Origin of the sequence: Paenibacillus sp. OAS669, assembly GCF_014873645.1 — a bacterium.
GTDB classification, from domain to species: domain Bacteria; phylum Bacillota; class Bacilli; order Paenibacillales; family NBRC-103111; genus Paenibacillus_S; species Paenibacillus_S vulneris.
In genome coordinates this window covers 461,372-576,714 of sequence record NZ_JADBDR010000002.1, presented here as the reverse complement: position 1 = coordinate 576,714, position 115,343 = coordinate 461,372, and the positions used below count along the sequence as shown (strand labels likewise).

107 protein-coding genes, 1 pseudogene, 3 riboswitches and 1 other annotated feature (2 of these 112 running past the window's edge) are annotated in these 115,343 nt (G+C 47.9%); of the genes and pseudogenes, 31 read left to right on the top strand and 77 right to left on the bottom strand.

Going from position 1 to position 115,343, the window contains the following annotated elements; translation table 11 throughout:
• Together GGC63_RS07835 and GGC63_RS07830 are read right to left on the bottom strand one after the other, a co-directional pair.
• Positions 1-1,649, bottom strand: the 5' portion of a protein-coding gene (locus GGC63_RS07835; RefSeq protein ID WP_192701800.1) for a PucR family transcriptional regulator. 13 nt of this gene lie to the left of the window's left edge; only the first 1,649 of its 1,662 coding nucleotides appear in the window; the start codon lies at positions 1,647-1,649; its stop codon lies beyond the left edge, outside the window.
• 102 nt (positions 1,650-1,751) lie between these two features.
• On the bottom strand, positions 1,752-3,443 hold the full coding sequence (locus tag GGC63_RS07830) for a M3 family oligoendopeptidase (RefSeq protein WP_192701799.1): 1,692 nt from the start codon (positions 3,441-3,443) through the stop codon (positions 1,752-1,754).
• A 701-nt stretch (positions 3,444-4,144) separates the two neighbouring features.
• Here GGC63_RS07830 and GGC63_RS35320 point away from each other — a divergent pair.
• Together GGC63_RS35320 and GGC63_RS07820 are read left to right on the top strand one after the other, a co-directional pair.
• Positions 4,145-4,630 (top strand): hypothetical protein, encoded by a 486-nt coding sequence (locus tag GGC63_RS35320; RefSeq protein ID WP_377768452.1) that lies wholly within the window; start codon positions 4,145-4,147, stop codon positions 4,628-4,630.
• Between the two features lie 229 nt (positions 4,631-4,859).
• Positions 4,860-5,690, top strand: coding sequence for an AraC family transcriptional regulator (locus tag GGC63_RS07820; RefSeq protein ID WP_192701798.1), 831 nt, complete (start codon positions 4,860-4,862; stop codon positions 5,688-5,690).
• A gap of 42 nt (positions 5,691-5,732) precedes the next feature.
• Here GGC63_RS07820 and tenA read toward each other — a convergent pair whose 3' ends face one another.
• From tenA to GGC63_RS34845, 6 genes are all read right to left on the bottom strand, one after another.
• On the bottom strand, positions 5,733-6,401 hold the full coding sequence (gene tenA, locus GGC63_RS07815; protein WP_192701797.1) for a thiaminase II: 669 nt from the start codon (positions 6,399-6,401) through the stop codon (positions 5,733-5,735).
• A 34-nt stretch (positions 6,402-6,435) separates the two neighbouring features.
• Positions 6,436-7,710: an acetylornithine deacetylase gene (locus GGC63_RS07810; RefSeq protein ID WP_192701796.1), complete on the bottom strand. Its 1,275-nt coding sequence runs from the start codon at positions 7,708-7,710 to the stop codon at positions 6,436-6,438.
• A 117-nt stretch (positions 7,711-7,827) separates the two neighbouring features.
• Positions 7,828-7,928: riboswitch (TPP riboswitch) on the bottom strand.
• 61 nt (positions 7,929-7,989) lie between these two features.
• Positions 7,990-8,898: a DNA ligase gene (locus GGC63_RS07805; RefSeq protein WP_225948017.1), complete on the bottom strand. Its 909-nt coding sequence runs from the start codon at positions 8,896-8,898 to the stop codon at positions 7,990-7,992.
• A 393-nt stretch (positions 8,899-9,291) separates the two neighbouring features.
• Positions 9,292-10,128, bottom strand: coding sequence for a prohibitin family protein (locus GGC63_RS07800; protein WP_192701795.1), 837 nt, complete (start codon positions 10,126-10,128; stop codon positions 9,292-9,294).
• A 94-nt stretch (positions 10,129-10,222) separates the two neighbouring features.
• Positions 10,223-12,142 carry a ribosomal protection-like ABC-F family protein gene (gene abc-f / locus GGC63_RS07795; RefSeq protein WP_412973854.1) on the bottom strand — a complete coding sequence of 640 codons (1,920 nt, stop codon included), beginning with the start codon at positions 12,140-12,142 and terminating at the stop codon, positions 10,223-10,225.
• Positions 12,143-12,271: 129 nt separating this feature from the next.
• The gene (locus tag GGC63_RS34845) at positions 12,272-12,406 is read right to left on the bottom strand and encodes a hypothetical protein (protein WP_256865262.1); all 135 of its coding nucleotides are present in this window, start codon (positions 12,404-12,406) and stop codon (positions 12,272-12,274) included.
• A 165-nt stretch (positions 12,407-12,571) separates the two neighbouring features.
• Positions 12,572-12,655: riboswitch (cyclic di-GMP riboswitch) on the top strand.
• A 59-nt stretch (positions 12,656-12,714) separates the two neighbouring features.
• Between GGC63_RS34845 and GGC63_RS07790 the strand changes: the two genes are divergently transcribed.
• Together GGC63_RS07790 and GGC63_RS07785 are read left to right on the top strand one after the other, a co-directional pair.
• The gene (locus GGC63_RS07790; RefSeq protein WP_192701793.1) at positions 12,715-12,867 is read left to right on the top strand and encodes a hypothetical protein; all 153 of its coding nucleotides are present in this window, start codon (positions 12,715-12,717) and stop codon (positions 12,865-12,867) included.
• A 128-nt stretch (positions 12,868-12,995) separates the two neighbouring features.
• Positions 12,996-13,118, top strand: a complete 123-nt coding sequence (locus GGC63_RS07785; RefSeq protein WP_192701792.1) for a sporulation protein YjcZ — start codon at positions 12,996-12,998, stop codon at positions 13,116-13,118.
• Positions 13,119-13,214: 96 nt separating this feature from the next.
• Here GGC63_RS07785 and GGC63_RS07780 read toward each other — a convergent pair whose 3' ends face one another.
• Together GGC63_RS07780 and GGC63_RS07775 are read right to left on the bottom strand one after the other, a co-directional pair.
• The gene (locus GGC63_RS07780; RefSeq protein ID WP_192701791.1) at positions 13,215-13,598 is read right to left on the bottom strand and encodes a VOC family protein; all 384 of its coding nucleotides are present in this window, start codon (positions 13,596-13,598) and stop codon (positions 13,215-13,217) included.
• Positions 13,599-13,893: 295 nt separating this feature from the next.
• On the bottom strand, positions 13,894-14,055 hold the full coding sequence (locus GGC63_RS07775) for a hypothetical protein (RefSeq protein WP_179135919.1): 162 nt from the start codon (positions 14,053-14,055) through the stop codon (positions 13,894-13,896).
• Positions 14,056-14,365: 310 nt separating this feature from the next.
• On the opposite strand from GGC63_RS07775, the gene GGC63_RS07770 reads away from it, so the two are divergent.
• The 4 genes from GGC63_RS07770 (at position 14,366) to GGC63_RS07755 (ending at position 17,770) form a co-directional block, all read left to right on the top strand.
• Positions 14,366-14,563, top strand: coding sequence for a sporulation protein Cse60 (locus GGC63_RS07770; RefSeq protein WP_079909426.1), 198 nt, complete (start codon positions 14,366-14,368; stop codon positions 14,561-14,563).
• A gap of 358 nt (positions 14,564-14,921) precedes the next feature.
• A complete protein-coding gene (locus tag GGC63_RS07765) occupies positions 14,922-15,524 on the top strand; it encodes a DedA family protein (protein ID WP_079909425.1) in 603 nt (200 codons plus the stop codon).
• Positions 15,525-15,746: 222 nt separating this feature from the next.
• On the top strand, positions 15,747-16,094 hold the full coding sequence (locus tag GGC63_RS07760) for a phasin family protein (RefSeq protein WP_079909424.1): 348 nt from the start codon (positions 15,747-15,749) through the stop codon (positions 16,092-16,094).
• On the top strand, positions 16,091-17,770 hold the full coding sequence (locus GGC63_RS07755; RefSeq protein ID WP_192701790.1) for an ABC1 kinase family protein: 1,680 nt from the start codon (positions 16,091-16,093) through the stop codon (positions 17,768-17,770). The genes GGC63_RS07760 and GGC63_RS07755 overlap by 4 nt, the downstream gene beginning before the upstream one ends.
• A gap of 69 nt (positions 17,771-17,839) precedes the next feature.
• Here the strand turns inward: GGC63_RS07755 and GGC63_RS07750 are convergent, their stop codons facing one another.
• The 3 genes from GGC63_RS07750 to GGC63_RS07740 all read right to left on the bottom strand — a co-directional run bounded on the left by GGC63_RS07750 (position 17,840) and on the right by GGC63_RS07740 (position 22,829).
• Positions 17,840-18,748: an NAD(P)/FAD-dependent oxidoreductase gene (locus GGC63_RS07750; RefSeq protein ID WP_192701789.1), complete on the bottom strand. Its 909-nt coding sequence runs from the start codon at positions 18,746-18,748 to the stop codon at positions 17,840-17,842.
• Between the two features lie 93 nt (positions 18,749-18,841).
• On the bottom strand, positions 18,842-21,328 hold the full coding sequence (locus GGC63_RS07745; protein WP_192701788.1) for a WG repeat-containing protein: 2,487 nt from the start codon (positions 21,326-21,328) through the stop codon (positions 18,842-18,844).
• 133 nt (positions 21,329-21,461) lie between these two features.
• On the bottom strand, positions 21,462-22,829 hold the full coding sequence (locus GGC63_RS07740; protein WP_192701787.1) for a DUF1254 domain-containing protein: 1,368 nt from the start codon (positions 22,827-22,829) through the stop codon (positions 21,462-21,464).
• A 215-nt stretch (positions 22,830-23,044) separates the two neighbouring features.
• Between GGC63_RS07740 and GGC63_RS07735 the strand changes: the two genes are divergently transcribed.
• A complete protein-coding gene (locus GGC63_RS07735) occupies positions 23,045-23,230 on the top strand; it encodes a DUF3973 domain-containing protein (RefSeq protein WP_179135917.1) in 186 nt (61 codons plus the stop codon).
• A 75-nt stretch (positions 23,231-23,305) separates the two neighbouring features.
• On the opposite strand, the gene GGC63_RS07730 is transcribed toward GGC63_RS07735, so the two are convergent.
• The 7 genes from GGC63_RS07730 to GGC63_RS07700 form a co-directional block, all read right to left on the bottom strand.
• Positions 23,306-23,941: an ABC transporter permease gene (locus GGC63_RS07730; protein WP_079909418.1), complete on the bottom strand. Its 636-nt coding sequence runs from the start codon at positions 23,939-23,941 to the stop codon at positions 23,306-23,308.
• Positions 23,942-23,957: 16 nt separating this feature from the next.
• A complete protein-coding gene (locus GGC63_RS07725; protein ID WP_225948015.1) occupies positions 23,958-24,854 on the bottom strand; it encodes a glycine betaine ABC transporter substrate-binding protein in 897 nt (298 codons plus the stop codon).
• Complete coding sequence (locus GGC63_RS07720) at positions 24,851-25,531, bottom strand: ABC transporter permease (protein ID WP_192701843.1); 681 nt, start codon at positions 25,529-25,531, stop codon at positions 24,851-24,853. The genes GGC63_RS07725 and GGC63_RS07720 overlap by 4 nt, the downstream gene beginning before the upstream one ends.
• Positions 25,531-26,736 (bottom strand): ABC transporter ATP-binding protein, encoded by a 1,206-nt coding sequence (locus GGC63_RS07715; protein WP_192701785.1) that lies wholly within the window; start codon positions 26,734-26,736, stop codon positions 25,531-25,533. The genes GGC63_RS07720 and GGC63_RS07715 overlap by 1 nt, the downstream gene beginning before the upstream one ends.
• 92 nt (positions 26,737-26,828) lie before the next feature.
• A complete protein-coding gene (locus GGC63_RS07710; protein ID WP_079909415.1) occupies positions 26,829-27,359 on the bottom strand; it encodes a DUF2179 domain-containing protein in 531 nt (176 codons plus the stop codon).
• A 99-nt stretch (positions 27,360-27,458) separates the two neighbouring features.
• Positions 27,459-29,381: an endonuclease MutS2 gene (locus tag GGC63_RS07705; RefSeq protein WP_192701784.1), complete on the bottom strand. Its 1,923-nt coding sequence runs from the start codon at positions 29,379-29,381 to the stop codon at positions 27,459-27,461.
• A gap of 415 nt (positions 29,382-29,796) precedes the next feature.
• The gene (locus tag GGC63_RS07700) at positions 29,797-30,141 is read right to left on the bottom strand and encodes a YkgJ family cysteine cluster protein (RefSeq protein ID WP_079909413.1); all 345 of its coding nucleotides are present in this window, start codon (positions 30,139-30,141) and stop codon (positions 29,797-29,799) included.
• 272 nt (positions 30,142-30,413) lie between these two features.
• On the opposite strand from GGC63_RS07700, the gene GGC63_RS07695 reads away from it, so the two are divergent.
• On the top strand, positions 30,414-31,553 hold the full coding sequence (locus GGC63_RS07695) for an AI-2E family transporter (protein WP_192701783.1): 1,140 nt from the start codon (positions 30,414-30,416) through the stop codon (positions 31,551-31,553).
• Between the two features lie 88 nt (positions 31,554-31,641).
• Here the strand turns inward: GGC63_RS07695 and GGC63_RS07690 are convergent, their stop codons facing one another.
• Positions 31,642-32,112, bottom strand: a complete 471-nt coding sequence (locus GGC63_RS07690; protein WP_192701782.1) for a low molecular weight protein-tyrosine-phosphatase — start codon at positions 32,110-32,112, stop codon at positions 31,642-31,644.
• Between the two features lie 16 nt (positions 32,113-32,128).
• Entirely contained in the window at positions 32,129-33,220 is a 1,092-nt protein-coding gene (locus GGC63_RS07685; protein ID WP_192701781.1) for a branched-chain amino acid aminotransferase, read from the bottom strand.
• 130 nt (positions 33,221-33,350) lie between these two features.
• Between GGC63_RS07685 and GGC63_RS07680 the strand changes: the two genes are divergently transcribed.
• Entirely contained in the window at positions 33,351-34,259 is a 909-nt protein-coding gene (locus GGC63_RS07680; protein WP_192701780.1) for a LysR family transcriptional regulator, read from the top strand.
• Here GGC63_RS07680 and GGC63_RS07675 read toward each other — a convergent pair.
• Complete coding sequence (locus GGC63_RS07675; RefSeq protein ID WP_192701779.1) at positions 34,256-34,582, bottom strand: YnfA family protein; 327 nt, start codon at positions 34,580-34,582, stop codon at positions 34,256-34,258. The genes GGC63_RS07680 and GGC63_RS07675 overlap by 4 nt on opposite strands.
• A 125-nt stretch (positions 34,583-34,707) precedes the next feature.
• Between GGC63_RS07675 and GGC63_RS07670 the strand changes: the two genes are divergently transcribed.
• The gene (locus GGC63_RS07670; protein ID WP_079909407.1) at positions 34,708-34,893 is read left to right on the top strand and encodes a hypothetical protein; all 186 of its coding nucleotides are present in this window, start codon (positions 34,708-34,710) and stop codon (positions 34,891-34,893) included.
• A 217-nt stretch (positions 34,894-35,110) separates the two neighbouring features.
• On the opposite strand, the gene GGC63_RS07665 is transcribed toward GGC63_RS07670, so the two are convergent.
• The 3 genes from GGC63_RS07665 to GGC63_RS07655 form a co-directional block, all read right to left on the bottom strand.
• Complete coding sequence (locus GGC63_RS07665) at positions 35,111-35,551, bottom strand: Dps family protein (RefSeq protein WP_079909406.1); 441 nt, start codon at positions 35,549-35,551, stop codon at positions 35,111-35,113.
• 21 nt (positions 35,552-35,572) lie between these two features.
• Positions 35,573-36,520, bottom strand: a complete 948-nt coding sequence (gene trxB, locus GGC63_RS07660; RefSeq protein ID WP_192701778.1) for a thioredoxin-disulfide reductase — start codon at positions 36,518-36,520, stop codon at positions 35,573-35,575.
• 242 nt (positions 36,521-36,762) lie between these two features.
• Positions 36,763-37,758 (bottom strand): DMT family transporter, encoded by a 996-nt coding sequence (locus tag GGC63_RS07655; protein ID WP_079909404.1) that lies wholly within the window; start codon positions 37,756-37,758, stop codon positions 36,763-36,765.
• A 146-nt stretch (positions 37,759-37,904) separates the two neighbouring features.
• Positions 37,905-38,061, bottom strand: a riboswitch (FMN riboswitch).
• 268 nt (positions 38,062-38,329) lie between these two features.
• On the opposite strand from GGC63_RS07655, the gene GGC63_RS07650 reads away from it, so the two are divergent.
• Complete coding sequence (locus tag GGC63_RS07650; RefSeq protein WP_179135916.1) at positions 38,330-38,500, top strand: hypothetical protein; 171 nt, start codon at positions 38,330-38,332, stop codon at positions 38,498-38,500.
• Between the two features lie 17 nt (positions 38,501-38,517).
• Positions 38,518-38,673, top strand: coding sequence for a hypothetical protein (locus tag GGC63_RS07645; RefSeq protein WP_192701777.1), 156 nt, complete (start codon positions 38,518-38,520; stop codon positions 38,671-38,673).
• Positions 38,674-38,695: 22 nt separating this feature from the next.
• On the opposite strand, the gene GGC63_RS07640 is transcribed toward GGC63_RS07645, so the two are convergent.
• From GGC63_RS07640 to GGC63_RS35315, 12 genes are all read right to left on the bottom strand, one after another.
• Positions 38,696-38,896, bottom strand: a complete 201-nt coding sequence (locus GGC63_RS07640; RefSeq protein ID WP_192701776.1) for a cysteine-rich CWC family protein — start codon at positions 38,894-38,896, stop codon at positions 38,696-38,698.
• 179 nt (positions 38,897-39,075) lie between these two features.
• Complete coding sequence (locus GGC63_RS07635; protein ID WP_192701775.1) at positions 39,076-40,146, bottom strand: stalk domain-containing protein; 1,071 nt, start codon at positions 40,144-40,146, stop codon at positions 39,076-39,078.
• A 125-nt stretch (positions 40,147-40,271) separates the two neighbouring features.
• Positions 40,272-41,636, bottom strand: coding sequence for an MATE family efflux transporter (locus tag GGC63_RS07630; RefSeq protein ID WP_192701774.1), 1,365 nt, complete (start codon positions 41,634-41,636; stop codon positions 40,272-40,274).
• Positions 41,637-41,750: 114 nt separating this feature from the next.
• Positions 41,751-42,011 (bottom strand): YqkE family protein, encoded by a 261-nt coding sequence (locus GGC63_RS07625; RefSeq protein WP_192701773.1) that lies wholly within the window; start codon positions 42,009-42,011, stop codon positions 41,751-41,753.
• An 84-nt stretch (positions 42,012-42,095) separates the two neighbouring features.
• Positions 42,096-42,782, bottom strand: a complete 687-nt coding sequence (locus tag GGC63_RS07620) for a response regulator transcription factor (RefSeq protein WP_079909399.1) — start codon at positions 42,780-42,782, stop codon at positions 42,096-42,098.
• 13 nt (positions 42,783-42,795) lie between these two features.
• Entirely contained in the window at positions 42,796-44,256 is a 1,461-nt protein-coding gene (locus tag GGC63_RS07615; protein WP_192701772.1) for an ATP-binding protein, read from the bottom strand.
• A gap of 19 nt (positions 44,257-44,275) precedes the next feature.
• The gene (locus tag GGC63_RS07610) at positions 44,276-45,019 is read right to left on the bottom strand and encodes an ABC transporter permease (RefSeq protein ID WP_192701771.1); all 744 of its coding nucleotides are present in this window, start codon (positions 45,017-45,019) and stop codon (positions 44,276-44,278) included.
• Entirely contained in the window at positions 45,012-45,749 is a 738-nt protein-coding gene (locus GGC63_RS07605; RefSeq protein WP_192701770.1) for an ABC transporter ATP-binding protein, read from the bottom strand. The genes GGC63_RS07610 and GGC63_RS07605 overlap by 8 nt, the downstream gene beginning before the upstream one ends.
• Before the next feature lie 80 nt (positions 45,750-45,829).
• Positions 45,830-46,747, bottom strand: a complete 918-nt coding sequence (locus GGC63_RS07600) for a hypothetical protein (protein WP_192701769.1) — start codon at positions 46,745-46,747, stop codon at positions 45,830-45,832.
• Positions 46,748-46,997: 250 nt separating this feature from the next.
• Positions 46,998-47,537, bottom strand: coding sequence for a GNAT family N-acetyltransferase (locus GGC63_RS07595; protein ID WP_225948014.1), 540 nt, complete (start codon positions 47,535-47,537; stop codon positions 46,998-47,000).
• Between the two features lie 173 nt (positions 47,538-47,710).
• On the bottom strand, positions 47,711-48,628 hold the full coding sequence (locus tag GGC63_RS07590; protein ID WP_192701767.1) for a MerR family transcriptional regulator: 918 nt from the start codon (positions 48,626-48,628) through the stop codon (positions 47,711-47,713).
• Between the two features lie 12 nt (positions 48,629-48,640).
• Complete coding sequence (locus GGC63_RS35315) at positions 48,641-48,886, bottom strand: DUF1648 domain-containing protein (RefSeq protein WP_225948045.1); 246 nt, start codon at positions 48,884-48,886, stop codon at positions 48,641-48,643.
• A 327-nt stretch (positions 48,887-49,213) separates the two neighbouring features.
• Between GGC63_RS35315 and GGC63_RS07580 the strand changes: the two genes are divergently transcribed.
• Together GGC63_RS07580 and GGC63_RS07575 are read left to right on the top strand one after the other, a co-directional pair.
• Complete coding sequence (locus tag GGC63_RS07580) at positions 49,214-50,662, top strand: MDR family MFS transporter (protein ID WP_192701766.1); 1,449 nt, start codon at positions 49,214-49,216, stop codon at positions 50,660-50,662.
• 108 nt (positions 50,663-50,770) lie between these two features.
• Entirely contained in the window at positions 50,771-51,673 is a 903-nt protein-coding gene (locus GGC63_RS07575; protein ID WP_192701765.1) for a TetR/AcrR family transcriptional regulator, read from the top strand.
• Between the two features lie 124 nt (positions 51,674-51,797).
• Here the strand turns inward: GGC63_RS07575 and GGC63_RS07570 are convergent, their stop codons facing one another.
• The 4 genes from GGC63_RS07570 to GGC63_RS07555 all read right to left on the bottom strand — a co-directional run bounded on the left by GGC63_RS07570 (position 51,798) and on the right by GGC63_RS07555 (position 53,794).
• Entirely contained in the window at positions 51,798-52,001 is a 204-nt protein-coding gene (locus tag GGC63_RS07570; RefSeq protein ID WP_079909620.1) for a hypothetical protein, read from the bottom strand.
• A 2-nt stretch (positions 52,002-52,003) separates the two neighbouring features.
• Complete coding sequence (locus GGC63_RS07565; RefSeq protein WP_079909389.1) at positions 52,004-52,207, bottom strand: helix-turn-helix transcriptional regulator; 204 nt, start codon at positions 52,205-52,207, stop codon at positions 52,004-52,006.
• 192 nt (positions 52,208-52,399) lie between these two features.
• On the bottom strand, positions 52,400-53,308 hold the full coding sequence (locus GGC63_RS07560; protein ID WP_192701764.1) for an NAD(P)/FAD-dependent oxidoreductase: 909 nt from the start codon (positions 53,306-53,308) through the stop codon (positions 52,400-52,402).
• An 87-nt stretch (positions 53,309-53,395) separates the two neighbouring features.
• Positions 53,396-53,794: an RrF2 family transcriptional regulator gene (locus tag GGC63_RS07555; protein WP_192701763.1), complete on the bottom strand. Its 399-nt coding sequence runs from the start codon at positions 53,792-53,794 to the stop codon at positions 53,396-53,398.
• A 211-nt stretch (positions 53,795-54,005) separates the two neighbouring features.
• On the opposite strand from GGC63_RS07555, the gene GGC63_RS07550 reads away from it, so the two are divergent.
• A complete protein-coding gene (locus GGC63_RS07550) occupies positions 54,006-59,711 on the top strand; it encodes a carboxypeptidase regulatory-like domain-containing protein (RefSeq protein WP_192701762.1) in 5,706 nt (1,901 codons plus the stop codon).
• Between the two features lie 160 nt (positions 59,712-59,871).
• Here GGC63_RS07550 and GGC63_RS07545 read toward each other — a convergent pair whose 3' ends face one another.
• From GGC63_RS07545 to GGC63_RS07530, 4 genes are all read right to left on the bottom strand, one after another.
• Positions 59,872-62,676: a DUF11 domain-containing protein gene (locus tag GGC63_RS07545; protein ID WP_192701761.1), complete on the bottom strand. Its 2,805-nt coding sequence runs from the start codon at positions 62,674-62,676 to the stop codon at positions 59,872-59,874.
• A gap of 159 nt (positions 62,677-62,835) precedes the next feature.
• Positions 62,836-63,873: a flavin-containing monooxygenase gene (locus GGC63_RS07540; RefSeq protein ID WP_192701760.1), complete on the bottom strand. Its 1,038-nt coding sequence runs from the start codon at positions 63,871-63,873 to the stop codon at positions 62,836-62,838.
• 150 nt (positions 63,874-64,023) lie between these two features.
• Positions 64,024-64,407 (bottom strand): YmaF family protein, encoded by a 384-nt coding sequence (locus GGC63_RS07535; RefSeq protein ID WP_079909383.1) that lies wholly within the window; start codon positions 64,405-64,407, stop codon positions 64,024-64,026.
• A gap of 341 nt (positions 64,408-64,748) precedes the next feature.
• Positions 64,749-66,029 carry a cation:dicarboxylate symporter family transporter gene (locus GGC63_RS07530; protein ID WP_079909382.1) on the bottom strand — a complete coding sequence of 427 codons (1,281 nt, stop codon included), beginning with the start codon at positions 66,027-66,029 and terminating at the stop codon, positions 64,749-64,751.
• Between the two features lie 172 nt (positions 66,030-66,201).
• On the opposite strand from GGC63_RS07530, the gene GGC63_RS07525 reads away from it, so the two are divergent.
• Together GGC63_RS07525 and GGC63_RS07520 are read left to right on the top strand one after the other, a co-directional pair.
• A complete protein-coding gene (locus GGC63_RS07525) occupies positions 66,202-67,494 on the top strand; it encodes a sensor histidine kinase (protein ID WP_225948013.1) in 1,293 nt (430 codons plus the stop codon).
• 5 nt (positions 67,495-67,499) lie between these two features.
• A complete protein-coding gene (locus GGC63_RS07520) occupies positions 67,500-68,426 on the top strand; it encodes a response regulator (RefSeq protein ID WP_192701759.1) in 927 nt (308 codons plus the stop codon).
• 58 nt (positions 68,427-68,484) lie between these two features.
• Here GGC63_RS07520 and GGC63_RS07515 read toward each other — a convergent pair whose 3' ends face one another.
• Entirely contained in the window at positions 68,485-68,994 is a 510-nt protein-coding gene (locus tag GGC63_RS07515; RefSeq protein ID WP_318780999.1) for a DUF2269 family protein, read from the bottom strand.
• A 262-nt stretch (positions 68,995-69,256) separates the two neighbouring features.
• Here GGC63_RS07515 and GGC63_RS07510 point away from each other — a divergent pair, with 262 nt between their 5' ends.
• From GGC63_RS07510 to GGC63_RS07500, 3 genes are all read left to right on the top strand, one after another.
• Entirely contained in the window at positions 69,257-69,400 is a 144-nt protein-coding gene (locus GGC63_RS07510; protein WP_179135913.1) for a hypothetical protein, read from the top strand.
• Positions 69,401-69,496: 96 nt separating this feature from the next.
• On the top strand, positions 69,497-70,909 hold the full coding sequence (locus tag GGC63_RS07505) for an MBOAT family O-acyltransferase (RefSeq protein WP_192701758.1): 1,413 nt from the start codon (positions 69,497-69,499) through the stop codon (positions 70,907-70,909).
• Between the two features lie 18 nt (positions 70,910-70,927).
• A complete protein-coding gene (locus GGC63_RS07500) occupies positions 70,928-72,277 on the top strand; it encodes a DHHW family protein (RefSeq protein WP_192701757.1) in 1,350 nt (449 codons plus the stop codon).
• Here the strand turns inward: GGC63_RS07500 and GGC63_RS07495 are convergent.
• A complete protein-coding gene (locus GGC63_RS07495) occupies positions 72,257-73,477 on the bottom strand; it encodes a hypothetical protein (protein WP_192701756.1) in 1,221 nt (406 codons plus the stop codon). The two genes, GGC63_RS07500 and GGC63_RS07495, sit on opposite strands and share 21 nt — an antisense overlap.
• Positions 73,478-73,709: 232 nt before the next feature.
• Between GGC63_RS07495 and GGC63_RS07490 the strand changes: the two genes are divergently transcribed.
• Positions 73,710-74,168, top strand: a complete 459-nt coding sequence (locus GGC63_RS07490) for a hypothetical protein (RefSeq protein ID WP_412973853.1) — start codon at positions 73,710-73,712, stop codon at positions 74,166-74,168.
• 63 nt (positions 74,169-74,231) lie between these two features.
• On the opposite strand, the gene GGC63_RS07485 is transcribed toward GGC63_RS07490, so the two are convergent.
• Positions 74,232-74,372, bottom strand: a complete 141-nt coding sequence (locus GGC63_RS07485; protein ID WP_179135912.1) for a hypothetical protein — start codon at positions 74,370-74,372, stop codon at positions 74,232-74,234.
• A gap of 207 nt (positions 74,373-74,579) precedes the next feature.
• Here GGC63_RS07485 and GGC63_RS07480 point away from each other — a divergent pair, with 207 nt between their 5' ends.
• Positions 74,580-74,816, top strand: a complete 237-nt coding sequence (locus tag GGC63_RS07480) for a glycine zipper domain-containing protein (RefSeq protein ID WP_192701754.1) — start codon at positions 74,580-74,582, stop codon at positions 74,814-74,816.
• A gap of 71 nt (positions 74,817-74,887) precedes the next feature.
• Here the strand turns inward: GGC63_RS07480 and GGC63_RS07475 are convergent, their stop codons facing one another.
• On the bottom strand, positions 74,888-75,454 hold the full coding sequence (locus tag GGC63_RS07475; protein WP_192701753.1) for a GNAT family N-acetyltransferase: 567 nt from the start codon (positions 75,452-75,454) through the stop codon (positions 74,888-74,890).
• 169 nt (positions 75,455-75,623) lie between these two features.
• Between GGC63_RS07475 and GGC63_RS07470 the strand changes: the two genes are divergently transcribed.
• Positions 75,624-78,773 (top strand): ATP-binding protein, encoded by a 3,150-nt coding sequence (locus GGC63_RS07470; protein ID WP_192701752.1) that lies wholly within the window; start codon positions 75,624-75,626, stop codon positions 78,771-78,773.
• A 153-nt stretch (positions 78,774-78,926) separates the two neighbouring features.
• Here GGC63_RS07470 and asd read toward each other — a convergent pair whose 3' ends face one another.
• A complete protein-coding gene (gene asd, locus GGC63_RS07465) occupies positions 78,927-80,012 on the bottom strand; it encodes an aspartate-semialdehyde dehydrogenase (protein WP_192701751.1) in 1,086 nt (361 codons plus the stop codon).
• Between the two features lie 123 nt (positions 80,013-80,135).
• Positions 80,136-80,400: a binding site (T-box leader), on the bottom strand.
• Positions 80,401-80,465: 65 nt separating this feature from the next.
• Positions 80,466-80,993, bottom strand: coding sequence for a DinB family protein (locus tag GGC63_RS07460; RefSeq protein WP_192701750.1), 528 nt, complete (start codon positions 80,991-80,993; stop codon positions 80,466-80,468).
• Positions 80,994-81,209: 216 nt separating this feature from the next.
• On the opposite strand from GGC63_RS07460, the gene GGC63_RS07455 reads away from it, so the two are divergent.
• The 3 genes from GGC63_RS07455 (at position 81,210) to GGC63_RS07445 (ending at position 83,856) form a co-directional block, all read left to right on the top strand.
• On the top strand, positions 81,210-82,058 hold the full coding sequence (locus GGC63_RS07455; RefSeq protein WP_192701749.1) for an AraC family transcriptional regulator: 849 nt from the start codon (positions 81,210-81,212) through the stop codon (positions 82,056-82,058).
• A gap of 136 nt (positions 82,059-82,194) precedes the next feature.
• Positions 82,195-83,466, top strand: a complete 1,272-nt coding sequence (locus tag GGC63_RS07450; protein ID WP_192701748.1) for an MFS transporter — start codon at positions 82,195-82,197, stop codon at positions 83,464-83,466.
• A gap of 54 nt (positions 83,467-83,520) precedes the next feature.
• Positions 83,521-83,856, top strand: a complete 336-nt coding sequence (locus tag GGC63_RS07445; protein WP_192701747.1) for a hypothetical protein — start codon at positions 83,521-83,523, stop codon at positions 83,854-83,856.
• A 65-nt stretch (positions 83,857-83,921) separates the two neighbouring features.
• Here GGC63_RS07445 and GGC63_RS07440 read toward each other — a convergent pair whose 3' ends face one another.
• From GGC63_RS07440 to GGC63_RS07415, 6 genes are all read right to left on the bottom strand, one after another.
• Positions 83,922-85,343: a DUF5050 domain-containing protein gene (locus tag GGC63_RS07440; RefSeq protein ID WP_192701746.1), complete on the bottom strand. Its 1,422-nt coding sequence runs from the start codon at positions 85,341-85,343 to the stop codon at positions 83,922-83,924.
• An 88-nt stretch (positions 85,344-85,431) separates the two neighbouring features.
• The gene (locus GGC63_RS07435) at positions 85,432-86,691 is read right to left on the bottom strand and encodes an FAD-binding protein (protein WP_192701745.1); all 1,260 of its coding nucleotides are present in this window, start codon (positions 86,689-86,691) and stop codon (positions 85,432-85,434) included.
• A gap of 239 nt (positions 86,692-86,930) precedes the next feature.
• A complete protein-coding gene (locus tag GGC63_RS07430) occupies positions 86,931-88,592 on the bottom strand; it encodes a discoidin domain-containing protein (RefSeq protein ID WP_192701744.1) in 1,662 nt (553 codons plus the stop codon).
• A gap of 280 nt (positions 88,593-88,872) precedes the next feature.
• Positions 88,873-89,706, bottom strand: a complete 834-nt coding sequence (locus tag GGC63_RS07425) for an AraC family transcriptional regulator (protein ID WP_192701743.1) — start codon at positions 89,704-89,706, stop codon at positions 88,873-88,875.
• 153 nt (positions 89,707-89,859) lie between these two features.
• Positions 89,860-90,921, bottom strand: coding sequence for a suppressor of fused domain protein (locus GGC63_RS07420; RefSeq protein ID WP_192701742.1), 1,062 nt, complete (start codon positions 90,919-90,921; stop codon positions 89,860-89,862).
• A 345-nt stretch (positions 90,922-91,266) separates the two neighbouring features.
• Positions 91,267-92,274 carry a GNAT family N-acetyltransferase gene (locus GGC63_RS07415; protein ID WP_192701741.1) on the bottom strand — a complete coding sequence of 336 codons (1,008 nt, stop codon included), beginning with the start codon at positions 92,272-92,274 and terminating at the stop codon, positions 91,267-91,269.
• 350 nt (positions 92,275-92,624) lie between these two features.
• On the opposite strand from GGC63_RS07415, the gene cls reads away from it, so the two are divergent.
• Positions 92,625-94,118, top strand: coding sequence for a cardiolipin synthase (gene cls, locus GGC63_RS07410; RefSeq protein ID WP_192701840.1), 1,494 nt, complete (start codon positions 92,625-92,627; stop codon positions 94,116-94,118).
• 44 nt (positions 94,119-94,162) lie between these two features.
• On the opposite strand, the gene GGC63_RS07405 is transcribed toward cls, so the two are convergent.
• The 5 genes from GGC63_RS07405 to GGC63_RS07385 all read right to left on the bottom strand — a co-directional run bounded on the left by GGC63_RS07405 (position 94,163) and on the right by GGC63_RS07385 (position 99,268).
• On the bottom strand, positions 94,163-94,639 hold the full coding sequence (locus GGC63_RS07405; protein ID WP_192701740.1) for a hypothetical protein: 477 nt from the start codon (positions 94,637-94,639) through the stop codon (positions 94,163-94,165).
• A 77-nt stretch (positions 94,640-94,716) separates the two neighbouring features.
• The gene (locus tag GGC63_RS07400; RefSeq protein WP_192701739.1) at positions 94,717-95,061 is read right to left on the bottom strand and encodes a hypothetical protein; all 345 of its coding nucleotides are present in this window, start codon (positions 95,059-95,061) and stop codon (positions 94,717-94,719) included.
• Between the two features lie 105 nt (positions 95,062-95,166).
• On the bottom strand, positions 95,167-96,384 hold the full coding sequence (locus GGC63_RS07395; protein WP_192701738.1) for an MFS transporter: 1,218 nt from the start codon (positions 96,382-96,384) through the stop codon (positions 95,167-95,169).
• A 166-nt stretch (positions 96,385-96,550) separates the two neighbouring features.
• Positions 96,551-97,441 carry a YihY/virulence factor BrkB family protein gene (locus GGC63_RS07390; RefSeq protein WP_079909358.1) on the bottom strand — a complete coding sequence of 297 codons (891 nt, stop codon included), beginning with the start codon at positions 97,439-97,441 and terminating at the stop codon, positions 96,551-96,553.
• Positions 97,442-97,705: 264 nt separating this feature from the next.
• Positions 97,706-99,268 (bottom strand): FMN-binding glutamate synthase family protein, encoded by a 1,563-nt coding sequence (locus GGC63_RS07385; RefSeq protein ID WP_192701737.1) that lies wholly within the window; start codon positions 99,266-99,268, stop codon positions 97,706-97,708.
• 217 nt (positions 99,269-99,485) lie between these two features.
• On the opposite strand from GGC63_RS07385, the gene GGC63_RS07380 reads away from it, so the two are divergent.
• Positions 99,486-100,286: a DUF2935 domain-containing protein gene (locus GGC63_RS07380; protein WP_192701736.1), complete on the top strand. Its 801-nt coding sequence runs from the start codon at positions 99,486-99,488 to the stop codon at positions 100,284-100,286.
• Between the two features lie 97 nt (positions 100,287-100,383).
• Positions 100,384-101,616 carry a peptidase T gene (pepT, locus tag GGC63_RS07375; protein ID WP_192701735.1) on the top strand — a complete coding sequence of 411 codons (1,233 nt, stop codon included), beginning with the start codon at positions 100,384-100,386 and terminating at the stop codon, positions 101,614-101,616.
• 140 nt (positions 101,617-101,756) lie between these two features.
• Here the strand turns inward: pepT and GGC63_RS07370 are convergent, their stop codons facing one another.
• The 14 genes and pseudogenes from GGC63_RS07370 to leuA all read right to left on the bottom strand — a co-directional run.
• Positions 101,757-102,185, bottom strand: coding sequence for a hypothetical protein (locus GGC63_RS07370; RefSeq protein ID WP_192701734.1), 429 nt, complete (start codon positions 102,183-102,185; stop codon positions 101,757-101,759).
• 59 nt (positions 102,186-102,244) lie between these two features.
• Positions 102,245-103,177, bottom strand: coding sequence for a YwqG family protein (locus GGC63_RS07365; protein WP_192701733.1), 933 nt, complete (start codon positions 103,175-103,177; stop codon positions 102,245-102,247).
• A 50-nt stretch (positions 103,178-103,227) separates the two neighbouring features.
• Positions 103,228-104,523 (bottom strand): stage II sporulation protein P, encoded by a 1,296-nt coding sequence (gene spoIIP / locus GGC63_RS07360; protein ID WP_192701732.1) that lies wholly within the window; start codon positions 104,521-104,523, stop codon positions 103,228-103,230.
• A gap of 231 nt (positions 104,524-104,754) precedes the next feature.
• Positions 104,755-104,955: pseudogene (locus GGC63_RS07355) on the bottom strand (SDR family oxidoreductase); the annotation flags it as partial.
• A gap of 71 nt (positions 104,956-105,026) precedes the next feature.
• Complete coding sequence (locus GGC63_RS07350; RefSeq protein ID WP_192701731.1) at positions 105,027-106,190, bottom strand: iron-containing alcohol dehydrogenase; 1,164 nt, start codon at positions 106,188-106,190, stop codon at positions 105,027-105,029.
• A gap of 39 nt (positions 106,191-106,229) precedes the next feature.
• A complete protein-coding gene (locus tag GGC63_RS07345; protein WP_192701730.1) occupies positions 106,230-107,351 on the bottom strand; it encodes an NADH-dependent flavin oxidoreductase in 1,122 nt (373 codons plus the stop codon).
• A gap of 161 nt (positions 107,352-107,512) precedes the next feature.
• Positions 107,513-108,922 (bottom strand): sensor histidine kinase, encoded by a 1,410-nt coding sequence (locus GGC63_RS07340; protein ID WP_192701729.1) that lies wholly within the window; start codon positions 108,920-108,922, stop codon positions 107,513-107,515.
• Complete coding sequence (locus GGC63_RS07335; protein ID WP_192701728.1) at positions 108,919-109,635, bottom strand: response regulator transcription factor; 717 nt, start codon at positions 109,633-109,635, stop codon at positions 108,919-108,921. The genes GGC63_RS07340 and GGC63_RS07335 overlap by 4 nt, the downstream gene beginning before the upstream one ends.
• Positions 109,636-109,775: 140 nt before the next feature.
• Positions 109,776-110,147 (bottom strand): YxeA family protein, encoded by a 372-nt coding sequence (locus GGC63_RS07330; RefSeq protein ID WP_192701727.1) that lies wholly within the window; start codon positions 110,145-110,147, stop codon positions 109,776-109,778.
• Between the two features lie 24 nt (positions 110,148-110,171).
• Positions 110,172-112,106, bottom strand: a complete 1,935-nt coding sequence (locus tag GGC63_RS07325) for an ABC transporter permease (RefSeq protein ID WP_192701726.1) — start codon at positions 112,104-112,106, stop codon at positions 110,172-110,174.
• Positions 112,093-112,860, bottom strand: coding sequence for an ABC transporter ATP-binding protein (locus GGC63_RS07320; RefSeq protein ID WP_192701725.1), 768 nt, complete (start codon positions 112,858-112,860; stop codon positions 112,093-112,095). The genes GGC63_RS07325 and GGC63_RS07320 overlap by 14 nt, the downstream gene beginning before the upstream one ends.
• 210 nt (positions 112,861-113,070) lie before the next feature.
• Positions 113,071-113,493 (bottom strand): hypothetical protein, encoded by a 423-nt coding sequence (locus GGC63_RS34395; protein WP_225948011.1) that lies wholly within the window; start codon positions 113,491-113,493, stop codon positions 113,071-113,073.
• The gene (locus tag GGC63_RS34390) at positions 113,459-114,106 is read right to left on the bottom strand and encodes a hypothetical protein (protein WP_225948010.1); all 648 of its coding nucleotides are present in this window, start codon (positions 114,104-114,106) and stop codon (positions 113,459-113,461) included. Before GGC63_RS34390 ends, GGC63_RS34395 begins: the two co-directional genes overlap by 35 nt.
• 215 nt (positions 114,107-114,321) lie before the next feature.
• Positions 114,322-115,343: the 3' portion of a 2-isopropylmalate synthase gene (gene leuA, locus GGC63_RS07310; protein ID WP_192701724.1), read on the bottom strand. 649 nt of this gene lie beyond the right edge of the window; the window shows 1,022 of its 1,671 coding nt (coding positions 650-1,671); the start codon falls outside the window, past its right edge; its stop codon occupies positions 114,322-114,324.

Sequence of the window (115,343 nt, the reverse complement as noted above, 5' to 3'; positions counted from 1 at the left end):
TCGCGCTTTAGAATGTCATCCATTTTCAACCCCATATGAAGAAGCAATTGCTGACCGGAGTCATGTACGCTGCATCCAGTGAGTTGTTCAATTTTTTGGAGACGGTATTTTATTGTGTTTACATGAACATACAGCTTTTTAGCTGTCACCGATATGGAGCCGTTGCATTCAAAATATTTCTTCAAGGTTGCCGTCAGCTCCGATTCATGAACCGAATCATAGGCATCGAGCCGCCCGACCGTTTCCGAATGAAGGCTCTTCAGCTCTTCTTGATTGCTCACGGAATGCAGCAAACGATAGATCCCCAGATCTTCAAAATGGACTGTCTTTCTATTGGAAAGGGTTGTTCCGAGACTTATTGCTTTCACTGCCTCCTCATATCCCTTATGGATTCCGTCTAGCCCGCCATAAAAGCGGCCGATGCCTGCATGAATCCTGTCCGTTTCCTCCACTACGGGAGCCAGTTGTTCTCTTATAGCTTCCATTTGGCGAACCAAGCTATCCTTTAAAGGGTCCTTCGGATAAGGAAGCGTAAGCCCATCCTCCTCCATCTCCCTGGGAAGCAGGATCACGATGAACTCCTTCACTTCAGTCACAACAACGGTTGGCCCGGTCAGTCGGAAAAAGGAATTCAGCTTGTACATGAGCCTTCTCCGGCTCTCGGAGCGCTCCAGCGCGTACTTATTCGGTGTGTGCTGAGATGATTCTGTGCGAATACAGACGACTTGATAACTTCGTGACAAATCCCAGCCGAATCTGCTCCCTTTATCCAACGCTTCTGCCTTATCCAGCCGCCTGCTTAACAATAAATCGGTTAGAAAATGGTTTTTTAACGATTGCTCCAGGTCACTCTTCGTTATTAGCTTATGAAATTCCAAGGCTATGAGCGTCATTGCCCGATCCAGTATTTGATAATCCTGCTCTATAAACTCTCTTGCCGTCTGCCAACACGTAATATCCCCCCATACTTCCTCATTCCATAGCAATGGAGCGACGATGCAGGGGGTCGGCTTATTGTTCAATAGCCGCTGCATGCGGATAGGACGCTTGGCAGCCATTAATTCATGGCGTTCGCGGCGTGTAAGCGAGGCGATATCCATCCCCTTGTTACACCCTATGGAAACTAGCTCTGAACCTACCGTTACCGGATTTCCTGTCATTTGTTCCATCGCATTCGTCAAATCCGGGATCCCCTTACCACCCAGTGCAAGCTCCTTCAGCCATTGAAAAAAATCTTCCATTCTTGATTGTGCAGGGTCTGGCCTGTGTAAAAGATACGGCATCAACGGGGTCATAATATCCAAATAAGCAATATCATTCGGAATCTCGATGATGGGAAAGCTCCAGCGATTCCCGGACTGAATAATCCATTCGGGAATCTGGTCCACATATGCTTGAGTTTTTACAGCCAACGCCGAATTTCCTGCTTCTACCAGTTGCGGAACTAAACTGCGTATGGCTTTTTCATCTTCCTTAATTGGATATAAGCTGGTCAGCAGCAGCACATTCCCGTTCAGCCAGCGAATGACGTCGGGCACCTCCATAATGGTAACCGAATCAATAATCCGGTCCAGGCCGGCTTCCCCTGCAACGACTTTGCACCGGGCCAGACCTCCCCACTGCATTGCTTCTCTCACCGTGATTCCCATACACCCGTTCTCCTCTGCTTCATGTTGATTATCTATGTACATAAGAAAAAGCAGCTTGGGCTGCTTTTCCTAAATACATCAAAGCCATACTACCTAGCCATATCAAAGCTTCGTATCATCGACGGCATCAAGCCATGCCCGAATATCGCCAATAATAGGAGCAATGCAGCCCTCTTCGAACGGGGAACGAAGTCCGGCAAGCTTCACTAATTCGGTGAACGATCCGCTGCCGCCGGCACGGCATAGCTTCAAGTAACTGGCCCAGGCCGCTTCTCGGTCATCGTTGGCAAGCTTCCAATATTGCAAGGAGCAAATCTGTGCCAGCGTATAATCAATATAGTAGAACGGACTTTTGAAAATATGCTGCTGCTGATGCCAGAAGCCTCCGCGCTCCAAAAACGGCATATCATCGTACACGCGGCTAGGCACATATTTACGCTCTACATCCCTCCAAGCCTTTTTCCGCTCCGCCGGTGTCATATCCGGATTTTCATAAATGATGTGCTGGAATTCATCGACAGCAACTCCGTAAGGAATGAACGTTATCGCACTTCCCAGGTGGGAGAACTTGTATTTATCGGTATCTTCCTTAAAGAAATATTCCATCCAGGGCCACGCAAGGAATTCCATGCTCATCGAATGGATCTCACATGCATCCAGTGTCGGGTGCAGATATTCCGGCACAGCCAGATCGCGGCTCATATACGATTGGAATGCATGCCCCGCTTCATGCGTCAGCACGTCGACATCGTGCGAGGTCCCGTTAAAGTTGGAAAAAATAAACGGAGCTTTATACGATCCGATATATGTGCAATAACCGCCTACCCGCTTGCCTGGCTTGCTCTCCAAATCCATCAAGCCGTTGTCCAGCATGAACCGGAAAAATTCATCCGTCTCCGGGGACATCTCGGAGTACATTATCCTAGCCTGCTCCACGATCCAATCCGGATCCCCATTTGGCTTAGGATTTCCGGTCAGGAACGACAAACCGTCGTAATAGCGCAGCTTATCCAGACCGAGCCGGATACGTTTACGTTCGCTCAACTCCGATGCCGCAGGCACGATATGCTCCAGCACCTGCTCGCGGAACTTAGCGACCTGCTCCGGTCCATAATCGGTCCGATTCATGCGGGCATAGCCGAGCTCGATAAAATTGCGGTAGCCGAGCTTCCTAGCAATTTGTGTACGGAGACGCACCAGATGATCATAGATTTCGTCCACTGCAGCTTCATTGGCTTCAAAGAAAGAGTACCTTGCATCGGTCGCTCTTTTGCGAATATCCCTATCGGTCGATTGCATGAAAGGCGACAGCTGGGAAAGCGTCCGCTCCTGTCCGTCAAATTCAATCTTGGCAGATGCCACCAGCTTCACGTATTCGCTGGATTTTTTATTTTCTTCCTTCAAATCCTCTACGATGGTCGGATGGAATGTCTTCTGTGACAGCTCGGCTGTCGCGAACAGCTGCCGCCCCCACTTGGCTTCGAGCTGCGGACGGAATTTGGATTCAGCCAACGCTTTGTAATAATCTGTAATTAACCCTTGATATACAGGGGACTGTTCGTCTATGTAATCCTGCTCCCCTTTATAGAACGGATCTGTCGTATTGATCGAATGCCGGATGCGGGCGATCGTAAGCATGGATGAAACGTCTCTTCTCGCAGCATTGATGGCGCTCATAGCCGCGTCTTGTTCTTCAAAAGTCCCGGCAGCTGAGAACTTCTCTAGTAATACGGCAAAATCATGGGCAAACTGCTCCATATTCGGACGCTCATACAGGTAATCTTGAAATTTCATCCATGTCCCTTCTTTCTTATCGCTTGGTTGGTAATATCTTGCCTTAAGGTACCGTTTGAAGCCTATGATTGCTTTGACTGGCATATACCATTATTTTACTATAAACCTCCCCTAATTACACACCTAAACTGACTATGAGTTAAGGATGGCTGTATGGTCAACGCCAATGCAGCATTTTTGTTAAATCTAAATCGACAAATGATGGAATGCAGCGATCTGATTGTCGAAATCATTGTTTAAATATTTGTGTGACCGTAAATTGTCTAATAGCTGTACTAAAAATCAGTCGAAACGTCACTTTATTTAACCACAGGTTATTTAAGAGTTACTTTGCTCTCCTATAGCCCGATGTCTTATCCACATATGGTAAGAACGATCTGAGCTCCCCCCTTCCTTCGCCGGCTCATCACCAGCATGCTAATTGTCAAAATAGAGTATCGTCCTTTAAAATTTTTCTACATTCCGCTTCAATATCCCGCCTTTTGGAAGGCTAGTTCCCTCATTTCGGGCAACCATCGTTAAGCACTTATTGTAAAAACTCAAAATTTCAGTAATATTACCAAAACTCTTGTCATAAAGTATTTTAGAAGAAAGTCAACATACGACAAAACTTCCTGTTTTACATCGTATGAATAATGGAACAGTTATTGTAAAATATTCCAAGTAAACCCCATTAACACAAACTGAAGGGATGATTTGCTATTATTATTTTTGAAAAAATTAATTTTATCGAGTCTCAATGCATCAATCCGCAAGATGCGATTATCATTCGTTTGCTTATGGAAGGGATAGGCACCCACGAGATCGTGTACTTAAAAAAGGATTCTTTGGATGCGGCTAACCGACTTCTGGTCGTTAAGGATTCATATGGATTGAAGAGACAAGTCCCTGTTACCAAAAGATGTGTTGAGCTGTATCAAAATGCGCTGCAGCAGACCAAATATATCCTTTATAACGGTTATAACCCGAGTAAGCAATTATCTGTTAATTTGCGGGAAAGCGACTTTCTTATCAAAGTCAGCCTTCAGGATTATATCGCTAACCAAAGCATGATTACGGATATGGATTCCGTCGTGCTCCGCACGATTTATATGAGGCTGCGCAGACTGGCAGAGTTTTTCTCCACACCGGAGCTTACCCATTTAACGGCTTTAAAGCTGGAGTACATGGAAAAAGCATATGCGTAAGTAAGCAGGAGGCTGCCCAAGCCTCCTGTTTCACTTTATGGCCAAGTAACCCTTATGATATGGGTACATCTTTAAATCGCTTTACTATTAGGCCGGATGCTCCAGCATCACTATGGCCATGTCTCCATCAATGGGTGTCATTTCTCATTTCGGCAGCATTCAATTCCCGCCGGTTTTATATTAAAATAGAATCGGTTCCTGCTTTTGACAAGAGAGGGTGAATGCCTGGATGGAGAACAGAAAAGACCTGATCTACAACTATGTAGCTGACTTGCAAATCCATTTATTAAACGGAGGGTTTACCCGCTGCCGGCCTGATTGGGGCTATCAGAATCTAAAGCCCGAGTACAATAAAATGTACTTCATATGCGACGGAGAAGGCTGGATCCGCATTCACGATCAGGATGTTTATCCTGCGCCGGGTCAATTCGTATTCATACCGGCCGGAACACTGCATTCCTTCTCAACCGTCAGCTCCAACACCTATACCAAGTACTGGTGTCATTTTACATCCAATGTTATGTTCTCCCCGCTGTTTCAATATTATGGGCTTCCTTACGTTATGAATACAGAGGAATGTACAGGTATTGTACAGTCTTTTCATAGAATGGAGCAGACGCTGTCCTGGCAGGCTTCCTCTATGTCGCTGCGAGTCAAATCCGCTATTTACGATATCATTAGCTGCTTTATCGATCATTGCGTCAGTACCGGTATCAAGTCCGTAGCTCCCGCTTCCGTTCTGAAGCTGCAAAAAGTAACGGAGTATATCGACCAGCATATGGATAACGACATTAAGATTGAGCAGCTGGCGGACATAATGCATTTTAATACGAATTATTTGTACCAATTTATGAAGACGCATTTGGGTATTACCCCCATGCAGTACATTTACAAACGAAGACTCGATAAGGCCAAGGATTTATTGATCAACACCGACGATTCGCTGGCGAATATTGCTGCTGTAACCGGCTTCAGTGATGTGTACCACTTCTCCAAATCCTTCAAGAAGCATACGGGAATCTCTCCCAGAGCCTACCGTAATGGAGCCGGCAGAAGATAAAAGCGAATATAAAGAAAGCCGCGTCATTCTGCCCGGCTCAACTCAGGACGGCCACATTTCCTTACGGTAAGCCATATCCCAGAATAAATATTCAAATCGTGTAGTCGTCGCAAAGATCTCCTCCAGCCGATTCAGCTCTCTCTGAGGCTTGCCTTCAGCCAGCTGGTCGAGCAGGTCGATACACCACATAGCCAGAGTGCCGAATTCCTCCGAGCTGTACATTCGAATCCATTCTCCATACCATTCGTGTTCGGTTGATCCTGGGATTTGGGCCAGCTCCTTACCGATCTCCCAATAGCTCCACATGCAAGGCAGCAGGGCGGAGACCAGCTCTGCCAAGGATCCGTTCTGAGCGGCATGCAGCATATAGTGAGTATAGGCCAGCGTGATAGGTGACGGCTGCGCTTGCTCCAGCTCCTCCTCGGAAATTCCGAATTTGGCGGCATAAGCCCGGTGCAGCGCCATCTCCTCATTCATGGTAGAATGCAATAGCGCGGCGAACGTGCCCATCGTTGTCAAATCCGTCGCTTTTACAGCACCTAGCGCAAACAGCTTCGCATAATCGATCAAATAAATGTAGTCCTGAATCATATAAAACCGGAATTTTTCCAGCTCCAGCGTTCCCTTGCCCATCTCTTGAACGAACGGGTGGTCATGATTGCTGCGCCAAACCGGCTGCAGTTTTTCTAACAAATACTCGGAAAACTTCATCTCTATTCCTCCTCCAGCGGGTTCCAGCGCAACTTTATTTAGCCGTGTGTCCCCATTCGTACATGAATTTCAGCATAACCTTCGTAAATTGAATCAGCTGCTCTATGGATACTTGTTCATTGACAGCGTGAGCGTTTTTTAAATCCCCCGGGCCATAAATAGCGGCCGGTATCCCTGCATCACCAAACCAGCCCCCATCCGTTACCGTAGGAGAGACATCCACCACAGCAGGCTGGCCTAATATGGTTTCATGGGCTGAACCAAGCAGCTGGACCGCAGGATGATTCGGATCCACTTCTAAAGAAGGGAAGATTTCTCCCCGATCCTCTATCATGGAAGAGCCTCCCCATTCGTATTGCGGCGGATTCTCCCTAAGCCACGGATCCGCTTGTGCTACCCGGTTCAAATGCTCTTCAATGTCCCGGCATACACTCTCATAGGTTTCATTCGGATAAAAATGAACGGTGATCCACAGTCTGCACTCGTCGGCAATAAACGCCGCATGCCTGCCTCCTTCGATAACGGCCGGATTGATCGTATTAGTCCCTGGTGCAAACCCCGGATAGCTCTTCATGACCGCCCAATGTCTCTCCAGCTCCTGAAGTCCTTGCAGGAGCTTCATCATCTTTTCGATCGCGCTGGCCTCCAGGATTCCGCCTCCGGCATGAATCATATTTTTCCGGGTCGCATCATGAAACGTCTTCTTGCTTTTCACGGTGACCCAACCGGTAATAACTCCGCCTTGCCCTTGAATATGAAGATCGCTCGTATCGACAACAACTGCAAAATCGGCTTGATATCCGCGCTTGCAGCATTGGAGGGTACCTGCTTCTCCGACTTCTTCACCAATCACCGATTGGAACATCAAATCTCCGGGCAGCTTAATGCCCGCTTCGTCCAGCAGCTGGATGGCAAAGAGCGCCCCCGCCAGCCCGCCTTTCATGTCCGAGGCCCCACGGCCAATGAGGACGCCGTCTTTGACAATCGGCTCGAACGGAGAGGTTTCCCATGGCTCGTCCGCACTTACCTCTGCCACATCCACGTGGCCGTTAAGGATCAAGCTCTTGAATTGATCGGAGGCTTGTCCTTGTTTGATACCGACGACGTTCGGGTCTCCCGGATACACTTCCCATTGATCAACCGTAAACCCGTGAAGCTCCAGGAATTGTGCAATAAACTGCTGAGCTTCCTCTGTATTTCTGGCCGGAGGCGCCGGGGTCTTATATCGTATCAGCCGTGAGGCCAATTGCACTAGCTCCTCCTGCCTCTCCTCGACCTGCCTGATTAAAGCTTCCAATTCCTGACTCAATCCATCTCCTCCAGTTCATTCATGCGGATACCCGCATTATTCAATTGTTCAGCAGAATACGATAGCAGCAAAAAAACCACTTCGCAGGACAAAGTGGTTTACGCGCGCAGCACAGCACTGCCGTGACGTCCACTTCCCTTCGCTAGCATTACCTAGATCAGGTATAAGGGTTAAGGCTCCCGCCTTTCTCAGCTGCATCAGCACCCCTAGTGAAATTCTTATTCGTTTTCTTATTCATAGTATCATAGACTGGATAAGGTTCTCAATCCTTCGAGACGTTCAGGAATGCCAAATGCAGTCCTCCGGGTTTTTATCCGGCAAAAATTGCTTAAATATCGTTGTCCTAAGCTGATGGGTATCCGTACGTTCTAAATATTGGATGCGGCAGCAGAGTTTGGGTTGTATCCATTGGGTTTGCTTGTCATGCTCCAGATAAAGGTCCTTGGACAGCTCCATAAAACACTCTTTATCTTCATAAGTAAGTCCGAATTCCACCACTCCGACAGGCTTGTTCTTGACAGTACGGAACTGCAGCCCGATCACCAGCGCGAAGGGATTCGTCCGGAAACCAAGGATAACAGCGTCAATGGTTTTAAAATGCTTGATTTTAACCCAATCCCGGCTCAACGTGCCCGGCCTATAGATAGAATCCGTTCGTTTGGCCACGATGCCTTCCATGTCCCGTTCCCGTGTCAGCTCGAACAAAGCCTTCCCTCTCTCCATTACATACAGGGTCGGCATAATGACGGAGTTAGGAACGAGGAGCTCATGCAGTCGTCCCTTTCGTTCCATTAGCGGCTCATTGCTATGCTCGCGCTCCGTGAACAGCAAGTCAAAAGCTACAAAAGTTACCGGATGTGTCGCAACCGCTTGCGCTATCCTCATGGAGCTGCTGAGTCGTCCACGGTAGCTGAAATCATCAAACACGGGTCTCCCGTCTCGCATAACGATCCCTTCACAATCCAGAATCGCGGTATGAGTCTGAATAGCCGATACAGCCTGTTCGAGCTCGGGAAACTTCTTCGTCACCTTATTCCCATGACGTGTGTAGGCCTCAATCCGGCTTCCTTGCTTATGGATCACAATACGCCAGCCGTCCCATTTGGGCTCAAACAAGTATTGAGGATCGTCAAACGGCTCATGTTGAATACTGACGTTCATTGGCTGATACGGTGTAAAAACCTGCAACAGGAATCACCTCATATCCTCATTTTTACCAAAAAGGGACGGATTGTAACCTGTTGACTACCGTTATGTCTGTCTTTTAGGAATTCGGATTTGGCAGGACCGACTATTTCTGATTGCTGAATTCATTTTCCTCCTGCCAATCGGGGCTTTTCCGCACAAGATATTCTTGCGCCGCTGCCCCAGCTCCTTAGGCAGTAATAAAAAAAAACGCCTTATAGGGTCAACAGCCCTAATATGCGGTTTAGAACCAAATCATAGAGGAAGCATATTGCATTCACGGAATACGGTTACCGGTATCCATCATTAATACACTGTTTATGGAGGAAAGACTGATAACCCCTCCTCCAATTTACCATTTTTGTCCATGGGTGTCGAGAGCGCGTGCTCGCGGTTTTATTTACTGCCTAACGAGTTCAGGTCGATAAACGGTGTTGCGCCTCCGGTCACACTCGGAAGACGGCCATCCCATTTCTCCAGTGCTTTCTCCTGCACTTCAATCTGCTTGAGCTGAACCAAATCCGGCGTAATCTCCTGCTTCTTCAGCTTCAACGACTCCGCCTCAGCTTGGGCCTGCGTAATTTTCTGCTTGGCTTCAATCTCAATACGCTTCAAATCGTTCTCCGCTTTCAATGCTTGCTGCTGCGCCACCTGCTTGGCTTCGATCGACTGATTGAAAGCATCTGAGAATTTAAAATTCACAATGTTAATATCGTTCACGATCAGATCATATTTGGCCAGCCGTTTCGTCAAATGATCGCTGATTTCTCCCGCGACGACGTCCCGCTTGGCGATCAAATCCTCCGCAGGATATTTGGCCGTCACCTCCTTGACGATCTCTTGGATTGCCGGCGAGATAATAACCGAGTCAAAATTGCCTCCAATATTGTTCATCAAATTAAAGGCAGCCTCTTTGTTGACAGAGTAGTTAACGGCAACATGCGTAGAAACCGGCTGAAGGTCCTTGGACGAAGCGGACGTATCCGTCTCTGCTTTGGTAACCTGGGTGTTGACCTGAATAACGCTCTGAACGAAAGGAAGCTTCAAGTGTATTCCAGGGCCAAGTATCTCGTCATTTAACTTGCCGAACGTTTTGTACAGTCCCACATGCCCGTATTGTACGGATGCAAAGCTGTTCAATCCGATGATGACGATCAGCAGCGCTATAAAAACGGACGTCACGACGAAGCCAACGTTAGGCCTCTTGGGAATTTTGGTCACTTCTGCATTCATACCATCAACCTCCAGTGGTGAGTATGTCGTACAGTTCATTACGTACTTTCACAGATTATGTTTCATAATCTGGGATTAAGAACAGAATATCCCTTCAATCCCCGGAGAGGAGCTCCCACTGCTGGTACAGAAGCTCCCTCTCTGCTTCCAGGATCATCTTCTCGCTATGCATAGCGAATAACTTGCCGGAATCCGTTTCAAGCAGCATCGCCTCATCCAACAACGTAATCTTTCGCTCCAGCGATTCAATGTCGGTTTCCAGCTTAGCAAGCTTTTTATCCCTTCCCGGCATCTCCCTGGAACTATGTGTCCGCTCTTTGGATTCCTGAGCCTTCTTTGAATCATTCTCTTTTACCATCGGTTCGCTATGGGAAGGCCTCAGAGACTGGCTCAACTCCTCGCGTTTTGCCCTTGCATCATCATATCGGCCGACAAATTTCGTCAGTCTCCCATGCTCAAGCCAATAAGTCACATCGAACAGTTTATTCAAAAAGTACCTGTCATGCGAAACGCAAAGGACGGTGCCTGTAAATCTCTGTAAGGTGTCTTCGAGCGCCTCGCGGGAATCAATGTCCAAATGGTTCGTAGGCTCGTCGAGCAGCAGAACATTCACGTCTTGTGCCATGAGCTGCGCTAATCGGAGCCGCATGCGTTCACCGCCGCTCAAGCTTTTCAGCTTGCGGAACACGGCGGCGCCATAGAATAAAAACCCGGCAAGCCGCTGTCGTGCCTCTCCTTCATCTACCATAACCACCTGCCGGTACGCATCGAGCATCGTCATGTCTTCATCTCCGAACGCATCCTGCTGAGCCAGGTAACCTAATCTGACTCCACTGCCTAAGGTGACCTTCCCGTGATCCGGCTGAAGCTCGGACGCAATCATTTTCAGGATGGTGGACTTGCCGCTTCCGTTTTCACCGACAATGGCTGCATAATCCTGATGCCGGATCAGCAAATCAAGCTGATCGAAGAGAAGCTGCTTCTTGCCATTTCTGTCAATGACCTTGCCTACCTGCTCCAGCTTCAGCACGTCATTGCCGCTTCGGTCCCCCGATTCGAACATCAATCCGATCTTCTTGCGTTCAAGAACCGGCTTGGTCAGCTTCTCCATGCGGTCCAGTGCTTTTTGCATGGCTGCAGCACGCTTGAACATGTTAGGATTATCCGCTTGCGCAGCCCAAATCCGCATTCGCTTGATCGCCTCTTCCATCTTCTTAATCTTCTTCTGCTGTTCCTGATAGGATGCGAATTCGAGCAGCAATCGGCGCTCCTTTTCCTCTACAAAATAAGAATAGTTGCCATGATACACGTCAATGGGTCCGCCCTCTACGTCGAAGATCTTATTCACAACCCGATCCAGAAAATATCTGTCATGGGACACAACCACGACACTCCCGGTGTATTGCTGCAAGTAACCCTCCAGCCATTCTACCGCATTCAAATCCAGATGGTTCGTAGGTTCATCCAGCAGAAGCAAATCCGGATTGAGCAGCAGGATGTGAGCCAGACAGACCTTGGTTCGCTCTCCCCCGCTCAAATGCCCGAATGCATGATGAAGGAGTTGCGAAATCCCTAATCCGTTAGCTACCCTGGAGAGATTCGCTTCAATCTCATATCCGCCGGCGGAGGCGAAGGCCTCCTGCAGCTTTCCGTATTCAATCAAAGCTTTATCCGCTTCGCGAGGGTCCGCCATCCATGTCTCCAATTCCGACATTCTCTCCTGCATCTTATACAGCTTGGCGAATGCTTCCTGAAGAACACCCTTCACCGTAGTCCTCGGGTCGTAATCCGGTATTTGCTCAAGCAGAGCCGTACGGCTCCCCTTTTTATAATGAATGACCCCGGCATCAGGAGTCTCTATCCCTGCTAAAAGCTTCATCAGTGTGGTTTTACCGCATCCATTAGGGCCAACCATTCCAATCCGGTCACCCTCCTGGATTTCCAATGACAGCTGTTGAATCACAGGCGTACCGCCCCAGGATTTACTCAATTTATCCATTGCACATAGTAACATATTCCTCACGCTCACATTCGATTTAGTGTTGGACAGCACAAAAAAGCCACAGGCAAAAGGCAACCTTTTACCCATGGCTTTACGTGCGCCTGATCATACTAATCATACCGACATTGAGCCGGCAGCTGATTAGATTGGATGGGTCAAAATGTTGCAGTTACCGTAAGAAGACAGACCTCTCCCGTTTACAGCTGAACGGAATACGATCGTAGTCAGATGCACCCAGAATAGGGACCATTTGCTACGTTCAGTAACTTGCAACATATTGACACCTCCTTCACCGATTCGAATGGAAATAATAACATAAATATTACCATATAACATTTATTTCCGCAATATTGTATCTCTTACCTGCTTCCCCATTTTTTCTTCGTAAATCTTAGTTTCTGTGTATTTTCAAACAGAAAGTGTTCCGATTTTTTGGTATGATGGTTTCAGGCAAGCAATGAGATCGAATCTGTATATGGGCACTTAGATTCGATGGAGCGAGTAGTGCAACCCGGCCACCTTTCTGCGGAAAGGTGGCATTTCTTTTTTAGACAACTATAAACCAAGGACAGGAGGTACAGAAGATGAAGCAACCCTTGGATTGCGATCGTATTATTCTTCAACTAGGTATCCCGACGATTCGGTATGAGATGTGGAAAGCTAACAATACGATCCGACATACCTACACGGTTAAGGTTACAGAAAAAAAGGTCCCGCTTCCGAAGCCGGTTGGATGATTTCTATACTGCAGCCCCATTTGTACTTCGATGACATATATCCAAGCATCACTTGCTGGATTTACATATCTTAGAATTGGGATTACGCAATACCCCCTAAACTACGTTAGTGAGAGGAGAATCCAACAATGGGTGGATTAGTTGGCGGACTTGGATGTGGAGGCGGCATCGGCGGCGGACTATTTACAAGCACAGCTGTTATCTTGGTATTGTTCATCCTTCTGGTTATTGTTAGCCGTTCTTGGATCTAACTGGAAATAAGATAGCATTAGAACCCCCCTTCCGTTGGAAGGGGGGTTTATCGTTTAACCTGATTTAATCTTGTCCAACTTGGTGAGAGAAGAGAATTACTCCATCTCATTGGACACTTCTATCAAATTGCCGTCGGGATCGCGAAAATAGACCGACATTATGGCTCCGAGAGCGCCTGTCCGCTGAACAGGTCCTTCTTCCAGCTTCACATCGCATTGCTCCAAATGCCGAATCACCTCATCCAACGGCGTATCGGCTATAAAGCATAGATCTGCGGACCCAGGCAGCGGTGAAGCAGCCTTAGGCTCGAATTCCTGTCCATACTGATGCAGATTTATTTTTTGACGGCCGAACTGAAGCGCCTTCCTGCCATTACCAAAGGTGATTATCTCCATTCCCATAACCCGAGAATAGAAATCGCATGCCGTTTCGATATCGAGAACCGTTACTACCAGATGATCCAGCCGATTCACTCTCATCTATTTCCCTCCTCGCAAAAGGACCTTCAAGGGCCCTTCAGGCTACATAACTGGGTTATGATTCTGCGCTTTTTTCCTTCTTTCCAGTTCTAATCGAAGGGCAGCCTCCACAGATTCAGCCATGAGGTCAAATTTCTGGGCGACGGTATACTGAAAGGTCTTGCCGCAGTGAGGACATTTTTGCTTTTGAAGCTCCGTATTTCTTTTGCAGTTAGGGCATGGAGTCATTGCTGCAGTCCACCTTTTCTTCGTTATGCTGACTACTAATTCTAACTTCCTCTTCTATCTATGACAATCAAGCATGATATTTGCCGGCAGGAGCGTCAAGAACCCATTGCAGCATTTGCAGCTGAGCATGAACCTCTTTGATTTCATCCCGATTCTTATCCGTATCCAGCCTCTGAAGCATCTGTTCCAATTGAATTACCATACGTTTGATCTGGTCTTCCGACCGCATTGCACCCACCTCATTCATTGTAAGACTCTATATTTTCTCTATTGTAAACAAGCGGGGGTTAATAAGCAATGCAAGCTCCAAAGCTTTAATCTGCCTTTATAACAGCAGCTATGCGGATACATGGATTCGCTTTTTCTATTATCTGGTACTTTTTTCATGTTTGACTCAAGATTCCAAGTATGGTATCTTCGACTAATAAGGCATTCCCTCTTAGAAAGAGAGCGGAATGCTTTGCTACTTCCAGAGGAATTTTACATTAAATGTATAAAAGACCTCTGCTTCATTATTAGATGATAAAGGGTGAAAAGTGATGATTCAAGTAAAAGAATTTATTGATTCCGACAGCAGCTACGCCGAGAGAAAAGCAAACGAATTTTTGGCAACGCTTAAAGAAGAACAGTTCATTAGCATAAGCTATGGAACGATGATCAAGAGCAAACCGGACAAAAGCGCAGTTCAAAGAAGCACCATCCTCGTTGTTTACAGAACAAACAGCTCAGGAGATTAGTTCAAATGGTTTCTGACCCGCATAACCGTGATAGAGAACAGGATTCCGACCGGTATTTCAGACTTTTTATTCTATGGCTATCCCTGCTATCTACACTCGCTTTGGCAATCATTATTCTTTTATACTTGCTCTTATAAGAAGGAGGCGGCGTGAGGCCGCCTTTTTTTTGTTTTGCGAAATCATCCATATTTTTAAAGAAGCGAGTTTTGCTAACGTGGTATGTTTAAGGTCGCTTATCTTTAAAAGTCTTTGATATAGGTTTTCATTTTATTATCCATCGGTTAATACATAATCCTTATCGTTAGAGTGCATAGCTATATTGGGAATTATTAGCTAAGCTGCATAGCTGAAGGAGGATATGATGCACGGACATTTGACTTGGTTTCTTTCGCGCTTCGGCTACGTCGGCATTTTTCTCGCATTAGCGTTCGGCGTGATCGGATTACCGATACCGGATGAATTATTATTAACCTATGTAGGCTATAACGTAGCACAGGGAACTATGAAACTGTCATTGGCAATGATCAGCGCATTGTCGGGCTCCATTGCCGGAATATCAATAAGCTACTTGATCGGAGCCAAATTGGGCTACCCCGTCATTCAACGCTTCGCCGCGAAGCTCCACGTCAATCTAGAGCATATTGAGAAATCGCGGAGTATGTTCGTGAAATACGGCAGCATTTTGCTTATCATCGGTTACTTTATTCCCGGAGTGCGTCATTTTATTGCAATCACCGCAGGCTTGTCTCATATGAACTATAAGAAGTTCGCATTTTTTTCCTATACAGGAGCCCTTATCTGGACCACTGTATTCATTATGACCGGCAACGGGCTGGGAGCGAAATGGTATCTCATTATTCGGTACTTCCGTTTATACAAGGCCTTCCTGCCTCCTGCCATTAGTCTGTTGATAATTTTGACGCTGTTAGTGCTATATTTTCGGAAGCCGAAAAAAGATTAAACATAGCAAGCTTCCAGCTTAACCAGGGAACCAGATTCCTGATGCGGGAAAGCCTCGATCGTCGCCATTCCGCCTCCAACCATCCGGAGAGAAGCATCCATTTCCCCTCCCTACCCAATAACCCTACTTGCTCAAGCTCCTACATAATTCCTCTCTCACTTAAGTATACTATATGAAATGGCGCATCTTACCGCTTCATTATTCGTATGGAGGGAAATCGAAATGAGAGAACTATTCGAGAAGGCCGTAGCGCTGGGCTTGGGCCTGGCCGTTGCCAGTAAGGAACAGGCAGAGAAATTCGTAGAGGAAATGGTCAAAAAAGGTGAAGTCAATAAAGCGGAATCTCAAAAGTATGTGGATGATCTGATTCGTAAAGGGAAGGAAGCACAAAGCTCTCTGGAGGAAAAAATTCGCAGCACTGTACGCCAAGTGCTTCATGAAGCGAACTTAACAACCAAGGATGACTATGTGCGGCTCACCCAACGGATCGGGGAGCTTGAGCGCCGAGTCACGGAGCTTGAGGGGCAAACCGGCGGAACTGCTGAGCTCCCTCCTCCATCCCATCCATGAGCTTCGGCCGAAAGCTGCGGCACTTGCAGCGGTACCGGGATATTGCCAAGGCGTTCACCCGCAACGGCTTCGGCTTCCTTATCAAAGAGCTCGGCCTGCCGGAGCTTCTCACCGGCTCGCGCATCAGCTTGAAGGAGCGGCAGGATGCACGCTCCCGAACGATCGGTGAACGGATCCGGCTTTTCCTCGAGGAGCTGGGTCCTACCTTTGTCAAAATAGGCCAAATCGCAAGCACTCGCCCGGACTTGCTGCCGGCGGATATCATAGAGGAACTGGTCAAGCTGCAGGATCAAGTCCATCCCATCCCTATGGAACAAGTGCTGCAAGTGCTAAAGAACGAGCTGGGCGAGCCCTTTGATTCTCTCTTTGCCGAATTTCATGAGACCCCAATGGCCGCCGCATCTATAGGTCAGGTTCATCTTGCCCGGCTCCATTCAGGAGAACAGGTCGCCGTTAAAGTACAACGGCCTAATATCAGGACGGTCGTAGAGACCGATCTGGAGATTTTGGAAAACTTGTCAAGACTCGCGGAGCATCGCATCTCTTGGGCCAAGAAATACCAAGTAAGCGACATGGTCTTTGAATTGTCTCAATCTCTGCGTGCCGAGCTTGATTATATGAATGAGGGAAGAAACGCCGAACGGATGGCGAAGCCTGTTCTCCGTAATCCACAGATCAGGCTGCCCTCCATCTATTGGAATTATACGAGCACCAACGTACTAACGATGGACTATCTGGCAGGGGTCAAAATAACCGATGATAAAGCGCTGGACGAATTGGGCTACGATAGGAAAGTCATCGCCGAGCGAATCACCCGGCTGGTGTTCCAGCAAATCTTCGGTGAGGGCTTCTTTCATGCGGATCCGCATCCGGGCAATATCATGGTATTACCGGATCAGGTAATCGGCCTTATCGACTTTGGCATGGTAGGCCGTTTGACGCCTATGATGAAATATCATTTCGGCTCCCTCGTCATCGCCTTGCGGCGCAACAGCACGGAGGGCGTGATCAAGGCGATTCAAGGAATCGGAGCCATTCCGGATGAAGTGGATATGGATACCCTGCGAAACGATATTAACGAGCTTCGCGAAAAATATTACGATGTTCCTCTCAGCCAGCTTAAGCTGGGAGAAACGGTTACCGATCTGCTGGGCGTTGCATACGAGCACCGCATCCGAATCCCTGCCGATCTGACCTTGCTTGGTAAAACCCTGCTTACGCTGGAAGGGGTTGTAACCTCTCTGGACCCCTCATTCAGCATAGTCAGCGTTGCTGAACCGTTCGGACGCAAGCTGTTCGCTGAACGCTTCAGTCCGCGCAATCTCGCCGGGAATGCCTGGAGCCAGTTCAGCGAGTATACCGAGCTGCTGCTGGAGATGCCGTCCAAGCTCCGCGAGCTGTTCGGCATGATGAAGAAGGGCAAGCTGCATCTGGATATCTCCATTTCGGAGCTCGATACGTTGATGAAAAAGATGGACCGGATCAGCAACCGCCTGTCGTTCAGCATCGTCCTGCTCTCGTTCAGCATTATTATGGTCGGACTCATTATCGGCTCGTCCCTGGGCCGCCAATCCACCCTGCTCTGGGACTTTCCGGTTATAGAGATCGGCTTTTGCGTAGCCACGCTCATGTTCGTCTTTCTTCTTTTCTCGATTTTTAAATCGGGACGGTTCTAGACTATGCCCACAAAAGGCCATTCCTCTATATGCGGTATGGCCTTCGTCATTATCCGCGGCGGCAGTTGGCTACCACTGCATAAACAGCTCTTCTGTCAAATCCCCATTCAATCCGATGGCCGCCCGGCTTCCTTCCGCTGCGGCAATAATAAGCTGCGACGGTGCGATGACAGAGGCGTCGCCTGCCGCGTAGACCCCTTTGACATTCGTGCGGCCGAAGCCATCCGTCACAATAGCGCCCAGCTCATTCTTATAGCAGCCAAGCCACTCGCCGAACGGCGCGGCGTGGACCCATTTCGGCGTTACAAAGCCGCCGTCTCTCGGGACCCGCGTTCCATCGGCAAACACAACCTGCTCCAGCTGTCCCCCGGTGCCTTCAAAGGCCGCTATCGGCTGCTGCATCACTCGCATGCCTTTATACTCAAGAAGCCTAATTTGTTCGGGTGTCAGGCTGCGATGCCCGTTCGTGCAGATTAGCATATCACGGCTCCAATTGCTGATGATTTTACTGCCTTGAAACAAGTGCGGCCCTTCCGCCACAACGACCAGCCTTTTGTCCCTTAGCTCCCAGCCGTCGCAATACGGGCAATTAAACAAGCTTTGACCATAGAATCGGCTAAGTCCGGCAATGTCCGGAAATACCTCCTTTATACCCGTAGCCAGGATCAGCTTCCGGGCTTCTATCCGCTCTCCATATGAGGTAATCACTTCGAACCCCGCATAGCTTCTATTGACCATCGTCACCTCGGCATGCTGTATGCGAACCGTAGGGTACTTGGCGATATCCGCATGAGCAAGACGGCGGAACTCCGCCGGTTCGATCCCGTCTCTTGTCAAAAAACCGTGCGATTCGCGGGTCACGGCATTGCGCGGCTGATTGCTGTCGTAGACGATAACCTGTCTTCTTGCTCTCCCCAATACCAGGGCCGCGTTCAAGCCTGCCGGTCCTCCGCCGATGATGGCACAATCGTACAGCATAACAACTCCTCCTTTTTTACCGGACTCTGAAGAATAGAACGCAAAACAACGCAGATCCCGCTCTATCTGCGCTGTTTTTGTCTCCCCTTCGCATCAGGGATGAAATGAGTTCCAGAAGCTGCCGTTGACATCAATCAAGCTCATGATCTGCACAAACGGAATGGTGAACGTCGGAAAGCCGGCCGCGTACGGAGCAATTTCATAAGGCTGAAAATAAATATGCAGCGCATGCTCCGTAACATAGAACGGCTGATCCGGCTTAATGCCCTGATAAGTATTAGGAAACACATAGGAATATTGGGGATCCTCCCGGATCTGCCGGGCGATGATATCACTAAGCACCCTAACGTATGGACTTCCGGGCTTGAACAAGTCTTTCAGCTCGTAGAATTGACCGTCCTCTACATTCACATGCGCATAAACTCTGGTAGGCATGCCGTGAGCAGCCCCGAATGGATAATTGTAGCCGTCCAATTCCACAACAAGCAGATTTTTCTTGAAAAAGGTTATCTCGAAGTCCCCGTCATAGCTGTAGCTCAATTGTTCCCCGGCGGGCACCGGCTTGACTTGGGACAAGCTCTTCAGCCTGTCATTGACGCGCTGCTGGGCAGCCCGTTCCCTCATCCCTTCAAGCTGCGGATAATAGACCAGATAATTTCGGTTGGGCTTATATTTCTCTTCCTTCACTTTATACGTTAAGCGCAGCGGTATGACCGTATTCTGATGCCATACGACTCTCCCGGAGCGGTCCAAATAAGATAATCGGCGGTCTACGTTCGCTTGGATCAGGGAGTCCTCCAGCTTTACGGTTCCGCTGCCGTTTACTTTGGGATAACCGGAAGCGGCATTCCCGCTGCGGTCAATGAAATAGGTTTGGCTCGCGTCATAGACGGATGCCAGTCCTTTATGGTAGGGGTTGACTTCATAATACTTGAATTCCGTCCGTATTTTCCCGTTAAGATCAGCAATAGCATAGATCGAACCGATGAACGGCTGATTAGGATCAATGGCTTTGCCAAGCGCCACCCTCTGTTCACCGAGCTGCTGAATATCATTATATTCCGGTTGAACGATAGTATGGCCGCTGCGGTCAATAAGCCCATATTGCGCCGTAAAATTTTCACCCGTGTTCACGACGGCTCGGCCTTCGGAAAAAGACTGCGCCCCGGTATAGGCCGGCTCTAACACGATATTCCCATTCTCGTCTATGTAGCCGAATTTACCGTTCTCTTCCTGCTGGAAAGGAAGCAGACCGTCTCCCAGTTCCCCGACAAAGGCATAAGGATATCTGGCAAGGATCTCGCCGTTTAGCCCGATCAACGCAAACTCATTCTTCTTTATCTTCACAACTGCTTTGGAATGACTGAACATGCCCGCAGATTCATATTGGGCAGGAATGATTTCATTACCGTTCGCATCCAGATACCCATACTTATTCGAACCTGATGACTCCGTGATAGCAAACATAGCTCGGCCGTTGCTTAATGAAGCCATGTAGGAGTATCCTCTTTTGGTCACGATGCGTCCCGACTCATCCATCAGCTTGAAGCCTTGTTTGTCAATAACAACCGCTCTTCCCTCTTTAAATTCCTCGATCGAATCGTATATCGGCCTTACAACATAATTACCCGAGGCATTGATGACCCCGGTGCGGCCATGCGTGTGGACCCTTGCCAGCCCATTGCTTTGAAAATCATAGGCATAATCATATTGAGGCTGCAGCTTCATATTCCCTTTACTGTCGATATATCCCCACTTGGTTCCGCTCGTTGTTTTGACCGACGCGGGGAATAGCTTGATCCGCCATAGGAATCGGGGGTCCGGCTGGCGTTTGTCCGTGATTTCCTGCTGTAAGGCTAGAAGCCGCTGCTCCAGCGGAAGCGATAATCCCGACCGGTACAAATGCTGCATGGTGGTATGCGCCCAATCCGGCATATCAGCCTTCAGCTGTGCATCTGCCAAATAGTACCAGTACAGCGGCACATCAGGACGCTGCCGCGTTAAGCCCTCATAATATCGGACGACCTTATGGTAATACAGCGGATGTTCATCGGCAACATCGATGAACTCTCCATCGTCCCATCTCAGCACCGATACGCGGTACGCTTCTGCCTCATCATGAGTCCATAAAACAAGTTCCGTAATGCCATCCCAGCCTGAACGTCCGGGAATATCCGCTGCTTCCATGAAAGAAAATGATACTGTCCCCGGCACGACATCTCTTAGACCGGCAGGAGTCCAATCATATACAGACAACCGATAAGCCTTTTCCTCCTGCCAGCCGATAATCAGACTGCTCCTGCTGTTGTCAATGACAGGCACGGCCAGCATAATACCTACCGGCAGTGATGGAACCGCCCTGACATCGGCGACAATCCAATCTTGATCCCAATATTTCAAAATCATCAGATGCTGCTCCTGCTCCATCCGATATACCGCAGCGATTTCTTGTACCTGATCTCCGTCCAGATCGGCGGCGGCAATAGCGGCGGTTTGGTTCGCAGCAGGAATGACAACCAGCTCGGCTCCGGGCGGCAAAAAAGCCTTCACATGCGTTTCCCAATTCACCTCGTCGTTCATCTTAAGCCTCCCCCTGCAAGATTCAACAACAATTTCATGCCTATTAGTATGCAAGGAAAAGCCAGATATGACCGTATACAGTGAAATCCCGGACTATAGATTCATAGCCGGGATAATGAAGAGCTGATTACGATCAAAAGCTTCTTGCGACCGCAGGCGGATGCCATTGGTCATGCAGTACGTTAGATTGAGGCCAATAGATTCGCAGCATCAGATTGAACGGACCTTCCGGAGCAGGGAGCCAATTCGATTCAATTTCGGTCCCCGGACTGGCGTGCTGAACATAAATATCAAGGGAGCCGTCCCGGTTATATTGAAGATTTCCAAGATGCGGGCTGATAGCATATCGGTTCAGGGAATTTTTCACTAGAAAGCCATCAGTATTATACAGCGTTATGGACCAGAAGGCTTGTGCCGGAGGTGTCTGGCCGGGAGGAAACCGAATCGTATATTGGTTGTTCCCATCCAGAGGATTCCCCTGATTATCCTTAAAATTATAGGCGTAAACAGCATCCTCGGGAATGTTGGCTCCAAACAGCGATTTGGCCACTACAGCACGCTGGATATAGTTCGTTCCATAATGACCGATATCACGCAGCAGCATGCTCCATCCGTTCGTTTCGTTCTCAGTGAATATTTTATGCTCAGCAGCTTCTATTGCTTTAGGCCCCTCTGCTACCGCTTTAGTTAAAGCCTCTTGAGCGCGGGAATTCAAGCTGCTGAATTGAAAGCTCGGGCTCGGGATTAAACCCAGAGCTTGAAGCTTCATCGACATTTCCGGACTCTGTATAGCCGGATAAGGCGGATTCCGGTACATCAACGACATCATAAGGTTGAAGAATTGCGCCGCATCCATAGAAGCCACCAGGTCCTTCGGTGAATGCTGGCTTATAATGAGGTGATCTTGCAACAATTCGGGAGCCTGCGGATTGAGCCGGGACAGATGAAGCTCCCGTTGAATAGCATGAACAGCCGGGTAGTCTTGAGGGCCGTTCGTTTGAATCCGGCCAGTTACCCAAACCGTATTGGTGGGAGCGTGGATGACAGGAAGGTTAGGCGGCAGATTCCCTTGCCACCCCGGCCCGGCAAGCACAAATATTTGTTCCTTCGTTCCAGTCGTTCTCGCACCTATCGAAGCGAATACGTTCGACCATGCATCCAGCATCGGCAGCAAATAATAACGGCCGTTCGTATCGGGGACATGCAGAAGCAGCGGGCCTGCTGACAGATCAAGCCAAGCAGATGAATAGAGCGTATCGACATTCGGTCTGATCACTTGCGTAAATTTGGGAGTTGAGAGTACCTTTTGGTGGTAAAAGCGGTTTTTCTGGGCCAGACCCGCCGCTCCGGTTCTTTTCGTAACATCCATCAATACCAACGGAAATCCGTAAATATAAGCATCCAGTGCCGCACGTTCCAGGGCCTGCTGGGATTCGTAATCCGGCTGGTCCCAGGCCAGCCTCGCATACAGAAGCATACTATCTATCAGAGGGTACAGCATCTTGTTCCTCCCCCATCTTTTAGGCCACCCCCGTTCTGATTCCATCGCGGCCTATGGAGTGTTTTCCTCACATTGTATGCAGTCATGGGCTCTTGGTGCAGTGAGACATCAGTGACGATTCAGATGAAAATGGAATTATAAAAAAGTGATTAGAATCACATGAATAGGTTAAAAATTGTCTATAATTAGTAACAGATGTCGAAAGGAGAAGGAATATGTATTATTGCCTATGTTGTAATAAACTTCACCCTCCCGCTCTGTCTAAAGAGGAGGTCTTGTTTACAAGCGGCTTCCGGTATTGGAACAATACGCTGTACCCGGCCGGAATTTGCCAGCCTGTACCGAAGTCTGGACAGCCGCATCAGCCGCTGCTCCCTCTCTACGCCCGTGAAGCGATCTAAAAGAAATAAGTCACTTCCTCCTGCCTTAACTCAGGCAGTGAAGTGACTTGATTGTTGGCCTGTGCGAGCCGCAAACTACGAAGCTCCTCCCCATTTCACTCGACGCTGCAACCGTCCAAGAAGAAAGTCCGCCAGCAAAGCCAGCAGAGCGGCCGGAATGGCACCCGCATATAATCTTGCAGGATTGTCCATATTGATCCCCGCATAAATCTCCCTGCCCAACCCTTCACCCCCGATTAAAGGAGCTATCGTAGCAACCCCAATGGCGATTACGGCAGCAATCTGGATCCCTGTAAATATAAAGGGCAGTGCGAGCGGGAGCTGGACCCGAAACAGCAGCTGCATTCCGCTCATTCCAACCCCCCGTCCCGCTTCTAATAACGCCGGATTGACTTGCGTCAAGCCTACGTAAGTATTGCGAATAACAGGCAGCAAGGAATACAGGAACAGCCCTATCACAACAGAGGTGAAGCCAAGCCCGAATACGATCATCAATAAAACAAGCAGAGCCATGCTTGGGAATACTTGAATCACATTAGCCAGAACCAGGATCGGGTTAGCCAGCCTCGGAACACGCGCGGCCACGATCCCAAGAGGGACACCGACCGCGAGAGCCAGCAGCAAGCCGAACAGCACCATCAAGATATGCTGGTACGCAAGCTCTAACAAATAGGAGCCATTCTCCCCCACATACCGAAAAAACAAATCCATACGCACCTCTCCTTCTTTATTGAAGCAATCCGACCTTCCGCAAATATTCTTCAGCTACTTTTCTTTCATTGCGCTTATTCACATCGACCTCATAATTGAGCTCGATCATGGTTTTCACATCGATTTTGCCCGCGAGCATATTGATGATCTCATTCAACTCGGGATGCTTGGACAATATATCATTCCGGACAACCGGCGCGGCATCATAAGGCGGAAAAAACTGCTTATCGTCCTGAAGCGACTTCAGGTTATACTCCTTGATTCGTGAGTCGGTAGAGTAAGCCAGTACGATATCGACGTTGTTGCTAGCAACTGCTTTGTATACTAAAGCCACTTCCATCGGCAGTGTCTTTCCGAAGGTTATCCCGTAATGTTTGCGGAAGGCCGGGTAGCCGTCACTCTGCCTCTCAAGCCACGTCGTATCAACTCCTAGTGTCATATCGGCAGCCTTGGGACCGACATCGGAAATTTTCTCAAAATGATTCTGCTTGGCAAGCTCATCCCTGACCGTAAAGGCATACGTATTCTCAAACCCATACGGATCGAACCAATGGATACCAAAATATTTGTCAAAGCCTTCCCTTGCCTGCCGAAGCACACTTGCCCGGTCTTTGGTCGGCTGTACCGGAAAATAGTTATCGAAGATCATCCCGGTATACAGGACCGCCATTTGAATATCCTTGTTCTTCATAGCTTGAAATACTACAGTACTGGATGCCAAATCCGGCAGGACGTCGACCTTAAGATCGGTACGGCTTTCAATAAGCAGCTTATGCATCTGCGCGAGAATTTTGGGCTCCGAAAAGGTCTGGGTACCGATAATAATCGTATCTTTCTTTCCGCAGCCGGACAGCAATGCCGAGAAAGCCGCTCCCAACATGAGCAGAACGAAAATAGGCCTGAATCTGTTCATCGGCTTCCCCCCCGGGAGGCTTTGGTGCGGCGGGCTGCCGGGTTGGCGCTGGAGGTGACCCATTTTTCCGCCAGACTGAGAATAAAATCTGTTACTAAAGCCAGTATCACGGCCAGGATGGCTCCGGTAACAATGAGTTCCTTTTTATTCGTGCCCATCCCTGAAAAGATCAATTGCCCAAGCCCTCCTGCACCAATTAATGTCGCCAAGGTTGCCCAGCTTATGATATACACCGTCGTCACCCGGATCCCCGACATGATGTAAGGAAAGGCCAAGGGAAGCTGAATACGAAGCAGTGTCTGGGTTTTGTTATACCCCATTCCTCTCGCCGCCTCCAGCAGATTCGGGTCGACCGACTGAAAGCCGGCGAAGGTATTGCGTAATATCGGCATCAAGGAATACAGAAATAATGCAAAGATAGCAGGAGTTCTGCCTACCCCTAACAGCGGAATTAAAATCGCAAGAAGCGCAAGGCTCGGTATCGTCTGTAAAATGTTGGCAATTACAAAGACGAGTTGGTTCAACCAACCTATCCGGTTCCCCGCCAATAAAATACCGATAGGAATCGCAATAATCGCACCGAGCAGCACAGAAACGAAGGAAATCATCAAATGCTCCTTGAGCGCTTGAAAAATATCCGCCTGCCGGCTGGCCAAAAAATCGAAGTAGGAGCCCATCATCCCTTTTCCTCCTCCCTCTCATCCGCAGTTCCCATATCCGCAGAAGGATTTTCATCTTGCACCTGCTCATTAACGTCCTCCGCCGGCGTGTAGACTTCGGCAAGGTGCCGCACGATACTGCCTTTGGTCATTAATCCCGCAAATTTGCCTTCCCGAACAACGGGTATGTAGGGCAAGCCCCGCTCATTCATGATCGTGATCGCCGTCATTAGAGGCGTACCGGACTCGACTACGTGCTCGAAAGGCTTCATCACATCCGCCAAGGTTGCATTTTCCTCCCGATACCGGTCCAGTACCTGGAATATCGTTGCATACCCGAGTAAAACGCGATTCCGATCCACAATAATCAGGGAATCCACTCGGCGCTTCTCCATCAATTTGATGGCTTCCGCCATCCCTCGGGTCGGATAGGCTATGACCGCATTTTCCGTTAACACTTCATCAACGGAAATGGATTCGCCCGGTGCTTCGGTCTGAAGCCTCTTTTCTCCAATAAAGCTTTTGACGAACTCATTAGCCGGGTGACGTAAAATATGCTCCGGGCGTCCCTTCTGAACGACTTCCCCGTCCTTCATAAGGACAATCGTATCCGCAATCTTCAAAGCCTCATCCATATCGTGGGTAACGAACACAATGGTCTGCTTCAGCTCTTGCTGAAGGCGTACCAGATCCTCCTGCAGCTGCTCCCGGCTGATCGGATCCAATGCGCTGAACGGTTCATCCAGCAAGATAATATCCGGATTGGCCGCAAGAGCGCGAATAATGCCGATACGCTGCTGCTGTCCTCCGCTGAGCTCCGCGGGATAGCGATTACGGTAAGTCTCCGGTTCCAGATTCACCAGCTGCAGCAGTTCATCGACCCTGCTGTCGATACGAGCCTTATCCCAATGCAGCAGCTTAGGGACTACAGCAACATTAGCCGCTATGGTCATGTGAGGAAACAGACCAATATTTTGAATGACATACCCGATACTGCGCCGCAGCTCTACAGGATCGATGGTCGAGATATCTTTTCCCCGTATAAGTACTTTCCCCTTACTAGGATTGTTCAGACGATTAATCAGCTTCATCAGTGTGGTTTTCCCGCAGCCGCTTGGGCCGATCAGAACCGTCATTTCTCCCTCTTTAAATTCGAGATTGATGTCTTTGAGGGCGACATATCCGTCTTCATATCGTTTCATTACATGTTCAAAACGAATCATCCGCTGCCATCACTCCTTCATTGTATAGGTTTACCCTAATCAGCCTTAATTGAAACATGAAAGAGAGGAATGGCCGTTGCAAAAAAAAGACCTCATTCTCTGAGGTCTTTCAATCGTTTGGTCCAAAAGCCGCCGCGGAAGGTACGGGGCTCGTAGGAAATCACAAAGGCTTTGGGCGCCAAGTCCTGAATGAGCTGCATGAGACGCTTCTCTTGATTGCGTTTCGTCAGCACCTGCATGACAAGCCGCGGGCCATCTCTTCCTTCCGCCATCCAGCTGGTGACGCCGTAGCCCTTTTCCCTAAGCGTAATTGGCAATTGAGTGGATTCGTAATTCACGACGATTTGCAGCGTAGAATAGCCTAAGGCAATCCATTCTTCTATCTTAATGCCCAGCCACACGCCGGCCCCCCATCCGATACAATAAGCGGCCAGATTCAGAGGCTGATTAATATTTTGCAGCACAATATTTAATGCCATTAAATAGACAAACACCTCGAACATACTGATGAAAGAAGCAAGCAGCCTTCTGGCCTTCATAACGAGAATGATTCGAATCGTAAACAGGGATACATAGACAACGTTCATAACCACAATCGTAATAATGGTTTCCAGAGCGTTCATAGCTGCCTCTCTCCTAACATGTTGTAATGTACGGTCTGTCTTGACTGCCCTTATTGTACCCTATTCCCCGTTCGGTTCCAAATGAGGGGACTTGAGTGCTCAGTCCTCGGCTTTCTTTTCTATGGTCAGACCCTTTACATATTTTCGATTCATAAGCTTGCGCTTTTTCCGGTCATCTTTGCTCTCAAACACTATATCCAGATCGTAATTCTCCGGGTACAAATCCTTGCCTTCGATATGAAGAGAAAGACGTTTTTTATTAATCTTAAAACGCTGCTTCTGAATCAGTACGCCCACTATTCCTTTGGCATCCTCCAGTTCACACACAATACCGGTTCGGCCCATGTAAGGGATATACACGCTGTCGCCTAATTGAAATGATCTGGAATGGGAAGCTTTGCTAGTGGATGTGGAAGGCTGTTCCACTTCTACCGAGACAGCAGGAACAAGAGGCCGCTCTGCCTCTTGCTCCTCTGGCTTCAAATGGTCGAATGTGAAGCCGCTATCGGCAATAGCTCTGGAACGATGAACGATCTGTTCGGGTATGCCAAGCTTCAGAGCAATCAAGAACGCATAGCTTTGTCCGGCTTCGCCTATTCTCAAACGGTACAAAGGCTGAAGCGTTTCGGCATCGAATTCCATACGGGCATTTTCGAAGCCTGGTGCTGCTTCCGCAAAATTTTTGATTTCACTAAAATGAGTTGTGGCCACCACCGTGGTTCCTCTTCTATGCAGCTCTTCCAGGATGGCTACAGATAGACCGACTCCCTCTCCCGGATCAGTACCGGAAGCCATCTCATCAATCAGCACCAAGGTCGACCGGTTGGCAATCCGCAGAATATCGATGATGTTACGGATATGAGCCGAGAACGTGCTCAGCGCATGCTCGATGCTTTGGCCGTCACCGATATCCACGGCGATATTCGAAAATATCGACATCATGCTTCCTTCCCTCACAGGGATCAGGAGTCCCGATTGTACCATTGCTGTTAATAAACCGACGGTTTTTAAAGCCAGTGTCTTGCCTCCGGTATTCGGGCCTGTAATAATGAGGGACTGGAACGAGCGTCCGATAACAAAATCCAGCGGAACCATTCGTTCCCCCATCAGCGGATGACGCGCCTCGCTAAAATCCATGATGCCCTGATCGTTAAGCTCCACATTAGCGCCCCCTACCGCTAAGGCGTACTTCGCTTTGGCAAAGATAAAATCGTAGGTTCCTACGGTTTCTACATTGATTTCCAATTCATGTGCGTACCCCTCGGCTTCCGCGGTTAAATCACTAAGCACCTTCAGCTCTTCACGCGCCTCCTCCGCCCTCAAAGCCGAAAGCTCAACCTGCAGGCTCATAATTTCCGCCGGCTCAATGTAGACGGTCTGGCCGCTGGCCGACTCATCTAGGACACTGCCCTTGACAAGCTTCCGATGCTCCTTCTTGATAGGCAGCACATACCGTCCGTTTCGCGTACTAAGAAGCTGCTCCTGCAAAATGCTCCTATGCTTGCTCATCAGGGAATCCAGCTTTCCTTTCAGCCGATCTTCATACACAGCCAATCTTTTGCGGACCTTCAATAGCTCCTTGCTCGCGGAATCAACCACTCTTCCTCCGCGGATACTTCTGTCGATAGCCCCCTTCAACGAGTTCAACTCGTGAAGCGAAGCTGCATAAGAGCTAACTTTGGGTGCGGCATCCTGCTTGGACGCCATGTATTTGGCGAGCTGAGCGCAGCTTGTTAAGAATTGATGCATATGCATAAAGTCTTTCTCATTTAACACATAGCCGGTGCCCAGCAATTGCATAACGGGTTCAATCCCCTCCAAGGAAGGGATCGGTACGCTTGCGCCGAATCGAAGCATAGCTTTGGCTTCCGCCGTTTCGTCCAGCTTTTGCCGAATCACTTTGATCCCCGTCATCGGCAGCAATTGCTCAACATGCTGTTTCCCTCTATAGGAAACCGCGTATTGAAGAAGTATTTCTTTAATACGATGAAATTCCAGACGTTGCAAAGCTTGTTCTTGCATGATCTTTCTCTCCTTTACTGTCAATGAAATGCAAAAAGAGCGCAGAATGAACTTCGTCATTCTCCGCTCTCAAATCGCAGCTCTAAACCGGCATCCTTGTATAAACAAAAAAATCCGCGCCGAAAAAACAGCACGGATAAGGATACGCAGTTTAGAGTTACCCTTAGGCATTGTATGATATCCGTTGTTCTTAACTAATTCCGAGGCTTGAAAAATCCCATAACAAATAGAAATGCATTAAATCGCATTTTCAAAAGATAATAGGGTCTCTTCTTCAAGAACCTCCATATGGAATTGATTAGTTAAGAACGCTCACCGACATCAAAATCTCTCCTTTAAAGGGAATATGTTTACTATAGCCAATTCATCATTAGAAGTCAATCATGATTTAACATTCATGGAAGATAACAGGAATCTAAAAGTCTTTCCATGTAAAATCAATCGACAGGACGCCGACCGCCTCTTCTTTTGCCTGCCAATTCGTCGAAGCAGCTGCATCAGGCTCACGAAAGCAAATCAAATTATCATAATGTCCGAAGGCAGCACATACTGCCGGCCTGACGGAATGAATGCCGCAGCGGTCATGGTCCAGATCATAAAATATACAAGTCCCGAAAAAACGCTGCTGTTGCTCCAGCTCCTCCCGTTTTTTAGCCGGCATGGATTGAAGCTTTTTTCTTATTTGCCGCAGCTCACGCCCCGTAACCGGAACCGGACCGCAGCAAAGTCCTCTGCAGCCTTGACATGGAAGACTCTTCATCGATTACCTCCTTAAAGTGGCCTGTCAATGGGTCATTTATGAAGCGTAAGGCCATTGACATTTCAATTAAAATGTGTTATAATAAAAAATCTTATTTATTTGTATCTGATATTCTACCATAAGTGAAACTAACATTCAAATGGGTGAACCCTAGAGACGAACGCGTTCCGAGATTCGGATACATGTTCGTCTTTTTTTAACTTCCCAACCGTTATATATCTCAAATATTGTCAATACTTTAAAGATATACGACGTAACGGAAAGGAACCCCTATGCGATCAACAGGAACCTGGTCCGAGCGCTTCAGGCTGCTCGTGCTCCATAATAAATTTACCTTTTTCTTATTGTTTCTGCTGCTTATAGGATTGAACATTTTGGTTCTTACCAAGATTAATTTTATTTTCAAGCCCTTTATTGTGCTGCTTAAAACCGTCCTGCTGCCCATAGTGCTGAGCGGCGTATTTTACTATTTGCTTAATCCGATCGTACATTATTTGGAAACCAAAAAAATCAAAAGGGTCTACACCATTCTTCTTCTGTATCTGATCATTATCGGAATCATAGCACTGCTGCTCACTATCGTGATCCCATTAATACGGGAGCAAATCCTGGGTCTCATTCAGAACATCCCTGCGTATTCCAGAATCATCAATCAGCAGTTCGAGCATCTCATGGGCAGCCAGCTAATGTACCAGCTCGCCAGTACCATTGACTTTAACTCCGAGAAGCTGATGACTACCATCTCTCAGAAAGCAACGGACGTGCTCAATCATACCTTATCGAGTTTAAGCGGCTTCCTCGGTGCAGTGACAGAAACGGTGCTTGCTATCGTTACCGTACCCTTTATTCTGTTCTACCTGTTGCTCGATGGTAACCGCCTCCCGTCTTACATTCTATCTTTCGCTCCCGTTGCCATACGTGACTCCGCTTTTAAAGTTATGGGAGAAATGAGTCACCAGATCAGCTCCTATATCCGGGGACAAATCATCGTCAGTTTTTGCATCGGATTTTTGCTTTTCATCGGGTACCAGGTGATTGGCCTTGATTTTTCACTGGTTCTGGCCGCTATAGCTGCCTGCACCAGCATCGTCCCTTATTTGGGACCCGCTATCGCCATCACACCTGCTCTAGTCGTTGCCAGCGTAACCTCGCCGGTGATGCTTTTAAAAATGATAGTCATATGGACGATCGTGCAGTTAATTGAAGGAAAATTCATTTCCCCGCAAATTATGGGCAAAACTTTGCACATTCACCCGGTAACGATCATTTTCGTTATCTTGACCGCCGGCAACCTGTTCGGCATCATAGGCATCATCCTTGCAGTTCCCGGCTACGCCGTACTGAAGGTGTTTGTTTCCCACCTGTTCCTATGGTTCAAATCCAAGTCGGGCTTGTACGAAATCCGGGAGTAGCCGACGTGTTCCCAAAGATTGAAAAAAGCTTACACCTCATCCCCATGGATGTGATGTAAGCTTTTTTATTATGGACTATCGGCACATCTTATAGCGCCTCGTGCTCTTGGATATAGCTTAGCAAACGGTCGCAGCCCTCGCTAACCATATCATATACTTCATCAAAGTTCCCTGTATAGTAAGGATCGGGTACATCTTCGACTGAACGGTCGGGGACAAACTCCAGCAGCTTTTTCAGAACCGTCTTGGAGCCGGATGGCATCATCGCCTTGAGGTTGCTCATATTGCTGGAATCCATGGCAATGATGTAATCGAATCGGCCGAAATCGGCCGGTCCTGTTTGCCGTGCCTGAATTCCGCTATAGTCGATGCGATGCCGGTCCAGTATCCCGCGGGTGCCTTGATGCGGCGGATGACCGACATGCCAGTCTCCCGTTCCGGCTGAGTCCACCTCGATCTTATGGTCCAAACCGGCTGATTTGACTTTAGCGCGAAAAACAGCCTCCGCCATCGGTGAACGGCATATATTTCCTAAACATACGAACAGAACGCGAATCATGGAATGATCCTCCGCTTTAAGATTGAAGTGCTTGCTGCTTCACTTCAAGCATCCAGCCGAACGGATCTTGCACCTTCCCTTGTTGAATGGAAGTCAATGTATCATACAGCTTCTGGGACAGCTCTCCCGTTTGACCGTTATTAATGATCATTTGGTGGCCGTTGTAATACAGGTCGCCGACAGGCGAGATTACCGCAGCCGTTCCTGTACCGAACGCTTCCTCCAAGGTTCCGTTCTTATGAGCTTCGACGATTTCATCGATGCTGATTTGACGCTCTTCGACAGGAACATTCCAATGCTTAAGCAGCTGGATCATCGAATTCCGGGTAATCCCGTCCAAAATGCTGCCGCTAAGCTCCGGAGTAACGACCGTGCCGTTAATTTTGAAGAACACGTTCATGCTGCCCACTTCTTCGATATACTTCTTGTGAACGCCGTCAAGCCATAGTACTTGGGAGTACCCTTTGGCTGTAGCTTCTTCCTGCGCTCTCAAGCCGCTTGCATAGTTACCTGCAGTCTTCGCATTACCTGTACCGCCTTTTACGGCACGAACATAGTCGGATTCGACATAGATTTTTACCGGATGGATGCCTTCCGCATAGTAAGCGCCAACCGGAGACATGATGATCATAAATTTATAGTTCAACGACGGGGATACCCCCAAGGTAGCTTGGTCGGCAATGATGAACGGACGAATATATAACGAATTGCCTTCCAGAGAAGGAATCCAGTCTTGGTCCACCTGGATAAGCTGCTTCAGAGCTTCGAGGCAAACCTCGCCGTCGATGGCCGGGATGCTCATGCGTTCGTTGGAACGGTTCAGTCTTTTGAAGTTTTGATCCGGACGGAACAAAAGAATTCTACCGTCGGAGCCTTTATATGCCTTAAGCCCTTCAAATACGGTCTGGCCGTAATGAAACACTTTCGCAGCAGGGTCCATCATAATAGGCTGGTATGGAATGATGCGAGGGTCGTACCAGCCGCGGCCTTCTTCATAATCCATAATGAACATATGGTCCGTAAAATATTTACCGAAAGGAAGCTTCGCCTCATCCGGCTTTTGCTTTGGTGTTGTTGTACGTTCGATTCTGATAGAAACATTCGACATAGATAACATCCCCTTACCATAATTATCTTACTTATTAGTTGAATCGTATCACTTGATTAGGTATATTAAAAATATCTGTTTTATGGGGTTCCCATACCTATTAGGTATTGAGAAAGAAAGGAAGAGCTCATTGGATATCCGACAATTACGCTATTTTCTCGCTATCGCCCGCGAAGGCCAAATTACCCGCGCCGCCAAGGCTCTGAACATGGAGCAGCCGCCTTTAAGCCGGCAGTTAAAGCTTATGGAGCAGGAGCTCAATGTCACCTTGTTCGACCGAAATGGCAATAAGCTGAGTCTGACGCATGCCGGTGAGCTGCTTCAGCGCAAAGCCGAAAGCCTGCTGCAGCAATTCAACGAAACCATTCAAGAGGTCAAAGAGCTCGAAGAAGGCATGAGCGGCATGCTGGCTATAGGCTCCGTCGTGTCCTGCATCTCGCTTCTTCCCCCTCGAATCGAGAGGTTTCGCCAGTTAAATCCCCGGGTCACTTTCAAAATACTGGAGGGGGATCATTATTTGCTGGGCTACCATCTGGAAAAAAGACAGATCGAGCTGGTTGTGGCCCGCTTGCCGTTCGAATCCGCTTCCGAATCTCAGCCCTATTCCGTCCTGCCGCTTCCTTCAGACCCGTTCGTAACGGTTCTGCCAAGCAGTTGGTGTACGGACCCCGGCAAAGATTCGATGGACATGCTTGAGCTGGCCAATTATCCCTTCCTGACGCTCAAAACGGATAAAACGACCGGCTTGCACGAGAAAGTGATGAATGAGTGCCGCCGTCACGGCTTCGAGCCCACCGTTATATGCGAATGCTCCAGCGTAGCCATCATTATGGCGCTTGTCGAAGCAGGCATCGGAGCTACGGTATTCCCGAAATCAGTCATGGCGTCCTTCCCGCTTCCCAATGTCAAGGTTCTGACCATCCGGGATGCGGCGTTTCAATCGGATGTCGGCTTATTATGGCTGAAGGACCGCTATTTGTCTAAAACCGCCCGGCGTTTCATCGACATTTTCTCAGAAAATCAACCCCAGGAGGATTAACCCCTTGGAGCCCACAGCATAATAGATACCCCGATGATGCAGACGGCCGCGCCGATCCAGTCGTATAGATCGGGGATTTTTTTATCGACCATCCATCCCCATAACACCGCCATAACGACAAAGACGCCACCGTAAGCGGCATATACACGTCCAAAGCTGGGAAAGCTTTGAAGGGTCGGCAGGATTCCGTACACAACCAGAATCAGGCTGCCGGCGATTCCGTAACTAAGCGGCCTGGATTCGCGAAGCCACAGCCATACCAGGTATCCCCCTCCGATTTCGGCCAACCCGGCAAGAACAAATAAGACGATGGCAAATATCATGACTCTACTCCTTATTATGCATTCTATCTCATTTTGGTCATCACTTGTATTTCGCCAGCAAGGCTTATCTCCAAGTATAAAAGCTGCTGATTTGCCTACTCTAGGTACAGGAAGGAGGATGACAAGTGGATAATGAGCAGCTTCAGAAGCTCGAGCATGAATTCGACCGAAAGCTGACGGAAGGCGAGGCTGAAGAAATCAAGCACGCCCCTGTCACGCGTACAGAGATTGAAAACCCGGATGCGCTTCCCATTGAAAACATTACGACCAGCGCAGCTCTTGGACTAATGCCTCAGGAGCATAGATACTGATTTTCGCCAAAGGCGCTATATATTTATTTTACACCATGATTCGACATCTTGCCTATGAAAATAACGATCTTCTATGTATTTTTCAAGAGATCCGAGCGGCCGTTTCACATCCGATGATCTCGGTACGCTGCCAAGTCTAGTGAAAATAAAAAAGCTGCCCGATAATAACTATCATCAGGGCAGCTTTTGACTGCTTAGAAAGCAAGCTTCGGCTGAGTTACTTGCCAAGGAAGGAGTTCAGCATCCATACGTGCTTTTCCAGTCCGGCATGAATGCCCAACAGCAGATCTCCTGTTGTTTCATCCTGCTGCTCTGACGCGGCCTTCATACCGGCCTTCAGTTCCTCAATCAGGACACGGAAGTCCTGAACAAGCTTCTCTACCATTTGTTCCGCATCCTCTCCCCCTTCGGCATCTTGGACAGAGGCTAATTTCAATGCGCCTTGGAGCGTCGCCACCGGGCTGCCTCCGAGTGACAGCAGCCGTTCAGCCAATACATCGATATGCAGAGCAGCTTCCGTATACAGCTCCTCAAACTTGGTATGGAGCGTAAAGAATTGATGGCCCTTTACATACCAATGAAAGTTATGCAGCTTGATATGCAGCACAGTCCAGTTAGCAATTTGACGGTTTAAGATCTCGTTCAGGTTTGTACTCATGATGATATCCCTCCTAATTGATTAATGTTGTGCGGCTTGAAGCCTGGACTCTGCGTTCTCCAAAAAACGCTCGCAATCCAGGGCTGCCATACATCCTGTTCCTGCTGCGCTTATAGCTTGGCGGTAGCGGCTGTCTTGTACGTCTCCGCAGGCAAATACGCCTGGAATGTTCGTCTCGGTTGTGCCTGGCTTCACCAGCAAATAACCGTGATCATCCGTAGTCAGCTGACCATCGAGGAACTTGGTATTCGGTGTGTGGCCGATGGCAATGAAGATCCCGTTCGTCTCGATAATTTCCTCTAAGCCTGTCTCGTTATTTCTGACCTTCAGACCCGTTACCCCTTGCTCTCCGCTAACGACTTCCAATGGGGTCCGGTTTAGGCTCCAGCTGATTTTAGGGTTTTGTTTGGCGCGGTCCTGCATAATTTTCGATGCGCGCAGCTCGTTTCGGCGATTAACCACGATCACTTCCGATGCGAATCGGGTCAGGAAGTTCGCCTCTTCCATCGCGGAATCTCCGCCGCCGACCACGATGATTTTTTTATTGCGGAAGAAAAAGCCATCACAGGTTGCGCAGGTGCTGACACCGCGGCCGACATTATCTCTCTCGCCCGGAATGCCCAAATATTTGGCGGAAGCCCCGGTCGATACGATAACCGACTCGGCTTGAATTTCCCCCATGCCTTCCACCCAAAGGGTAAACGGACGTTTGGAGAAATCGACTTTGTTCACCCAGCCGGTTTTGAATTGAGCGCCAAATCGTTCCGCCTGCTTACGCATATTCGCCATCAATTCCGGTCCCATGATTCCTTCAGGAAATCCCGGGAAGTTCTCGACCTCTGTCGTCGTCGTTAATTGACCGCCTGGCTCCGGTCCTTCAATCACCAAAGGGTTCAGATTGGCTCTTGCCAAATAGATTGCAGAAGTTAATCCCCCTGGGCCTGTTCCAATTATCACTGTTTTGTACATAAAGAGCGCCTCCTTAAGCTGTTCTTTGTTTATATTTAAACTATGTCTAAAATTGATTTGGTAAATGTATCTTAACACTCTGCTGAGCAAGTTTCATGAAGATCTGATGAAGACACTATGAATATTTCATGAAGAGATTTCCAGAAGGATTCCAGATCCATTTTCATAAAAAAAAGGTGAGCATTAGACTTGCGTAAAAAATAAAAAACCGTACCTTGTAAGATACGGTTGAAGTATTCCTGTTAAGATCGTTCTCTCGCCAGCTTCGGCTGCACCGGCACGTTGGATTCCAGTCCATCCTGCTGCCGGGACAGCTGAAACAGCATGAACCAGATGAGCACGAAGCCTGCGATTTGTGCCATTGTAATGGCTTGATGAAAGACGAGCCAGTTGACAAAAACGCCGATAGCCGGGAAAAACAGCTCTGCCAATGTCGCAAAAGAGGCCTTCGTATTGGATAACCCCCGATAATACAGCAGTAAGCTGAACAAACCGGGCAAGAAGGCTTGCAGCACCAGGTTAATCGATACTCCCGCCCAATCGCCGGCCTGAGTCGGGAAGTGCCATGCTTCTCCGCCTAACCAGGTGGTGAAGAACAGCAGCGGCAGCGCAAGAATGAACCGAAGCGCAGTTACTGATTCGAATGGCAGCTTATCCAGCAGAAGCCGTCCCATGACGGTCGAACCGCCCCATAATGCAGCCGCTCCTATAGATAGCAGGCCTCCTACGACCCCAAATTCCGATAGTCCATTGAACGGAAACGATACACCGAAGGTTAGCAGATAGGTTCCCACAAGAGCCATCACAATAAAGATGGAGAACTTCGCGGGCAATTTCTCCTTCAAGATCCATCTAGCCATCAGAATTGCGAATAACGGCTGAAGCTTCTGCAGCAGCAGGACACCGTTCAGGTTGCCATGAGCAAAAGCGGAGGTAAACATGATCGTTGCAATGGCGGAACCGCCCCAAGAGATAAATATAAGCGCGACAATGTGCTTGAGTGTCAAGCCATGGATTTTGCTTCGATATATCCATAACACCGGTACGGAATATAAAAGCAGGATGAGATGCTCCATTAATACGATTTGCGATGATGTGAAAAATTTCAGAAGCAATATTCGAAACAAGGGGTCTACTCCCCATAAAGCGGCTCCTAGCGCTACGAGCCATACCCCGCTCCGGCTGCCAGGCTTAGAACGTTCCGGACTTTCCGGTGATGCTGTCAATGTGTGTTCCATCCCCATAACCTCCTGTTATTATAAAAGGAAGCTTCGAAAGAAAGACAGCCCCGTTATCAGCAATGTGACAACGGGGCGTACTTAAACAGGCATGGATCTGGAAAAATTTTCATACGAAAATAAACGTACCAGAAATACACGCTTGTTCTGACCTTCTCCCATCCGGACTGTACCGTCGGCTTTGGAATTTCACCAAATCAGTCGTTAATTGCCAATTTAAGCAGATTAACGAGTCGCGGGCTGCAGGCAATAATTTTGCCTTTCACCGCCGGTTGGGAATTTCACCCTACCCCGAAGATCGACCAATATTCTATTTTTTCCATTCCTCATATGTCTTATGGTGCTTCATTAATCAACACGGTTCAGGCAAAAGAGGCTTTGTATTACAAATTGGGTCGATACGAACTTCCTTAAACGAATTATATAGCAACTATATAAATAAAAGCAATACCCTAATAAAGATTGCCGTGTCCTTTGTCCTCCTAGCTGAACTCATCCCTCAGAGCCTATCGCTCGATGCCCCGGAATAATCAAGAGCACCGATGCAGATTCTAAGAAAGCAGGAGCAATAATGAAAACGGAGGAAGCTATGGACAACAATCGACAAGACGACCTGATTGAAAAAGAAATCGAAGCCACCGACACGGGATCAGTTCCGGAAGGCGTGAAGCCCTACGTCGACATCATTGGAGATGAGAAGATGGATGCGTTCGGTAATCCGGCATCCAATTTTGAGCAATAACAAGGAGGACTCTTTCGTTGGATAAAGAGCAAGCAAGAAAACAAGTGCGGGCCATCTCTGATGCTACCGATGTGTTGAATACCCCGGAAGAGCTTGAAGCCTACAACCAGCTTATCGAGGAATCGGAGAGGACTACGCCTGAAACCTGTAGAGCCAGTCTCGACGGCAACTGATAACCTTCAAAACCGCCTATAATTAGGTGGTTTTATTTATTGGGTACGCCTCCACGCATTTGCGGCAAATGCACACTTGGCCCCTCAACGCTGCCGTGATTTGGTCCCGCAAGGCTTGAGGAACCTTGGTATGAAAACACCAGCAATCGCCGCTGCCGACGCTGCATTCATTCACACCGCCGCATAAAGGGCATCTCTTTCCGTTATGAAGATCGCTGCTCATCCCCATCCCCCTCGTATCGGAAATTTGAGTAACCTTCTGATTCCCTTTGATATCACTACATATTACAAATAGGAATGAAGGTTGATTCCATATAAAAAAATTTACGCTGACGACGGTAATATACCGAAGCCAGCGTAGTCTCGCTTAATGAGTTATTTGATTTCATCCACCGGAAAAGGCTATTTAGTCTGTACTTTCAAATCCGGCGTCAACGTGATATTGCTCTTTGGCTTCTCAATTTTACCGCTTTCTTTCAAGTATTTCTCAACCAGCATATCCGCAGGGACTCCTCTGACCTCCATCCAGCTAATGTAAACATCACCGAAGGTTTTTTCAAAATAGTCCGATGTAAGAGAGTTATTGAATTCAGCAAATAGTTTATGTACATTCGAAAGCTTTCCCTGCAATTTCTTTCCGTTAGAGTCGGTCCACTGGATGATTTGATCAGGATCAAAATCTCGGGCATCTTCAATCTGAACCTGGATAGAAATGATAGTACCTCTACTATTGTTTTTAAAATAAATTCTGGCTATATCTTCATACTCATGTCCTTTTAAAATTTCCCAGCCCGCCATATCACCTTCTGCTGGAACTGCATAAAGACCGCTTCCCGTTGCAGTGTCGACAGGCTGAGGTTCAGGAGCATTAGTTTCTGCAGGAGGCTCCGGCTCGGTAACATTAGTTTCTGCAGGAAGCTCTGAGGAGTCCCCTTCCTTTCTTTGCCCTATGTATGCAGTTGAAGTTACTTCATCGAATGCCACCGGCATATCGAGTGACTCAGCCACAGCTCTCATAGCAACATAGGTAGTACCATTATATAAAATGTTGTTTTGTGCAATTTCTTTGCCATGAACCTTTACCTTAACGGTATTTAAATCTACCGCTATCTTATCATTTTTCTTGGGCATGATCGGATCATGGCTTGGAGTCGCGGGCTTCATGACATCCCATGAAGCTATATCTGAGTTCCCGGGAGAAAATTCGCCTGCACCTATTTGTCCAATATAGGCTGTTTTCGTTTTATCATAATAGTTGGCGGCAATGCCCAGCATGGCAGCTACATCTCGTATAGGAATATACGTAGTCCCCTGATAAAGAATATTATTGCTGTTCACGGTTTCCCCGTTGACCTTGACGGTGATTTGATTAAAGCCAACATCGATCTGTTGTGATTGCTGGGCATAAACCGCGCTTTGTGACGAAATGAGCAGAATGGCGCCAAATGCCAGGACTTTTAATCTACTTTTCAATTCACACACTCCTCTAATAGGATAGATTTCCTATTATTATATCAGCAGAGGATGTATTTGTAACCAATATTTTCTATTTAAGTCTTTTATACTAGACTTGCCGACTCTTCTGATTCTCCGAAAGTCTATTTCCCCACTGCACGCCCGCTATACTTTCTCTGAACCCGAAGCAGACGCAGATAAAAGCCCGACGCGGCGAAGGTAAGTCCTATGGTAATCCCCAGCCAAAAGCCATACGGTCCCCAATCCGTATATGCAGCCAGTACATAGCCGGTCGGCATACCGATGACCCAATACGCAACCAATGCGATAATAAAGGGGAAGGTTACATCCTTGTAGCCGCGGAGCACCCCCTGCAGCGAAGCTTGAGCCGCATCGGACAGCTGGTAGACGATAGCGAAAAGAAGGAACTGCTTGGTCAGCTGCACCACCTCCGGATTATCGGTATAAAAGTATGCGATTTGTTCGCGGAACACGTACAAAAAGATGGAGCTGACCGCCAAAATGCCGATGGCCATTAGCACCCCGAAACGGCTGTACTGCTTTGCGTCCTTGTATCTCCCGCTCCCCACCTCATAAGCAATAATAATCGTCAAAGACATGGAGATGCTTAACGGAATCATGAACAAGAGGGTCGTAAAGCTAATGGCAGCCTGGTGAGCTGCGATGGTAACTGTATTAAACATCATGCCCATCAGCAGTGTAACGACGGAAAAGATGCTCGCTTCAAAAAATACGGAAAGCCCCATCGGAACGCCGATCTTGAGCTGCTCCTTCCATGCTTTCCAGGAGGGTGCGAACCATTCTGCAAATAACCGGTACCTTCTCATCGCCTCTACTTTGAACGTCATCCAGATGCTGATGAAGAAAATGAGCCAATATGTGATGGCTGTCGCATAACCCGCCCCGATTCCCCCCAGCTTGGGAAAGCCCCAGTTTCCGAAGATCAGCAAGTAATTGATAAGCACATTCACCGGCACAGCGATCAGCATGATGGACATCGAAATTCTCGTTAAGCCATGCGCATCAAAAAAGTATCGGAGCACGCTCGAAAGGAATAACGGAATAATCCCGATCGACAGCCCTATCAAATAGTGCTTGGCAATGTGATGAACGGCCGGCTCCAAATTCATGCCGGTCAAGATCGGATTCAGAACAAACCCGCCTGCAATGACAATCACTACAGCCAGCAACAGCGATAAATATAGCGCTTGGGTTACGGTCTTCGAGATTTGCCGCAGCTCCCCCTTGCCATATAGCTGGGCGACCATAGGGGACACCGCAAGCAGAATGCCGTTCAAGCCCACGGATACGGGCATCCACAGGCTTGCTCCTATAGCCACGCCTGCAAGATCATGGGTGCCTGCTCTGCCTGACATCATCGTATCGAATAAAGTCATCAGATTCAGGCTGATTTGCGTCATCAGAATCGGACCCAGAATCGAAAAAAACTGAATGATTTTCCCCTTATATGTAGATTCATGCTGCATATAACCCCTTCTCCTTTCCAAACACAAAAAAAGAAGAGCGTTGGCCTACGCCCTTCTTCAGCATCCCATTGTACCTAATCTTAGCTTTTACGTCAAACCGTTAACGAATGCAAGTTAGGATTTATATTTGCGCCAATCCATTCCGCTGTTCTCCAGCAGGTAGCCAAAGTCGCTCTCAAGCCGCTTCTGCTCCGCTTTACGCGATTCCTCCGCCTCTTTGCGGTTTTTCTCCCGCTGTTCAGCTTCTTTGGCTCTCATATCGTCAGCCTGCGACTTCAATTTATTCACTATCTCCGGATTCAGCAAATCCTTCAATGTTGCCGGTTTATCGCTTGCTTCCGGCTTAGCCGCAGCAGGCTGTCTTTTTTTGACCATGTCCTCACCTCTTGCCTGTTTATGCATCATCAGATAATAGGATAACTTCGTTTAAAGGTATGGTACTCCCAAGCTCTTCGAATGTCAAACCCGAAACCGGTATCCCGCCCCCCATACCGTTTCAATGTATTGAGGGTTATTGGTGTCCATTTCTATCTTCTCCCGCAGCTTGCGGATATGGACGGTCACCGTCTGAGTATCTCCGAGGGAATCTACACCCCAGATCCTTTCGAACAGATGGTCCTTGCTGAAAACCCGGTTCGGATGCTTGGCAAGAAAATAAAGCAGGTCAAATTCTTTATTCGTCAGCGAGATTTCCTGTTCATTCAGAAATACCCGGCGCGCTTCATTATCGATCTCCAATCCGCGGATCACGATGAGGTCTGTAGATTTCTTACTGCCGATAAGACGCTCATACCGGGCAAGATGAGCTTTGACTCTTGCGACCAGCTCGAGCGGTTTGAACGGTTTCGTAATATAATCATCCGCACCGAGCCCCAGCCCCCGGATCATGTCCACATCGTCCGTCTTGGCCGTGACCATCAGCATCGGCAGGTCGCGCTTCGCTCGAATCTGCTTGCATAAGTCAAAGCCGTTCACTTTGGGCAGCATAAGATCAAGAATGATCAAATCATAATCTCCATGCAGCCCGAGCCTCAAGCCCTCTTCCCCATCCATGGCAATATCGGCTCTAAAGCCGTTAATTTCCAAATAATCTCTCTCCAGCTCCGCTATCGACTGTTCGTCCTCGATAATCAAGATACGTTTCATATTAGCACCATCTTTATTTGTTCTTGGCAGGCAGGGTCATCGTGATCCGAGTCCCTTGCCCCAGCACGCTTTGAGCTTCTATATGTCCGCCATGTCCGTCTATGATTTGTTTGGCTATGGCAAGCCCCAATCCGCTTCCCCCGGTAAGCTGATTCCTCGACTGTTCCGCCCGATAGAACCTGTCGAAAATATGTGGCAAAGCTTCCGGAGCTACACCCGCACCGTTATCCGAAATTTCAATAACAATAGAGGCATCTGCTTCGTAAGCCCGCAATCCAATCCTTTTTTCCGGTTTATCCATATATTTCACACAGTTATCCATAATATTCGAGATCACTCGTTTGAGCTTATCCCGATCAATGGAAGCCTGTGTTATTGGCGATACTTGAAGATCTGTCTCGAATAGTATTCCTTTTTTATCCAGCTCGAACTGCAGCTCCTCCGCCCAATCCTGCAAAAAAGCCGCTGCATGAACGGATTCAAATTGAAACGGAAGCCGTTTCAAATCCAGCTTGGAATACAGGAATAGCTCATCGATCAGACGCCCCATTTCCCCTGCTTTGGAGGATATGGTCTGAATATATTTATTCATCTTGTCCGGCGTATCCGCTACCCCGTCCTGAATTCCGGCGACGTAGCCTTGAATAGCCGTTAATGGTGTTTTCAAATCATGAGAAATGTTCGAGATCAGTTCCTTCCGGTTCTCTTCATATTGCAGCTGGGTTTGAATGGACTGCTGAAGCTGATGCCGCATTTCTTCAAATGCGAGCCCCAATTGTGCTATCTCATCGCGCCCGTTCAGCCGCACCTGAAAGTCCAGATCTCCTTCCTTAATTCGCTTAGCCGCTCTTTCCAGCTGCCGGAGCGGGACAATAATGCTCTTGGAAACGAAATAGGTCAACGAAACATTCGTAACGACTAATATAACGAGCATGGAAACGAACAGTGCAGGAAAAAATTTGCGTGCAAAATTAACGAAAGGACTTACCTTGCTCAGGATGAAAACCGTTCCCGGATGCGAATCGGCATACCAAAAATCCATTTGTACAATCGAATACAATTCATTGCCTACCCGCTTGGTCGGCACTATTTCCCTGTGGCCAGCTCTTTCAAAGGACGGCAGCTGATTCAACAGCTCGGAATGTTCAAACTCCTCGGATACATAAGTCAGCTGCTCATCCTTCCTCACCGCCAAACCGGAACCGTTCGCGGCAAGCTCCTGTGCAATTTCATTCAAATAACTCCTATCTTTGAAAACGACCGGATTGCTCTCGGTATTCCTTCGCAGCTCCTTCATCAATCGCTCCGTCTGGTGACCGGTGAAAGGAATAGACTCGGACCCATACACATCATGAAGATTTTGTAGATCGCCCCGGTATACAATGACAAGCAAAAGAGTGGTCATAAGGATGAGAATCAGCGGAATGATCAGCATTGCCGCATAAGACAGCAATAATTTAAAACGTATGGACACTAGTCATCCTCTCCAACGGTCAAGCTTCTTTACGATTAAAAATAAAGTATCCCAGCGATAAAAACAAGATACAGCTCGAAATCAAAAATATCACAGCCGTGAAAAGCTTGGATGGCATGACCGAACTATTCAGCCACATCAGATGCCAATCCGTATACGAAATCGGGGAAAAGGACGCTACCTTGCTGGAGAAAAACGGCGCCGCTTTGGCTACTACATACACAACGATCGAAAATGCAAAAGAGCCGCTAGCACTGTTGAACCATTGCGCCAGGAAGATGAACAACGCGGATACAGCTGCCATAGAGAGCCATGCCGCACTATAGGCCTTTATGACCTCAGAGCTATGGAAAGTGCCGGACGATCCAAGAAATAAACTGCATAGTACGGTCACTAGTCCCAGCAGCAGTAAAATAGCCGCATTCGCGATCAGAACTGCCAGAGTTTTGGAAGCAAATACCCGAAACCGCGTAATCGGCCGAAGCAGCGACAGCTTTAAGGTTCTTGAGGATACCTCATTAGGGAATAGATCCGCGGCCATCAGGAATATAAAGAGGGGTATCCAGAGAGCCGTATAAAAGCCTAGCATATCGATAGGAAAAGATCGACTGACTGCGACGAGACCCATTAACGGCTGCAGCTTGTGCAGAGATAAGGCAAGCCCTACCGGAAGGATGGCGGAAACAATAAGCATCGCGATCGTTTTTTTGCGGTACAGCAGCATGTAAAGCTCATTAACCAGGCCCGTTTTCAAGCTATGCATTCCTTATTGCCTCCTTCATTCCCGCCAGCTGCTGAATATAAAACTGCTCCAAGGATTGATTATGCTCTAGCAATTCTGACACGCTGCCTTCCGTCCTCAGCTTGCCGCCGAATAAAATTCCGACCCGATTGCACAGCTGCTCCAGTTCATGAATCATGTGACTCGAAATGAGAAACGTGGTCCCGAGCTCTGCCGAGCATTGCATCACCAGCTGACGGAACATGACCGTTCCCTCAATATCCAATCCGTTCGTAGGTTCATCAAGGATCACAAGCTCAGGGCCGGGCATTGTCGCCGCCGCCAAGGCTAATTTCTGCTTCATGCCGGTAGAGAACTGCTTGATCTTTTGCGAGCGGGCATGCTGGAGTCCTACGATTTCGAGCACTTCTCCTATGCGATTCTCCTTAAGGTCCGAATAAAATCGGGCAACCATCCGCAAATATTGGTCTGCCGTCAAGAAATCGTGAAAATCGGCGGATTCGATCATGCAGCCTACCTTTCTCATCGCTTGTTCAAATTGATCGGAAATATCGTGACCGAACAAGCGGACGGACCCCTGATCAGGTCGAACTAAGCCTGTAATCAGCTTCAAAAGGGTGGTTTTCCCTGCCCCGTTCGGCCCCAGAAGGCCATAAATATCACCAGGATACAGCTCGAGCTCGATATCCGAAATCCCTCTTTGTTTGCCATAGGATTTGGTTAAGCTGTGAACAGATACGATCCCATTCATCCTGTCCCCTCCTTCCTGTCGATAAGTGCTGCAGCGGATGAGCAGCCTACTTCCCCTTATCCGCTGCAGCGCACAATTATTTATTTATGCTCTTTGTTCTGACGAAAATCTTGTTTCATCGTTTGGACTTGTTTCCCGGTCAAATCGACTGTATCCGGCGTTGTTTGGTTATAACCGGACAGATCCGCGTTCAGATGAAGTGTAAGCACATGTGCCGTTCCTTCCGCATCCTTACCGGAAACCGTTACATCCGCTTGTTGATGCTCAATATAATTGTTGGTGTTAATTTCTGCTTTAACCGCCACTTTGTCAATCTTGATATCCTGCGTCAGCTGTGGAACATTCGCGTTCAAGCTATGCCCGTCAAACGGAATCTGCTTGGTTGAGGACTCGCTATCCGTTTTGTTCTGTTTATGTTCGCTTGTTGCATGCTTGATGGCAATCGGTGCAATAGCATTGACTACCGCGGGAATCTGTGAGTTGGTGAGCTCTATTGCAACCTCTTTGGAGCCGTCCGCTTTATCATTCACTGTCACGTAATCCTTTAAGTTACCTACCAGGGCATCAATCACCGTTTCAACCTGCTGGGACATACCTTCGCTTTCATGCTTTTGGGCCCAATCCCGCTTCTCCTTGCCCTCCTGCTTCACATAATACACATCGCTTGCGCTCGATTTTACAACGGTACCTTCCGCTTGCTTGTAAAAAAGAATCGACTGCTCCGCGCCATTGCCGGCTTTCACCGTTACCGATCCGCTTGCATGTTGATTTTGCGGGCTAACCTTAAGCGTTCCGTTCGTGCTAGTCAGCGTATTTCCATTATCCTGCAATACCGATTGCGCCTGAATGCTCACATTTTGAATCGCCTTCGTGTTCTTAAATGCCGATTTGTAAGCGTCATACCCGGAGGTGCTTGCCATAGCGGAAAACCCTGTCGTTATCATGACGACGCTGCTAATGCCGACTGCACTCCCAAACACTACCCATTTCTTTTTCATACTCCAGCCTCCTATGGATTGTAGGTTATCGACTTGCAATACCCATAGTACACAATAAAAATAAACCGCCCGTGAACCGTTTATTAAATATCTATTAACTATTTACGTAGGTAGGCCGTTTTCCAGTGGGAAAGGGATATACTTGGGAGAGATAACAGAAAAAGAACAGCGGTGTTCCTCCATGTCTGGAACCGCTGTTCTTCTCTTTTTGATGGGCAATGTTTTTCTTAAGGAAGTTATTACATCCCAATTATTTCATAGATTCTTCCCACTCCTGTTTCAAAAGCGAAAAGCATCGATTGTCAAGATACTTCCCTTGGGAGTAAGCATAGCCTCGCAGTATACCTTCTTCTTGAAATCCCATTTTTTGTAATAGGCGAATAGACGGTGCGGCATCTAAATAAGTAAAAGCTTCTATACGGTTCAATCCCATGGTTTCGAAGCCGAAGGTTATGACTTTTTTCAAAATTTCCGACATATACCCTTGCCGCCAATGCTTTTTGGCTAAATCATAAGCGATTTCTCCCCGCGAACCCCGGTTCGTTTCCCAGCCGTTATATCCGCATGTTCCTACCAGAGTACTATCCTCTTTCTTAATAATCCCCCAACGGATAGCCTGGTTCTGTTCATACAATGAGTTCATAAACCGAATTACATCTTCCGCCTGTGCAACATGTTCAAAAGGAGCTTCTCCCATATCTTTAGTCACATCAGGGTCGGAAAAAATCTCGAATACCGCCGGACTATCCTCCAGCGTCATTTGACGTAATAGAAAACGTTCCGTTTCCAATACAGGAAAGGTCTCAAATTTCATTTCAATGCAATACCTCGCTCTCACAAATATAGCGGCGTAAGGAGCACCGCCAAGATATCCTGTAGTACATCATAACATGAATTATACGTTTAGTAAAAAACTATACGGTCACTTGATATACGGGGACTTTCCTTACGGCTTCAATTGTTCTACTCTTCCATCAGATTTTGCAGATATTGCTTATAGTCGAAGCCCAGCTCATGGCTGACTTCTTCGTCGATTGCTCTCAAAGCCTTCGCTACGGCTGCATAACGGGGACTTAAGGTTTCCAGCATATCACTGAACGGAGAACCAAGCGTAAGATTGGGCAAGTCTTTAGACTTACTCATCAATTCAGAAATCTGCTTTCTGAAGCTGGAGTCCTGACGAATTTTTTCGATTTGTCCCATAATATTCGCCTTCACATCGGCTAGTACTGCAGGATCGTTCCGTAATATGCCTGTGTATAGGCTTGCATTGCTTTCCTTGAGCTTCCCTATACTAATCTGATCGTCGGAAGCGATCCATTGACATAGATAATGGTCCTCGGGGACGGGTGGGATGTCATCCAATAGGTCCACTAACTGCTGAACCCGGTTCTTTGATTCCGTCGTATCTATAAGAATATCGTCTAAAAAAGGATACAACGATACTTCAACAAATTGTCCGAATATTCCCGGGAATGCCGTTCTAATCTTTCTGCTCAAAGTGACCATCATATCATCCGGTTGACCAAATTGCTCCGCTAATATAGATACGGGCGTTCCTTTGGCCAGTTCTTCCCTCAATGCCCGGATCGTCTGCTGCTTAAGCTTCAGATCTGTAGCATGGCGCTCCATCTCGCTCTCTTGCTTCAAGAGCTCTTGTCCCAGCTCTTCCTCCTGTCGAACGATACGCTTAATTTGTTCGATTGTAAAATCCAAGCTTCTTAATAAAGCTACGAGCTTCAGCGTTTCAATTTGATTCTCATTATATACCCGATACTGGTTGTTTGGATCTTTACTGACCTCGATGATGCCGGCTTGTTCATAAAATCGGATCGCTTTCTTCGTCAGACCGGACTTTTCGGAGACTTCTTTAATATTCATGTTCTTTTCCTCCTAATAGGTTATGGCATTGTATAGCAGAACAATGTGGAGAGCCGCAAAAAAATAAATGAATCTAGCGGATGAAGCATAAGAACGCTGCAGCAAAAGAAGAATAGCCATCATGACCGGAAATAGAAATAGTCCGAGCCATTTATTAATCAGTTGGTCTGCTCCCTGTCCCATAAAATGTATGGGAATTTCATTAGGGCAAAACCCGCTTACGATTAGTGCTATGAGAAGAGATAGTACGGTTATCATTCCTAACACTCTGCGATGAAATAAATAATGCATAAGTGCTCGCCTGCCTTTCCTTGCTCGTTTAAGACATTTTCATTATAAAGCTTCCCCTTAGGGGAAGGTCAAACGGCTGCTTTACTCGTTGTTTTATTATGCCAAGGTGCACCCTTTCCATACGAAAAAGCATGCTATTCTCTATACCTAACGTGTTTCCTAAAATGAGCTGCTTTGAAAAAAAGGTTTGACACAATCCCTCTCCTATCGTTAATATGGATTTCATGACTATTTAGTTTTATTAAAAACCACATGGTCATAAAAGTCAAAATGATAGAGAAAGAGGTATTTTTTATGTCCAGCCCTTCTGTAATGAATACAACGGGATCCGATAGGGAGTTCTCAGTGAAACAGCTGCTTGCCCCGCTTCTAGCCGTTGTCATCGGTACCTTCATGGTTATTCTCGATAGCACTGCGGTAAATGTAGCTATCCCTACTCTAGTCACCTATTTCGATAGCTCGCTCCAAACCATCCAATGGGCAGTTACCGCGTATACACTGGCATTGTCAGCGGTTATCCCGCTTGCCGGCTGGCTGACGGATAAATTTCAGGCCAAGCGAGTGTTCCTTATCTCCATCGGATTATTTACGATCGGTTCCATGCTTTGCGCTTTGGCTCAATCGACAGAGCAGCTCATTTTTTTCCGTGTGCTCCAGGGACTCGGAGGCGGCATGGTTTCGCCTATCGGCATGGCTATGGTTTATCGTCTTGCGCCGCCTGACAAACGCGGCTCTGTCATAGGTATGTTCGGAATTCCGATGCTGCTTGCTCCGGCTCTAGGACCGGTTTTATCCGGATTGCTGGTTGAATACGTAAGCTGGCAGTGGATCTTTCTCATCAACTTGCCTGTCGGCGTGGCAGGAATTATGATCGGGCGCAAATGGCTTCCTTCATTTGAGAGCAAGCAGGCTCCATCCCTCGATATTATTGGGATGTTCCTTGGTCCTCTTGCGTTCGCCATGATTACCTTCGGTGTAAGTGAGGGCGGTGCCGACTGGACATCCACAAGGACATTAACAGGTCTAATTGTCGGCGGAACAGCCTTGGTACTATTCGTGATCTCGTGCTTGCGGCAGAAACAGCCTTTACTGGAGCTGCGTGTGTTCAAGTCTTCGGATTTCACTCGCGGCATTATTATTTCTTGGATAATGCAAACCGCATTATTCGGGACGGTCCTCCTGTTTCCGCTGCTGCTTCAGCAGTTGAAAGGCTACTCGCCGCTGGAGACCGGGCTTATTTTACTCCCGCAAGCTGTTGGATCTATGATCTTCATGCCGATCGCGGGGAAAATCTTTGACAAAGCAGGCGCCCGTCCTCCCCTTCTTGCCGGCATGACCTTGATCACTGTTGCTTTGTTTACAATGGCCTTCATTACGATCCATACGACTATAGCTACCGTGATGATTACCTTATTTTTACTAGGCTCCGGGATGGGCTTATCTATGATGTCTTTAAATACTCATGTCCTCAATGCAACGCCGCGGGATCTCGTCAGCAGAGTTACCCCGCTCACAAGCGCTGCGCAGCAGGTTGTCTGCTCCTTCGCCATTGCGGGATTAACCGGATACCTAGCCTATCGCTTAAGCGCTAACGAAGCTGTCCATTCGGATGGAGCAAGCTCGCTGGAAGCAGGCTTAGCCTCTTACGGGGATACATTTTTCCTGGCTGCATGGATCGCATGTATAGGACTTGTATTATGCCTGTTTCTTAGAAAGCCAAGGCAGTCAGATCACAATCATTAATGGATGGGTTTAGCTTCTTTTTTCGGGGCAATGATAGAAATAGTTGGTCATATCTTCGTTTCGATTGTACAATCTTAAGGGTAGCTTGTTGAACGAGGAGGTACTAGAATGAGTATGCTTAAGGGAAAAATCTTGCAGTCGGCCATTCGGCTGTTCGCTGAAAAAGGATATCAGGCAACGTCCATACAAGATATTGCCGACGATTGCAGCATAGCCAAAGGCTCTTTATATAAGGTGTTTGCCTCCAAGGAAGAATTGTATATCAGTATACTTGAGAAGCGCCAGCAAGATATGATACACGCCGTGGAGAAACTAAGGCAAAGCGGCCTATCCAAAAGGGAACTGTTTATTGAAGAAATTGCTTTTCAGTTCGAATTTTTCTTAGAGCACGGTTATTATATTTCCAGAGATCATAATGAGTTTCCTCCGGTAAACAACGATAAGCTGGGGGCCGTCATTAATCAGATCCGCATCAATATGTTTCGCTACTACGAAGATATCTTATTGCGGTATTACGGCTCGACCATACTTCGTTGGAAATGGGACATCACGGCCGTCTTTAACGGGATGATCAGGGAATATACCTTTCATTTGCTATTTGGGTACAAGCCGGTGCATCAGAAAGAGCTGGCCCTCTTTATTGCCAGCCGGATGGATGATATCGTAGACGGCTTTGAAAATCGTTCGCCGGACCCTTTACTTACGGATGAAATGATGGATGATTATACTCATGTCGATTTTAGAACGAATCAGGAAACCCGCGAGATGCAAAGGTCTGCACTGTTCGAAACTATGTTATCTATTATTCCCGACATATCCATTCCTAATATAAGAAAAAAGGAGCTGCTTGAAGCAGCCGTGATGCTGCAGGAGGAGTCGGTGCAAGCTCAGCCCCGAAGATTTCTCGTGCATGCACTCCTTCATGATCTTGCCTCTGAGAAGGAGCTTATTTATTATGCCAATCAGCTGAAGCAGCTGCTTCAAGAGAGGAATGAAAGCTCATCGTCATAAAATTGGATCAACCAGATCTTTCTGGTTGATCCTTTTTTAAAGGTAATAGAGTCAAACATTCCAGCCTACGGACATAGTTTCTTAGCCGTTATTCATATAGCTGTTGAGCACACTCTGTGTTACATCATTGCATTTTTCTCTTGTAGAAAACTCTTGTCCAAAGGAATATTGCATTCCCTATCAGCAAAATGGTAAACTCCCAGCCCGTTTTTCCGTTGGAAAAAAAATCGATTAGTGACCAGATTAACAAAGCTGCAGTAAAAAATAGATAAGCATTTTTGGCCGATTTATCATTTTGATATTGTTCCATTTCATCCGCTTTTCGCAATTTCATTCAGAGTCCTCCTCAAAAATAAATAACTGATCAACTGTAGTTTCTAGATGAATCGATAATTTGAACGCCAATGATAACGTGGGGTCATATTTGTCATTTTCAATAGCATTGATCGTTTGCCTTGTAACGCCACACTTGTTTGCAAGATCTTCTTGGGATATCTTCATTTTTTTTCTAATATCCCTAATGTTATTTTTCAATATGACCACCTAATCCTATAATGTAAAAAACTTTTTACATTTGTAATCATATAGCAATCTCAATAAAATGTCAAATTGTTTTTACATTTCATCCAATGCTATCGTTTTAAGTCAATAAAAAAAGGACAGCATTGCTGCTGTCCCGTGGGATCCGCCAAACCTTGGAGTAAGCATTGTTACCCGCAGGAAAGGTTATAAGGCTCTGTTCCAAGCCTCCTCGTTCAATTCTTGATTTATGCCCACAGCGGCCAACGAACCCATTGAAGCGGCAAGAATTAATTGATGTAACTGCGAGGCTGCATCACCTGCGCTAAAGACGCCTGAGATGTTCGTTCTGCCAAAAGAATCGGCTATGACCGCTCCGGATTCCGTCATCTTGCACCCCAAAGCTTGGGGCAGATCTGACCCTGGAGCCAGCTTCGGTTTAAAAAAGATGCCGGAGCATTGCAGTCGGGTACCGTCCTCCAAAACAATTTGCTGCACCATACCTTCAACAGACTCAATCGATTGGATCGGCGAATCAAATACGGGAACCTGATGCTTCAGCAGCTCCTCACGCTGCAAATCCGTAAGATCATCCGGTCCATTCGTGCAAATGGTAAAGTCACTTGTCCAGCCGGAGATGACTTTAGCCAAATGTAATGCTTCCCCGCCTTTGACAATCAGGACAAGCTTCTGGTCCCTTAATTCCCAGCCGTCGCAATAAGGGCAGATAAAAGCGCTTTTGCCGTACACCTCCGTCAACCCGGTAATACTTAGCGGAAGATCCTTCATTCCTACTGCAAAGAGCAGCTTTTTGCTTTGGTAGGTCTGCCCCTGGTTCGTCGTTATTTCAAAGCAGCCATCGGAACCAGAGACGGTTACGGCTGTTTCATTGGTAAAGGTGACTGACGGATAACGGGCGATCTGTTCCCTGGCAACCCGTCTAAACTCGCTTGGCTTTATCGAATCTCTCGTAAGAAATCCGTGGGACTCGTGAGTAACCCTATTCCGCGGACGTTCTTCGTCAATAACTACCACATGCTTTCTTGCTCTCCCGAGCACTAAGGCAGCACTCATTCCCGCCGGGCCACCGCCAATAATAACGCAATCGTGAATCATACAACTTCTCCCTTCTGATATCCTCATTTATATTAGAGATATAATAGACTAATTATATCTATAATATCGATTAAAAAATCGACGGATTTACTCCGTCTTGAATAACCTGGCCACATCCACTATTTTCTTGTTCTCCAGATACTGCTCCATCTGGCGTTCGGCATCTAATACCACCTGCTGAATCAGACATTCACTTCCGTGATTTAAGCCGCATTCGAACAAAGAAGCCGTCCCTTCGATCGCATGAATAATGTCCAGGAAGGAGATCTCTTCCTTCTTGCGTCTTAGACGGTATCCGCCGCTGGCTCCGGAAACGGACTGAATCAAGCCGGCCTTGACAAGCTTCGTCATCATTTTGGACAGATACGTCTGTGAAACACCCAGCTTTTGAGCCAGCATTTGGACGCCAACTGGCTTCTCCGGATCCTCTGTCACCAGAAAGAGCATCGCGTGAAGAGCATAATCGGTCGCCTGGGAAAATTTCATAAGTACCTCCATTAAAGATAATATAGATCTATAATAACTCCAATTCATCTGGAAGGCAAGTCTTTCCCGTAATCTGCTCCTATTAGCTCTCCGCTAACCGCGTGGTGCTTTTATAATGGACATGGTATACCTGTCTACGCGATGTTAGTCCTCATTGCATACCCTATATCGATTGCGGGATATAAGATATGAAAAAAGGAGGATCAGCTCATTGTTATTTCCAATCGACAGCCAGTTTACCCCTATCTTGATCGGAGGCGCCCCATTAACCGATCCAGCTGGGGATGTGAACCCGTCCAGTACGGACATTGTGGGAAGCGCGCAGTATCCAGCGGCATATTTCGCGTATGACGGGACCAGTGTGTTTTTTAGGCTTCGTCTTAACGGTGATCCCAGGTCTAAAAATGCTTTCGATAATTTCGCCTGGGGCATTCTTTTTAATACTAATGGAATAGCCGGGACTTACCAATGGGTGTTAGCCGTTAACGGACTAAACAGTCAGCTGGAGCTCATTCAAAACACAACCCAGCAAGTCAATACCTGGAATGACCCGGCAGAAGGCACCGATGGGAAAGGCACTCCCAATTATGCTCAACCCATTGTCAATTATGATATTGTCAGAGCTCGTGCGACAAATGACGGCTCCAATTTTGGAGGGGATACGGACTATTTTCTTGATTTTGGAATAGCAGCCTCGGTATTATTCCGATTCCTTGCTATTAATGAATCATCCGTCATCCGAATGATGTTTTTCTCTTCAGCCAATAATAACAATTTTAACAAGGATACTTTGCTTGCCCAAGGATTCAGCTTCGCCAGTGCCTTTACTGATCCAACCGCAACAGAGCAAGGTGATATGAGAGCCGTGCTTAGTGTCAACAAACAATTGGTATCAGGGCCCTCCAGCTTACTGGCAGGTCAAGTATCGTCGTGGACAGGAACTATCCAGGTCACCAATACCGGTAAAAGCGCAGCTAATAGTGTTATCGTTAACGACTCGATTACACTTGATGTATTGTCATCACTAACTCAGACCGTAACGCAAGGCTTCACAAACTTTGATGCCTTGAACAAAATATTGAGCTGGAATGTCGGGAATATCCCTGCAGGGGGCAGGCAAACCCTCAGCTTCACCATCAACGGACAGTTTCAATCCCCTGGAACTGGTACTCGTACTCTCAACACGGCGAGAAGCACAGGCTTGGATTCGCAAACCGGAGGAACGATTCCCGCAGCTTCGTCCTCGATTACGATATCAGTACAAAATACGGGCGGAATAGCAGGTATCGTTCTGGATAACTCGACAGGACTTCCTCTGCCGGGTGCTGTCATTCAGCTTCGCAACAGTACAAATCAAACGATAGCGCAATCGTCCAGCGACTCGGGAGGAGCCTATGGATTTACCGGAATTGCTCCGGGAGGCTATACCTTAACCGCAACTCTGCCTAACTATACCATCGTGACGGTTCAGACCACGGTTAATTCCAATTCGGTAACAACTTTGAATTTGCTGCTGCCTCCGCTCCCTGCAGCTGTCCAAGGAAAGATAACGGATACAGGCGGTGTTCCTATTCCTGGAGCAATGATCCTCCTTAAGTCCCCCTTCGGAGCTGTATTGGCAACCCAATCAAGCGATACGAACGGTTTATATGCTTTCGCTCAGCTGATTCCGGCAACTTACACCATCATTGCCGGCGCTGATCGATATCAAGCCCAAACCGCAGGCGTTTTTTTATCCCCAAATCAAACGTCGAATCAGAATTTTGCTTTAAAAGCGAATCCGGCAACCGTAGCCGGAACTGTAACAGGAAACGGCATCCCGATTGCCGGTGCATTGGTCGAAGTCGTAAACGATAAGGGCCAGGTCATTGCTTTCACTAATTCGGGCCTTGCAGGAACATATTCTATCGGTTCTTTAACTCCGGGAACCTATAGATTGCGTGTTAGTGATCCCGGTTTTGCTGCACAGCTTATCGGGTTTACCGTTGGTGCCGGAGGAAGTATCACGATCAACGTGGACTTGGCTCCTAATCCCGGTTCGTTATCCGGTGTGATTACGGATGCCGGAACCTCACAGGCGCTGTCCGGTACCGAAATTAGGCTCGTGAACAGCGGAGGAATCACGGTGGCAGCAGTAACGGCTAATAGCGATGGCTCGTACTCTATTCCTGGTATTGCCCCCGGGAGCTATACGGTGACCTTCGCCCATAGCGGCTATGCGAGCAGCACGCTAGGAACGATTATCACCTCAGATCAAACCGCCATATTGAACGCAAGCCTGCAAACGTTAGCCGGCCAGCTAAGCGGAGATGTAACGGATTCTTCCGGTTCCCCTATCCCGAGTTCAGTCGTTAGAATACTTATGAATCAGCTTATTATCGCCACTGTCAACGCGGATAATAACGGAAATTACGCAGTAAGTAACCTAGCCCCCGGAAACTATACTGTCCGTGCGGAAGCACCTAATTATCAGCGCAGCGTACTGGGTGCGTTGATCGAACCCTTTCAGACGACTACGGTTAATTTTCAGTTGGTCCCGAATCCTAGTACCATTATAGGCACTGTCACGGATGCAAGCGGAAATCCGTTAACCGGTACTGTACTTACAGTCCGCATCGATACGGCTGCCGGACCGAACGTAGCCAAATCGATTTCGGATATTAACGGTCAATATACGGTACTCGACCTTACCCCTGACGATTATTTCGTTACGGCGGCTGCTGACGGCTTTCAGCTAAGCGTTCAAGGAATTATTGTTACACCAGGTTCGACGCAGACACTAAACTTCAGCCTTTCACCCGAACCATCAACGATTCAAGGGACCGTCTTTGATGAAACCACAGGTATTCCCATCCCTTCCGCCACGATTGAGATTCGAATTATGAATTCCAATGGCGCTGTCATTGCTACTGCGTTTACCGATCCATCAGGCAGTTACTTGATATCCAGCCTGGCTCCGGGGACATACAGAGCGATTGCCAGTGCCTTAAATTACCAATCAGACAGCGCCACTGTCGTTATCGGTCCTAACCAAATAGCGACACTGAATCTTGAACTACTTCCGGATCCGGGCGGTATCCAAGGCCAAATCACAGATAGTGATACAGGAACCGCTATTGGCGGTGCAACAGTGAAGGTTGCCGACTCCGATGCGCTTGTTACAGCAACTGCATTTACAGACCATACAGGCAATTATAATGTCGACGGCTTAGCGCCAGGTAACTATACGGTCATTGCAACGAACACTGATTATCAGACCAATACCATCGGGGCCATCGTTTTTTCGAATCAGACGGCTTCCGCATTTCTCAGCCTGGCTCCCAATCCCGGATCGATCAGCGGTACACTTCAGCCTGGATTGTCAGGAGCATCGGTGCAGCTGTACGACACCAACAACGTATTCATCGCTACAAGAATAACGGATCAGAACGGACGGTTTCTGTTCGATTCGCTTGCCCCTGGATTGTACACAGCCGTAGCTGCCGCAGCCGATTATGCTGCCAGCCGGACGGGGGCACATGTCAGCTCGAACGAAAACACGGATATTTTGATTCCCATGCTCCCAAATCCGGCAACACTTACCGGAATCATAACGGATCCATCCGGAAATCCGTTGAGTAAAGCTGTGGTCACTGTTATGGATCAGAACGATACGATCCTCGCGACGGGCCTGGCTGACGCGAATGGAGTCTATATGGCTGACAGCATTCCTCCAGGCACTCATACCGTTCAAGTAAAAGCTCCCGATTACAGCCAGGCAATCGATACAACCACGTTCGCTCCAGGTCAAACGATAACCGGGTTGAATTTTATACTGACTCCGGATTCCGGTTCTGTCAGTGGTCAAGTAACAGACTCGGTGTCGGGAACTCCAGTTCCCGGGGCTACCGCAGCGATAAGAGCCTTGGATCAACAAGGGGTGATTGTAAAATCGGTTACTACAGGCCAATTCGGAAACTTCGTGATTCCCGATCTTGCTCCAGGACCATATACCGTTCTCGTAACGGCCGATCAGTACGCATCCGATTTTGTTGGTGTAGTCATCATCAGCAACTCGTCAGCAAATGCAAGCATTTCTCTTTCGCCGCTGCCCGGCACGATACAAGGAGCTGTCCAAGGGCTAACCGGATTGCCTGTGACAGGGACTGAGACGCTTATTCGTCTATACGATGCCAATGGGCTGCTGCTGGATACCATCTTTGCTAATCCGGATGGAACATTCGTCTTGTCTAACCTGCAAGCAGGCTCTTACAGCATTCAAGCCGGATCCCCTGGCTTCGCCAATAATACTGTAACAGTCAATGCGGTTAACGGTATAACGACAAACGTGATCATCCAACTGACTTCAACGCCGGCAAGCGTGACGGGTACTATCATTAAAGAAGATTCCAATGAACCTGTGGAGGGGGCTGCTGTCACCGTGAGAGACAGTGCAGGCGATATTGTCAGTCAGACCGTCTCCGATAACAATGGCAGTTATCAGTTGGATAACGTGCCTTCCGGACAGCATACCGTTACCGTAACAGCACCAGATAGTGGAACAGTAACCAGCGGAATTCATTTGGACGAAGGGCAATCGACTACGGCAGATTATTCTCTCCCTCCCTCGCCGGGAAGTATCGGCGGGTTTGTCATTAGCATGGCCAGTATGTTCGCGATCCCCGGGGCGGTTGTCGTCGTCAAAGATTCAGCCGATACCATCATTGCCTCCGTACCCGTATCCAATACGGGGCAATACCAGGTCAATAATTTGACCCCTGGCAGCTATACGGCAATAGCCAACGCCGATGGATTCTCAAGCCAATTCGGAGGTGTGGATGTTTCGTCCGGCCAGCAATCGGTAATCAGCTTCGCCTTGAACCCGCTTCCCGGCTCTGTCAGCGGTATCGTTTCGAACTCATCCAATGGCATTCCTGTTGAAGGAGCAGCTGTAGACATCCGATTAAGCAATACGTTCGGCCCGGTGCTTCAAACAGTATCGACTACACCTTCAGGCACTTATTCCAATGGGAATCTGGTGCCCGGCAACTACACGATTACCGTATCCAAAGATGGTTTCACCTCTCAGATAACCTCGTTCGATGTGGTATCGAATCAAAATACAACTATTGATTTCAACTTGCAGCCAGTTGCTGCAACCATCGTCGGAACAGTTAGTGACTCATCTACAGATAAGCCTGCTGCTGGTGTAGTCATTGTCATATCCGATGAGAACTCAACGGTAGTAGATACAGTGCAAACAGGAACGACAGGGTCTGCTGTCGCAAGTGGCGTTCCCAGCGGGGATTTAGTTGTCGTCGCCTACAAACCGGACATCCAATTACAGGAGACACTGATTTTCGCTTCGGGTGCCCCTGCCCTGCCTGTTCATTTCGACTTAGCTCCCCATCCGGGGGATGTCATCGGGCAAGTACTCAATGCATCAACGGGAGGAATTATTACCGGCGCTATCGTCCAGATTTTGACCGAGAATAAAGTACCCGTGACACAAGTCGCCACCAACGCCTTCGGAAGTTATCGTATAAGCGGCTTGAGCACGGGAGTTTATACCATTGCTGCTTCCGCTCCGGGCTTTGGTTCAGACGCAGCTCTGGTTCAAGTCAGTGCCGGAATGGCGGTGCCGGTAACCCCGCTTTCCTTTGACCCTGAGCCCGGAAATCTTCGGGGAATGGTGACCGATCCGTCATTCCGGCCTCTTGCTTCAGTGCTGGTACAAATGTTCAATCTTCAGGAGGTGCTGGTCCGCAATGTCATAACGAACAGGCTTGGACAATATGCCGTCATCGGACTGAATCCGGGTGTGTATTTGGCAAGGTTTAGCCTAGAAGGATACGTTCCAGAGTTAAGGAGACCGGCCATTCGGAAGCTGGACACCACGATTTTGAATGTTGTGCTCCACCCGGAGAGTGAGGAATAAACAATAAAAGGTTGTAAGGCAAATAAAAGCCCCTTTCGACGGACACGCAGCTAAAAGCGGACGCCGAGAGGGGTTTGTTTGGTTATTTTATAGCGGCAAAGCTGTCGTTTATGCGGCAGCCTGTTGCTCTTACCGTCACTGAATATGACGGAATGCCTATTTATTCCTCTTCCTCAGTTACCGTATAAATTACAATATTGGAATCCACCCGTTCCGTTTCCCCGGTATCTTCCCGCTCAAACGTTACATGCGCTTGATTCTCCACAGACTCATTGCTTGGAACAAGCACTTGCAGGGCTTGGAAGGTAATCCTTACCGTTTCTCCGGGAGCCAAGGACCCCAAGTGAATTCCTTCCTCCGGATGAGCGCCGGTAATGGGCTTATTATTAACTATCACGCTGCCACCCGTAAATTGGGTACCGTTAGGCAGGTTATCGAATAAAGTTACATGGTTCAATACAGTGGTGCCCAAGTTAGCAACCGTGAGTGTCCCGGTTCTATTAGTCACGACAAAGGAGAATGTCAGTCTGCTTCCCGGATGACTTTCGATAGGTAATACGGATTTGGTCACACTCAGAGGCGGTTGGCCGATGACTTTAACAGAAGCCATATCGCTTACCGGGTCGGTTTCCGCAGAGACGGCTATAGCGGTATTCGTTATGACGGTTCCCACCTCTGTATCGGCCGGAACGGCGAACTTGGCTCTCACAGTTACAGATTGATTGGGAAGCAATGTGCCAATCATGCGATGGATCCCTAACCGATCATCAATGACTCGAACCGATGTAAGAACGGAATCGCCGGTATTGGTTACCGTAATCCGGTAATCAATCGTTTGTCCCCCCATGACGACGGATCTATCTGCTGTTTTGACAATTTCAAGCTGATGATTGGGGCGCGGCGGCTCGGGAAGTACAGTAACTCGAGCATCATCGGTAACTGGCCCCGTTTGATCCGTTTGGGCTGTAGAAACATTCGTAATGATTGTGCCGCCCGGTGTTCCCTCAGGGATGGTAAATCTTCGGGTAATGACCGTACTGGACCCTACAGGCAGACTGGCAAGGACTTCATTCAAATTAAGCATAGCATCCGTAATTCGAATATTTGTCAGATCCACTTCTCCAGTATTCGTAACCTCAATACGGTACTCGACGGTTTGCCCCGGCCTCGCTTCTGTTGGTGTAACGCTTTTTTGTAAAGTGAACGCCGGTACAGGTACGGGAGGTTCCGGAAGTACATTCACGACAGCCTCATCACTGACCGGGCCGGCCTGATCCGCTTGTGCCGTAGAAGTATTGAGCAGTACCGAGCCTGCTGGCGTACCAGGAGGTATGGTGAAGGATTGCGTAATAACAATACTCGTATCAATCGGCAGGCTGGGAATAATCTGGTCAAGTCCCAGCATGGTATCTGTTAGACGAATATTGGTCAACTCTACTTCCCCGGTATTAACGACCTCTAGCCGGTATTCAACCGTCTCCCCAGGGAGAGCTTCCGTCGGCGTGACGCTTTTCTGCAAAGCAATGTCTGGTGTCAGAACAGGCGTTACCACTTCATTCGAAGTGATATCTCCTGTAAGTATCGGCCCGCCGGTGACACTCTGATATTCGAAAATCACCAGTGCTTCATTCACGATATCCCCTTCCGGCGGCAGTGATACGACCCTAACCTGGTAGGTCACTACAACAGCCGCACCGGGAGGGACTGAGCCAAGCGGGATTCCGACCCTTGGGTCTGCGTCCGTAATGGGGGTCGAATTAATAGTCACACTTCCGGGAACAAATTCCGTATCGTTAGGAAGGCTGTCAAACATCAAAGTGGTATCTGCCGGTACGGTGCCGGAATTTTCAACAACAACCTTATATGTCAGGATTTCCCCCAGACTGGCGCTTGCCGCGTCTACACTTTTTTCCACCGTAATCCTTGGCGAATTGATATCAATATAGATTCCTACCGCTATGACGCTGTATCCGTCTCCTCCTGTCCTTAACTGAAATACGGCTGAAGTCTGATTGTTGGTCAACGTTGCGGAAACATCTACATTGGTGATATCCCAAGACTGTCTGCCCCCCACAATTTGCGTTCCCGGCTGCCCGTTGATCTGGTTTCGATCGCCGAAGGTACCTGTCGTATCCAGGTTGCCGCTGTCGTCATTGATCTGTGAAGCAAAGAAATTGTTAGGAAAATTATTTGGCCCTTCCAGCACAGTTAGCGCAGCCTCCGTCGGTCCGAATAAAACCTGATCCCCTGTCTTGTTGGCATCGCCATCTTGGGCACATAGCGCCATTCTTCCGGATATGGCTCCTGACGTAGGTGTTGCGAACCCTGTAAGGGTCGTAGTCAATTCGGGAATGCCCGCGGCGATCTCGACAATCCCTACATTCAGACTGAGGTTACGAAAAGGAAGGCCCGGGTTCTCGTAAACGACACATAGTGTCCATCCGCAGTTATTTGCCGTACTATTGCCGAGATCAATATTTCCAACAACACCACCGACTGTATAGACTCCGGCCCCTCCTGCCTGAATGATAGCTGTGACATTCGCCGATCTGAAATAATTGTCCGTCGCATTGCGATGCGAGGTCTGAGCGGTGACCGGGTCCGGAGAGATGCTGAATGTTCTGCCTTGTGGAGTCGTTAAGGAAACGTCCTTATCTATGAATGCAAAATAATTATTAGTCCCGCCGGTAACCGCATAGGTTCCTGCCCATACCAGCTCCGCATATTTGACCCTGCTGCCGGCGGGAAGCTCCAATATAGCGCTGGCGCTGTTAAGATTGAAATCCGAAGTCGTTCCCGGAGGATAACTTCCGAATTGCATGGATGTATCGATGGTAACGAATGCCCCGATAAAATCCCGTGTACCCGGCACGCCGGTTTCGTTGGAGCGGCTGAGCCCGAGCGTATTCCCAGTGAATGTAATCGCTCCAGTATCATTGTCACTGTAGCGAAGTATAAACGGCACGTTGGTTTCCTCCTCAATGAACCGATTTTCCCCGTCTTTATAGACTTCCCTATTCGGTTATATAGACCCTACTTCCAAATATATGAGAGGAATCTCCTTTATGTGTTGGGAAAACCCGATTTATGTCCATTGCCGGCTAACGCGGTCCCTTGCCTCTTTTCACAACTGCTCGGATACATATTGTGCATCCTGGGCTACGCCTCCAATCAGAGCCGATCCTCTCCGGTACTGCCACGGTAACCCGAGAAAGAATAAACCGGGAACCTCGCTTACCCCGCGTTTATGTACAGGGAATCCGCCAGTGCTTACACCCCCCCGAATCTCTATCCAGCTATAATCAGGCCTGAAGCCGGTGGCCCATATAATATTATTCACTGATAATTTCGAGTCGTCTTCGAACAAAACTTCATCCTGAGAAAAGGAAGCTGCCCGAGGCTTCAAGGTTACTTTACCGACAGCGATTCGGGATCTTAATTCCTTCCCAATCACCGGTTCATTTTGTCTAAGTATTCTTCCCAAGAGTGAATCCGTTGTGGCCTTGCTTAACCCAAGCTTATCGAACCACCAAAATATGCTTTTATTCCATAGACGAACAGGCAAAAACTTCAATGGTTTCGAGACCGATAGCGTAACCTCCCTGGAAAGACTGCACTCATAGGCTATCTGCGCTCCCGAATTTCCGCCTCCAACAATTAGGACAGCCCCTTCTTTCAGTTGATTCTGATTTCTGTATTCCGAGGAGTGTAATTGCACCACGCTGCTGCTTATATTCTCTGCTCCTTCAGGAAGAAACGGTTTTTGAAACGGCCCCGTCGCTATGATGACCTTGTTAGCAAGATAAGCACCCTTCGTGGTGATTAATTCGAAAGCATCCCCCTTTTTTCTCAAATGAGTTACCTTTGTCTGTAATTGAAGGGGTATTGAAAATTTATGGGCATAACGCTCCAAATAATCCGCGACCTCATCCTTTGTTGGAAATCCATCGGGATCCCCTTCCATCCGATAACCGGGCAAGGAGCTATGGGACCTTGGGGTAAATAAGACAAGAGAATCATACCGCGATCTCCATACTTCACCGATTCTATCCTTGGAATCAATCAGTAAGTAAGATAACCGCTTTTGGGACAAGTAGTAACCCATGGCCAATCCGGCTTGTCCTGCTCCAATAACAATAACGTCAAACTGTTTTTGATTCATGCTGTTCACATCCGTATTTGTTTATATGATCACTTATTCATATATAGTGTAAGATATGTGTTCTATTTTTTCAAGCTATTTCTATTTGTTCCAGTGAAACAAAAATATCCCCACAAATGTGGGGGGCTATCTAAGGCTCATGCAAGGAGGTCATACCTCTCTTCCCGTGTTGCCGCTATACCTATGCGAGTGCGGCGTGCTTCCGCTAACGGTCGTGTAGCCTCTGAATTCGTGGTAATGCCCGCCGCCGCCAGGTATAGGTATGGCAGGTCCGGTTGTTCCCCTGATAATGTGAGTGTGACCCGCATCAAAGGAGGTTTCCGCGTAATAATTGTGGACATGCGGGACACCGCTTGGGGCGGCTTCCGTCATACCTGCATAATGATGGTTATGGCCTACGTCAAACGAGGTGACACCAGAAAATGGATGCACATGTACTGGACGATTATCCCACGAGGTGATAAATAATTTATGTGAATGCTCATTTCCCTCATCATTCGAATGAACGACAAAGCCCGTTATAGGAATATCCATGCTTTTCTTCCCTTCATTTTTTGTCTGTATACTGTATGAAAGCCTAAGAAGAAAGGCATGGGCGGGAGCCCAGTTGTTGTACTTTTATCATGCCATATCGGGATTCCCGTAACATCTCCCCTAACCAACGTAACAGGTATTGGTGCGGCCCATCAAGCGTTTATGGAAAGGAGGCATGAGATACGCGGCGCGATTTTCGAAGACAGGTATGTATGTGTCCAATAAAAAATGCACTCCTGGCATTCATCGGTGACGCCGGCCGGCTTCTCCACGATTGAATTCAAGAGTGCATTGATGATGGAACACGAGATGTAATTCCAAGGTTTGCTACCAGGAGTCTGTTAAGCCACTTCTTGTTGAACCTGCTCCTGACGGATCGAGGTTACATACTGCTTGCCTTTGTCCGAGTCATACTGTCCTTCCCATTTGGACATAACCACCGCTGCCAAGGAATTTCCCAGTACGTTCACGACGGTGCGTGCCATATCAAGAATCCGGTCAATCCCCGCGATGAACGCAAGTCCCTCAATAGGAATATTGACAGATCCCAGAGTCGCTAGCAGGACAACGAAGCTGACACCAGGTACACCCGCAATCCCTTTTGAGGAAATCATAAGCACTAACAGCAAAGTAATCTGCGTGCTGATCGGCATATCGATGCCGTACATTTGCGCTATGAATATCGCAGCAAGAGCCTGATACAACGTGGAACCGTCAAGATTGAACGAATATCCAGTCGGAATAACGAACGATGTAATCGCCTTTGGACAGCCGAACTTCTCCATTTTCTCCATAATTTTAGGAAGAACGCTCTCCGAGCTGGCGGTAGAATAAGCCAGAAGCAGTTCGCTTTTTAGAATACGAATCATCGTGAAGATGCTGGTGCCGCACAGCTTGGCAATAATGCCGAATACGACAAAGATAAAGAAGAACATAGCCCCGTAGACGGACAATACCAGCTTACCGAGCGGAATAAGAGATGCAACGCCGAATTTGGAAACGGTTACTCCGATTAAGGCAAAGACGCCGAACGGTGCAAAATTCATAATTTTATTGGTTACCCAGAACATAGCGTCTGCGACGCCTTCGAAGAAATGAATGACGGGCTTCCCCTTCTCGCCGATAGCCGCAATACCTAATCCGAACATTACCGAGAAGAAGATAATAGCCAGCATGTCCCCAGCAGCAAGTGATTGAATAATGTTGGTAGGAACAATGTTAACGATAGTATCAATGAAATTATGCCCTACTTTATCGGTGGTTTCTACATATTTGTGAATATCCGATTTGGCCAGATGGGTCATGTCCACCCCGGCGCCCGGCTTGAATATATTTGCTGCAAGCAAACCGACCACAATAGCGATGGTAGTTACAATCTCAAAATACAGAATCGATTTGCCGCCAATTTTACCCAGCTTCTTCATATCCCCGACACCGGCTACGCCGACGATCAAAGTAGATATGATAATCGGTACGACGATCATTTTGATCAAACGGATGAAAATGTCGCCTACCGGCTGAAAATAGGTTGCTATAGTAGGATTCCCGTAAAACAAAGCACCTACAATGATCCCTAAGGCCAGACCTATAAAAATTTGTGCTGCCAACCCTATTTTCTTCATGATCCTATGCCTCCTTTAAAGATAGTAAACGTTTTCTTTATTGTAAAAGGGCATCTACGCGAATCGACAAAAATCTACGCAGCCCTGTAAAAAAAATATTAAGATTCGAAAAATAGGGCAAACTTCTGTACAATAATCTAGTCTGGTTATTGAATGATAGGAAGTGCTATCCTTGAAAGAGCTTATTACCGCGTTGCTATTCATGATGATTGCAGTACCGCTTGCTGGAGAGATCAAGTTTTTTCCATTCCACGATACGTTTCGAATTAGTCTCGGGACGCCGGTATTTTTCTTTTTCTTATTATGGATTCGAACCCTCCCTCCATTCTTGTCGGGACTGATCGTCGGCTTCAATGTCGTCTTGTTCCGGCTTCTTTGGGACGGTTTTCTGCACCCTAATGGATTATCCATCGATGAGCTGTTTCAGCTGCATTATCCTGTTTTTTTCTATTACACGACCTACGCTTGCCTATTCCAGCTTCTCAATTTGAATAAACAGCCGTATCAGCCTCTACGGGTCGGCGCTTTGGATATCATCACGGAGACAGGGGCAACCTTCGCAGAGCTTGCGTTCCGGCCGACGATTATTGAGGATTTCATCCATTGGGAGGCTTATGGCAAAATCGTGCTGATCGCTGTCGTTCGAAGCTTTTTCGTGCTCGGCTTGTACAATATCATCCAGCTGCGCCAAGCGGTCTTGAATGAGGAGCAGCAGCGGCGGCAAAACGAACATACTCTGGTGCTTATTTCGAATTTGTATGAGGAATCGGTCCAGCTTAAAAAAACCCTCAAGTACGCCGAGAATATTACCAGAGACAGCTACGACCTGTATCGCAGCCTGCTTCGAGCCGAACAAGCTGCCGAACCCGGTCTTATCAGGCTTCTTGCCGAGCGTGCCCTGCGGATATCCGGTCAGGTCCATGAGATCAAAAAAGACAACCAGCGCATTTATGCGGGTCTATCCAAGCTTATTCACGAGCAGAGCTCGGCGGATTATATGGGAGCCGGAGAGATCGGACGTCTTATTGTCAGCACTAATGAGAAGTATGCGGAAGCGCTCGGCAAATCCATCCGGTTTAGCCTTGATGTGGATGAAGCGCTGCCTGAGCTCCATGTGTTTACGCTCCTCACTCTGGTAAACAATCTGGTCGCAAACAGCGTTGAGGCGATGGATAAAGAAGGCTTTATTCTGATCAGGGCATTTCTTAAGGGCGAATACATACAAATCCACGTGATCGATAATGGTCCCGGAATCCCCGTCAAACGCAGGGAACGCATATTCACACCGGGTTATACGACCAAATATGATCTATCGGGTACCCCATCAACAGGTATGGGATTGTTCTATATTCAGGAGGTGGCAGAGTCGTTGGGAGGAAAGATTGAGCTTAGAGAGGATTCCCGCGAGGGTGAGACCATGTTCACCATCACTTTGCCTGTACAACAAGTTATCAAGAGGGGATAAACATCATGCGTTTTTTTATTGTCGATGACGATCAAGGCATTCGGTCCATGCTGGCCGATCTTATAGAGGACGAAGCTTTGGGGGAGGTTGTAGGAGAAGCCGAGGACGGCTCTCTTGTTACTGCGGAGCTGCTCGAGCTGAAAAGAGTCGATATCTTGCTGATCGACCTGCTTATGCCCCTTCGCGACGGCATTCAAACCGTTCGGGAAATCGCTCCGCTGTTCAGCGGCAAAATCATTATGATCTCCCAGATCGAGAGCAAGGACATGATTGGCGAAGCCTATTCGCTAGGCATCGAATACTATATTGCCAAGCCGATCAACCGGCTGGAGGTGCTTGCCGTGATCCGCAAGGTAGAGGAACGGCTGCGTCTGCAAAAATCCATTCAGGATATTCAAAAATCTCTGCAAGTTCTAAACCTGGGAGGTCCCCCTGAACGGCCGGAATCATCGAGTGCCCGCCATACCATCACGTCCTCCGGACGAACTCTTCTGTCTGAGCTTGGTATGATTGGCGAAGCAGGAAGCAAGGATCTGCTGGATATGCTGGAATATTTGTACGAACATGATACCGCGGCGGAAGCTCCCCACACCTTTCCCGCTCTCAAGGACATATTCCGCGGAATCGCGGTACGCAAGCTGGGAAGCACGGCATCCGATTCGGATATAGCCAAAGAGGTCAAAGCTTCGGAGCAGCGCGTGCGCCGGGCCTTGTTTCAAACGCTCAACCATATCGCATCGCTGGGACTGACCGATTATTCCAACCCGAAGTTCGAGAACATCGCGTCGAAATACTTTGATTTCACCGAAATCCGCAAGAAGATGATGGAGCTCCAAAACGACGTCGAGCCGTCCTTTTCGCAAACGAAAATTAACACGAAAAAGTTTGTGCAGGTGCTCTATATGGAGGCTAAGCGGCTCATTCACGTATGATCCTAAGCGAAGCTCATGGGGGCATTCACGTCCCCAAAAGCCCTCTTTCCTGCCTGTTCTAGCTTTTTGATCGACGCTTTCCCGGCTTGAAGACCGAAAGTGCGAATAACGCGAGAAGAGCCAGGAGCTGAATGGCAATCCCGATCCACAATTGAATACGGTTCACCGCAAATTCAGGATTCGATAAAGCCTGAATTCCTTCCGCCGTTATTATCGTTACAGCCTTCAGGGTCCAGAAGTACATGCCGATTGGTCCTAACAGAATACAGACCGCGGTCAGAATCTGCTTGGCAATGAGCCAGTTATATCGAAACAGCCCCCACGGTGTCAGCACGGACAACAAAATTCCGCTTGCCAATGTCCCGATTGTCGAAGCGCGGACGGACGTCTTTGCCAGTAGATGCATGACGGTATAGCATGCTGTAAACACACCTGCATCGTTTGTATTTGCCAGGATAATGCTTAAGACGAGAAAGATGACTGCGCCTCCGAACAGGATGGCCGAGAATAGAATATGAATCGTAAGCAGCCACTTTCGCGGGGTTGGCTTCAATTTGTTCACGCCCACCTGTGTTCACCTCCTTTCCCCTACCACTGTTCTTTCCTCATCTTAACCATAACTTATTAACGGTCTCTAAACGAATGATTAAAAAAGTATGAACTGCCCGCACAGCATAATATTGCACCTAATGGTTAAGATATGAACCGAAGGGATCTTTCCCTTATCCTTTCCGGAATACGCAGCAGCATAAACCCTGAAGAGCGAAGAAAGTTGCCCGGCAGTCATGCCATCTGCAGCCATAACAACTTAGAGAATAGAGGAATCCGACGTGGATAAAAGATCGAATCCTGAAATGGACGACCTGCTCACCCATCAAGCGGGAGCTACCCGATTGCATGAAACCAGAAAGACAAAAGAGCCTGTACAGATCAATCCAGCCCCGCCTCCGGGACCCGTCTCCGAGAAAGAATAAGCTCATTTGAATGAAAATCCCCCTCCGAATGGGATCGGCAGGGGGGCATACAATTCAGACCTTTACATGAACTTACAGGGATAGGTGATCGTCCTCATGGTATTTTCCAGCTTTGTATTTCTTTACGGGTTCCTTCCACTAGTCCTGCTTCTCTATTTTATCGCGAAAAAAGAATGGAAAAATACGGTGCTCCTCTTCTTCTCTCTCTTCTTCTATGCCTGGGGGGAGCTGACTGGGGTCTTTATCTTGTTGTTCAATGTGCTGATCGGCTGGATCAGCGGACGCTGCATCGAGCGGGCAGGCCAGACAAAGACAGGCAAGACGCTGCTCTTTCTTTCTATTGCGTTCCAGGTCCTCTTTCTCGTTTATTACAAATATCTAGGTTTTCTTCTTGAGGCCTTCCAATCCGTAACATCCGTTTCGTTAGCCTACACACCACCGGCCCTTCCTATCGGAATTTCCTTTTTTACTTTCCATGTCATTTCCTATTTGGTGGACGTCTATAGGCGTGAAGCCCCGGCATTGACCTCCTATTCCTCACTGCTCTTATATATAGCGCTATTCCCGCAATTGGTGGCTGGTCCCATCATCCGGTATGCCGATGTGCAAACTCAGCTTAAGGAACGCAAGATTACCCTGGACGGGTTCAGCCAAGGCGTCGTTCGTTTCATAACAGGGCTCGGGAAAAAGGTGATTTTCGCCAATTCCCTGGCAGGGCTGACTCCATTTTTCCTGGATAGTCCGAGCGACCAATTAACTGTGGCAGGAGCTTGGCTCGGCATCCTCGCCTTCGCCCTTCAAATCTATTTCGACTTCTCCGGGTACTCGGATATGGCCATCGGCCTTGGCAAAATGTTCGGCTTCTCCTTTAAAGAAAATTTCGACTATCCGTATATCTCGACGGGAGCAGCTGAGTTCTGGCGCCGGTGGAATATCTCGGTAGGGCGTTTTTTCCGGGACTATGTCTATATTCCCTTGGGCGGTAACCGGAAGCGCGCCTTGATGAACATGTTCATCGTCTGGTTCTTGACGGGTCTGTGGCACGGCGCCAGCTGGAATTACGTGGTATGGGGGTTATTTTTCGGCGCCATGATCACTTTGGAGAAAAGCTTCCTTCAGCAGCTGCTTTCCCGCTTGCCACGCTTCATTTCTCATTTGTACTTCACGGTGGTGGTGCTTGTTGGATGGGTGTTTTTTTACTTTGAGTCGTTTCGGGACGGAGCTAGATATTTACGAACGATGTTCGGTCTTGGGCATGTACCGGCGGTTGATGAAGCCTTCTTCATTCATTTGCAGAACCATATTATCCTGCTCGTGCTTGGCCTCATAATATCGACACCGGTCCCGGCCAGGCTGCATCAAGCCATGTCGCATCGCATGAAGCCGCGTATGGCGCATGCCGTCTATAAGCAGCTTTTGGTGCCGATTACTTCGCTTGTGATTCTGGCCGTCTCGGTGCTGCTGCTAGTAGGAAAAACCTATACGCCTTTCTTCTATTTCCGATTTTGATTCAGTGGAGGCACAGCTATGAAGCTAGGACAATATTTACAAATTGGCTTCTTTCTCCTGTTTATCTATCTGGGTACGGGCTTAATGTGGTCTTTAGGCGGAAACAGGGTGTTCTCGGAGACGGAAAACCGCAATCTCGCGCCGCTTCCGCAATGGTCGACTCATGCCTTATGGTCTGGCCAATATTTGCATGACATAGAGAATTATGTAGCCGATCATGTTCCTTATCGGGATGCGCTGGTCGGACTAAGCAAGCTCGTGGAAGCATGGGAAGGCTTGACCCTTTCCCAGGATGCCGTGATTGTCGCTTCGAATGCAGATAATACGGGACAAGCGGCTGTACATGCCGATGAAGAGCCTGCAGCGACGATGAATCAGCCCCCCTCTATAGGGCCTGAGGTTACAGTCCGTATACCTGATGCTGCCCCGACTCCGGCTCCTTCCCCGCAAGCAAAGCCCGACATGGAATCCAAAGCGCAGAAGCCGGGTCATGTTATTGGAAAAGTCTTGATCGTGGAGCAGCGTGCCGTGAATTTATTCAGCTATATTTCCTCGGCCGGAAAGCTGTATGCAGAAACGATCAATCATGTGAAAGCAGCTATGGATGCCCATTTCAACTCCAAAATTCCCGTGTCGGTTCTCATTGCACCTACAGGGGCAGAATTTATGCAAAGCGAACAGCTAAGGAAATTATCCGCCTCCCAGCAGGAGGCTATTCATGAGGTCTATCAGCAGCTGAACCCGGACATTACCCCGGTTGATGCATTATCCATGCTGCAGAATCATGCGGAAGATGCCATCTTTTTTCGAACCGATCATCACTGGACAGCAACCGGTGCCTATTACGGTTATGCGGCGTTTATGAAAGCAAAGGGCGAAGCCCCGATTCCTCTCGAGAAATACGAGACGGCGGAAGTCGCCGGTTTTCTGGGATCCTTATATTCAGCTACCCGAAACAGCAAGCTGGAGAAGCATCCGGATACGATCGTTGTATATAAACCTTATGTGAAGCATGAATATACGGTTCATTACGCAGGACCGCTCAAGATGGATCTGCTCGACATGAGTCATGCCCAGAAAAAAAACAAATACAGAATCTTTTTGAGCGGTGACCGGCCATGGGGCCGGATTATAACGGAGGTAAACAACGGGAAACGTTTGGCTGTTATTAAGGATTCCTATGGCAACGCCTTGATTCCGTTTCTTCTTCCTCATTACAATGAAATTTACGTTATAGACCCGCGGCAATTTACAAAGTCCTTGGTATCCTTCATGGAGGAGCATCAAATTCAGGAACTATTGTTTATTAATAATTCCGATGTGCTAAGCAATCCTGACTTCATGCAGCTAGTTCGCGGGATGAGTTGATAAGCCTGGATTAACGGAATCTACATAGCGGAGTACCATATTCGAATAGCTTGACAGATTGCCCTCCGTTTTCAGCGTCAGCTCATTGATATCTCCTGAATCCATCGAATCGATATTTCCTGCCATTCGTCCAAGTTCGTTCGCATTGGCATCCAAATAAAGAAGCTCGAAGAAAACAGGATGATCCAGGCTGTTCAGGCTCTCGCTCAGTTTCAGTCTGCCTTGCAAAATCGTCCTTTCCCCATCCCAGCGTATCGATTGAATATCTAAGGAAATCCGCTGCGTCTCATCCGTGATCCGAAAAGCAGGATCCGGAACCAACACCCATCCATCCGAGCCGCAGGCCTGAACATGGTACCAGTCACCGCGCTTCTCATAGGCCCGGATGGTTTGGGCTGAAAGCTGGCATAACGAGTGGAGCTGATAGGTATCGAATGCATATTCCCTGATGGGTATCCCTTCAGGTAAATTCAGCTCCTTATCGGCCGGCGCCACTTTGTCTGAAGGTCCGATAAAGGGACTGTACCATGCATCCCCATTCTCGGTATGGATATGATACCAGCGCTGGTATTTCTCAAATGCGACGACCCTGACCGGCGTTTCCATGATCCTGGCCGGCTTCGAGCTGTAGTCAGCCTTGTCATAGACGGGACTGCCCGGCACGAGCTTCAAAGGCTTGGGTTCCATGGGCTGTGGAACAATGACCTGCTCATCGATAGGAATCCACTTCTCTCCCAACCAAGTCGAAATGCGAAAGTAGCCCTGTACAAAAGCATTGCGGTCTACATATTGTGGAGCAATTTTAATTCCAGTGCCTCTATCCAAGAACGGGGCATCGTACAGCTCCGTCTCTTTCATGAGCAAAGCAGGCGGCTCCTTGGCGGTATATGCCCGGAACGGAATGGCCTTAGAGACATAGATCCACTTATATCCTAACCAAGTCTCAATTTGATACCAAGCGGTATCTTCCCACATGGGCTGCTTGCTTCTATTAGAGCCTGCCAGTTTTACCATTTGCGGCTGAAGCTCCACTCCCGTGGGGGATGAAAGATTCGGCTCCTCGTATAGAGCTGTGGACTCCGTTAAGGTCAGCATATTCGGCTTCAGCTCTTCTTCCCCTGCCGCAAATGAATGTAAGGGAATCGAACAAGTGAACCAGATTAAAGTTAAAAGAAAAAATATGCGATGGAGAAATTTCATTCTTATTAGCCCTCCCTTCCATTACAATCATTTAGACGCAGCGGAAAGGCGATAGTTTCCTTATTTGGGCAGATCAGGTGAGCACATAAACATGGTTAAGGAGACTTTGTAAATATTTGCCTCGCAATAGTTCCCATATAGGCATGAGCCCCATATCATAAATGTAGCCAGCGGCAGAGACTTTACAGTCATCTTTGCTGTACTGCACGATATTATTTGTGATTCAAAGGGAGTGACAGCGTTGCAAACAAGGCAGGTTACTATCCCAACACCCTCACGTTGGGGAATCAATGCTTTTGCCGGAGGAAGACCTGTTGTCTGGGGAGAACTCAACATATACTCCATCGAAACCAACGGGAGATTCACAGGCACGGTTAATTTTCGGGGAACTCCGATTCCTATTGAAGGCTTCTGGAATTCCGGCAGCGGACAGATCAGCTTCTCTTCTCCGTATGCCCGTTTCATTGGAACTCTGAGTAATTATGACGACCCAGCCATTCGCACCCGGCATTATGTCCTGAACGGCTCTCTTCTCATGATGCCTCCCTCAATTCAAGCGGGGGAACGAGGCACCTGGATTGCAACCACCAATACCTGCTTGACTCAACAGGAGCAAGGCGCACCGGCCAGCATCGGGCTGCCCCCTGTTGGGGTATTTGTGACGGCAGACTATACGGGTAATCCCTGCTAGTTTTTACCCTTTAGGGACAGACAAAGCAGCCAATTGCGTTGGCTGCTTTGTCCTGTAGCTTGATTATTTATGACGGAACGTATCATCGCTCTCTCGAGGATTATTTTGCGCTGGATGTCCCTCATAATTGTCAATCACTTGATCTGCATAATTCGGGTTGGAATTGTACTTATTCCCTTCGTTTTTCTTTTTGCCTTTAGGCATAACCATTCACCTCCATCATCGTGTCGGTCAGGATTCCCTGTGCGCCCCTCATTAGAATGGGATAGTCCCGGCGCCTTCATGCACGTAACTTTTCCCTTCCCCCTTTTCGCTGGAGGAATCTGAATAAAGCGTTTAGGGCATGATAAAGTTTGGGAAATGTCAAATCCGTTGTTTTCCCATAATGACAAAAGTGAGGTGCATGATAGCATGGCAAAGGATAAAGAACGCAATCACAACGAAGAAGCTGATGCAATAAGCAGTAACGATGTGGGTGAAGCTGTAGGAACGGTAGGCGGAGGCGCTGTAGGCGCGATTGTCGGTTCGGCACTGGGACCGGTAGGAACGGTTGTAGGCGGTGTCGTAGGCGCAGCGCTGGGTAACCAAGCGGGCGAGAACGTCGGCGGCAATAATGCTGCTGATGAGAATAACGACAATCATCGCTAATCGGTTGACATGACAATTAGGGTGACGGGGGAATCCCGCACCCTTTTTTATTCTTATATGTAACGAATGTGTTAGTTCCGCCGATAGGCCTTTTCATGAAAACGGGTAATGCTGCGAAACAGCTGCTCCCCATCCTCCGGCAGACGGTCTCTTTCATTGAAGTTCAGGTACATAGCCCGATAGGGCTCCGGCACCCATATATATTGATGTACATAGTCGGTAAGATGAAATCCATTGGCTTCCCAGAATTGGACTCGCCTCTGGTTCTCCTCTGTCGGTTCTGCCTCCACTTCGACGATAATCCCTTTGCATTCTGCATGCGTTCGTGCCCATTCCTTTATTCGGTCCAGAAAGCATCTTCCGTTCCCTTCGCCCCGTACTTCAGATCTAATCGCCAAGTAGTCGATCAGTAACGCGCCTGCTTGCTTATCGATGCCGCTTAATGCCATACCGATAAACTCGGAGCCTCGCGAGATGGTATGCAGCTGACACATTTTTCTGCTGAACATCCGGCGAACGATATCCCTGCTCTTCCTCCCGCCTATTGGAAAGGCCTGCTCGTAAATCGGCTCTACAGATGACCATAGAACTTCATCCCACTCATCGGTTATTTGGTAGTCCAACTCTAATGCTTTCATGATGTTCCCCGCTTTCACCAATATCCTGTTCTATTCTAATGTAATCTTCCCAAAAACCATGAAAGCCACCACATAGCATACCCTGCCTTGGCTATACCTTTATCAGCTGCCAATTCCAATCCTGCAATAAAAAAGGAATAAGCGCAGATTATGTCGAAATGCTTGTATTATGAAAACAATAAACGCTAGAACCTCAATTCGATATGGGGTTATTTTAATCCTCTTCTTAAGCTTTCTTCTCGGTCTCCGTCTGGCGTGGAATCAAGCTTTTCTTACTTTGAGCGAGCCTCGCCCCGACCATGGCGTGCTGGATCTCCGCGGATTTGATCTGGATCAATCCGCTTCCTTCTTGCTCGACGGCGAATGGGAATTTTACCCAAATCAATTACTGACAAGTCAGGATATTCGGACCGGGTCAAATCAGGCAGCAGCCATACAAGTTCCGGGAGACTGGGGAAGCTTGCTGGATGATGAGTCCGGTTCTTCCTACGGATACGGTACATATCGGCTGCGCATACTTATTGATCCTTTGAAGCAGCCGGTCGGTTTGTGGTTTCAAAGTATCCAGGCATCCTCGGCAATAGAACTTAACGGAGTTACTGCTGGCGGTATGGGCAAGCCTGCGGCAAACCCGAATGACTATGTGCCTTGGAATGTGTCCTACACTTCAACTTATTCTATAGAAGGGACTACTGAGATAGAATTGCTTATTCGGGCAGCGAACTTTGACGACCCCCACTCCGGCGGGATCCTGAAGTCTTTTCGCTTCGGCTCCCAAGCTTCTATCGACTATGTACGATGGTATTCCATTGGATTTCAGCTGGTTATATTTCTTATTCTGCTGCTCCATGGTTTATATGCAATTATTCTATTTATATTCAACCGTCATGAGAGGGCTTTGCTGATCACTGGCTTGTTAACGGTGTCGGTCGGTATTGCCGTGCTTGCCGGGCACGATAACGTGCTCTTGCTATGGCTGCCTGTCAATTACGCTTGGGCTGTCAAGCTCCGGCTGCTTGCTCTTTTGTGGCAAAATGTATTTATTCTGCTTATTTTCAGAAAGTTCACTGCAGCTCCACCTGGTAGCCTGGTCCTTCGCATCTATCTCGCGGCTGTTACCGGTTATTCAGGATTCTTGGTTGTTGCCCCTGCTTCATGGGTTCATACAGCGACGTATTATCAAGTCTTCCATGTATATTACATATTTGCGTTTGCTTGGTTTATTTATATTGTCGGTACAATGATCTTCAAAAAACAAGCCGATAAAGACAGTATCTTCCTAATGCTTACAGCTGTTGCTATCCTATCCAACATAACATGGAGCTTAGTGGAAGCCGTTTCCAATGTCACGACAGTCTATTATCCAATAGATATCTTAGCAGCTATTACAGGATTTTCCACATATTGGTTTAAAAAGTATTTCCGGAAATCCAGTGAAAACGCCAAGCTGAATGAACAGCTCAAAAGAGCTGACAAGTTAAAAGATCAGTTTCTCGCCAATACGTCCCACGAGCTGAGGACACCGCTTCATGGAATTATGAATATCGCTCGGACTGTAGTTGCAAAGGAAAAAGACAATTTGGACGGGAGCAGCTTAAAGGATATGGAACTGCTGATCACGATCAGTAACCGCATGTCCCATATGCTAGGAGATCTTCTTGATGTAGCGCAGCTTCAAGAACATAGACTCACACTAAGTAAGGAACCCTTGCTTGTCCAGTCCGTCGTCCCTGGAATTATCAGTATGCTTTCCTTTATGACCGGTACAAAGCCTATACAGCTGCAAATGGATATAAGTGAGAAGCTCCCGCCAGTCATGGCTGATGAAAAAAGACTAGTGCAGATATTATATAACTTATTACATAATGCGATGAAATACACGGAACAAGGGATCATATCCGTATCTGCTCACACCCTGGACGGACGGGCCATCCTGCATGTGTCGGATACCGGAATTGGAATGGACGAGGAAACACAAGCACGCATCTTTCTACCTTATGAGCAAGGAGCTTATGGAAGCAGTGACGGAGGAGGCATCGGTCTTGGGTTAAGCATCTGCAAGCAGCTGGTGGAGCTGCATGGGGGTATTTTATCGGTACGCTCCCAATTGGGCGAAGGCTCTGTATTCAGCTTCGATCTTCCAATAGCGGACGAAAGAAATTCTTCTCCCCTGCGGCAAGATATTCGTCAACTCGTTCCGGAAGCTGCGGGATTTGGAAAGTCAGCAGCACCGTTTAGAGATTCCATGATGGCAGAAGTATCTGCCCCTGTCATAATGCCGTCGCTTGTGAACTCGAAAAGCATCCATATACTTGCCGTTGATGATGACCCGATCAATCTTAATGTGCTGGAGGGAATCCTGTCGGCAGAATCGTACAACATTACTACAGCTCATTCAGCTCGAGAAGCGTTGGAATTACTGGATACCCAACAATGGGATCTGCTCATTACCGACGTCATGATGCCTCATACCTCCGGCTATGCGCTGACGCAAAAAGTAAGGGAGCGTTATTCGGTATCCGATCTTCCCATCCTGCTGTTGACCGCCCGTACCCAGCCCGCCGATATCTATACCGGATTTATGGCTGGGGCCAACGATTATATTACCAAGCCCGTAGACTCAACGGAGCTTAAATATCGAATCCGTGCGTTAACGGCACTGAAGCAATCTATAGATGAACGGTTGCGAATAGAAGCCGCTTATCTGCAAGCGCAAATCCATCCTCATTTTCTGTTCAATACGTTAAGTGCGCTAATGGCGCTAAGTGATATAGATACAGAAAAAATGCGGAAGCTCGGTGACGCCTTTGCATCCTTCCTTCGGATTAGCTTTGACTATTTGAACACGGATGAACTGGTTGAGCTTGAGCATGAATTGGAACTTGTCAAATCCTACTTGTATATCGAACAGGAGCGTTTTGGGGAGAGGCTATCTATACAATGGGAGGTTGACCCGAACATTGAAGGGCTTCTGCTCCCTCCCCTCTCTATTCAACCGCTGATCGAAAATGCTGTGATTCACGGCCTACTAAGCAGGAATCAAGGGGGTAAGGTACGACTTAGCATCAGCCGACAAGAAAACCTCGCCTTTATTGAAGTCCAAGACAATGGTAAAGGAATGGATCATGATAGGGTAGCTCAGCTATTAAATCCTTCCAGCAAAGCAAGGCGGGGGATTGGCATCTCCAACACCCATCGAAGACTGACTCAGCTATACGGACACGGATTGTCTATAGTCAGCAGGATCAACGAAGGAACGACCGTATCATTCGTTATTCCCGATAGCGGAAAGCCCCTCGAAGCCGGTAAGGATCAATAACAGTAGGTGAAAAAATCATCCTCTCCTGACCGGGAGAGGTTTTTTCATTAAATAAACATCAGCCCCAGCCCGTATCTTTAAAAGAATACTGGCTGGGGCTGATTCGTCAAGAGCTTTTTACTAGCTCCTTATAGCCTGAATGTTTCTCACTGATTACTTAGCTTGAATATAGCCTTCCGCTTTAAGAAGCTCGGCAATCAAGACCGCACCGCCTGCAGCGCCACGCAAAGTATTATGGGATAGACCTACAAATTTAAAATCATACAGGGAATCCTCGCGCAGTCTGCCTACCGAAACGCCCATACCGCGTTCAATGTCGCGATCCAGTTTGGTTTGCGGTCTGTTCTCTTCTTCGAAATAGGTGATGAATTGCTTTGGTGCGCTTGGCAGCTCAAGCTCCTGCGGACGACCCTTGAAGTTCAGCCAACGGCTCAAGATTTCGTCTTTAGAAGGCTTTTTCTCGAACGATACGAATACCGTTGCCAAGTGTCCGTCCGTAACAGGTACGCGGATACACTGGGTAGTAATTAATGGAGCGCTAGCTTTCACGATCTCATTATTTACAATGCTGCCCCAAATACGCAGCGGCTCCTGCTCGCTCTTCTCTTCCTCTCCGCCGATGTAAGGAATGACATTGTCCAGCATTTCCGGCCAATCGGTGAAGTTTTTGCCTGCTCCGGAAATAGCTTGATAGGTAGAAGCAACCACGGTTGTCGGATTGAAATCGAGAAGCGCGTTAAGTGCAGGCACATAGCTCTGAATGGAGCAGTTAGGCTTAACGGCAATAAATCCGGTGGATGTTCCCAGACGTTTTCTTTGCGCTTCAATAATTTCGATATGCCCCGGGTTGATTTCCGGAATAACCATTGGAATATCCGGAGTCCAGCGATGGGCCGAGTTATTGGAGATAACTGGCGTTCCCGTTTTGGCATAAGCCTCTTCCAGCGCTTGAATCTCATTCTTCTTCATTTCGACTGCGCAAAAAATAAAATCGACATTCTGAGCAACCTCTTCCACTTTGGACGCATCCTGGACAACGATGCCCTTCACATCCTCAGGAATGGAGCTGGACAGCTTCCATCTGCCTTGCACAGCTTCCTCATATGTTTTGCCTGCCGAACCGGCACTCGCTGCAATCGCCGTTACTTGAAACCAAGGATGCTGATCAAGCAGTTGTACGAACCGCTGTCCCACCATTCCTGTTCCCCCTACAATACCTACTTTCAACTTTGCCGCCATAGATGTTCAAATCCTTTCGAAGTTAGTATGAAAATTATGTTTGTTTCATCATATACATCCGTTGTCTGAATCGTGTTACACGAGACTGCAATAAAAAAATCCCACCCCCAAGACTTAGATAGTCTTGGGGACGAGATTTGTATGCTCGTGGTACCACCCCAGATTCGCCCATATGTCGCCATATTTGCCTCTTCGAGTACGACATTGCCAAGAATGCTTATACTCTAGCTCTATAACAGGAGCTCCTGTCACACCATCTCCGTTTGTGCATGGGTTCCGATGTGCTGCTCTGAGCCTTTTTTCAATAAATAATTCTTCACTCCTTTTCAGCTGCCGGAGCTCTCTGCTCAAGAATCCATTTATTTACTCTTCTCTTCATCGCATTTTGATTCATCTCTTGCGTATATAATATCAAATAACTGTAAAGCGGTAAACCATTTTTTTCGAAAAAACTCATGTATGCTTTAATATGCCTAAATAAGCCTTCCATGGCCCTACATCGGAGCTGTAGCTCTTGGCCATCACTCTTACAATCTGAGTAATATGAGTCAAATCATGAACTACCCACGTCGAGAGCAGCTCTCTTATCTTAACGGGGCCAAACTCAGGATGAGTTCCCGCCAATTCCAGATGGAGCTCGGGTTGAATTCGTTCCTTCACGAAATCCAGGTTTTGAAATCGGATTTGTTTAAATGCCTGCAAGGATTGTTCGATGGTGCTTCGGGATTCTGAGTGCAAATGGGAAAACCGGTCAAAGGGAGGAAACGGCTTGTCCTCCCCTTTCCTCAGGATCATGTCCAAACGCGGCACCCAGTTATACTTCTCTCCCTCAATCAGGTGTTCAACGACTTCAATGACATTCCATGTCCCCTCCCCTTCATTACAATGCAGCCATCTATCGGATAATCCGGATAATAAAGACTCCAAGGTTCGGGGTGTGCGCTCCAGCAATTCAATGGCTTCATTCAAAAGAAAATTCAATGTAAGACCTCCATTCGTGCAAGCCAATGTTATTTAAATATTCTCAGTGGACCTCTCATTTCCTGCAGTACATTTTAAGGTTAGTTTTTACCGCCCTTTGAAGCCTCGTGCAAAGTTTGATAATTTCAATCTACGTACCGGAATTTGTACTATAATGAATGTAAGCAAAGAAGCTTGTTCCTGATATTAAAAAAAGTCCATTTCCCGGGTGATCTTATGCGAGATAATTCCTTGAACCATATCATGAAGCGAATTTTTGCCAACATACAAGCTGCACCAATCAGCGGCGGATTCACGAGGGTACCTCGAAGCTGGGGCAATCTGAATTTTGTACCGGCTGTCCATAAATTTTATTTCATTCTCGACGGTGAGGGCTCCATTAGTATCGACGGCTGCGATTACGAACCCAAGCCTAATCAATTGTTCCTGCTGCCTGCCGGAACACGGCAGTCTCTTGCTTCAATCAGCAATCGGACATTTCAGAAATACTGGTGTCATTTCCAGGCTTCGATTGGGGAAACGGATCTGTTTCGGATGATCGACGTTCCTCATTATATTGATGTTCCTGAACTGGATAGCGGGCTGCTGGAGCATCTGTTTCAAGAGCTGAACTGTCATATGAGCCGAAGTGAACCGTTCGCCCCGATCATGACAAGCTCACTCCTGCTTAATCTGCTTCACTTTTATGTAGAACGGGCAGGTATCCAAAATATGTTCTCTCAATCGCCGTTATCGTACGAAAATTTGAAAACCGTCGTGAACTATATGGAAAATCATCTGCGCGATGATGTTACTGTACCTGAGCTTGCCCGGCTCATTCACCTGGATACCAATTACTTCTCCCGGCTGTTTAAGGATATGATCGGTTCGTCACCTATGCAGTATATGAACCGCCTTCGCCTGGACCAAGCCCAAGCATTGCTTAGAGATACTACGATGACAGTTACGGAAATCTCGGCCGCGGTCGGACTGGAGCTTCATTATTTCAGCAGACAGTTCAAAGCCCATGTCGGCTTCTCCCCCCTCAACTATCGCAATATGGCTTCGAGCATGGCAAGACGTTAATGACCTTTCCAACTTCATACTAGTTCGATTTGGTTGCTTATACAGCTCAATGGGTTGCATATTCCAACGGTGAAACGGTTATAGTATGGGGTGTATGTCTTGGATTTGACATTCTCCCCAGAAGGACAGGTGTAGCATGGAAGAGAGAAAAACATGGGACCTTATAGCGATCGCTTCCATTCCGCTAATTATGACTTTAGGTAATTCGATGCTGATTCCGGTACTGCCATCCATACGGGACAAGCTCGGCATTACTTCGCTTCAAGTGAGCTTGCTGATTACCGTTTACTCTGCCGTAGCCATTTTGCTGATCCCGTTGGCAGGCTACTTATCCGATCGTTTCGGACGAAAGAAAATCATTATTCCCAGTCTGCTGATCACAGCAGCGGGCGGATTAGTCTCTGGACTTGGAGCCTGGTGGCTCGATCAATCCTACATGGTTATTATGCTGGGACGTTTATTGCAAGGGGTGGGCGCCGCGGGGGCTTTCCCGATCGTACTCCCTTTGGTGGGAGATATGTTCAAGAACGAGGACGATGTCAGCAGCGGTCTGGGCATTGTGGAAACTGCCAATACGTTCGGAAAGGTGCTGAGCCCCGTTCTAGGATCGGCTTTGGCCATGGCTGTATGGTTCCTGCCCTTTCTTGCCATACCCGTTTTATGTATCATTTCTACTGTGCTCGTAGCCTTTCTGGTCAAAACTCCAAAAAAGGAAGACGACGAAGCCGATCAAGAACAAGCAACCCTTCGGGCCTTTTTCACGCAAATTAAGCAAATCTTTAAAGAAAACGGCAGATGGCTGTACGCTATTTTTGGTATTGGCGGTATCTGTATGCTGGTAATCTTCGGGATCCTATTTTACTTATCCGATCTACTGGAAGATAATTACCATATTAAAGGTATACTCAAGGGTTGTATCTTGGCCATTCCGTTAGCTTTCTTGTGCTTAGCGTCCTTTATTACCGGGAAAATCATTAAAAAAAACATGACCCTGATGAAATGGCTGACGTTTGCCGGAATGAGTTTAGTTGCCTTAAGTCTTTTGTGGGACGCGTTCATCTATTCCACTGCCTTAATTCTGATTATTTCAATATGCTTTATGGGTATTGGAGTCGGAATTGCATTACCCTGCCTGGATGCGATGATTACGGAGAGTATTGAAAAACAACAGCGGGGAACTATTACCTCCATCTACAGCTCCATGCGATTTATCGGGGTAGCGGCAGGCCCTCCACTTGCCTCGCTGCTCATCAAGCAGTCTCCTTCCGTGATGTTCTTCACCATGGCAGGATGCTGTGCAATTGCCGTGCTGCTCGCGTTATTCGGGCTGAAGCCCAAAGAAAATAATCGGGGTCAAGGCCAAAGCTTGAACTTCTTTCCACTCCGCATAAAACAAAAAATTAAGTAGACTCTATATTTGGCACCTTTAAACCAAAGGCCAAATCAAAGGAGGAATTATACCATGTATCAAAATATGTCCAGCCAAATCAATCAATGTGAACAAATCATTAATCAGCTGATGAGCCAGACTCAACAAGCGACCCAAATGTATCAGCAATTGCTGCAGCAAGAGCAGCAAAATGCAGTGATTCTGGAGCAGATCGCACAAAAAGAGCAAAGAGCCTCGCAAATGATCCAGACTGCTCTGCAAGGTCATCAGCTTGCGATGCAAAAAATGCAGCAAGTAGCTCAAATTTGCAGATCCTTGGAGAATACCGCACAAAACAGCGTGCTTCCATATAATCAAGCTCAAGGATTCGGGTCCACTATCGCCAACAACATTTCGTACAGACACTAAGAAACAAATCAATAAGACACTGATTAGACGGTCAGTGTCTTATTGTTCGTTACAAGTGGCTTCTGTTATTTTTTCCTGAGTAAATCCGGAAACGGGTTCGTTGTTTTGGACGTTATATTTTGCTTATCCGTTCCATCCAAATTCATTCTTGAAAGAGTATTCACAATGTCTGCGTATTGGTGAACATCGGAATTGATAGTCTCATAAGTCATGTAGTACATACGTTCACCAATGACATTGATGTTTAATATGACTTTATCAACGAGTAGTGTGGGATTGCTTCCGTCCAGCCCGCTTCGATATAGCCTGGATTCCGAGGAGGACCATTTGCCCTCCACCATTTGTTCATAGTAAACCGTATTGTCATTAATCCAAAACGATCCTACAGGATGATCACCGATACTGCTTCGGCCGCCCCCTGACAAGTCCATGCGGTGCAAGTACCCTTTGTCGTCCTTATAATACAGCCAGCCATCAACGATTCTAATATCATAGTACCAATCCGAATCTATTGCCGCCGACTCTCTGCTTTCCGGATCGATCCGGTATAGCCCTCCGGAGTTCAACGTATAATAAATCCAATCGCCCCCCGGGGCCATCTCAAATACCTCTTCATCCTCGCCGCTGAGCTGGGACCTATCGGTTCCGTCAAGCTTCATCCTATAGATAGGGCCGGAGCCCATCCCCTTATCCCTGCTGTAATACAGGTAGCCGTCTTTCATGAATAAATGCCGTGTCTCGTGCTCGCTCAGCAGGGTCCTAGAACTTCCGTCCGTACGTATTCGGTAGATTTCTCCGGCATCAGTTCTCTTGCCTTCCTTATGTTCATAGATCCGGTAATACACCCAGCCGTCCACTGCACTGATATCGGTAACCGGTTCATCGGTTAACTGCACGTTTACAGACCGATCCAGAGACATCCGGTACAGCTTGTTGTTATCGCCCACATTGGCATAATAGAGCCAGCCGTTATACTCCGTCACCATAGCATTATTATGAATGTTCTGAGGGTCGTTGCCGGACCCGGCCGCAAATAAGGGGTTGGCTGCCGGAGTTCCTAGATTTATCAAACGGGAATCCGGGTCCCAGCTGATGCTTATACCCAACCCTTCCGAAACAAAACGAATCGGCACCATCAAACGTCCATTTTGCATTACGGCGGGCGCCTCCAAAGTAACGGCTTGGTCATTTTTCTTTGCGGAATGCTGATCCAAGGTCAATTCTAGCACTGTACCTGACTTGCTTATGATCGCTGTACTAGTAGATTCTACCCATGTAACGTTCGCTCCCAATGATTCGGAGACGACCCGGATCGGGACGTAGGTGACTCCCGCATCGGCCTGGATATAAGCGGGAGCATCCGTAAAAATTTCAATTCCGTTCACAGAGATAGATACAGGTGAATCGGGCGATGCCAAGGCTTGCGGAACAGCCAAGAGGGACAGCAAACATCCAGCTAAGCCAATTTTTATTGTTTTGTTGTTCATTACATCTCTCTCCTTTGGTCTTCTGTTATTGTATCGACATTACGAAGGCTTCAGTTAATACCGAGGACCAAAGGAAAAGAGCATACAATCACTGCATAATATAATGATTCAAATAATCATTGCGAAATTTTCCTTCCGGATCATAGCGAAGGAGCAGTTGTTGAAAGTCCGGCAGCTTCTCATAAAGCGAGCGCAGCCGTGATGGAGTCATCGCAAACAGCTTGGCCCAATGCGGGCGGGCATGATAAGGCTCCAGCTTTTCCTCCAGGATCGGGAGCAGCTGTCGAACATCCTCCACAAGGGGCTTCCAGGTAAAGTGGAACGCTACCGAATCCCGCTGGTAGCAAGGACTCATCCATAAGTCGTCGGCCGCAATCGTTCGAACCTCGGAAACGTGCAGGAGCGGTGCTATACGCTCCTTCAGCTGTTCAATTGCTTGAAGTGCGCTATAAGCATCCTGTCGGGCGACAAAATACTCGCTCTGCAGCTCCTCCCCCGCGCTCGGGGTAAAATCCATTCGAAAATGAGGCAGCCGCTCATGCCAGGGCCCAGGTATCCCCAATTGCTCGCTGCAATTTTCCGCCGTGAGTCCTGGCACCGGATGCCGATTTTCCAATGCGCGTACCGCTCCGAAGAAATCCTCTCTAACCGGATCGGCATCTTGGGATAATACCCGCTTCTGCCAAACTTGGTTGAAGACGGACTGCTTCCAATCCGTGAACAGGCTTACACTATAGGCGCTGGAGAATATCGCGTCGAAATTGTCTTTCAATTGTGCCAATGGCAAGTTGTCATATACATGCTGGCTTATTTGAAATACCGGTACGACATCCAGCGTTATCTTTGTAACGACGCCCAATCCTCCAAGTCCGACAACGGCTCCCTCGAGGATGCCGTCTCCTTGATCACGGGATAGCACGATCTTCTCCCCGTCAGCCTTGATAATCTCTAGGGCATGCACCGCTGCAGCAAGGCTGCCATTCCGATCTCCTGAGCCATGGGTCGCCGTAGCGCAGGCTCCTGCAACCGTGATATGAGGCAGCGATGCCAAATTGTGCAGCGCAAAGCCATGGCTGTGCAGGTAGCGGCACAACTCGCCGTATCGAATGCCTCCTTCGACGGTTACTTTCCTTCGCTGCTTGTCCAACTCGACCACTCGGTTGAGCTTCTCCAGCGAAAGAAGATTCTCCCTAGAGTCTGCGATGCCATTAAAGGAATGGCGCGTGCCCAGCACCTTGATTCGGTTGAAGCCGGCTACATATTCCTGTACTTGCTCCAAGCTTTCGGGAACATGAAGATTAGTAGTACCATACGTGTAATTGCCTGCCCAATTTCTATAGCTTTCCATAAACCGCACACTCCTTGTTGTGATCGAATTCTCAACTACGATAAGATCCTTTTTCTGTCAAATAGACTTTGGTCCATTCCTGTTTGATATAGCTTCCTTTATTGTAACAGCAATAATCCCAAATGATAACTACGAATCTTTCCCCTCCCTTTATATAAACAGCATCGCCTAACTGCACAAACGGCCGCCATCCCGCAAAGGGGTTGGCGGCCGTTAAACGTTTTTTAACCGATTACGTGTTAATTCATTTTATATACCTCAATCTCGTTCACGGTCGGCTCCTGACTGGCGGAAGTAATATAAAGCCTTACGTAGCGGGCATTGACCGTATTAAAGTCTATCGTTTTGCCTGCGCCGATCGATGTTCCCGAGGTGCCTGCAATATCCGTGAAGGTAGTACCGTCGTTGGAGGACTGGAGCTTATAGGATGTGATCCTCGTATACGTGCTTTCCTTGATGAAAACCTGGTTAAAGCTTTTCGTTGACCCGAAATCCACACTAATCCATTGATTGCTTGTGGAACCGCTGGACGCAGACCATCGGGAGGAGACATTTCCGTCAAACGCTTTACCAGCGTCATACGATGAGCTCCAGGAGGAAGAGGCACTGTAGGTCTTGCCGGATGCAAGATTACCGCCGTTCTGGTACCTTTTGTTCTTGGCCCACATCAAGCGGGAGAATATGTCCATGCTGGTGCCGGATCTCGACAAATCCGCATTCGCAAGCGCATAGTACATATCCGGACGAAGCACTGTCAAGAACAAGTAGCCGCTTCGCGCATAGGTTGTAGGCGCACTGTTCCCCGAGCCGTCGGTGCCATCGACTTTCCCCGCGAAATCATTAGGCCCTCTCATCATGACGTCGGCATACATATTAGCGATCGGCTTCAGCTGTGCCGCCGTAATCCCGTAACGTCCGCTTAGGAATTGGCGGTAAAAGCCCGCTACATCCAGGCTGCCGTGGCTGTTATCCTCCCCGCTCAGCAGCGTCGGGTTATATCCCCAATTATAAGCAGTGTTGCCTAAGCTGGTGGTATACACCTGTTTGGCGGAGTTATTGGCAAAATACCAGTTCACATTCGCCTGTATGATGCTGTCGTATTGAGATACCAGAGAAGGATTATCCCCGAGAAGCTCATGGGCCATCGCAACGTTTTGCAAGCCGTACGAGATCATCATCTGCTGATTCCACGGCATGGCTCCATTCGTCATGTAAGGAGATTGAGACGAAAAGTAGTACTTGTTGCCGTTCGACAAATTGAGCAGCTTGGGAAAAATAAACTGGTTGAGCACATAATCGGCTTCAGCTAAAAACTTGGTTGCACGCTGCTTATAGGTTGCTCCATAGCCATAAGGGTCCCCGTCCGGAACCGTCGTGTTCCATATCGAAGGGGTTTTGAGAATGAGCCTTGCGCAGTTCGCAAGATGGCCTACCGGATCCCCGTTAGCCGAATCGGCGGAAGCGGTTCCGCTGCTGTTGCCCGGCCACACAGGTGCAACCGTATTCGTCCATACCGTACGTTGGCCGTAGGGCGCGGGCAAAATGTCATTTCGCTGCGAAAGTAGAACGTTGCAGAAATAGATCAGCCGATCCAGAATGGCGGTGTCGCCCGTCATTTCATACATGAGCCCCATAGCTTTAATGCTCTCGCCGCTTTTTCCCTGGGCATACTCATTTTGCATAGAATCGGTATTAGGCCATACGACCGGCTGAAGGTCCAATATGTAGGCTTTAAAGGAATTAATTTCATTCTGGGTAACCGGACCATCCATGCTGTCAACAACCATAGGGCTGGCAGCCTGGACCTGAACGGCACTAAAGGGAGAGAGACCTGCAAGGAGCAAACTGGTTAACGCAATGCACTTCATCTGAGTCTTGGCTAAAGAAAGGAATCTGGACATAAGATAACGCCTCCTTCTTGAATCACCTTGTCGGATAGATGGTACGTGCGCCGCATTCCCTGTACGGTGGATGCAGCTTAAGTCGGACTTGGATCCTCCCCCTTCCCTGTTAGGCTCGGCATTCTCTGCTGCACATCGAATTTCATGTGTTGACGTCAGTATAAAGCGCTTTCATCCCAACTTGAATAGACGATATTAACTATTGCTTTAATAAAATTAACTTCACTCCTTATCCTGCACAGCTGATCCGTTCCACTCGCGGGCCATCTGTAATAGACCCTTATCTGTTACGGTATGCCGACGGTGAAGTTCCTGTATACTTTTTAAAGGCTGTAGAGAAATGCGACGCTTCATAGAACCCCGTCATATTAGCGATTTCGCTTATTTTCATCTCTGTGCTCGACAGCAGCTCCTTGGCCCTTTCCAGCCTTCGTTCATGGATATATCGCATCGGCGGGACGCCTAAGTGCATTTTAAAAAAACGGATAAAATAATTCGGATGAAAATGCGCTATTTCCGAGAGTTCGTCAACGGTAAACTCCTTGGACAGGTTTTGATCGATGTAATGGATCGTGTCGATCAGCTTGCTATCGGCTAACCCCGGCAAGGTTAAGTTCTTGTCTGACAGAGCCGTGTCAATGAACAAGGCTAGAATTTCAAAAAGAGCGGATTGAATCTTCAAGGAAGATGTAGGCCATTGACTTCCCCGGTTCGTCATCATTTGACCAAAATGCTTTAACAACAAGCCGCTGTCCTGGACTGTTACGATATTCGGGAGACCGAATGTTTGAAACAACTGCCCCATGGCGATGTTCGAAGTAAAGTGGCACCAATACATCTGATATGGAGGGCCATTGGTTACGGAAAAAGACTGCATCACATCCGCAGGGGCAAAGAACAGCTGTCCTGGCTCCGGCAGAAAGGTTTGCCCGCCGACCGTAATCGAGCCGCAACCGTCCACAATATAGTAAAATTTATTATATTCCGGTATAAAGTCGCGTCTTATCCAGTCCGGAGGGCAATCCGTATATTTTGCATGGATCAGGTCCAGCCTTAGGCTCGAAAGCCGGTGACGCAGCAAGCGTGTAACGCTTTTGGGCATGTTCAATACCATCTGTCTTTTGTCCCCTTTTATAGTCCTAAGTTGTTATTTCGTCTATTTTACAACGTTGTTCTCTATTCCTCAAAGCCTCTTTTCAGTCTCGCACCCAATACAAAAGGAGCTGCGTCGTCCGCAAGCTCCTCTATCCCTTTTATGATATCAAGTTTAACCGATGGTTTTGACAACGTTCCCTTCATGGTCCGTTATATTAGTTTTGACGATCTCAATAACCGTCCCTTGCATGGAGGTAAGCTCCAATGTGCTTTCCTTAGGCTGTAATCTGCCGGATAGTTCTTTAGCCGCATCATGATTTAGTATCCAACGAATCTTCTCCTCATCGGCTTCAACTCCAGGTTTATCCCCCGGCTCAAAGACGACGCAGGTTTCTGAACCCAGCAAGGTGAGTGTTTTACCCTTCATAATTCGACCTTGCAGCAGCTTGCCAATAATGTCAGCTTGCTTGGCTCCTAACGTAAGCTTGGAAGGAGTTTTGCTAAACCAGCCCTTCTTTCCTTCCTCCCATGTCAGCTGATCCACATACAGGAAGCCCGTATTGGAGCCTTCCTCCAGCATTCCTCTTTCTACAGCATAGGCAACCGATGGGATCTGTACAATGGATTCTCGCTCCAGATCCGTCATGTATTGTGGAATATAGGGCAAGCTCTCGGAAAGCACGCCTAGCGTATTCCATGTTTGCATCGCCTCAAGTTCATCGGCTGTGATTCCAACCATTTGGATAAATTCAACCCGTCCGTTCGGTGTATGAATAGCCAGAAGTTCCGGGTCCTCTACGAAAGCCAATGCAGTTAAATCTGTATCGGCACCCAGGCATATTGGGCCGTTAGCATCCAGATAATCACCTGATTTAAAAATATTGCCGCTCTTAAAAACATACCGTCCCATATTTTGCAGCAAATTCAATGCCCATGCCGGAGGCTCCTCTTCCTCTTCCGTCCTCGATAGACGAAGCGTCAGCTCAAACCCATAACCGCTCTCGTCCGGAATGTCCGATTCCTTCTCGTAAAGCTCTGAAAAGCCGTATGTGACAAAATGCCAGTGTGGCTGAGGTGAATCACTCTTGTAGACACTGATTCCATCCAGCGGATCTTGACCGCCCAAAGCATAGCTGAGAATCGTCCCGTAATGCTTCGGCTCCTGGTCTCCGTAGATTTTGGACAGTGCGTGATCGATAGCGTCCCATCCGGCTGTGCTTGCTTCATTCTCCATTCCCTTGTTCCTCCTATGTTGAGCCCAAAGATCGGACCTGGTACTACTTAAGTATTTCGTCCGGAACCCGTCATTTTGTTAGGTCTTAAGAGAAACAAGTTGTTCGGGAAGCTCTCGCTTATATTTGGTATTGCTTTCTGTTCAGCTTCTATGTTCAACGGACAACCATTCATTATTGTATCTGGAGTAGGGAAAATTGAGCCGCTCCCCCTCCTACTATCTCTTTTTATTTTTGATATACACGATAAGACCTATGACAACAATGGCTAATACACCCAGCACTATCAGGATGTTGTTCCAGTGAATGAACAGGACAAAAAACTCCTTTCATCTGTTAAGTATGAACTATGATTTCGCAGGTACATCCTTCATTTCCATAACCATTCGATAAGATCCCCTGCGCGGCTGATAACCCAGCTTCCGGTTGATCGTCAGGATCGGGACATTCGTGGAATCGTTGTCCGTACGAATGTAGGCTGCTTTGTGAGCTATGGCCAGCTCAATCGCTTTTATCTTAAGTGCTAGTCCAATACTGAGGCGGCGATAGTCGCTGCTGACCCCGGTATATTCATGGTACATGCCGTTCGTCTTCGCATTGTGAAGCAAATTGGTTACACCTACATAACGATCGCCAGCAGCGGCGATAAGAACCTGATCGGGAGAGTAACCATTCGCCATCAAATACCACTTCCGCCATTCGGAGATGACGGGGACCTCACCAGTGAAGCCTGGTATATCCACGAGGGTTTCCTTGTAAAGCTCATAGAGCTTGAGCTCTCCGGCTTCCTCACCCTCATCGGCAAGAGTAGTAAACCGAATTCCTTCGTTTTCCAGCTGGGTAATAATATTCTCGTCAACCGTCCCTAAGTCGTCCCTTCCTGCTAACGGAAGTACGGATTGATAGGAATGGCGTTCGACGACAAATCCGTTCGTTTCGGCAAAATGCTGCGATGCCGGGTCATCATCCCAGACTTCGGTTACAATTCTACTAGCTCCTAGCGCAGCGGCCCAGCTTACAGCCTGTTCGAACAGCCTTCTTCCCGCTCCCTGACTCCGAAAGGAAGGGTCGACTATCAGGGTATGATTCAGATTCCCCGGCTCTGTCCAAGGCGCTCTCCAAATCCACAAATAACCGATAACCTTATCCTGATCAGTGACAGCAGCCAATCTCAGCCGATCATAACCGCCTAACAGCCTGTTCTCATCGATAAACGTCCTGCCGACCGTATACAGCTTGCGGTCATCTTCCTCCAGCTTTGCGGCGTCCACGGGCTCGGACCAATAGGTATTTACCAGCTTGGCAATCGCCTCATAGTCGTCGGGCAGACGAAGAGGTCTTACAGTAATTGACAATACCATCTCCCACCTTTTAACAAGTTATTTATGGATAATAATGTCATAATAATGAATAGATGGAAAGATAAATTTCTTTTATATTGGTTCTTTCTAACAATATTGAAGCTTTGGACCCGGGTATTACTGCACCGGCAAGAAAAGTTAATAAATTCGCCTGCCGTTCCATAAGGTATTTAATAACTGTCATTGTGCCCTGCTTCCTTTCCACTCCCTGAGGCATGAGACCCGAAAATCTTATTTGTGCGTTGCGTTCTACATACATTCGAGAGCATTATCCTGCTTCACATTCAGGGGGTTGGGGTAAGGAAATTATAATTAGAAGGTGGATAATGATTCCAGATGGGGTTATGCTTAAGAATAGACAGCACGAAAGCTGGCAGGAGGTGACCCCGCTGTTTGAATTTCAAAATGTATATAATTTATTAACGCTCCTCAATTATCTGTTTGCCTTAGCCATCATCTTCCTGGAGCGGCGCAATGTTGTAGCCACGTGGGCCTGGCTGATGGTTCTGCTCTTCCTACCAGGCATTGGATTTATCATTTATCTGTTGGTCGGTAAAACGTTGAACAGCCGAAGAATTATAGCCATGAAGGATGAAACACGGGAGGAATTCAACGCCATATCCCGAACGCAGGCGGAGCAAATTGAGCTCGGCGTCATGCATTATGTCGATCCGGCCATGGAAGCTTACCACGACATGATGCACATGAACCTGATGAGCGGCCGTTATTCCATCCTGACCCAAGATAATCAGGTGGACATCTTCACGGACGGCCAAAGCAAGTTTACCTCCCTGTTCGAGGATATCCGTAATGCTTCCCTGTTCATCCATCTGCAATATTATATTGTCCGAACAGATGCACTCGGGCAAGAGCTGCTTCGGCTATTAACCCAAAAAGCTCTGGAGGGGGTTGAGGTCAAGCTGCTGTATGACGATGTAGGAAGCTACGGAATGCAGAAAACATACATCCAGCCCTTGCTTGACGCCGGCGGAAAGGCTGCGGCATTTTTTCCGTCCAAAATCCGTTATTTAAACCTCAGGCTGAATTACCGCAACCATCGTAAGGTGGTAGTTATCGACGGCAAGTGGGGCTATATAGGAGGCTTTAATGTAGGAGATGAGTATTTAGGGAAGGATCCGAAGCTGGGACCGTGGAGAGATACCCATTTGAGGCTGGAAGGCAGCGTCGTTAATGTGCTTCAGGCTCATTTTATGATGGATTGGAATCGAACCCATGCCGCACCCATCAGCTACGATGCCAAATATTTCTCTGAGGACGTCCATCCTCAAGGCGTCGGGATGCAGATTGTATCGAGCGGGCCCCACTCGAATAGACAGCAAATCAAAAACGCCTATATTAAAATGATTCATTCCGCCAAACGGAGCATCTGTATTCAATCCCCGTATTTCGTCCCTGACGAGAGCCTGCTGACTGCGTTGAAAATGGCCGCTTTGTCCGGCATCGACGTTAAGGTCATGATTCCGGACCGTCCGGATCATTTCTTCGTGTTCTGGGCGTCGCGTTCTTATTTGGGCGAGCTGCTGGATAACGGGGTGCGCTGCTACTTGTACGAGGGAGGCTTTCTTCATGCCAAAACGCTGGTGATCGACGGTAAGGTTGCCTCGGTAGGTACGGCCAATATCGATATTCGAAGCTTCAAGCTCAACTTTGAGATTAATGCTTTTATCTATGACACGAAGACGGCCGGCAAGCTTGAAGAGCTTTTTAAGGTCGATCTGGAGCGTTCATTCGAGCTGACTATGGAAACGTACAAAAAAAGATCCTACGTAAGTCAATGTAAAGAGTCCATTGCAAGATTACTGTCTCCTTTATTGTGACGTTTAGCTTTGCAAAAGGTCCATAAATAACAAGCAGCGGCCGCTTAGGCGCCGCTGCGTACAAATCCTTCTTCGTTCAGGTATTCCTCTGCTTCCTCATAGGTTTCGAAAGCGGACTCCAAATGCTGCCTGTCATAGAGGTACCACAGCTCGTCCTCGTAAAAAAGCCGCAGCACAGCCTTGTCTGGTCCGATCCAGAGCTCCTCACTGCTATCCGATGACGGTCCCGAAGCCTCAGCCGAATCCGGCGATAGGGAGCGGATCGACGCTGCCAGCAGGCTGCGCAGCTCCTCCTCTGTAAAATCGCGTATATTGACTAGACCCTTGTCGTCAATAGGATATCCATCCAGATGACTCGCATAGACGAAGCCGTTCCCGTTCTTATGCAGGTGGTAGACGACATTTTTGCGGTCGAAGCCGCTGTTCTCATATTGAAAATTCACGCGGCCTAGCGAGACATCCTTGCGCGTCAGCTCAGGGAATGACTCGATGATGGCCAGTTTTTGCTCAAAAGTAAGCATGCTCTTTCCTCCGATGTGCTATGTAGAGATTGCGCTGATTATAGCATACGAACTGTAGAAGCTCAAATATATGCAGGTCATTCTGGACAAAACAATTCCTTCGGGGCCATGCTCTGCTTATATGTCTTCAGGTCATACTGCCCTGATGCCGTATCATTAATGAAGGTGAGCTCTATATATTCCCCGCCGCTTCTTCTTACACCGACAATCAGCTCGAAATAGGCTTGACCATGTATGGCATCCACCGGTGATGCTTTAATATCCTGGTTTGAGCTGGTTATACGCTCATTGATCGAAAGGATATGAGCACAATCATATTGTGATAATGATTCCTGATAAATGCTTTGCAATGTGCTCTGGATTAACGGATGCAATTGTTGAAGTAACGCTTTCTCCAGCAAGTCTTCCCTGGGGGAAGCCATACCAGGATTCCCCCACCCAAGCAAACTTACGATAATCCAAGCGACGAGGGTTGTTTTCATGTACCGGTGTATTATGGAAGCTCCCTCCTTTTCTATCGTACGCCATCAATTCTCCAGCTCTATGCCCTTCGTCTCCTTCCCAAGGAAAAATACCGCCAGGGCACCTATTAGAATCGCCGCAAAGAACAGGTAAAAGATCGTCTGAAGCTCCACCCCGCGAGCTACAAGAACACCTACAAGGAATGGAGCAATGACGCCTCCGATACGGCCGAAGGACGTCGCCATGCCGACTCCGGTGGACCGTACCCGGGTTGGGTACAGCTCCGGCGTGTAGGCGTAAAGACCGCCCCATGCTCCCAGGTTAAAGAATGACAGGCAGATGCCTGCAGCAATCAGCGATGCTTCCGTCTGGGCGGAGCCGAACCAAAGCGCGCTTAGCGCTGTCAATATCAAATACAGCACAAGCACGAATTTGCGCCCGAATTTTTCAATTGCATAGGCCGCAGTAAAATATCCAGGCAGCTGGGCCAACGTCATGATGAGCACGTACTGGAACCCTTTGACCAGCCCGAAGCCCTTCATGACCATAACCGTCGGAAGCCACAGGAACATCCCGTAATACGAGAACACTACGGTAAACCAGAGAATCCAGAGCATGACGGTGGAGCGCAAGTACTGCTTCTGCCACACGGCAGCCCATTGCTCACGAAGCTTCGGCTTCCTTCCCGCCTGATTGCGTACGAATCGCTGAGGCTCTTCTATAGACCTTCTCAAATAGAGAGCATACAACGCAGGTATTGCTCCGATAAGGAATCCGGCCTGCCAACCGAACCTTGGAATAACGAAATACGAAATAAGAGCCGCTGCAAGCCAGCCGCCTGCCCAGAAGCTCTCAAGCAGTACGACTGTCCTCCCTCTCTCCGCTGCCGGCACCGTTTCGGAAACAAGCGTTGATGCTACCGGGAGCTCCCCTCCGAGACCTACTCCTGCAACGAAGCGAAGAATGCACAGCATAGTGAAGCTTGCTGCAAACGCGGACAAGCCGCTTGCAACGGAAAAAAGGAGCAGGGTCCAAAGCAGAATCGTTTTCCGTCCGAAGCGATCCGCCATATAGCCGGCCATTGCCGCACCGAATACCATACCAACGGAATTAATGCTAGTAAACACCCCTACCTGCTCCGGAGTCAGATGCCATTGTACGGTCAAGGTCGCTACGATAAAAGAAATGATCCCGACGTCCATCGCATCAAACAGCCAGCTGATCCCCATACTGACCAGCAATGGAGCACGTCTGCCGCTGCGAAGCGCTGTGGAGTTGTTCATGTCAATCCCCTCTATTCTCCATTCTTAGGATGGAAGTTAGTATTTCCAGCAAAGCCTTTTATAACCAAGCATTGTACATCAGATTCTTTAAATAATCTACTCCTGATAGTCCATTCTTTAAAAATGAAAAAAGCAGCTGCCGTAGCAGCCGCTTAGATTGATATACTCAATCGCTGACCGTCTTCTTATTTCTCTTAAAGAATGCCATTGGCAGCCCGAACATTTTGCACGGCGGCTTGACCATTCCGCTGCGAATAAAGTGCAGTGCTGCATTCAGTTCTCCCCCCAGCAGAATGATCATACTGGTTAAATACAGCCAGATGAGCAGAACGATGATGCCTCCGATACTGCCATACGTTTTCGTGTAGCTGTTAAAATGATTCACATAAAAAGAAAACAGCAGCGAGGCGATGATCCAGCCAAAAGTCGCCAATAATGCCCCGGGAATCACCTCACGGAACCTCAAACGAACATTCGGAAGAAACGAATAAATGAGGCAGCACAACGTCCAAATAACGAGCAGCGGCACGGCATATTGCGCCCAGGACCATACTGTGGAGAAGTCGCCGGGAAGCTTGGCGGTCACATACAGCCATTCACCGATTTTACGTCCGAATACCAGCATGACGAAGCTTAGCAGGATCGCTACGGCCAGCACGACGGTCGTTCCTAAGGACAAGAGCCGCACCTTCCAGAAGGGACGATCCTCTTCCTGCTCATATGCCTTGTTAATTCCTTTGATGACCGCATTGACTCCATTGGAGGCCGACCACAGCGTGGCAATTAAACCGATGGACAGCAAGGAACCGCTCCTGGTCTGCTCGATCTCATGAAACACGTCCGAAATAGTCTTGTTCGATAAATCCGGTAAAACCAAGCTCAAGCGTTCAAGCGCCTCATCCGCGGAGAAGCTGGTAAAGCTCATCAAGGTTCCGACAAAGATCAAGAACGGAAAGAAGGAGAGCACTAGATAATACGTCAATTGCGCCGATAAGGCAGGCACGTCGTCATCCTGAAAGCGGCATGCCAAGTTATGAATCAGAGCTGTGATTTTCATCCCCCAGTGGTACCCCCTCTCTGTACGATGGTGTTTGTCTTAAATACAGGATCAAACCGGTATACTTATTTTATACCCAAAAAACGGAATTCCTTCCCAATGGAAAAGGCTGTCCATTCTATAGCTATCATACACAATTTTGCCAAAAGAAAAAAAGCTTGATTGCTCAAGCCCGAATGTCGAATGAAAAAGCTATGGTTTTCGTCGTTGTATCAATTTAGATACGCTCCCTATCTATTGTCCATTCCACCGTTCTCACAAAGCTTACTCCTGTGGATACGGGAACAGTTCACTCATGGGAACGCTTCGGCCTTCCTCGTTTTTGTAAACGACATGCTCGCGCCTAAGCTGCTTCGGGCTCTCCAAACCGCACGCCGCTGCCAGGGAGAACACGCCTTCCCGCATTTGGAGGATATAGTTCATCACGCGCCATTGTTTTTCTTCCGGAGCCAGGGCTGCTTGGTACTTCGGATCAGTCGTCGTCACGCCCGTCGGGCATTTCCCCGTATGACACTGCATAGCCATAATACAGCCGTTAGCCATCATAAACCCCCGTGCGGAATTGACACAATCCGCCCCAAGCGCCAATGCAATAGCCACCTTATCGGGGGTAATCAGCTTCCCGGAGGCAAAGATTTTGATTCGATCGCGCACACCATAAGCTCTGGCGGTATCATCAAGCAGGATAAGAGCCGGGAACAAGGGCAAGCCCATTCCGTCTGCCATTGCCTTAAAGGTAGCTCCAGATCCGCCTTCGCTTCCGTCGACCGTTATGAAATCCGGATAAATTTTTAGATCCCGCATGCATTGAAACAATGGCTCCAGCCTTCTTTGATCCCCTACGACGATTTTGATGCCTACCGGCTTCCCGCCTTCCACCTGCAGCTTCTTGACAAAAAGCAATGTTTCCTCCGAATTCTTGATAAAGGAAAACCGGTTAGGCGAGTTCACCGTTTCTCCGATCTGAACTTTGCGGATAGCGGCAATTTTCTCATTGACCTTGGCCCCTTCCAGATGGCCTCCGCGAATTTTTGCCCCCTGGGCAAATTTCAATTCAATTGCTTTCACATTAGGAATAGCCGCCTTCGCACGAAATTCCTCCATCGAGAAATTCCCGTCAGCATCCCTGAAGCCGAACAATCCGGGTCCAATCTGAACGATTAAATCCGCGCCGGAAGCCAAATGCTCGGGAGCAATCCCGCCTTCCCCGGTATTGAGCCATGTACCTCCAGCCATCCGGGCCCCCGCTCCCGTGGATTGAATATAATGCTCGCCAACCGCCCCGTAGGAAGTGGCTGAGGCGCCGAACATCCCTTTTACCACCCATGGGTGTCTGCGAGCCTCCCCGATCATGACGGCATCTTCGTCGGGGTAAAGCCAATTTCTGGCCTTTCCCTCCTTCATCCTCTCTCTGCGAGTAAATAAGCCCTCGTTCACGATTTCGTACTTTTTGCCGGTTACATTCTCGCTGTGTTCCACATTCAGCTCATCAAGAAGCTTAGGGAACAGATCATTCGAAAGATAATATCCGGAGGCTTCATAATCGCGCTTGGACCCAAAACTGATCAGGTCTGTACGGTACTTCGCCGCAAATACCACCCCGATAAAATCAGACCGGGAAAACGGCTTCCCCTGCGTGTCGTGGTCAAACCAATATTGACGAAACTCAGGGCCGAGCTTCTCCAGCACATACCTGAGCCATCCCAGATAAGGATGGGCGCGGATGATAGAATGCTGCGGCTTTTTCGAAAGAGCGTACATGTAGGCCAATAATGAGACCGGCAGCAAGATCAGGACTAATAACAAAATGATGAGAATCAGCTGCATATTCCTGCTCCTTTTGCATTAGTAAATAAAACGCAAATTGGTTATAGGTATGCGCGATTTCACCCCGTATGACTAAATAAAGCTAGTTCCATGCTGAATTAGGGATTTTATGTGCATTTAGACATTACGTTCCCTCCTCATCCGTTCAGCTTGTCGCGAATAGCTTGAGGATCGCTCTCATAAATTGGAACATAATATCGATAAGGGGTTGATCCATATGGCGGACCCGAATGCCGTCTTCGAGCATCAGTTTTGGCTGCAAATTTTGGGCGATCATTCACAGTTTATACACAGCACGTTATCTTCCTCCGAAAGTAAAGATATCGAGCAGTCCGGCCAATTCATACGCCAGTTTGATACGCTGCTTGAGCGCTCCCGCGTCCCGCTGGATCAAGCCCAGCTCTCGGAACTGAATCATGCTGCCTATCAAGCCACCATCCGTCTTCGTGCTTATAAACTGAACCTGCTGGAGAGAAATCTGCTGAAGTCCGTCAAAATGAATTTAACGCCTACCTTTCTGAACCATATGGTCAATGAGCTGGAGGAGTATGTCCGCATTCTCGACGAGCTTCTCGCGGGCAAGCCCGTTCCGCATTATCCTCCTCTTCACCACGATTTGATCTGGTTGTCTGATGCTATTTACCACGCTACCGCTCTTTCCAGCGATTTGGACCCCACGGAGAGACAATGGATTGCAAAGAGCAAAGCATTCGAAAAGCAATTTATTGATTTTTATTTAAAATCGGTAGAATTAGCCGGTTATCTGCGTACGATGAGAAGTCAGTATCCTTCATTCATTAAATTTCATCAAGACGTCAACCTGGAATTAACGATATTCATGGCCTTCTTAAAAGAGCTGGAGGAGCTGGAATTGAATAAGGAGCTTCTGAGCAGCTTGAACCCATTAATGCCCGATCATATGTACCGCGAGGAATGCTATTATTTGAAAAAGCTCGCACAATCCGGGGAAATTCCTGCACCGCCTTGTAATCCCGCCACGCCGCGAGTGGAACGCTAGAAAAGAAGCTGCGCCCCCTGGAGCTATTGCTTATTCACCTCCTATTTGTCTTCCCCCGGAATTGATTTATAATGATACAAAAGGAGATGAATTCGCTTTGAAAGATCAACTTATCCAACGATTGACAAGCTACGTCCAGATCGACACGCAATCGGATGCAAGCAGCAAGACCTGTCCTACAACTCCCGGCCAATTGACGCTTGCGCAAAAGCTGGTCGATGAGCTGAAAAGCATCGGAATGTCGGATGTAACGATAGACGATAATGGCTATGTTATGGCCACACTTCCTTCCAATTCTGACAAAGACATACCAACGATCGGCTTTATGGCTCATATGGATACTGCTACGGATTTTACCGGGGCGGGAGTCAAGCCACAGGTGGTAGAAGGCTACGACGGCAAGGATATTATCTTACATAAAGAGCAGCAGATCGTGCTGTCTCCCCAGGATTTCCCGGCATTAGCCGGTTATGTTGGCCATACGTTAATTACGACGGACGGGACTACCTTACTTGGAGCCGATAATAAAGCGGGTATCGCCGAGATTATGACCGCGATGGCGTTCCTGGTTCAGCATCCCGAGATCAAACACGGCAGAGTCCGCGTAGCCTTCACCCCGGATGAGGAGATCGGCAGAGGACCGCATCGCTTCGATGTCGCCGCCTTCGACGCTTCCTATGCATACACCGTGGATGGCGGACCTCTTGGCGAGCTCCAGTACGAGAGCTTCAATGCGGCGCGTGCGCTTGTGACATGCAAAGGCAAAATTGTACATCCGGGAACGGCTAAAGGAAAAATGGTCAATTCCGCGAAGATTGCGATGGAATTTAATGGAAGACTGCCTGTGCAAGAGGCACCGGAGCATACGGAAGGGTATGAGGGCTTTTTCCACTTGATATCTATGCAGGGGGATGTGGAAGAAACCAAGCTTCATTACCTGATTAGAGATTTTGACAAAACGTCCTTTACTAACCGCAAACAGCTAATGACCCAAATTGCGGCGTCCCTGGAGGAGCAGTACGGGAAAGGACGCGTCACGGTAGAAATCGAGGATCAGTACTACAATATGCGGGAGAAAATAGAGCCTGTCCGCCACATTGTAGATATCGCGCAAGAAGCAATGGTAAGTCTGGGTATCGAGCCTGTTATTGAACCGATCCGCGGCGGAACGGACGGTTCGCAGCTGTCCTACATGGGGCTGCCTACCCCGAATATTTTTACAGGCGGGGAGAATTATCATGGCCGGTATGAATTCGTCTCGGTAGATAATATGGAAAAAGCAACTCAAGTCATTATCGAGATTATCAAGCGTTTTGAACAACGCGGCTGAGACTGCCCTCTACGGATGGTACCGAGCGCAAGCGGCTGTCGAATGATTTCGACGGCCATTTACTATGTAGTGAAACATAAAAAAATCCGCGTAGAGACGCGGATTGATAGGCGTTAGAAGATTCTATGGTCAAATAAGGATTAATCAATATCATAGCTGCTTAAAGGAAGAACCACAAACCGGAACAGTAATATGGCCAGCATCAGGAACAGGAGGATTAGACAAGAGTGCTTTTTTCCCAACCAGCCTGCCTCCAAATAGAACTTAAAAGAAAAAGCCAGCGCTATGTATAAAGGAAGCAGTGACACGGTAAGCAGTAGAAAATAGATCGGGCCGTTAGAAGCAAACCCGGTAAAATGAGAATATCCATACCCTATTAGTACAGCCCAGACCACGATGAGCACCGTCCAGAAAACCCCGGTTAACCGGATGAACTCCCTCGTCTTCCATGACAGCATCCAGCCGCAATGCCGGCAATGACCCGCATCAATACAGCTTCGGCATAAGAACCGTTTGCAGCTCGGACATTTTCTGACGGACTCTGTTTGAATATGTTCCGAACAGTTCATCGCTACTCTTCCCTTCGTCCCTTTTCCTTATAGACGCAGTTTAGGAAGTTTTGTTTCCGTTAGCTCGTTGCCAAATTGACATAAGATCGGCTGAAATCCAGCCGCTCCAGGTCGGATTTATCGATGAAAAATTCAAGGATTCCGGCATCCCACCAGCACATGCCTGCTTCGTCCAGGGACGAAACAGATAATAGAGGATGCCAGCTCTTGGCCCCTTGCTTATGCTTATCTTCATTGGCGAGGTAGCCCTCCAGCTGGGGAATGACTTGGGTACGTAGACGCTGTGCGTAATCCATGCTGCCTCTTGCTTCAGCCTCACTAGCCTCCCGCTGAACTTCTTCCACAGTTTTATAATACTTGAAAAGAAGATCCTCCATCCCGTTGCGGCATAAGTAAGCGTCTAGCGGCGTATCTCCCGCCCAGCTTTCATACTGCCCCCATAAAGTATCGCTATGATGCTCAAGCTTATCGTATACTTCTGGAACCTCATCCATCAAAATGTCCCTCACCTGCTCGGGCAAAGTCCAGACAGGATCAAAGGATATCTTATGTGAAACAAAACCGCGATACTCCGCAGCTATTTCCTCCAGCCCCTCCGGCGGTTCCGTCTTTTTCAATAAGCTGACCTCTCCGTCGTAATAATAAATCCGGTGGTCTATATTGTACGCAGGTTCATCCAGGCCCAGGAAGAAGTATAAAATACCCCGCTTCGGAAACCCGTCAAATGGCAAAACGGGAAGCTCCTCCAGATTGATTTGGGCAATGAAGGTCCAGTATTCCCCATCGGAATCAATCGGCCAATCTATGGATGGAGGCAGATCCGGGCATCCCGCAATCCGGCTATTTCCTATGGACGAATAATCCTCTTCCTCCGTAAGTTTATATTGAAGTGAAAGCTCTGCGTGGTCAGCGACTAGCTTTGCCGTTCGTTCATCGAGCTCGTGAGTCTCAATGAACTTTTTCAAATCTTCTAGAACAACTTTAGGGAGCATACTGTAGCTCCCTCCTTCCGCCATGAATTATGATCCGCCTTCAAAACCGATCATTTCTCTTTGCCGTAGTATTCCGCAAAAACATCTGCCAAAGCTTCCGCAGTCTGCAGGCTTTCCTGCAGGGTATTGTTCGTGCCCCCTATTTCCAGCAGCAAGCTTCCCGGCGAAACGGACTGATTGTATTCTCCATTGCCTTGATGGGAGCTCTTCGTAAGAACGCCCCGGGAAAGACCGGGATATTTCTCATCCAGCAGCTTGTCAAGCTTCTCTGCGAACGCTTTGTTCTCAACGTAACCGGAGTGTGCCGTACCAATGACAAACAAAATGCGGGCATATGATTTTCCATCGATGGTGATCGTTGTTTTATCCCGCGGAACATCCGCATCTCGGTGAATATCGAAGAAATAAGTAAGGGTAGGATACGTATTGATTGCTTTTTGAACGGATTGACGGGAAACGGCATATGCCGAAGAAAAGCCCAGCTTCTGCTGTTTCAGCTTTTCCGCGATATCGTCATTACCGGCTAATGCAGGGATTCCTTTCTCCTGCAGACGCTGCTCTAACCGTTTCCCGACCAGGGTGATGTTCAAATTAGGATCATCAACCGAAGAGCCTTTCTTGATGCTGGCCACCTGATTCCATGATTCCTGATTATGAGTATGATAAATATATAGTTGCGGCGCGGACGCCTTGTTAGCAGCTGATGTAGAAGGTACAACCGGCCTTGCCGTTTCTGTCTGTACGACCCAGCTTGCAACATACGCTTTGGTTTGATCTGGGAGAGAAACGACATACCATTCGCCTTTGGTATCCACAATAGGATAAGAGTCACCCGGCTTGGCTTTGCCTGTAATATCGTAGTCCGTTCCGGGACCGCTGCGTAAATTCGTAACGTCGGTAATATGAACGACCGCCTTCTGCTTCGAAGGTTCGCCGGGTGCGGTTTCCTTGGGCTCAGGTTCAGCCTTCTCTGGTTTGCTTACGGCTGATACGGAGGGCTCATATTCGATATATTCCCGGAATACCCAACCGGCTTTCTCCTCCGGCAGCTGAATCTGTACCCAGTCGCCCTGCTCCTTTATTACCTCGTACCTGTTCGATGGCCCGATCATCAAGAGGATGGATGAAGACAAATCAGGCTTTGTACGAACATTCAGCCGATCGACTGTGCTTCTCGCAAATGATTTTTGAACCTTCTCATCACGCTGATTGATTGGCGCTTTATTGCTTGGAATGAGGACTGCTGTTCCCTCCGCTCTCTCCTGAGCGTGTATTGGGGTAGCATTATGCGCGCCGATAAGCAGAAAAGAGCCAACGGCTGCGCAAATCACTTTATAACGTAACAATTGCTCTCCAACTCCCTATGCCGATAATGTCCTTACGAATTCGACACAGGCAAGACAAATCCCTCCTAGAAATCCAAAAACCGACAGAATCATTGGCAAAATATGGACATAAAGTGACAATACAGACAGATAGAAACACTGCGGTTTTCTTCCGGAATCCACAGTAGGCCGAAACGGCAAAAAAACGCCAGCCGAAGCTCGGCTGACGTCATGAATCCCTATTTCTCTTTTTTAGTAGGCAGTCCAGCCTGCATCCGCCGTTATAACCGTACCGTTGACAAAGCTTGCGTCATCCGATGCGAGGAACAGCGCTACCTTAGCTATTTCCTCCGGCTCTCCCGTACGGGGATTCAGGTTAATGCCAGCCATAGCTCTTTCCATCCCGAATGCATTGGGCGAGCTGATCGTTGTGCCGATATTCGTATTGACTCCCCTAGCAACTTTACCGGATAGCTTCATATGGAGCGCCTCCACTATATTTTTTCGAAATCAGCCGCATTCACTTATAGAGACATTCTGTAAATGGCAACAGTATCTTCGCGGTTCAGCTTGCGAAAATGACCGTAATCTCCATAGATCATGGCCTTATCGGCCATAGTTTCAATCGATGTTTCATCAATCTGATAATCCTTCAGACGGCTGGGCGCGCCGATGGATGTCCAGAATGAACGCAAAGCTTCAATTCCTTCCTCCGCGATGAGGCGATCCGATTTGCCTTCTTTGCTAACGCCAAACACATTGACCGCGAATTGCTTGAAGCGTTCCACACCTGCATCCAGATTATATTTCATCCAATTGGGAAACAGAATGGCCAGGCCGCCTCCGTGCGGAATATCATGGACTGCAGATACGGCATGCTCCAGATTATGGGTTGCCCAATCGCCGCGAATGCCCATGCTGAGCACGCCGTTCAACGCCATCGTACCGCAGTACATAATCGTCGAACGATGCTCAAAGCTTTGCAGGTCTTGAAGCAGCTTCGGAGCCGTATCTATCACTGTTCTCAAAATGGTTTCGCAGAAGCCGTCCTGTACTGGAGTATTCGGGACGTGATGGAAATAGGACTCCAGCACGTGGGACATAATGTCCACCATTCCGTAGACCGTCTGGTCTGCCGGCAAGGAGATCGTATGCTCCGGATCCAGAATCGAAAACTTCGGGAAAGAGTACGGGCTTCCCCAACCGAGCTTCTCTTTGGTTTCCCAGTTGGTGATAACAGAGCCCGCATTCATCTCCGAACCCGTTGCGGCAATCGTTAATACGGTCCCAAGAGGAAGAGCCCCTGCCGCCGCTGCTTTACGTGTAATAATATCCCAAACATCACCTTCGTACTTAGCTCCTACTGCAATAGCTTTGGAGCAGTCGATGACGCTTCCCCCGCCCACAGCAAGAATGAGATCGATTTGGTGTTTACGGCATAAATCTACTCCTTTATGCACCGTTGTGAGCCGGGGATTCGGCTCAACGCCGCTTAATTCGGTCACTTGGGCACCGATGCCGTTCAAGCTGGCCATCACTTTATCATACAAACCATTGCGCTTGATGCTTCCTCCGCCATAAACTAGCAGTACCCGTTTGCCGTAAGCTTGAACCTCCGTCGCCAATTGCTCCAGTTGTCCTTTACCGAAGATAAGCTTCGTCGGATTTTGAAAAACAAATGAGTTCATTCCGTTTAAGCCGCCTCCTCTATTTCATAAGTTCTGATCCTATTCTACAGGTAACCAACCAGGGGCATTCATAATCCTGTTCCACAAAGGAGAAGGAATCACTAGACGTTCCTGGGCGTCCTTCTTCAGGGTAACTTCGATTTCCGTTTCCCGACCTTCTTCTACCTTCTGCACCCAATCCGGATCGATAAGCAGCTCCCTGCCAAGCGCAATAAGCGGAATACCGGCATCATAAGCCTTCAAAGCTTCCTCTGCGGTATGAATTGAGCCCACTCCTATCAATGGGACGCGGTCGGCTACTTTTTCCTTAATCAATTCCATTCTCGGGCGATCCAGATCATCCCCGCTTCTGGCATTAGACCAGAAATCCATTAGGGACACATGAAGATAATCCAGCCCTTTGGTTGATAAGGCTTCTACCAGTTCGTACGTATCCGTCATCGTAATTCCTGGACGCTCTGCTTCTTCGGGGGAGAACCGATATCCGATCAAAAACGGACTCTTCGCATATCGCTCAACAGCTCGCTTCACCTCATCGACTACAACAAGCGGGAACGCCATCCTTTTCTTCAGAGTGCCTCCCCACTCATCTTCACGAGTATTGGAATGCGGGGAGAAAAACTGCTGAATCAGATATCCGTTCGCTCCATGAATTTCAATCCCGTCAAAGCCCGCCTCAATGGCTCTTCTTGTAGCTTCCCCAAAATCTTTAATTATAGAAGCTACCTCTTCATTCGAGAGTGCCCGAGGCGTAACGGATGGGTTTTGCGAGCTGGGTACGCTGCCGGCGCTGACTACGTCTCCTTGAGGAACTAATTCAGGAGGACACTCCCGCCCCCCGTGAAAAATTTGGAGCACAGCCTTCGAACCCTTGTCCTTGATCGCCGACGCCAGTCTGCGTAAGCTTGGGATCATTTCATCGCGGTCCGCACCGAACTCCCCGTGAAATCCTTTCCCATTCGGTGTGACATAAGCGCAAGCTGTGATGACCATGCCCACTTGACCGGAGCGTCGTTCATAATACCGGATCTCCTCGTCCGTAACGGTGCCGTCTGGGTTCGAGGACCAATTTGTCATGGGAGCCATAACAATTCGGTTGCTCAATTGGACACCGCTTGGAAAAGTATACGATTGGAATAATGGTTTATAGATTGGGTTCATACAGAATGCCTCCTCCAGGTACAATAAATGTAATCTGTAATCATAATAATAACAGTAATCAATATGATAACAGATCTAAATTCACAATACAATGGTTCCCTGGATTGAACAAAACTATCGAAGCCATTAGCAGAACGAAAAAAGCCGCTGCAAAAGCGGCTTTAGATAACAATTTGAATACGGGTACCTTGCCCTAGTTGACTTGATACTTGAATCTCCCCGCCGTGAGCCGCAATAATATCGCGTGCTATGGCCATGCCAAGCCCCGACCCTTTATGGAGCTCCCCCGTATGCGTCCCCCGATAATATCGGTCAAAGATCCTGCCCTGCTCCTCTTCTTTTATGCCTTTCCCGTTATCTTCAATGCGGATCAGAGTTCTTGGCCCCTGTTCCACGCTAACATGAATAACAACCTTCTCATCGTTATGAACGATGGAATTATAGATAAGATTGCTGATTGCTCTGCGCATCAGAATCTCGTCCAGCTCCAGCATGATGATATCCTGGCTGTACTGAAAATGGATGCTGCGGTCCGAATACCTGGCATCGTTCAATGTGTCAATGACCACATTCCTTATTAGAGTTACAAGGTTCAAGTTTTTTATATTCAGGGACCATTGCTTATTCTTCAGCCGGGTAGACAGATTCAGATCGTCTATGACTTCTTTCAAGTACGTGGACTTGCGTTCAATGATCCCGGCATACTCTCGCATCTCATCTATTGAAAATTGATATTCGCGGTCCTTCATAATTTCTGCGTACCCTTGAATGGAGGCTAGTGGAGTTTTAATATCATGGGAAATATTGGCGATCCATTCCTCCTTCATTCGGTCCATAGTCTTTCTTTCATTCTCATGTGCCTGTAGTTCTTCTGACAGGTGATTCATATTGATGAATACATCCTTATAAATCCCCGGTTGGGTGAAATGGATTGAGTAGTCCTTGCCCGCGAGGCTTTTGATACCATCAATTAAAAGGTGCAAAGGCTTGGTTAATCTTTTGCTGAACAAATACCCGATAAACAAAGCGATCAAGCCGTCCATCGTTAGTACCAGAACGCCGACTATGTTGAACAACCTTCCGGCATGACGGTAATCAATCGACAAAACGAACCTGGACAAAAAGGGATTCTCAACGCCGATAAAATAACTGTATTTATAGTTCTCTGCCGATTTTTCTCCAATGTAGACCGTTGTACTAGAATTGATCTCTTTATATTTGTACATTTGGATAATGTCCAGCGGCGAATACTTGTCCTTAACTCCTTCGGGGGTTAAATAGCTGAATACCTGCCGTCCATCCTCATCCAGCACCTGAATCCATGCTTTGTTGCTTAGTAGCACTTCCTGCCCTTCTTCTGTAAGTGAAACCTGATGATTGGCAATAACGATCTGTTCGGCGAAATTCCGGGTCATGGTCTCCGCAGAGGCTTCACTCCGGTTGAAGAGCGAGCTGCCTATAACCGAATGGGCTATAAGCAATCCGAGCAAAAGTACCATATTGAAAAATACGACCAAAATGACAATAAGAACGACGGATACCAGAAATCGGCCGGTCAGCTTCCATTTCATCTGCTTGGCTCATCCTTCACCACCAGCTTGTAGCCCAACCCTTTTACCGTGACCAAATACACCGGATTGGAAGGATCCTCCTCCATTTTCTCACGCAGCCTGCGTATGTGAACCATCACTGTGTTGTCATAACCAAAGAAATCCTCCCCCCACACCTTATCATAGATCGTTTCTTTGCTAATGATTTGATTCGGATGCTTCAGAAAGAGATTGATCAAACCAAGCTCCTTGGGCTTGAGATCAATGACCCTCCCATTCTTGCTGAACTCGACCTTCTGTTCGTTCAGTTCAAACGGACCCGCTTTAAGCAATGGGTCTGATTTTTCTTCCATCTGCTTGTAATCGGCTCGTCTCAGGTGTGCCTTAACCCGATAAGCCACTTCTTTCGGGCTGAACGGCTTGGTTATATAATCGTCGCCGCCAATAGCCAGACCAAGAATTTTATCGACTTCTTCGGTCTTCGCAGATAAAAATAAGATCGGCACATGCGAAACGGCTCTAATTTGCTTGCATATCTCATAGCCTTCCCCATCCGGAAGCATAATGTCTAACAGGACGATATCCGGCTGTTTCTCCTGAAACTGGTTCCATCCCTCCGCCGCGGTTGCCGCAGAGTATACAGGATCAATCCCTTCTTTCATAAGGACGGTTCGAAGCAGCCGTACAATATCCTCCTCATCGTCGATAATCAGAACCTTCTTAGGATGCGTCATCCCATCACCTCCGTGCCGTATCCCTGCCATGCTGTTCCCTAATACTATATACGATCCGCTGATTTTTTTCATAGCTTTTGCATAAAAAGAGTACCTATGCATCGCGGCTGGAACGTATTTATTGACAAGTTCCATTGGAGCTATTCCTTCGAGGACGGATTAGAAAGGAGCATCCTGGTCTTTTCGGGGATATCGTCCAAATGCACCTCCTGGTAGGAGCTTACCCCCTTGGTTTTGACATACAAGCGTAAATACGCTTCCTTTCGCAGCTCTTTTGCCGCTGTAAAGGTTAAGGTTTTCACCGAGCCATGCTTATCATATCCTTGTACTGTATATTCATAGGTTTTGTACTTTTCTCCGGTGCTTGTATTTCCCTCTATTTTCTTTCCTTCGTTCACTTGGACATAATAGGACTCCGTACCGAGTCTGTTCATATTTCCATTTTGCATCAACATCAGCAATACCGCTGCAATACCAACAACAATGATGGTGATAACTGTCGTTTTTTTCATCCCGTTTCCCCCTTAATAGGAATCCTATTGATTCGCTTTTACAGCAATCTTGTAATACGCATTTACCGTTAAAAAGTAGTAAGCGATATATATGAAGGTATATACTCCTATGCAGATCAGGACCGGAATAGTCAGATTGGTCAGCAATAGCTTGGACAAGGCGGTTAAAGCTACCGTAGAGTGGGCAACCCCAGCTGCTAAAGGAAGGGCAAATACAAATAAGACCTGCTTGGCAATGGTGCTCTTCATTTCTTTCTTATTTACACCGATCTTGTGCAAAATCAGGTACCGCCCTTTATCTGCATTCGCTTCGGTCAATTGCTTGAAGTAAATCACACTTCCGGTTGCAGCCAGGAAAACAAGTCCCAGGAATCCGCTCATAAAAATTAGCAAACCCGTTCCTTCCATTCCGGAGGCATAGTTCCGATAGAAGCTGGAAAAATGAGCGTCGTCCGGCAGTACCGACTCAATCTCCTTGGTCAGCTGTTTGGCATGATCCTCATGAGTAATCTTGTACGCTTCCAGCTGATCTGGCGTGAGCTGCTGCTCCAAACGGGAGAACATCTCATCGCTGATAACAATCGTTGAGTAAGCAGTGCTAAGATTCAGTACGCTGTATTGCTTTATTTCCTTGAACGTTACAGTTTCCTTCGTTTTCCCTTTTGTCAGCAGGAAGGAAGAGCCGACGTATTGAGGCGATACCCCCTCCATGTACACCGGATCCAGCAGAACCGCTTCATTCGCTTGCAGCTTGAGGGAATCCGTTCTTTGCTGCAGACTCGCCAATTGATTAAACATACGGTTAGATATCAATGTGTAGGACCAGCCGCTATCCGGATTCATATCCTTCTGATCCGCCTTTATCATATCCGCCTGAATGGCGGGAACAGTTAAGTGGTACAAGACATGATGCTCTCCGCTCTTGTCGATAATAGACTGTACCTTGCCGGCCACCTCTTTATTTGCCGCAATAAACATCATGCTATTGGGATTTGCTTGCTCTACCGTGCTTCTGTTGTTGTAATAAAAGCCGTACGCCGTTCCAACAGCCGACAACGTCGTGGCACTGAGCACGGCAATCATCGTTAAGGTTCTTGCATTGCCCTTGATACGATACAGAAGCTGTGAGATTCCTATCATACGAATCCCGCTCCAGTACTTCTTTTTATTTCTTTGGGACAGCTTCAGGAGCGCCACGGTTAAAGAGTTAAATAATAGATAGGTGCCTAGAATCACGGTCACCAGAATAACCAGCGGGGTTACCATCAACCCTAGTGCCGCCCACACCTGGGATTTCAGTAAATTCTGAAGTGCGAGCCAATAGCCGAAGCCGATCAGAAGCACAGATAAAATTGCGATAGCATAGGAGATCTTGGGCTCCTGTTCCCCTTCTTGATCTGCGCGAAACAACTCGATTATTTGAAAGCGATAAATCAGCCGGTATCCTTGAATGGAGGTCAGCAATGTGATAACGAAGAACACGATCACCGTATTCAAGATGGCCGCTGATGAAATCGTGAAATGATTCATCGCATCGTACCCCATCACTTTCATAAGAAGAACAACGAAAAATTTGGACAGCAGCGAACCCAGAGCCATCCCGATCAACAGCGCCAGAAGTCCCATGATGAAATTTTCATAAAACAGCATCCGCCCTATCTGCTTCTTACGGACTCCGAGCAGCGACAACAGCCCAACCTCTTTTTTACGCTTGCGCATAAAAAAACCATTGGAATACCAGATGAAGACCGCCACAAAAACCATTAATACTACAGCTGCACTGCTGAAGGCAGAGCTGATTTTGACAGAAGAGCCGGTTGAAGCCAGAATCGTCTGATCATACTTTAAGGAAACAAAGACGAAGTAAATCAGGATGCTGAAAATCATGGATGCAAAGTATACGAAATAGTTGGTAAAATTGTTTTTTATATTTTTCCGGGCAATGCTAAACAGCGTCATGATGTCCACCTCCTAGAGAGGCGAGGACCGCCAGGATCTCTTGAAAAAAATCTTTGCGCTCCAGGTTCTCTCTATAGAGCTCCTTGTACAGCTGCCCGTCTTTGATGAAAACCACTCTCTTGCAGAAGCTTGCGGCATAGGCATCATGCGTGACCATCAGAATGGTTGAACGGTTGCTGTCATTAAGCTTGCCCAAGCTTTCCAGCAAGCTGGTTGCCGATTTGGAATCCAACGCTCCGGTCGGCTCATCCGCCAGAATCAGGCTTGGATTCGTGATGATCGCACGCGACGCAGCCGTTCGCTGCTTCTGTCCTCCCGAAATATGGTATGGGTATTTGTCCAATATTCCCCGAATTCCAAAGGTATTTGCGATACGCTGGACTCTTGCTTCAATTTCGTCCGCAGGGACTTTCGATAAAGCCAGCGGGAGCAATATATTTTCTTTCACCGTCAGCGTGTCGAGCAAATGGTAATCCTGAAATATAAAACCAAGCTTATTTCTGCGGAAATCGGATAATTGCTCTTCGTTCATATGAACGATATCCTGATCTGCGATCGTAATCTCGCCCGCTGAAGGCGTATCTATAGTAGAAAAGATATTCAATAACGTTGATTTTCCCGCTCCGGACGGGCCCATAATCCCCACAAATTCCCCTTCTTGGATCTCCAGATTAATATCCTCCAAGGCGGTATATACATTCCCTTTGGTACCGAATACTTTTCTCACATGCTTTGCCTGCAATATCGTGTTCATGCTTCTACCTCCGTCATGATGTCGTTTTATTCAAGTGAAACCATTGTTCCGACATGGAATCATTACAGAAGGATAGTATAAGCGCTGAACCTTACAAGCTTATGACCTTAACCTTTCATCAACCTTAACAAATCCCCTGTTCTTCTATGGAGTCAACAAAGTTTTCAGATAAAAAAGCCCGACTCCATCATGATCTGGAGTACAGGCTTGCTACAAAATCTCTTCATTGTCCAGCATAATCGATTCAGTCTCTCTCCAAAGTCGCGGTAGAAAGCGCAGCACGTCCTCGACACGACGAGCAAGATCGCCGGACGAGGTGATCCCGAGGTCAACGACGAATTCCTCATACGCCGGATATAACTCAATTTGTTGTTTCGGGGCATCTGCAGAGAGTATTTTGTGGCAGCGGGTGAAGGTCGCACCGATCCAGAACACCGCCTCGCGGTGATATCCGTCGCGGATAAGGTTGTCGCTGCCGTCAATCGCAATCGGTCGTGAAGCGGCGGTGATGTCGCTACTAAAGAAGAATCGGGTCTTGGCGTGCTCCGCGGTGATGTCAAAGGTACGGGCAAGCGCATTCAGATGATGCCTGGTAAGCTCAGGGGTCCAATGCTCGCAGCCCAGTAACCTCAACAATTCCCGAATAGATGTCGGTTCGCCCGAACTCCTGAAGCACGTTATACGCAGCCAGGTAGCGAAGCCGAACAGTAGGGTTGCGAAGAGCCGCGACGAGAAGGATGTGTGTGGTGACTCCGGTCATGAACAACCATGCCATAATCTGGTCATGCCATGGTGCGGTCCGATCGATGCTCCGTAACCCATGCTCTATTTTCTGCCTAGCGTTTTCGCAGCGTCTCCTCACCCATCCCCTCTCTGCAAAATGGCGCTCCACCTTCTGCTGCACTTCGCGCAGCTGTCCGGTAGGATCTGCAATGATGGTATCCATGCGTAAGCTTCCGGCTAGGTGATATGATGCCAGAACCTCCTCCGTAGAGGAGATCTGGTTCCATGACAAGAAGGTTATTTCGATTAGCGCACCGAGGTAGATGAACTTCCCCGGTTTCAGAGGTGGATTTTCCTCGGAGGTAACAACGACAATATCAATATCAGAGCCTATTGGCATCATCGCGTCATTCGACTGACCAACCGTCGAGCCGCTGAAGTACGCCCCCATGAACCATGCTTCTTGACTAGTATACTGAATGACCCACTCCATTGAAGCCGCTCGAGCCGTCCCTATATTCATGAATGATCCCTCCAATCCTATGTTCAGGCAAGAGCTTACCATAAATTTGACGGATAAAATAGCCTGCTTTTCCAGCTGTCATTTTTGTATACTCCAAGATTCCCTTATAATTAGTTATAGGTTGAAGCAAAAACAAGGAGCAGCGATATGACTTAAGCTGCTCCTTGTTTCATTATAGAATGGTACCGGGTTTAACTACCCTGTGTTAAATCCAATCAAGCCTTGGTATGACGGCTCATTTGATTCACAGCACTAAACAGAGCTTTTACAGATGAGGTCATAATGTCAACGTCAATGCCGCAGCCCCAATGCACATTACCGTCTGGAGCCGTAATTCCAATATAAGATACAGCTTGTGATTTAGAGCCTGTTTCCAGTGCGTGCTCTTTATAGATCACATCGGTATAATTCATTCCAAGATCCGTTTGCAAGGCATTGCTGATTGCATCGAGTCTTCCGTTTCCAGTCCCTGTAATTTCCTTAACTTCATTACCGGTCCGTATAGTGACGATGGTTTGGAAATCCTCATTGTCCGTAAAACGGTATTTGACAAACTCGACAGGCGATTGGATATTTACATATTCCTTCAAGAAAATATTGTAAATTTCATCAGGCATCAGTTCCTTTTGCTGATGATCCGATACGTTCTTAACGCAGTAGCCGAAGTTTTCGCGCATTTTCGCCGGGAGGTCGAGTCCGTACTTTTGCTGCAGAATGTATCCGATCCCGCCCTTACCGGACTGGCTGTTAATGCGGATAATATCGCCTTCATACTCCCTGCCGATATCCTTGGGATCGATCAGCAGATAAGGGACCGACCAATGCTTCGGCTCCTCTTCCTCACGCCATTTCATCCCTTTAGCAATCGCATCCTGATGCGAGCCGGAGAAAGCAGTGAATACAAGCTCTCCGCCGTATGGGTGTCTTTCGGGTACTCTCATTTTGGTCAATCGTTCATAGACGGAAATAATCGCAGGGATGTTCTCAAAATTCAGCTTCGGGTCCACCCCGTGGGAATACATGTTCAGGGCCAGTGTAACAATGTCTACGTTCCCCGTTCTTTCCCCGTTTCCGAACAAAGTGCCCTCGACGCGCTGAGCGCCGGCCAGCATCCCGAGCTCCGCATCCGCTACACCAGTTCCCCTGTCATTATGCGGATGGAGCGACAAAATGACATGTTCCCGGAAATTCAGGTGCTCGCTCATATACTCGATCTGGCTGGCATAAACGTGAGGCA

Coding starts and splice junctions, on each gene's coding strand:
- GGC63_RS07830 (WP_192701799.1), bottom strand. CDS start 3,443: ATGAAATTTCAAGATTACCTGTATGAGCGTCCGAATATGGAGCAGTTT.
- GGC63_RS07820 (WP_192701798.1), top strand. CDS start 4,860: ATGGAGAACAGAAAAGACCTGATCTACAACTATGTAGCTGACTTGCAA.
- tenA (WP_192701797.1), bottom strand. CDS start 6,401: ATGAAGTTTTCCGAGTATTTGTTAGAAAAACTGCAGCCGGTTTGGCGC.
- GGC63_RS07800 (WP_192701795.1), bottom strand. CDS start 10,128: ATGAATGCAGAAGTGACCAAAATTCCCAAGAGGCCTAACGTTGGCTTC.
- abc-f (WP_412973854.1), bottom strand. CDS start 12,142: ATGTTACTATGTGCAATGGATAAATTGAGTAAATCCTGGGGCGGTACG.
- GGC63_RS34845 (WP_256865262.1), bottom strand. CDS start 12,406: ATGTTGCAAGTTACTGAACGTAGCAAATGGTCCCTATTCTGGGTGCAT.
- GGC63_RS07790 (WP_192701793.1), top strand. CDS start 12,715: ATGAAGCAACCCTTGGATTGCGATCGTATTATTCTTCAACTAGGTATC.
- GGC63_RS07785 (WP_192701792.1), top strand. CDS start 12,996: ATGGGTGGATTAGTTGGCGGACTTGGATGTGGAGGCGGCATCGGCGGC.
- GGC63_RS07780 (WP_192701791.1), bottom strand. CDS start 13,598: ATGAGAGTGAATCGGCTGGATCATCTGGTAGTAACGGTTCTCGATATC.
- GGC63_RS07775 (WP_179135919.1), bottom strand. CDS start 14,055: ATGCGGTCGGAAGACCAGATCAAACGTATGGTAATTCAATTGGAACAG.
- GGC63_RS07770 (WP_079909426.1), top strand. CDS start 14,366: ATGATTCAAGTAAAAGAATTTATTGATTCCGACAGCAGCTACGCCGAG.
- GGC63_RS07765 (WP_079909425.1), top strand. CDS start 14,922: ATGATGCACGGACATTTGACTTGGTTTCTTTCGCGCTTCGGCTACGTC.
- GGC63_RS07760 (WP_079909424.1), top strand. CDS start 15,747: ATGAGAGAACTATTCGAGAAGGCCGTAGCGCTGGGCTTGGGCCTGGCC.
- GGC63_RS07755 (WP_192701790.1), top strand. CDS start 16,091: ATGAGCTTCGGCCGAAAGCTGCGGCACTTGCAGCGGTACCGGGATATT.
- GGC63_RS07750 (WP_192701789.1), bottom strand. CDS start 18,748: ATGCTGTACGATTGTGCCATCATCGGCGGAGGACCGGCAGGCTTGAAC.
- GGC63_RS07745 (WP_192701788.1), bottom strand. CDS start 21,328: ATGAACGACGAGGTGAATTGGGAAACGCATGTGAAGGCTTTTTTGCCG.
- GGC63_RS07740 (WP_192701787.1), bottom strand. CDS start 22,829: ATGCTGTACCCTCTGATAGATAGTATGCTTCTGTATGCGAGGCTGGCC.
- GGC63_RS07735 (WP_179135917.1), top strand. CDS start 23,045: ATGTATTATTGCCTATGTTGTAATAAACTTCACCCTCCCGCTCTGTCT.
- GGC63_RS07730 (WP_079909418.1), bottom strand. CDS start 23,941: ATGGATTTGTTTTTTCGGTATGTGGGGGAGAATGGCTCCTATTTGTTA.
- GGC63_RS07725 (WP_225948015.1), bottom strand. CDS start 24,854: ATGAACAGATTCAGGCCTATTTTCGTTCTGCTCATGTTGGGAGCGGCT.
- GGC63_RS07720 (WP_192701843.1), bottom strand. CDS start 25,531: ATGGGCTCCTACTTCGATTTTTTGGCCAGCCGGCAGGCGGATATTTTT.
- GGC63_RS07715 (WP_192701785.1), bottom strand. CDS start 26,736: ATGATTCGTTTTGAACATGTAATGAAACGATATGAAGACGGATATGTC.
- GGC63_RS07710 (WP_079909415.1), bottom strand. CDS start 27,359: ATGAACGCTCTGGAAACCATTATTACGATTGTGGTTATGAACGTTGTC.
- GGC63_RS07705 (WP_192701784.1), bottom strand. CDS start 29,381: ATGCAAGAACAAGCTTTGCAACGTCTGGAATTTCATCGTATTAAAGAA.
- GGC63_RS07700 (WP_079909413.1), bottom strand. CDS start 30,141: ATGAAGAGTCTTCCATGTCAAGGCTGCAGAGGACTTTGCTGCGGTCCG.
- GGC63_RS07695 (WP_192701783.1), top strand. CDS start 30,414: ATGCGATCAACAGGAACCTGGTCCGAGCGCTTCAGGCTGCTCGTGCTC.
- GGC63_RS07690 (WP_192701782.1), bottom strand. CDS start 32,112: ATGATTCGCGTTCTGTTCGTATGTTTAGGAAATATATGCCGTTCACCG.
- GGC63_RS07685 (WP_192701781.1), bottom strand. CDS start 33,220: ATGTCGAATGTTTCTATCAGAATCGAACGTACAACAACACCAAAGCAA.
- GGC63_RS07675 (WP_192701779.1), bottom strand. CDS start 34,582: ATGATATTTGCCATCGTCTTATTTGTTCTTGCCGGGTTGGCCGAAATC.
- GGC63_RS07665 (WP_079909406.1), bottom strand. CDS start 35,551: ATGAGTACAAACCTGAACGAGATCTTAAACCGTCAAATTGCTAACTGG.
- trxB (WP_192701778.1), bottom strand. CDS start 36,520: ATGTACAAAACAGTGATAATTGGAACAGGCCCAGGGGGATTAACTTCT.
- GGC63_RS07655 (WP_079909404.1), bottom strand. CDS start 37,758: ATGGAACACACATTGACAGCATCACCGGAAAGTCCGGAACGTTCTAAG.
- GGC63_RS07650 (WP_179135916.1), top strand. CDS start 38,330: ATGAAAACGGAGGAAGCTATGGACAACAATCGACAAGACGACCTGATT.
- GGC63_RS07640 (WP_192701776.1), bottom strand. CDS start 38,896: ATGAGCAGCGATCTTCATAACGGAAAGAGATGCCCTTTATGCGGCGGT.
- GGC63_RS07630 (WP_192701774.1), bottom strand. CDS start 41,636: ATGCAGCATGAATCTACATATAAGGGGAAAATCATTCAGTTTTTTTCG.
- GGC63_RS07625 (WP_192701773.1), bottom strand. CDS start 42,011: ATGGTCAAAAAAAGACAGCCTGCTGCGGCTAAGCCGGAAGCAAGCGAT.
- GGC63_RS07620 (WP_079909399.1), bottom strand. CDS start 42,782: ATGAAACGTATCTTGATTATCGAGGACGAACAGTCGATAGCGGAGCTG.
- GGC63_RS07610 (WP_192701771.1), bottom strand. CDS start 45,019: ATGCATAGCTTGAAAACGGGCCTGGTTAATGAGCTTTACATGCTGCTG.
- GGC63_RS07605 (WP_192701770.1), bottom strand. CDS start 45,749: ATGAATGGGATCGTATCTGTTCACAGCTTAACCAAATCCTATGGCAAA.
- GGC63_RS07600 (WP_192701769.1), bottom strand. CDS start 46,747: ATGAAAAAGAAATGGGTAGTGTTTGGGAGTGCAGTCGGCATTAGCAGC.
- GGC63_RS07590 (WP_192701767.1), bottom strand. CDS start 48,628: ATGAATATTAAAGAAGTCTCCGAAAAGTCCGGTCTGACGAAGAAAGCG.
- GGC63_RS35315 (WP_225948045.1), bottom strand. CDS start 48,886: ATGATAACCGTACTATCTCTTCTCATAGCACTAATCGTAAGCGGGTTT.
- GGC63_RS07580 (WP_192701766.1), top strand. CDS start 49,214: ATGTCCAGCCCTTCTGTAATGAATACAACGGGATCCGATAGGGAGTTC.
- GGC63_RS07575 (WP_192701765.1), top strand. CDS start 50,771: ATGAGTATGCTTAAGGGAAAAATCTTGCAGTCGGCCATTCGGCTGTTC.
- GGC63_RS07560 (WP_192701764.1), bottom strand. CDS start 53,308: ATGATTCACGATTGCGTTATTATTGGCGGTGGCCCGGCGGGAATGAGT.
- GGC63_RS07555 (WP_192701763.1), bottom strand. CDS start 53,794: ATGAAATTTTCCCAGGCGACCGATTATGCTCTTCACGCGATGCTCTTT.
- GGC63_RS07540 (WP_192701760.1), bottom strand. CDS start 63,873: ATGAATCAAAAACAGTTTGACGTTATTGTTATTGGAGCAGGACAAGCC.
- GGC63_RS07535 (WP_079909383.1), bottom strand. CDS start 64,407: ATGGATATTCCTATAACGGGCTTTGTCGTTCATTCGAATGATGAGGGA.
- GGC63_RS07530 (WP_079909382.1), bottom strand. CDS start 66,029: ATGAAGAAAATAGGGTTGGCAGCACAAATTTTTATAGGTCTGGCCTTA.
- GGC63_RS07520 (WP_192701759.1), top strand. CDS start 67,500: ATGCGTTTTTTTATTGTCGATGACGATCAAGGCATTCGGTCCATGCTG.
- GGC63_RS07505 (WP_192701758.1), top strand. CDS start 69,497: ATGGTATTTTCCAGCTTTGTATTTCTTTACGGGTTCCTTCCACTAGTC.
- GGC63_RS07500 (WP_192701757.1), top strand. CDS start 70,928: ATGAAGCTAGGACAATATTTACAAATTGGCTTCTTTCTCCTGTTTATC.
- GGC63_RS07495 (WP_192701756.1), bottom strand. CDS start 73,477: ATGAAATTTCTCCATCGCATATTTTTTCTTTTAACTTTAATCTGGTTC.
- GGC63_RS07485 (WP_179135912.1), bottom strand. CDS start 74,372: ATGCCTAAAGGCAAAAAGAAAAACGAAGGGAATAAGTACAATTCCAAC.
- GGC63_RS07480 (WP_192701754.1), top strand. CDS start 74,580: ATGGCAAAGGATAAAGAACGCAATCACAACGAAGAAGCTGATGCAATA.
- GGC63_RS07475 (WP_192701753.1), bottom strand. CDS start 75,454: ATGAAAGCATTAGAGTTGGACTACCAAATAACCGATGAGTGGGATGAA.
- GGC63_RS07470 (WP_192701752.1), top strand. CDS start 75,624: ATGAAAACAATAAACGCTAGAACCTCAATTCGATATGGGGTTATTTTA.
- asd (WP_192701751.1), bottom strand. CDS start 80,012: ATGGCGGCAAAGTTGAAAGTAGGTATTGTAGGGGGAACAGGAATGGTG.
- GGC63_RS07455 (WP_192701749.1), top strand. CDS start 81,210: ATGCGAGATAATTCCTTGAACCATATCATGAAGCGAATTTTTGCCAAC.
- GGC63_RS07450 (WP_192701748.1), top strand. CDS start 82,195: ATGGAAGAGAGAAAAACATGGGACCTTATAGCGATCGCTTCCATTCCG.
- GGC63_RS07445 (WP_192701747.1), top strand. CDS start 83,521: ATGTATCAAAATATGTCCAGCCAAATCAATCAATGTGAACAAATCATT.
- GGC63_RS07440 (WP_192701746.1), bottom strand. CDS start 85,343: ATGAACAACAAAACAATAAAAATTGGCTTAGCTGGATGTTTGCTGTCC.
- GGC63_RS07435 (WP_192701745.1), bottom strand. CDS start 86,691: ATGGAAAGCTATAGAAATTGGGCAGGCAATTACACGTATGGTACTACT.
- GGC63_RS07430 (WP_192701744.1), bottom strand. CDS start 88,592: ATGTCCAGATTCCTTTCTTTAGCCAAGACTCAGATGAAGTGCATTGCG.
- GGC63_RS07425 (WP_192701743.1), bottom strand. CDS start 89,706: ATGGTATTGAACATGCCCAAAAGCGTTACACGCTTGCTGCGTCACCGG.
- GGC63_RS07420 (WP_192701742.1), bottom strand. CDS start 90,921: ATGGAGAATGAAGCAAGCACAGCCGGATGGGACGCTATCGATCACGCA.
- cls (WP_192701840.1), top strand. CDS start 92,625: ATGCTTAAGAATAGACAGCACGAAAGCTGGCAGGAGGTGACCCCGCTG.
- GGC63_RS07405 (WP_192701740.1), bottom strand. CDS start 94,639: ATGCTTACTTTTGAGCAAAAACTGGCCATCATCGAGTCATTCCCTGAG.
- GGC63_RS07400 (WP_192701739.1), bottom strand. CDS start 95,061: ATGGCTTCCCCCAGGGAAGACTTGCTGGAGAAAGCGTTACTTCAACAA.
- GGC63_RS07395 (WP_192701738.1), bottom strand. CDS start 96,384: ATGAACAACTCCACAGCGCTTCGCAGCGGCAGACGTGCTCCATTGCTG.
- GGC63_RS07390 (WP_079909358.1), bottom strand. CDS start 97,441: ATGAAAATCACAGCTCTGATTCATAACTTGGCATGCCGCTTTCAGGAT.
- GGC63_RS07385 (WP_192701737.1), bottom strand. CDS start 99,268: ATGCAGCTGATTCTCATCATTTTGTTATTAGTCCTGATCTTGCTGCCG.
- GGC63_RS07380 (WP_192701736.1), top strand. CDS start 99,486: ATGGCGGACCCGAATGCCGTCTTCGAGCATCAGTTTTGGCTGCAAATT.
- GGC63_RS07370 (WP_192701734.1), bottom strand. CDS start 102,185: ATGAACTGTTCGGAACATATTCAAACAGAGTCCGTCAGAAAATGTCCG.
- GGC63_RS07365 (WP_192701733.1), bottom strand. CDS start 103,177: ATGCTCCCTAAAGTTGTTCTAGAAGATTTGAAAAAGTTCATTGAGACT.
- GGC63_RS07350 (WP_192701731.1), bottom strand. CDS start 106,190: ATGAACTCATTTGTTTTTCAAAATCCGACGAAGCTTATCTTCGGTAAA.
- GGC63_RS07345 (WP_192701730.1), bottom strand. CDS start 107,351: ATGAACCCAATCTATAAACCATTATTCCAATCGTATACTTTTCCAAGC.
- GGC63_RS07340 (WP_192701729.1), bottom strand. CDS start 108,922: ATGAAATGGAAGCTGACCGGCCGATTTCTGGTATCCGTCGTTCTTATT.
- GGC63_RS07335 (WP_192701728.1), bottom strand. CDS start 109,635: ATGACGCATCCTAAGAAGGTTCTGATTATCGACGATGAGGAGGATATT.
- GGC63_RS07330 (WP_192701727.1), bottom strand. CDS start 110,147: ATGAAAAAAACGACAGTTATCACCATCATTGTTGTTGGTATTGCAGCG.
- GGC63_RS07325 (WP_192701726.1), bottom strand. CDS start 112,106: ATGACGCTGTTTAGCATTGCCCGGAAAAATATAAAAAACAATTTTACC.
- GGC63_RS07320 (WP_192701725.1), bottom strand. CDS start 112,860: ATGAACACGATATTGCAGGCAAAGCATGTGAGAAAAGTATTCGGTACC.
- GGC63_RS34390 (WP_225948010.1), bottom strand. CDS start 114,106: ATGAATATAGGGACGGCTCGAGCGGCTTCAATGGAGTGGGTCATTCAG.